This is a genomic window from Pseudomonas sp. SK, from assembly GCF_012975065.1.
GTDB classification, from domain to species: domain Bacteria; phylum Pseudomonadota; class Gammaproteobacteria; order Pseudomonadales; family Pseudomonadaceae; genus Aquipseudomonas; species Aquipseudomonas anuradhapurensis.
In genome coordinates this window covers 746,133-859,050 of the sequence record NZ_CP051857.1, presented here as the reverse complement: position 1 = coordinate 859,050, position 112,918 = coordinate 746,133, and the positions used below count along the sequence as shown (strand labels likewise).

At 63.2% G+C, this 112,918-nt stretch carries 108 protein-coding genes, 5 tRNA genes and 2 pseudogenes (2 of these 115 only partly in view); 52 read left to right on the top strand and 63 right to left on the bottom strand.

The genetic code is table 11. The features are described from left to right. The 10 genes from HG549_RS03905 to HG549_RS03860 all read right to left on the bottom strand — a co-directional run. Nucleotides 1-458, bottom strand: partial view of a monovalent cation:proton antiporter-2 (CPA2) family protein gene (locus HG549_RS03905; protein WP_170028237.1) — the 5' portion only. The gene continues 739 nt to the left of window position 1, outside the view; 458 of the gene's 1,197 nt are visible here — the first part of the coding sequence; the start codon lies at nt 456-458; its stop codon lies off the left edge, out of view. 35 nt (nt 459-493) lie between these two features. Then, nucleotides 494-1,312 (bottom strand): polyphosphate kinase 2, encoded by an 819-nt coding sequence (gene ppk2 / locus HG549_RS03900; RefSeq protein WP_170028236.1) that lies wholly within the window; start codon nt 1,310-1,312, stop codon nt 494-496. 214 nt (nt 1,313-1,526) lie between these two features. Further along, a complete protein-coding gene (ycaC, locus tag HG549_RS03895) occupies nt 1,527-2,147 on the bottom strand; it encodes an isochorismate family cysteine hydrolase YcaC (RefSeq protein ID WP_010951959.1) in 621 nt (206 codons plus the stop codon). A gap of 128 nt (nt 2,148-2,275) precedes the next feature. After that, nucleotides 2,276-3,661, bottom strand: coding sequence for an aspartate aminotransferase family protein (locus tag HG549_RS03890; RefSeq protein WP_170028235.1), 1,386 nt, complete (start codon nt 3,659-3,661; stop codon nt 2,276-2,278). A gap of 12 nt (nt 3,662-3,673) precedes the next feature. After that, the gene (locus HG549_RS03885; RefSeq protein WP_170028234.1) at nt 3,674-5,140 is read right to left on the bottom strand and encodes an NAD-dependent succinate-semialdehyde dehydrogenase; all 1,467 of its coding nucleotides are present in this window, start codon (nt 5,138-5,140) and stop codon (nt 3,674-3,676) included. A 36-nt stretch (nt 5,141-5,176) separates the two neighbouring features. Further along, on the bottom strand, nt 5,177-6,196 hold the full coding sequence (gene doeB, locus HG549_RS03880) for a N(2)-acetyl-L-2,4-diaminobutanoate deacetylase DoeB (RefSeq protein ID WP_170028233.1): 1,020 nt from the start codon (nt 6,194-6,196) through the stop codon (nt 5,177-5,179). A 3-nt stretch (nt 6,197-6,199) separates the two neighbouring features. Continuing rightward, on the bottom strand, nt 6,200-7,390 hold the full coding sequence (gene doeA / locus HG549_RS03875; protein ID WP_170028232.1) for an ectoine hydrolase DoeA: 1,191 nt from the start codon (nt 7,388-7,390) through the stop codon (nt 6,200-6,202). Between the two features lie 36 nt (nt 7,391-7,426). Next, nucleotides 7,427-8,419: a cyclodeaminase gene (locus HG549_RS03870; RefSeq protein ID WP_170028231.1), complete on the bottom strand. Its 993-nt coding sequence runs from the start codon at nt 8,417-8,419 to the stop codon at nt 7,427-7,429. 32 nt (nt 8,420-8,451) lie between these two features. After that, a complete protein-coding gene (gene eutB, locus HG549_RS03865) occupies nt 8,452-9,423 on the bottom strand; it encodes a hydroxyectoine utilization dehydratase EutB (RefSeq protein ID WP_170028230.1) in 972 nt (323 codons plus the stop codon). 215 nt (nt 9,424-9,638) lie between these two features. Beyond that, nucleotides 9,639-11,033 carry a PLP-dependent aminotransferase family protein gene (locus HG549_RS03860; RefSeq protein WP_170034030.1) on the bottom strand — a complete coding sequence of 465 codons (1,395 nt, stop codon included), beginning with the start codon at nt 11,031-11,033 and terminating at the stop codon, nt 9,639-9,641. A 238-nt stretch (nt 11,034-11,271) separates the two neighbouring features. Here HG549_RS03860 and ehuB point away from each other — a divergent pair, with 238 nt between their 5' ends. The 4 genes from ehuB to ehuA all read left to right on the top strand — a co-directional run bounded on the left by ehuB (nt 11,272) and on the right by ehuA (nt 14,355). Continuing rightward, nucleotides 11,272-12,126, top strand: a complete 855-nt coding sequence (ehuB, locus tag HG549_RS03855; protein ID WP_170028229.1) for an ectoine/hydroxyectoine ABC transporter substrate-binding protein EhuB — start codon at nt 11,272-11,274, stop codon at nt 12,124-12,126. 62 nt (nt 12,127-12,188) lie between these two features. Continuing rightward, the gene (gene ehuC, locus HG549_RS03850; RefSeq protein ID WP_170028228.1) at nt 12,189-12,848 is read left to right on the top strand and encodes an ectoine/hydroxyectoine ABC transporter permease subunit EhuC; all 660 of its coding nucleotides are present in this window, start codon (nt 12,189-12,191) and stop codon (nt 12,846-12,848) included. After that, a complete protein-coding gene (gene ehuD, locus HG549_RS03845) occupies nt 12,845-13,501 on the top strand; it encodes an ectoine/hydroxyectoine ABC transporter permease subunit EhuD (protein WP_170028227.1) in 657 nt (218 codons plus the stop codon). Before ehuC ends, ehuD begins: the two co-directional genes overlap by 4 nt. Before the next feature lie 59 nt (nt 13,502-13,560). Further along, nucleotides 13,561-14,355 carry an ectoine/hydroxyectoine ABC transporter ATP-binding protein EhuA gene (ehuA, locus tag HG549_RS03840; RefSeq protein ID WP_170034028.1) on the top strand — a complete coding sequence of 265 codons (795 nt, stop codon included), beginning with the start codon at nt 13,561-13,563 and terminating at the stop codon, nt 14,353-14,355. A gap of 102 nt (nt 14,356-14,457) precedes the next feature. On the opposite strand, the gene HG549_RS03835 is transcribed toward ehuA, so the two are convergent. Next, entirely contained in the window at nt 14,458-15,447 is a 990-nt protein-coding gene (locus HG549_RS03835; RefSeq protein ID WP_170034026.1) for a Fic family protein, read from the bottom strand. 179 nt (nt 15,448-15,626) lie between these two features. Here HG549_RS03835 and HG549_RS03830 point away from each other — a divergent pair, with 179 nt between their 5' ends. From HG549_RS03830 to HG549_RS03820, 3 genes are all read left to right on the top strand, one after another. Continuing rightward, nucleotides 15,627-16,016, top strand: a complete 390-nt coding sequence (locus tag HG549_RS03830; protein WP_170028226.1) for a nuclear transport factor 2 family protein — start codon at nt 15,627-15,629, stop codon at nt 16,014-16,016. Nucleotides 16,017-16,112: 96 nt separating this feature from the next. Then, a complete protein-coding gene (locus HG549_RS03825) occupies nt 16,113-17,612 on the top strand; it encodes a cytosine permease (RefSeq protein WP_170028225.1) in 1,500 nt (499 codons plus the stop codon). Nucleotides 17,613-17,625: 13 nt separating this feature from the next. Beyond that, entirely contained in the window at nt 17,626-19,056 is a 1,431-nt protein-coding gene (locus HG549_RS03820; protein ID WP_170028224.1) for an aldehyde dehydrogenase family protein, read from the top strand. A gap of 133 nt (nt 19,057-19,189) precedes the next feature. On the opposite strand, the gene HG549_RS03815 is transcribed toward HG549_RS03820, so the two are convergent. Genes HG549_RS03815 through HG549_RS03805 form a run of 3 tightly spaced genes read right to left on the bottom strand, consistent with a single transcriptional unit; the run spans nt 19,190 to nt 23,378 of the window. Further along, nucleotides 19,190-21,601, bottom strand: a complete 2,412-nt coding sequence (locus HG549_RS03815; RefSeq protein WP_170028223.1) for a DUF3772 domain-containing protein — start codon at nt 21,599-21,601, stop codon at nt 19,190-19,192. A gap of 55 nt (nt 21,602-21,656) precedes the next feature. Next, nucleotides 21,657-22,709, bottom strand: a complete 1,053-nt coding sequence (gene ada, locus HG549_RS03810) for a bifunctional DNA-binding transcriptional regulator/O6-methylguanine-DNA methyltransferase Ada (protein WP_170028222.1) — start codon at nt 22,707-22,709, stop codon at nt 21,657-21,659. Between the two features lie 42 nt (nt 22,710-22,751). Continuing rightward, nucleotides 22,752-23,378 carry a DNA-3-methyladenine glycosylase gene (locus HG549_RS03805; RefSeq protein ID WP_170028221.1) on the bottom strand — a complete coding sequence of 209 codons (627 nt, stop codon included), beginning with the start codon at nt 23,376-23,378 and terminating at the stop codon, nt 22,752-22,754. 169 nt (nt 23,379-23,547) lie between these two features. Between HG549_RS03805 and HG549_RS03800 the strand changes: the two genes are divergently transcribed. Further along, nucleotides 23,548-24,063 (top strand): sigma-70 family RNA polymerase sigma factor, encoded by a 516-nt coding sequence (locus HG549_RS03800; RefSeq protein ID WP_170028220.1) that lies wholly within the window; start codon nt 23,548-23,550, stop codon nt 24,061-24,063. Further along, nucleotides 24,050-25,006 (top strand): FecR domain-containing protein, encoded by a 957-nt coding sequence (locus HG549_RS03795; RefSeq protein ID WP_170028219.1) that lies wholly within the window; start codon nt 24,050-24,052, stop codon nt 25,004-25,006. Before HG549_RS03800 ends, HG549_RS03795 begins: the two co-directional genes overlap by 14 nt. Nucleotides 25,007-25,012: 6 nt before the next feature. On the opposite strand, the gene HG549_RS03790 is transcribed toward HG549_RS03795, so the two are convergent. The 3 genes from HG549_RS03790 to HG549_RS03780 form a co-directional block, all read right to left on the bottom strand. Then, entirely contained in the window at nt 25,013-26,170 is a 1,158-nt protein-coding gene (locus HG549_RS03790; protein WP_170028218.1) for an MFS transporter, read from the bottom strand. An 83-nt stretch (nt 26,171-26,253) separates the two neighbouring features. Then, complete coding sequence (locus tag HG549_RS03785; protein ID WP_019437911.1) at nt 26,254-26,391, bottom strand: hypothetical protein; 138 nt, start codon at nt 26,389-26,391, stop codon at nt 26,254-26,256. A 100-nt stretch (nt 26,392-26,491) separates the two neighbouring features. Continuing rightward, entirely contained in the window at nt 26,492-27,706 is a 1,215-nt protein-coding gene (locus tag HG549_RS03780) for an MFS transporter (protein ID WP_170028217.1), read from the bottom strand. Between the two features lie 289 nt (nt 27,707-27,995). Between HG549_RS03780 and HG549_RS03775 the strand changes: the two genes are divergently transcribed. Next, a tRNA-Met gene (locus tag HG549_RS03775) sits at nt 27,996-28,072 on the top strand. Between the two features lie 66 nt (nt 28,073-28,138). Here the strand turns inward: HG549_RS03775 and HG549_RS03770 are convergent. Then, nucleotides 28,139-28,750: a LysE family translocator gene (locus HG549_RS03770; RefSeq protein WP_170028216.1), complete on the bottom strand. Its 612-nt coding sequence runs from the start codon at nt 28,748-28,750 to the stop codon at nt 28,139-28,141. Nucleotides 28,751-28,913: 163 nt separating this feature from the next. On the opposite strand from HG549_RS03770, the gene HG549_RS03765 reads away from it, so the two are divergent. Then, nucleotides 28,914-29,831, top strand: a complete 918-nt coding sequence (locus HG549_RS03765; RefSeq protein WP_170028215.1) for a LysR substrate-binding domain-containing protein — start codon at nt 28,914-28,916, stop codon at nt 29,829-29,831. Here HG549_RS03765 and HG549_RS03760 read toward each other — a convergent pair. Next, nucleotides 29,771-30,352: a D-Ala-D-Ala carboxypeptidase family metallohydrolase gene (locus tag HG549_RS03760; RefSeq protein ID WP_170028214.1), complete on the bottom strand. Its 582-nt coding sequence runs from the start codon at nt 30,350-30,352 to the stop codon at nt 29,771-29,773. The two genes, HG549_RS03765 and HG549_RS03760, sit on opposite strands and share 61 nt — an antisense overlap. 67 nt (nt 30,353-30,419) lie before the next feature. On the opposite strand from HG549_RS03760, the gene HG549_RS03755 reads away from it, so the two are divergent. Then, complete coding sequence (locus HG549_RS03755) at nt 30,420-31,577, top strand: hypothetical protein (RefSeq protein ID WP_170028213.1); 1,158 nt, start codon at nt 30,420-30,422, stop codon at nt 31,575-31,577. Nucleotides 31,578-31,693: 116 nt separating this feature from the next. Here HG549_RS03755 and rimI read toward each other — a convergent pair whose 3' ends face one another. Continuing rightward, nucleotides 31,694-32,149: a ribosomal protein S18-alanine N-acetyltransferase gene (rimI, locus tag HG549_RS03750; RefSeq protein ID WP_085626970.1), complete on the bottom strand. Its 456-nt coding sequence runs from the start codon at nt 32,147-32,149 to the stop codon at nt 31,694-31,696. After that, the gene (locus HG549_RS03745) at nt 32,146-32,931 is read right to left on the bottom strand and encodes an energy transducer TonB (RefSeq protein ID WP_170028212.1); all 786 of its coding nucleotides are present in this window, start codon (nt 32,929-32,931) and stop codon (nt 32,146-32,148) included. Before HG549_RS03745 ends, rimI begins: the two co-directional genes overlap by 4 nt. A 302-nt stretch (nt 32,932-33,233) precedes the next feature. Here HG549_RS03745 and mksB point away from each other — a divergent pair, with 302 nt between their 5' ends. The 3 genes from mksB to mksF are packed head-to-tail and all read left to right on the top strand — an operon-like array spanning nt 33,234 to nt 38,045. Next, nucleotides 33,234-34,520 (top strand): Mks condensin complex protein MksB, encoded by a 1,287-nt coding sequence (gene mksB, locus HG549_RS03740; protein WP_170028211.1) that lies wholly within the window; start codon nt 33,234-33,236, stop codon nt 34,518-34,520. Next, nucleotides 34,510-35,217 (top strand): Mks condensin complex protein MksE, encoded by a 708-nt coding sequence (mksE, locus tag HG549_RS03735; protein WP_170028210.1) that lies wholly within the window; start codon nt 34,510-34,512, stop codon nt 35,215-35,217. The genes mksB and mksE overlap by 11 nt, the downstream gene beginning before the upstream one ends. After that, nucleotides 35,214-38,045, top strand: coding sequence for an Mks condensin complex protein MksF (gene mksF, locus HG549_RS03730; RefSeq protein ID WP_170028209.1), 2,832 nt, complete (start codon nt 35,214-35,216; stop codon nt 38,043-38,045). Before mksE ends, mksF begins: the two co-directional genes overlap by 4 nt. Nucleotides 38,046-38,191: 146 nt before the next feature. Here the strand turns inward: mksF and HG549_RS03725 are convergent, their stop codons facing one another. The 5 genes from HG549_RS03725 to rplU all read right to left on the bottom strand — a co-directional run bounded on the left by HG549_RS03725 (nt 38,192) and on the right by rplU (nt 41,887). Further along, nucleotides 38,192-38,635: a CreA family protein gene (locus tag HG549_RS03725; protein ID WP_085617292.1), complete on the bottom strand. Its 444-nt coding sequence runs from the start codon at nt 38,633-38,635 to the stop codon at nt 38,192-38,194. Between the two features lie 22 nt (nt 38,636-38,657). Beyond that, the gene (proB, locus tag HG549_RS03720; protein ID WP_170028208.1) at nt 38,658-39,776 is read right to left on the bottom strand and encodes a glutamate 5-kinase; all 1,119 of its coding nucleotides are present in this window, start codon (nt 39,774-39,776) and stop codon (nt 38,658-38,660) included. A gap of 85 nt (nt 39,777-39,861) precedes the next feature. Next, nucleotides 39,862-41,088: an Obg family GTPase CgtA gene (cgtA, locus tag HG549_RS03715; protein ID WP_170028207.1), complete on the bottom strand. Its 1,227-nt coding sequence runs from the start codon at nt 41,086-41,088 to the stop codon at nt 39,862-39,864. A gap of 188 nt (nt 41,089-41,276) precedes the next feature. Beyond that, nucleotides 41,277-41,534 (bottom strand): 50S ribosomal protein L27, encoded by a 258-nt coding sequence (gene rpmA / locus HG549_RS03710; protein WP_070092741.1) that lies wholly within the window; start codon nt 41,532-41,534, stop codon nt 41,277-41,279. Between the two features lie 38 nt (nt 41,535-41,572). Continuing rightward, complete coding sequence (gene rplU / locus HG549_RS03705; protein ID WP_003247466.1) at nt 41,573-41,887, bottom strand: 50S ribosomal protein L21; 315 nt, start codon at nt 41,885-41,887, stop codon at nt 41,573-41,575. Between the two features lie 244 nt (nt 41,888-42,131). Between rplU and HG549_RS03700 the strand changes: the two genes are divergently transcribed. The 3 genes from HG549_RS03700 (at nt 42,132) to HG549_RS03690 (ending at nt 43,954) form a co-directional block, all read left to right on the top strand. Next, a complete protein-coding gene (locus HG549_RS03700) occupies nt 42,132-43,100 on the top strand; it encodes a polyprenyl synthetase family protein (protein ID WP_170028206.1) in 969 nt (322 codons plus the stop codon). 183 nt (nt 43,101-43,283) lie between these two features. Continuing rightward, the gene (locus HG549_RS03695; RefSeq protein ID WP_009686103.1) at nt 43,284-43,625 is read left to right on the top strand and encodes a zinc ribbon domain-containing protein YjdM; all 342 of its coding nucleotides are present in this window, start codon (nt 43,284-43,286) and stop codon (nt 43,623-43,625) included. 83 nt (nt 43,626-43,708) lie between these two features. Further along, on the top strand, nt 43,709-43,954 hold the full coding sequence (locus HG549_RS03690) for a hypothetical protein (protein ID WP_170028205.1): 246 nt from the start codon (nt 43,709-43,711) through the stop codon (nt 43,952-43,954). A gap of 174 nt (nt 43,955-44,128) precedes the next feature. On the opposite strand, the gene HG549_RS03685 is transcribed toward HG549_RS03690, so the two are convergent. The 5 genes from HG549_RS03685 to HG549_RS03665 form a co-directional block, all read right to left on the bottom strand. Continuing rightward, complete coding sequence (locus HG549_RS03685) at nt 44,129-44,746, bottom strand: FKBP-type peptidyl-prolyl cis-trans isomerase (RefSeq protein ID WP_170028204.1); 618 nt, start codon at nt 44,744-44,746, stop codon at nt 44,129-44,131. An 85-nt stretch (nt 44,747-44,831) separates the two neighbouring features. After that, nucleotides 44,832-45,137 (bottom strand): DUF6482 family protein, encoded by a 306-nt coding sequence (locus HG549_RS03680; RefSeq protein ID WP_170028203.1) that lies wholly within the window; start codon nt 45,135-45,137, stop codon nt 44,832-44,834. 272 nt (nt 45,138-45,409) lie between these two features. Further along, a complete protein-coding gene (locus HG549_RS03675) occupies nt 45,410-45,898 on the bottom strand; it encodes a TIGR00645 family protein (RefSeq protein WP_170028202.1) in 489 nt (162 codons plus the stop codon). 108 nt (nt 45,899-46,006) lie between these two features. Then, nucleotides 46,007-46,345: a hypothetical protein gene (locus HG549_RS03670; RefSeq protein WP_170028201.1), complete on the bottom strand. Its 339-nt coding sequence runs from the start codon at nt 46,343-46,345 to the stop codon at nt 46,007-46,009. Nucleotides 46,346-46,505: 160 nt separating this feature from the next. Next, a complete protein-coding gene (locus HG549_RS03665; protein ID WP_170028200.1) occupies nt 46,506-48,944 on the bottom strand; it encodes a Lon protease family protein in 2,439 nt (812 codons plus the stop codon). Nucleotides 48,945-49,196: 252 nt separating this feature from the next. Here HG549_RS03665 and HG549_RS03660 point away from each other — a divergent pair, with 252 nt between their 5' ends. The 4 genes from HG549_RS03660 to HG549_RS03645 all read left to right on the top strand — a co-directional run bounded on the left by HG549_RS03660 (nt 49,197) and on the right by HG549_RS03645 (nt 52,628). Next, complete coding sequence (locus HG549_RS03660; protein ID WP_170028199.1) at nt 49,197-49,685, top strand: DUF3015 domain-containing protein; 489 nt, start codon at nt 49,197-49,199, stop codon at nt 49,683-49,685. Between the two features lie 74 nt (nt 49,686-49,759). Next, a complete protein-coding gene (locus HG549_RS03655; RefSeq protein WP_170028198.1) occupies nt 49,760-51,613 on the top strand; it encodes a DUF4105 domain-containing protein in 1,854 nt (617 codons plus the stop codon). 94 nt (nt 51,614-51,707) lie between these two features. Continuing rightward, a complete protein-coding gene (locus HG549_RS03650; protein ID WP_170028197.1) occupies nt 51,708-52,064 on the top strand; it encodes a hypothetical protein in 357 nt (118 codons plus the stop codon). 66 nt (nt 52,065-52,130) lie between these two features. Next, nucleotides 52,131-52,628, top strand: a complete 498-nt coding sequence (locus HG549_RS03645) for a GreA/GreB family elongation factor (RefSeq protein WP_170028196.1) — start codon at nt 52,131-52,133, stop codon at nt 52,626-52,628. Between the two features lie 191 nt (nt 52,629-52,819). On the opposite strand, the gene HG549_RS25920 is transcribed toward HG549_RS03645, so the two are convergent. The 5 genes from HG549_RS25920 to HG549_RS03625 form a co-directional block, all read right to left on the bottom strand. Next, on the bottom strand, nt 52,820-53,083 hold the full coding sequence (locus HG549_RS25920; RefSeq protein ID WP_372241538.1) for a transposase: 264 nt from the start codon (nt 53,081-53,083) through the stop codon (nt 52,820-52,822). Nucleotides 53,084-53,122: 39 nt separating this feature from the next. Continuing rightward, complete coding sequence (locus HG549_RS03640) at nt 53,123-53,788, bottom strand: IS110 family transposase (protein WP_256666054.1); 666 nt, start codon at nt 53,786-53,788, stop codon at nt 53,123-53,125. Between the two features lie 290 nt (nt 53,789-54,078). Further along, nucleotides 54,079-55,419, bottom strand: a complete 1,341-nt coding sequence (gene gdhA, locus HG549_RS03635; protein WP_170028195.1) for an NADP-specific glutamate dehydrogenase — start codon at nt 55,417-55,419, stop codon at nt 54,079-54,081. A 313-nt stretch (nt 55,420-55,732) separates the two neighbouring features. Beyond that, nucleotides 55,733-57,400: an energy-dependent translational throttle protein EttA gene (gene ettA, locus HG549_RS03630; protein ID WP_170028194.1), complete on the bottom strand. Its 1,668-nt coding sequence runs from the start codon at nt 57,398-57,400 to the stop codon at nt 55,733-55,735. A 230-nt stretch (nt 57,401-57,630) separates the two neighbouring features. Further along, nucleotides 57,631-58,032, bottom strand: a complete 402-nt coding sequence (locus tag HG549_RS03625; protein ID WP_170028193.1) for a hypothetical protein — start codon at nt 58,030-58,032, stop codon at nt 57,631-57,633. Between the two features lie 947 nt (nt 58,033-58,979). Between HG549_RS03625 and HG549_RS03620 the strand changes: the two are divergent. The 4 genes and pseudogenes from HG549_RS03620 to HG549_RS03605 all read left to right on the top strand — a co-directional run. Next, nucleotides 58,980-62,111 (top strand): annotated as a pseudogene (locus tag HG549_RS03620) (EAL domain-containing protein); the annotation flags it as partial. Between the two features lie 310 nt (nt 62,112-62,421). Then, the gene (gene glyA, locus HG549_RS03615; protein ID WP_170028191.1) at nt 62,422-63,675 is read left to right on the top strand and encodes a serine hydroxymethyltransferase; all 1,254 of its coding nucleotides are present in this window, start codon (nt 62,422-62,424) and stop codon (nt 63,673-63,675) included. 148 nt (nt 63,676-63,823) lie between these two features. Further along, nucleotides 63,824-64,411 (top strand): hypothetical protein, encoded by a 588-nt coding sequence (locus HG549_RS03610; protein WP_170028190.1) that lies wholly within the window; start codon nt 63,824-63,826, stop codon nt 64,409-64,411. Nucleotides 64,412-64,693: 282 nt separating this feature from the next. Then, entirely contained in the window at nt 64,694-65,641 is a 948-nt protein-coding gene (locus HG549_RS03605; RefSeq protein WP_170028189.1) for a bile acid:sodium symporter, read from the top strand. 24 nt (nt 65,642-65,665) lie between these two features. On the opposite strand, the gene HG549_RS03600 is transcribed toward HG549_RS03605, so the two are convergent. From HG549_RS03600 to HG549_RS03560, 9 genes are all read right to left on the bottom strand, one after another. Then, on the bottom strand, nt 65,666-65,989 hold the full coding sequence (locus HG549_RS03600) for a RidA family protein (protein ID WP_170034024.1): 324 nt from the start codon (nt 65,987-65,989) through the stop codon (nt 65,666-65,668). 41 nt (nt 65,990-66,030) lie between these two features. After that, nucleotides 66,031-67,449 (bottom strand): aldehyde dehydrogenase family protein, encoded by a 1,419-nt coding sequence (locus HG549_RS03595; RefSeq protein WP_170028188.1) that lies wholly within the window; start codon nt 67,447-67,449, stop codon nt 66,031-66,033. 12 nt (nt 67,450-67,461) lie between these two features. Further along, the gene (locus tag HG549_RS03590; protein WP_170028187.1) at nt 67,462-68,505 is read right to left on the bottom strand and encodes a homoserine dehydrogenase; all 1,044 of its coding nucleotides are present in this window, start codon (nt 68,503-68,505) and stop codon (nt 67,462-67,464) included. 206 nt (nt 68,506-68,711) lie between these two features. Beyond that, a complete protein-coding gene (locus HG549_RS03585; protein ID WP_170028186.1) occupies nt 68,712-69,149 on the bottom strand; it encodes an Lrp/AsnC family transcriptional regulator in 438 nt (145 codons plus the stop codon). Next, nucleotides 69,146-70,534 (bottom strand): threonine synthase, encoded by a 1,389-nt coding sequence (locus tag HG549_RS03580; protein ID WP_170028185.1) that lies wholly within the window; start codon nt 70,532-70,534, stop codon nt 69,146-69,148. Before HG549_RS03580 ends, HG549_RS03585 begins: the two co-directional genes overlap by 4 nt. A 22-nt stretch (nt 70,535-70,556) precedes the next feature. Next, nucleotides 70,557-71,441 (bottom strand): LysR substrate-binding domain-containing protein, encoded by an 885-nt coding sequence (locus HG549_RS03575; RefSeq protein ID WP_170028184.1) that lies wholly within the window; start codon nt 71,439-71,441, stop codon nt 70,557-70,559. Nucleotides 71,442-71,487: 46 nt separating this feature from the next. Next, a complete protein-coding gene (locus tag HG549_RS03570) occupies nt 71,488-72,927 on the bottom strand; it encodes an amino acid permease (protein ID WP_170028183.1) in 1,440 nt (479 codons plus the stop codon). Between the two features lie 143 nt (nt 72,928-73,070). Beyond that, on the bottom strand, nt 73,071-74,342 hold the full coding sequence (locus tag HG549_RS03565; protein WP_170028182.1) for a cystathionine gamma-synthase family protein: 1,272 nt from the start codon (nt 74,340-74,342) through the stop codon (nt 73,071-73,073). A gap of 170 nt (nt 74,343-74,512) precedes the next feature. Further along, nucleotides 74,513-75,397: a homocysteine S-methyltransferase family protein gene (locus HG549_RS03560; protein ID WP_170034022.1), complete on the bottom strand. Its 885-nt coding sequence runs from the start codon at nt 75,395-75,397 to the stop codon at nt 74,513-74,515. Nucleotides 75,398-75,515: 118 nt separating this feature from the next. Here HG549_RS03560 and HG549_RS03555 point away from each other — a divergent pair, with 118 nt between their 5' ends. After that, nucleotides 75,516-76,337 carry an ABC transporter substrate-binding protein gene (locus HG549_RS03555; protein ID WP_170028181.1) on the top strand — a complete coding sequence of 274 codons (822 nt, stop codon included), beginning with the start codon at nt 75,516-75,518 and terminating at the stop codon, nt 76,335-76,337. Further along, nucleotides 76,334-77,155: an amino acid ABC transporter permease gene (locus HG549_RS03550; RefSeq protein ID WP_170028180.1), complete on the top strand. Its 822-nt coding sequence runs from the start codon at nt 76,334-76,336 to the stop codon at nt 77,153-77,155. Before HG549_RS03555 ends, HG549_RS03550 begins: the two co-directional genes overlap by 4 nt. Before the next feature lie 58 nt (nt 77,156-77,213). On the opposite strand, the gene HG549_RS03545 is transcribed toward HG549_RS03550, so the two are convergent. Together HG549_RS03545 and leuA are read right to left on the bottom strand one after the other, a co-directional pair. Beyond that, complete coding sequence (locus HG549_RS03545; protein ID WP_170028179.1) at nt 77,214-78,143, bottom strand: malate dehydrogenase; 930 nt, start codon at nt 78,141-78,143, stop codon at nt 77,214-77,216. Between the two features lie 113 nt (nt 78,144-78,256). Beyond that, entirely contained in the window at nt 78,257-79,957 is a 1,701-nt protein-coding gene (leuA, locus tag HG549_RS03540) for a 2-isopropylmalate synthase (protein ID WP_170028178.1), read from the bottom strand. 461 nt (nt 79,958-80,418) lie between these two features. Between leuA and HG549_RS26190 the strand changes: the two genes are divergently transcribed. Then, nucleotides 80,419-80,550, top strand: coding sequence for a YHYH domain-containing protein (locus HG549_RS26190; RefSeq protein ID WP_170028177.1), 132 nt, complete (start codon nt 80,419-80,421; stop codon nt 80,548-80,550). Between the two features lie 70 nt (nt 80,551-80,620). Here the strand turns inward: HG549_RS26190 and HG549_RS03530 are convergent, their stop codons facing one another. From HG549_RS03530 to HG549_RS03515, 4 genes are all read right to left on the bottom strand, one after another. Next, a complete protein-coding gene (locus tag HG549_RS03530; RefSeq protein WP_170028176.1) occupies nt 80,621-81,355 on the bottom strand; it encodes a TraX family protein in 735 nt (244 codons plus the stop codon). Continuing rightward, nucleotides 81,352-81,792 (bottom strand): YqaA family protein, encoded by a 441-nt coding sequence (locus tag HG549_RS03525; RefSeq protein ID WP_170028175.1) that lies wholly within the window; start codon nt 81,790-81,792, stop codon nt 81,352-81,354. The genes HG549_RS03530 and HG549_RS03525 overlap by 4 nt, the downstream gene beginning before the upstream one ends. 4 nt (nt 81,793-81,796) lie before the next feature. Continuing rightward, complete coding sequence (locus tag HG549_RS03520) at nt 81,797-82,114, bottom strand: metal-sensing transcriptional repressor (RefSeq protein ID WP_170028174.1); 318 nt, start codon at nt 82,112-82,114, stop codon at nt 81,797-81,799. A 61-nt stretch (nt 82,115-82,175) separates the two neighbouring features. Further along, complete coding sequence (locus HG549_RS03515) at nt 82,176-83,381, bottom strand: MFS transporter (protein ID WP_306092892.1); 1,206 nt, start codon at nt 83,379-83,381, stop codon at nt 82,176-82,178. A 189-nt stretch (nt 83,382-83,570) separates the two neighbouring features. Here HG549_RS03515 and HG549_RS03510 point away from each other — a divergent pair, with 189 nt between their 5' ends. Together HG549_RS03510 and chrA are read left to right on the top strand one after the other, a co-directional pair. Further along, on the top strand, nt 83,571-84,512 hold the full coding sequence (locus HG549_RS03510) for a chromate resistance protein ChrB domain-containing protein (protein WP_170028173.1): 942 nt from the start codon (nt 83,571-83,573) through the stop codon (nt 84,510-84,512). Next, the gene (gene chrA, locus HG549_RS03505; protein ID WP_170028172.1) at nt 84,505-85,875 is read left to right on the top strand and encodes a chromate efflux transporter; all 1,371 of its coding nucleotides are present in this window, start codon (nt 84,505-84,507) and stop codon (nt 85,873-85,875) included. The genes HG549_RS03510 and chrA overlap by 8 nt, the downstream gene beginning before the upstream one ends. Nucleotides 85,876-85,901: 26 nt before the next feature. Here the strand turns inward: chrA and HG549_RS03500 are convergent, their stop codons facing one another. After that, nucleotides 85,902-86,549, bottom strand: a complete 648-nt coding sequence (locus tag HG549_RS03500; RefSeq protein WP_170028171.1) for a LysE family translocator — start codon at nt 86,547-86,549, stop codon at nt 85,902-85,904. Nucleotides 86,550-86,661: 112 nt separating this feature from the next. Between HG549_RS03500 and HG549_RS03495 the strand changes: the two genes are divergently transcribed. Further along, nucleotides 86,662-87,111, top strand: coding sequence for an Lrp/AsnC family transcriptional regulator (locus HG549_RS03495; RefSeq protein ID WP_170028170.1), 450 nt, complete (start codon nt 86,662-86,664; stop codon nt 87,109-87,111). 526 nt (nt 87,112-87,637) lie between these two features. After that, the gene (locus tag HG549_RS03490) at nt 87,638-88,072 is read left to right on the top strand and encodes a GNAT family N-acetyltransferase (RefSeq protein ID WP_170028169.1); all 435 of its coding nucleotides are present in this window, start codon (nt 87,638-87,640) and stop codon (nt 88,070-88,072) included. Between the two features lie 483 nt (nt 88,073-88,555). On the opposite strand, the gene HG549_RS03485 is transcribed toward HG549_RS03490, so the two are convergent. Continuing rightward, nucleotides 88,556-89,539, bottom strand: a complete 984-nt coding sequence (locus tag HG549_RS03485; RefSeq protein ID WP_170028168.1) for an ATPase — start codon at nt 89,537-89,539, stop codon at nt 88,556-88,558. 888 nt (nt 89,540-90,427) lie between these two features. Between HG549_RS03485 and HG549_RS03480 the strand changes: the two genes are divergently transcribed. The 5 genes from HG549_RS03480 (at nt 90,428) to HG549_RS03460 (ending at nt 93,580) form a co-directional block, all read left to right on the top strand. Continuing rightward, a complete protein-coding gene (locus tag HG549_RS03480; RefSeq protein WP_170028167.1) occupies nt 90,428-91,096 on the top strand; it encodes a DUF6610 family protein in 669 nt (222 codons plus the stop codon). 1 nt (nt 91,097) lies between these two features. Further along, nucleotides 91,098-91,706: a hypothetical protein gene (locus tag HG549_RS03475; RefSeq protein ID WP_159265866.1), complete on the top strand. Its 609-nt coding sequence runs from the start codon at nt 91,098-91,100 to the stop codon at nt 91,704-91,706. 143 nt (nt 91,707-91,849) lie between these two features. Further along, nucleotides 91,850-92,659 carry a pentapeptide repeat-containing protein gene (locus HG549_RS03470; protein ID WP_170028166.1) on the top strand — a complete coding sequence of 270 codons (810 nt, stop codon included), beginning with the start codon at nt 91,850-91,852 and terminating at the stop codon, nt 92,657-92,659. Next, nucleotides 92,656-93,297 carry a nucleotidyltransferase domain-containing protein gene (locus HG549_RS26185; protein ID WP_218576023.1) on the top strand — a complete coding sequence of 214 codons (642 nt, stop codon included), beginning with the start codon at nt 92,656-92,658 and terminating at the stop codon, nt 93,295-93,297. The genes HG549_RS03470 and HG549_RS26185 overlap by 4 nt, the downstream gene beginning before the upstream one ends. Next, entirely contained in the window at nt 93,281-93,580 is a 300-nt protein-coding gene (locus tag HG549_RS03460) for a hypothetical protein (protein ID WP_170028165.1), read from the top strand. Before HG549_RS26185 ends, HG549_RS03460 begins: the two co-directional genes overlap by 17 nt. A 300-nt stretch (nt 93,581-93,880) precedes the next feature. Here the strand turns inward: HG549_RS03460 and HG549_RS03455 are convergent. The 3 genes and pseudogenes from HG549_RS03455 to HG549_RS03445 all read right to left on the bottom strand — a co-directional run. Then, nucleotides 93,881-94,075 (bottom strand): annotated as a pseudogene (locus HG549_RS03455) (integrase arm-type DNA-binding domain-containing protein); the annotation flags it as partial. Between the two features lie 157 nt (nt 94,076-94,232). Next, nucleotides 94,233-94,308, bottom strand: a tRNA-Thr gene (locus HG549_RS03450). Between the two features lie 71 nt (nt 94,309-94,379). Then, nucleotides 94,380-94,790, bottom strand: coding sequence for a pilin (locus tag HG549_RS03445; protein ID WP_170028164.1), 411 nt, complete (start codon nt 94,788-94,790; stop codon nt 94,380-94,382). Nucleotides 94,791-95,006: 216 nt separating this feature from the next. Between HG549_RS03445 and HG549_RS03440 the strand changes: the two genes are divergently transcribed. Genes HG549_RS03440 through yacG form a run of 4 tightly spaced genes read left to right on the top strand, consistent with a single transcriptional unit; the run spans nt 95,007 to nt 97,904 of the window. Next, nucleotides 95,007-96,215 (top strand): type II secretion system F family protein, encoded by a 1,209-nt coding sequence (locus HG549_RS03440; protein WP_170028163.1) that lies wholly within the window; start codon nt 95,007-95,009, stop codon nt 96,213-96,215. Between the two features lie 2 nt (nt 96,216-96,217). Beyond that, nucleotides 96,218-97,084, top strand: coding sequence for an A24 family peptidase (locus tag HG549_RS03435; protein WP_170028162.1), 867 nt, complete (start codon nt 96,218-96,220; stop codon nt 97,082-97,084). Then, nucleotides 97,084-97,707 (top strand): dephospho-CoA kinase, encoded by a 624-nt coding sequence (coaE, locus tag HG549_RS03430; protein ID WP_170028161.1) that lies wholly within the window; start codon nt 97,084-97,086, stop codon nt 97,705-97,707. Before HG549_RS03435 ends, coaE begins: the two co-directional genes overlap by 1 nt. Further along, nucleotides 97,704-97,904, top strand: a complete 201-nt coding sequence (gene yacG, locus HG549_RS03425) for a DNA gyrase inhibitor YacG (protein WP_170028160.1) — start codon at nt 97,704-97,706, stop codon at nt 97,902-97,904. The genes coaE and yacG overlap by 4 nt, the downstream gene beginning before the upstream one ends. A gap of 191 nt (nt 97,905-98,095) precedes the next feature. On the opposite strand, the gene HG549_RS03420 is transcribed toward yacG, so the two are convergent. Beyond that, nucleotides 98,096-98,779 carry an energy-coupling factor ABC transporter permease gene (locus tag HG549_RS03420; protein ID WP_170028159.1) on the bottom strand — a complete coding sequence of 228 codons (684 nt, stop codon included), beginning with the start codon at nt 98,777-98,779 and terminating at the stop codon, nt 98,096-98,098. A gap of 197 nt (nt 98,780-98,976) precedes the next feature. Here HG549_RS03420 and HG549_RS03415 point away from each other — a divergent pair, with 197 nt between their 5' ends. From HG549_RS03415 to HG549_RS03405, 3 genes are all read left to right on the top strand, one after another. Next, entirely contained in the window at nt 98,977-99,606 is a 630-nt protein-coding gene (locus HG549_RS03415) for a DUF1780 domain-containing protein (RefSeq protein ID WP_013970766.1), read from the top strand. A 133-nt stretch (nt 99,607-99,739) separates the two neighbouring features. After that, complete coding sequence (locus HG549_RS03410; RefSeq protein ID WP_013970765.1) at nt 99,740-99,913, top strand: DUF3094 family protein; 174 nt, start codon at nt 99,740-99,742, stop codon at nt 99,911-99,913. 84 nt (nt 99,914-99,997) lie between these two features. Then, nucleotides 99,998-101,293, top strand: coding sequence for an NAD(P)/FAD-dependent oxidoreductase (locus HG549_RS03405; protein ID WP_170028158.1), 1,296 nt, complete (start codon nt 99,998-100,000; stop codon nt 101,291-101,293). 228 nt (nt 101,294-101,521) lie between these two features. On the opposite strand, the gene HG549_RS03400 is transcribed toward HG549_RS03405, so the two are convergent. The 6 genes from HG549_RS03400 to rluD all read right to left on the bottom strand — a co-directional run bounded on the left by HG549_RS03400 (nt 101,522) and on the right by rluD (nt 106,712). Next, nucleotides 101,522-101,597: transfer RNA gene (locus HG549_RS03400), tRNA-Lys, on the bottom strand. Nucleotides 101,598-101,603: 6 nt separating this feature from the next. After that, a tRNA-Pro gene (locus HG549_RS03395) sits at nt 101,604-101,680 on the bottom strand. A 4-nt stretch (nt 101,681-101,684) separates the two neighbouring features. After that, nucleotides 101,685-101,760 (bottom strand) — tRNA-Asn (locus tag HG549_RS03390). Nucleotides 101,761-102,226: 466 nt separating this feature from the next. Continuing rightward, a complete protein-coding gene (gene clpB, locus HG549_RS03385) occupies nt 102,227-104,791 on the bottom strand; it encodes an ATP-dependent chaperone ClpB (RefSeq protein ID WP_170028157.1) in 2,565 nt (854 codons plus the stop codon). Between the two features lie 221 nt (nt 104,792-105,012). Continuing rightward, complete coding sequence (gene pgeF, locus HG549_RS03380) at nt 105,013-105,753, bottom strand: peptidoglycan editing factor PgeF (RefSeq protein ID WP_170028156.1); 741 nt, start codon at nt 105,751-105,753, stop codon at nt 105,013-105,015. Further along, nucleotides 105,750-106,712: a 23S rRNA pseudouridine(1911/1915/1917) synthase RluD gene (rluD, locus tag HG549_RS03375; RefSeq protein WP_170028155.1), complete on the bottom strand. Its 963-nt coding sequence runs from the start codon at nt 106,710-106,712 to the stop codon at nt 105,750-105,752. Before rluD ends, pgeF begins: the two co-directional genes overlap by 4 nt. A 147-nt stretch (nt 106,713-106,859) precedes the next feature. On the opposite strand from rluD, the gene HG549_RS03370 reads away from it, so the two are divergent. The 7 genes from HG549_RS03370 to HG549_RS03340 all read left to right on the top strand — a co-directional run. After that, entirely contained in the window at nt 106,860-107,879 is a 1,020-nt protein-coding gene (locus HG549_RS03370) for an outer membrane protein assembly factor BamD (RefSeq protein WP_170028154.1), read from the top strand. Nucleotides 107,880-107,973: 94 nt separating this feature from the next. Beyond that, nucleotides 107,974-108,204 (top strand): PP0621 family protein, encoded by a 231-nt coding sequence (locus HG549_RS03365; protein ID WP_170028153.1) that lies wholly within the window; start codon nt 107,974-107,976, stop codon nt 108,202-108,204. A 226-nt stretch (nt 108,205-108,430) separates the two neighbouring features. After that, the gene (locus tag HG549_RS03360) at nt 108,431-109,195 is read left to right on the top strand and encodes a FadR/GntR family transcriptional regulator (RefSeq protein WP_170028152.1); all 765 of its coding nucleotides are present in this window, start codon (nt 108,431-108,433) and stop codon (nt 109,193-109,195) included. 90 nt (nt 109,196-109,285) lie between these two features. Then, entirely contained in the window at nt 109,286-110,488 is a 1,203-nt protein-coding gene (locus HG549_RS03355; protein ID WP_170028151.1) for an ABC transporter substrate-binding protein, read from the top strand. A 65-nt stretch (nt 110,489-110,553) separates the two neighbouring features. After that, the gene (locus HG549_RS03350; protein WP_170028150.1) at nt 110,554-111,414 is read left to right on the top strand and encodes a branched-chain amino acid ABC transporter permease; all 861 of its coding nucleotides are present in this window, start codon (nt 110,554-110,556) and stop codon (nt 111,412-111,414) included. Between the two features lies 1 nt (nt 111,415). Beyond that, complete coding sequence (locus HG549_RS03345; RefSeq protein WP_170028149.1) at nt 111,416-112,435, top strand: branched-chain amino acid ABC transporter permease; 1,020 nt, start codon at nt 111,416-111,418, stop codon at nt 112,433-112,435. Next, nucleotides 112,435-112,918: the 5' portion of an ABC transporter ATP-binding protein gene (locus tag HG549_RS03340; protein WP_170028148.1), read on the top strand. The gene runs 269 nt beyond the window's last position; 484 of the gene's 753 nt are visible here — the first part of the coding sequence; its start codon is at nt 112,435-112,437; the stop codon falls past the right edge of the window. The genes HG549_RS03345 and HG549_RS03340 overlap by 1 nt, the downstream gene beginning before the upstream one ends.

The following is a 112,918-nucleotide window of genomic DNA, read 5'->3' as shown; positions in this document are numbered from 1 at the left end:
GCCACGGCCAGCCGCCCGTGTGGCTTGCCGAGGTCCTTGCGCTCGGCCAGGACTTGCAGGCCGAACGCTGTCGAAGACAACGCCAGGCCCAGGCCCAGCACGATCGCTGCGGCCTTCGACTGGCCGAACGCGAAATACGCCAGCAGGCCCAGCGCGACGGCGGTCAGCCCTACCTGCAGCGAACCGACGCCAAACAGCGCCCGGCGCATGGTCCACAGGCGCTGCGGTGACAGCTCCAGGCCAATGACGAACAGCAGCATGACCACGCCCATTTCCGATAGCCGCGCCACGTTTTCGGGGTTGTCGAGCAGCCCGAGCACGGAGGGGCCGATGAGGATGCCGGCCAGCAGATAGCCCGGCACCGCCCCCATTTTCAGACGCTGCGCCAGCGGTACCAGAAGCACCACGGCCAGCAGGAACACCACCGTCGCCTGTAGCAGGCTGCCGTCATGTGGCATAGGTTTGCACCCTTGCTGCTCCCCGCAGGGAGGGATCAGAAACGCTCTTCGACCACTTTGAACGGGTAGGCTACGGCCTTGTACTTGCCGATCTTGCCGCGCTTGGGCAGCTTCACTACCTGGTCACGGGTTACGTCCTTGTAGGGAATACGTGTCAGCAAATGGCTGATGATGTTCAGACGGGCACGACGCTTGTCGTTGGAGTTGGCCATGAACCAGGGCGCCCAGGACGAATCGGAGGCGGCGAACATGTCATCGCGGGCGCGGGTGTAGTCATCCCAGCGGGTGTAGGATTTGAGGTCCATCGGCGACAGCTTCCACAGTTTGCGCCCGTCGTTGATGCGGTCCTGCAAACGCCGGGTCTGCTCCTCGGCGCTGACCTCCAGCCAGTATTTGATGAGGATGATCCCGGACTCGACCATCAACTTTTCAAACAGCGGCACCACGGTGAGGAACTTGCTGCTCTGCTCCTCGGTACAGAAGCCCATTACCCGCTCGACGCCGGCACGGTTGTACCAGCTGCGGTCAAAGATCACCACCTCTCCCGCAGCGGGTAGATGGCCCAGGTAGCGTTGCACGTACATCTGGGTCTTTTCCCGCTCGGTCGGTGCCGGCAGCGCCACCACGCGGAATACCCGTGGGCTGACCCGCTCGGTAATGGCTTTGATGGTGCCGCCCTTGCCAGCGCCGTCGCGGCCTTCGAAGACAATGCAGACCTTCAGGCCCTGGGCCACCACCCACTCCTGCAGTTTTACCAGCTCCACATGCAGGCGCTTGAGTTCCTTCTCGTACGCCTTGCTGCCCAGTTTTTCCGGTAGATCGAGGGTGGCTTTTTTCCTGGACGGCTTCGACATGGCGCTCTCCTGAGGCGATTGAAGAGTCAGTATGGTCGATCCATGGCGATTTGCCGCTTCGCTTGTAGTTTCCCCAGGATTGGCTTCCAGCCGATTGATTTATGGGTGTTCAGCTGACTGTGGGAGAGGGTTTAGCCGCGGATGCGTCAGTGAAGCGAGCGCAGCATTGGCGGGTGAACCCGTCCCCACAGGGTGTGTAGTGGCTGTGAAGTGGCTACTTGGCCAGCTTGTTGTAGCTGGTCATCAGGTTGCGGTAGTCCGGAATATGGTTGGAGAACAGGGTGCCCAGCCCTTCGATGTCGTTGCGCCAGTCGCGATGCAGCTCGCAGGCCACGCCGAACCAGGTCATCAACTGCGCCCCGGCTGCCTCCATGCGCCGCCAGGCCGAGTCACGGGTCAGTTCGTTGAAGGTCCCGGAGGCGTCGGTGACGACGAACACCTCGAAGCCCTCCTCCAGCGCCGACAGTGCCGGGAAGGCCACGCACACTTCGGTGACCACACCGGCAATCAGCAACTGCTTCTTGCCGGTGGCCTTGACCGCCTTGACGAAATCCTCGTTGTCCCAGGCATTGATGTTGCCCGGGCGGGCGATGTACGGGGCGTCGGGGAACTGCTCTTTCAGCTCGGGGACCAGCGGGCCGTTGGGGCCGGTTTCGAAACTGGTGGTGAGGATGGTCGGCAGCTTGAAGTACTTGGCCAGGTCCGACAGGGCCAGCACATTGTTCTTGAAACGGTCGGGGTCGATATCCCTCACCAGCGAGAGCAGGCCGGTCTGGTGATCGACCAGCAGCACCGCTGCGTTGTTCTTGTCCAGACGCTTGTATTGGAAGGCCATGACGGATCTCCTTGCTTCGGCAGGTTGGGACTATCAGCGTAGGCAAGGATCAGCCGCAGGGAATACCGCCAGTCGGTTCGCCCGGGGGGCCGGCAATGGGGCCGCCGCGGCGCGGCCCCGGCACGGCTTCAGCCAAGCACCTTGGCAGACACCTCGTCGACCGCCGCCTTGGTAATGGCAACGATCTGCTCGGCATCCGCCTGGGTCAGCACCAACGGTGGGGCAAAACCGAGGATGTCGCCATGTGGCATGGCCCGCGCGATCATGCCGCGTTCAAGGCATGCTGCCGACACCTGCGGCCCGACTTTCAGCGCCGGGTCGAATGCCGTGCGGGCATCGCGGTCAGCCATGAACTCGACCGCGCAGAGCATGCCGTCACCGCGCACTTCACCGACCAGCGGGTGGCCTTCGAAGGTTTCGCGCATGCGCCGGTTGAGGTACGCCCCCACCACTTCGGCATTCCCGGTCAGGTTCTCGCGCTCGAGAATATCCAGGTTGGCCAGCGCCGCCGCCGCGCAGATCGGGTGCCCCGAGTAGGTCCAGCCGTGGCCCATCGGGCCAGCCTTCTGCGAGCCCTCGTCGATCACGTTCCACACCTTCTCGCCAACGATCACCGCCGACAGCGGCGCATAGGCGCTGGTCAGGCCCTTGGCGGTGGTGATCAGGTCCGGGCGGATGTCGTAACGCTGGCTGCCCATCTTCGACCCCAGGCGGCCGAAGGCGCAGACCACTTCGTCGGCGATCAGCAGCACATCGTAGCGATCGAGCACGGCCTGGATCGCCTTCCAGTAACCCTTGGGCGGCACGATGATGCCACCGGTACCCATCAGCGGCTCGCCAATGAACGCGGCGACGGTGTCGGGGCCTTCGGCAAGGATCAACTGCTCCAGCTGATCGGCGCAGTACTGCACGAACGCCTGCTCGTCCATGCCCGCTGGCGCCTTGCGGTACCAGTGCGGGCACACCGTGTGCCGCACGCCCTCCACCGGCAGGTCGAAATGCTGGTGGAAGCTGGGCAGTCCGGTGAGGCTGCCGGTCATGATCCCCGAGCCGTGGTAGCCGCGGTCGCGGGAGATGATCTTCTTCTTGCCTGGGCGGCCGAGGATGTTGTTGTAGTAGCGCACCAGCTTGACCTGGGTCTCGTTGGCATCGGACCCCGACAGGCCGTAGTAGACCTTCTTCATGCCTGCCGGCGCCCAGTCGATGATGCGCCTGGAAAGCTCGATGATTGCCTCGGTCGAGTGGCCGACGTAGGTGTGGTAGTACGCCAGCTCCGTGGCCTGGCGGTGGATGGCGTCGGCGACCTCGGTACGGCCGTAGCCGATATTCACGCAATACAGCCCGGCGAAGGCGTCGATCAACTCGCGGCCTTCATGGTCACGCAGGCGGATGCCCTCGGCGCCGGTGATGATCCGGCCCTTGAGCGCGCCGCTGGCGTGATCGTGGGCGTGGGTCGAAGGGTGCATGAAGTGGGCGCGGTCCTGTTCGAACAGCTGGCTGAAATCTTGGCTCATGGCAAACACTCCTTAGAACTGACCGTGGTGGTGCAGGCAAACGTATTTGGTCTCGACGAAGGGCTCGAAGCCTTCGCTACCGCCCTCGCGGCCCAGGCCGGAAGCCTTCATGCCGCCGAACGGGATGGGGTGGCCGGTGAACTTGACGCCGTTGATCGCCACCATCGCGTGGTCGAGGCGGCGCACCAGCGGGTGCACCACATCGAGGCGATTGCCGACGATGTAGGCCGCCAGGCCGTACTCGGTGTCGTTGGCCAGGGTGATGGCCTGCTCCAGCGTGTCGAACGGCATGACCCCGGCAATCGGCGCGAAGTTTTCTTCCTGGTAGATGCGCATCGCCGGGGTCACATCGGCCAACACCGTCGGCTGGAAGAACCAGCCTCCCAGCGCATGCCCTTCGCCGCCGACCAGCCGCCGCGCGCCACGCTGCAGGGCGTCCTCGACCCGGGCCTGGGTGGCATCGAAGGCGGCCTGGTGCATCAGCGGGCCGACCTCTGCCGTCGTTGCCTCGCCATCGACCATGGCCGGGCCAACCTTCAGCGCCCGTACCGCTTCGGCGAAGCGCGCCAGGAAGGCTTCGTACAGCGGCCGTTGCACCATGATCCGGTTGGCAGCGCAGCAGTCCTGGCCAGAGGTCTGGAACTTGGCCGCCACGGCCACCCGCACGGCCAGTTCGAGGTCGGCATCGGCGCAGACGATGAACGGTGCATTGCCGCCCAGTTCCAGCGCCACTTTCTTCACATCCTGCGCCGCGGCCTGCAGCACCAGCTTGCCGACCCGGGTCGAGCCGGTGAAGCTGACCGCCCGCACCCGGCTGTCGCGGACCAGGGTTTCCATGACCATCTGCGGCTCGCCGATGACCACGTTGAACACCCCCGGTGGGAAGCCGGCGTCCTCCGCCAGCTGGGCCAGGGCCAGCGCCGAAAACGGCGTCTCATGGGCCGGCTTGACCACCACGGTGCAGCCGGCAGCCAACGCTGCAGCCGCCTTGCGAGTGATCATGGCGCTGGGGAAGTTCCAGGGAGTGAGCAGTGCGCAGACGCCGACAGGCTCCTTCAGCGTGCTCAGCTGCGCGCCAGGAATATGGCTGGGGATGGTCTGCCCGTTGAGGCGCCGGGCCTCTTCGGCAAACCAGGGGATGAAGCTTGCTGCGTAGGCGATCTCGCCGCGTGCTTCGGCCAGCGGCTTGCCCTGCTCGGTACTGAGGATGCGCGCCAGCGCTTCCTGATGCTCCAGCATCAGCTCGGCCCAGCGCCGCAACAGCGCGGCGCGGCTATCCAGGCTCTGCTGGCGCCAGGCGGCAAAGGCCTGCTGCGCAGCATCCACCGCAGCGACGATCTGCTCGTGCTCGAGCAGCGGCACATGGCCGATGACCTGGCGGCTGGCCGGGTCATGCACGGCGATGCTGTTGCCGCTATTGCTGTGCAGCCATTGGCCATCGACGTAGCATAGGCTGTTGAATGGGTAGTGGTGTGACATGACTGTTCTCCATACCTCGTTGTCGTGGCGCCCGCTTCAGGCCAGTACGTCGGCGATCACCGCCAGGGTGTCGCCACACTGCACAAGCCCGGGGAAGTGCCGGGCGGCGAGCAGGCCCGTTCGCCTGGCGCGATATTCGACCGGGGCGCTGCCGGTGCGGCGGATGTCATGGATTCGCGCGATCACTTCGCCCTGGCTGACCGTCTCGCCCAGGTCGCGACACATCTCCAGCAGGCCGTCGTGCTCGCTGGCGATGAAGCAGTCGCCATCGGGCATGTCGAGCAGGGTGGTCTCGCCCTGCTCTCTTTCGCCCGCGAGGATGCCGGCGTGAATCAGCAGGTTGCGCACACCGCGTTCGGCCAGGGCCACGCTTTTTGCCGTGGAGGTGCCGCCACCGCCCAGCTCGGTGGTGACGAACACCTTGCCCTGCTCCTCCGCCGCGGTGTCGTACATCGCCTGTGCATCCAGCTCGAGCATGCGCATGCTGTAGGGCGCGGCGAAGGCCAGCATGGCGGCTTCACAGCGGGCCTGCTGGGCCTTGTCGGCCAGTACATGGCAAGCGGCGAACGGCAGGAAGTCGAGGGTGCGGCCACCGGAATGGATGTCCAGCACGATATCGGCCAACGGTAGCAAGGTGCGGCGGAAGTAATCGGCGATCTTTTCCGTCACGCTGCCATCCGCGCGGCCCGGGAAGCTGCGGTTGAGATTGCCGCGGTCGATCGGCGAGGTGCGGGTACCGGCGTGGAACGCCGGCGTGTTCATGAACGGCACGATGATCACCCGCCCGCGCACCTGCCCGGCCTGCAGCTGCTGGGCCAGCTTGCTCAGCGCCACCGGGCCCTCGTATTCGTCGCCGTGGTTGCCGCCGGTGAGCAAGGCGGTCGGGCCGTTGCCATTGCGGACCACCGTCAGCGGGATCATCACCGCGCCCCAGGCCGAGTCGTCACGCGAGTACGGCAGCTTGAGAAAACCGTGCTGCACGCCGTCCTGCTCGAAGTCCAGGTTACAGCTGATGGGATTGGCCACCGAGGTGGCGGCCTGTGCGATCGCATTCATGGGTCAGTCCTTCACGAACAGCTGGCGCGGCACGTTGCACAGGGTCTCGACCCCGGTCTCGGTGATGAGGATGCTTTCGGTGATTTCCAGGCCCCAGTCGTCCATCCACAGCCCCGGCATGAAGTGGAAGGTCATGCCCGGTTGCAACACGCTGGTGTCGCTCGGGCGCAGGCTCATGGTCCGCTCGCCCCAGTCTGGCGGATAGCTGATACCGATCGGGTAGCCACAGCGGCTGTCCTTGTGGATGCCGAACTTCTCCAGCACGCCGAAGAACGCCCGGGCGATGTCACCGGTGGTGTTGCCCGGCCGCGCGGCATCGAGGCCGGCCGCAATGCCTTCGACCACCGCCTTTTCGCCGTCGAGGAAATGCTGCGGCGGCTTGCCCAGGTAAACCGTGCGCGACAGCGGGCAGTGGTAGCGCTTGTAGCAGCCGGCGATCTCGAAGAAGGTACCGGCGCCCCGGGCAAACGGTGAATCGTCCCAGGTCAGGTGCGGCGCACTGGCGTCCGCGCCGGTCGGCAGCAGCGGCACGATCGCCGGGTAGTCGCCGCCGTGGCCATCGACACCGAGGATGCCGCTGCGGTAGATCTCGGCCACCAGCTCGTTCTTGCGCATGCCGGGCTCGATACGTTCGAGGATGCACCCGTGCATCTTCTCGACGATGCGCGCGGCAATGCGCATGTACTGGATTTCCTGCGGCGACTTGACCGCCCGTTGCCAGTTGACCAACCCGGCGGCATCGCTGAAACGCGCCTGCGGCAAGTGCTTGCACAGGGCCTGGTAGGCCGCCGCGCTGAAGTAGTAGTTGTCCATCTCCACGCCAATGCTCAGGCCGCCCCAGCCCTTGGCCAGAATCACTTCCTGGCACAGGTAGTCCATCGGGTGGCGCTCGCGTGACTGCACGTAGATGTCCGGGTAGCCAACGATGTTGTCGTGCTGCATGAACACCGTGCGCTTGGCACCGTTGGCGTCCTGCCCGCGGCCGAACCAGATCGGCTCGCCGTCGAGCGCCAGCAGCACGCACTGGTGCACGTAGAACGACCAGCCGTCATAGCCGGTAAGCCAGGCCATGTTCGAGGGATCGGTGACCAGCAACAGCTCCAGGCCCTGCGCCTGCATGGCGCTGCGGGTCCTGGCCAGGCGCTGGGCGTACTCCTGCCGGCTGAACGGCAGGTTGACCACTGTCTGTGACATACGGGTGCCCTTCTTGTGAGTGGGTTGCAAAAGGTGTCAGCTGTGAAACGCCAGGCCTTTGTTGGCAGCGACTGCGCGTTCGAAGGCAAGGTTGGCGATGGCGGTGTCCTGGGCCCCGGTGCCGGTCAGGTCGCACAGGGTGACCTCTTCGGCGTGCACGCGGCCCGGTTGCAGGCCGGCGATGACCTGGCCCAGTTCGGCAAGCACGGCCTGGTCGTCGAGCGTGCCGGCGCGCAAGGCGTGGTGCAGCTCGCCCAGGACGCGGGTCTGGCTCAGGCGGTCGGCGACGTAGCGATCGACCAGGGCCAGTGCGCTTGGCGCGATTTCGTTCTTGTGCTCGGCATCCGAGCCCATGGCGGTGATGTGCAGCCCCGGTTGCAGGTGCTGCGGCTGGATCAGCGGCTCGCGGCTGGGCGTGCAGGTAATGGCGATGTCCACCGCCTGCATGGCCTGGTCGACACTGGCGCAGGCCTGCACTTGCAACTGCCCGTCGCGCCCCAGGTCATCACACAAGGCTGCGGTCTTCTGCGCATCGCGGCCCCACACCCTGACCTGCGTGATCGGCCGCACCAGGCGCAGTGCCTGCAATTGCAGGCGGGCCTGTTCGCCACTGCCGATCAGGGCCACGCTGCGGCTGTCCGGCCGCGACAGCCAGCGAGCGGCCACCGCACCGGCTGCGGCAGTGCGCACGGCGGTGAGGTAGCCGTTGTCGAGCAGCAAGGCATCGAGCAGGCCAGTGCGCGCCGACAACAGCATCATCATGCCGTTGAGGCTGGGCAGGCCAAGCCTGGGGTTGTCGAAGAAACCCGGGCTGACCTTGATCGCGAAGCGCTCCAGCCCCGGCAGGTAGGCGGTCTTCACGTCCACTTCGCCATTGTGCTCGGGTATATCCAGGCGCAGGATCGGCGGCATTGCCACCTTGGTCGTGGCGAGCAGGGCAAAGGCCTGTTCGATGGCATCGACCGCGGCGCGATCGAGGGTGATGCAGCTACGCAGGTCGGCTTCGCTGAGCAAGGTGATGGCCGGCATTCGAATACCTCCAGGGCAGGGAAACGTGGGTTTCAGGCGTCGCCGCCATTGAGCACGCGCAGGTGCTGTGCGCTGTCGACGTTGCGCCCGCTGAGCACCACCACCACCGGGCCACGGGCCGGCACCAGGCCGTCGAGCAGCGCCGCGATACCCACTGCGCCGGCGCCTTCGAGTACCAGGCGTTCGTGCTGGTAGGCGTGGCGCATGGCATTGGCGATCGACCCTTCCGGCAACAGGTGCAGCTGGTCGAGCAGCCGTTGGGTCATGCTCAAGGTGTGCTGGTTGCCCAGGCCGATACCGCCGCCGAGCGAGTCGGCCAGGGTCGGCAACTCCTCGATCTCGACCGGCCGGCCGGCTTGCAGGCTGGCGTGCATCGCGGCGCCGCGCTGCATGCTGATGCCGTGGGTGGTAATCGCCGGGTTGATGCTTTTCAGGGCCAGCGCCACACCGGCGAACAGGCCGCCACCGGAGAGCGGCACCAGCACCTGCGCCACCTCGGGCAACTGCTCGATGATTTCCACGCCCAAGGTGCCTTGGCCGGCGATGACCTGGGGGTGGTCGAAGGGTGGAACCAGGGTTGCGCCCTGTTGCTCGGCATACTGTTGCGCGGCGTGCTGGGCGTCGTCCTGGGAATGGCCGACGATGCACACTTCGGCACCCAGGTCGCGGATGGCCTGGACCTTGTTGCTCGGTACCCGTTGCGAAAGAAATACGGTCGCCTTCACCCCCAGTTGAGCTGCCGCATGGGCCACTGCCCGGCCGTGATTGCCAGTGGAGGCGGTAACCACGCCGCAGGCGCGTTGTTCGGCACTGAGCGCAGCAATGGCATTACTGGCCCCGCGCAGCTTGAAGCTGCCGGTGGTCTGCAGCGCTTCGAGTTTCAGGTAGACCGGCGCGCCCAGGTGGCGTGACAGGCTGGGTGAAAGCTCCAGCGGCGTGTTGCGCACCAGGCCGTGGATGCGCTGGCGAGCAAGGTAGATATCGTGGAGCGAGAGCGCTGACATGACCGGGACCCAACCAGTGAGCTGATGTTGGGCCGAGTGTATGAGGCGAAAATTGTCGTGATGAATGTACTAGGGCAATTTGCCGGGGAATTTGTTTTTTGCCTGCCCTGGCCTCTTCGCGGGCACGCCCGCTCCCACAGGAAACGCGCATTTCCTCAACCCTGCGACAAACCTGGGGGAGCGGGCATGCCCGCGAAGAGGCCGCCGCAGGACAGTTACAGTTCGTGAATCTGCGGATACTGCCCGAACAGCTCGCGCATATCGCCCAGCGCCTGGCGCAGCTTGGCCTCGGAACACTCGGCGCCTACGCACAGGCGTACGGCCCGTGGCCGCGGCGTGCCACGCACGAGGAACGGCTCTGGCGGCGTCACGGCAATCTGCCGGCGGCGCAAGGCGCGTACCAGGCTGTCCACCTCCCAGCGCTCGGGAATGTTCAGCCATGCCCCCAGGGCATGGGCATGCTGACCGCGCAGGTACTCGCCCAGATACTCGCGCAGCAATGCCTGGCGCTTGCCCAGCAACTCGCGCTGCAATTCCACCAGCTGCAGGGCGCGCCCGTCGTTGATCCAGCGCGCAGCGATTTCCGCCACCAGCGGCGTGGCCATCCAGCTGTTCACCCGCAGGATGCTCTCGGTGCGCAAAGCCAGGCGCTTGGGCATCACCAGGTAGCCCACGCGCAGGCCGGTCAACACCGACTTGGTCATGCTGGTGCAATAGAACGACAGCTCCGGGGCATAGGCACTGAGCGGCCGTGCATGGCGCCCGCCGAGCAGCGGCCCGTACACATCATCCTCGATGATGTGTACGCCGAAACGCCGGGCAATTGCAGCAATCTCCTGGCGCCGGCTGTCGGGCATCAGGCTGACGGTGGGGTTGTTGAGGTTGGGGGTGCACACCAGCGCGGTGACCCGCTCGTTGCTGCAGATGTCCTCGAAATGTTCCGGGTTGATACCTTCGCGGTCCATTTCCAGGCCTTTCAGGGTAAAGCCGAGCACCTGGGAATTGCCGATCACGCCGTGGTCGGTCAGCCCTTCGCAAAGCACCACGTCATCCGGCCCGGCCAGTGAGGCCAGGGCCAGGAAAATAGCGTGGGCGGCACCGTTGGTGACCAGCACATCGTCGCGCTCCACCTGCATGCCCAGGCCGTCGAGCCAGCGCACCGCCGCCTCGCGGTGGCTCTCGAAACCGGCGATCGGCCGGTAGGCGTGGATCCACGGCTGCTCCTCCTCCACGGCCAGCTCGGCGCAGGTGTCGCGCCAGATGCGCTCATGCACCTGGGTATGGAGGATGCGGGTGATGGAGAAGTCGACCAGGGTGCGCTCGGGCAGGTCGATGATGTCATCCGACACACGGTCACTCATGCGCCGGCTGACGAAACTGCCACGGCCGATCTCGCAGCGCACCAGCCCTTGACGCTCCAGCTCCTTGTAGGCGTTGGTCACGGTCTGCACGCTGATACCCAGGGCGTCGGCCACCTGGCGCTGCGGTGGCAGGCGCTGGTCGTGCACCAGCACGCCACGCTCGATCTCGCCGGTAACCGCCTGCACCAGAATCTTGTACTTGGACTCGCCGATGCGCGCGGCATCTAGGGCTGCCTTCCAACTGTGCATCATGATCTTCGCTTCGCTTGCCGGGCCAGGACACAGCATCTCCCGGACAAGCGCCCCGGGCAATTGTCCTAGTGCAATGCCACCGCCGTTTCAGCTTTTGTATGCTCGGCCCAAGGTCGACCACCCGCTGCCTGGCAGCCTCGAACAAACGACCGAGCCTGCGTTCGCTGTTTTGCTCCACTGCCTCCTAACACAGAGCCGTCGGCGACGGTTTTTATAACAAACAGGAGATTCATTGATGAGCCAGCCGTTCAACATCCCACGCCCGTTCCAACGCCTGCTGATGGCCTGCGCCGCCTGCGCCGTGCTCACCAGCGCCCAGGCCGCCAGCCTGGACGAGATCAAGGCGAGCAGCCACATCCGCATCGGCTACGCCAACGAAACCCCGTTCGCCTTCACCGAGACCGATGGCCGGGTAACCGGGGAATCGCCGGAAATCGCCAAGGTCATCTTCGCCAAGATGGGCATCCAACAGGTCGATGGCGTGCTCACCGAGTGGGGCTCGCTGATTCCCGGCTTGCGTGCCGGGCGCTTCGATGTGATTGCCGCCGGCATGTACATCACCCCGGCGCGCTGCAAGCAAGTGATCTTCACCGACCCGCAATACGCCCTGCCCGACACCCTGTTGGTGGCCCAGGGTAATCCGAAGAACCTGCACAGCTACGCCGACATCGCCAAGAACCCGGAGGTGAAGCTGGCGATCATGGCTGGCACGGTCAACCTCGCCTATGCCCGCGACTCCGGGGTCAAGGACGCGCAGATCCTCCAGGTGCCGGACACCACCGCCCAGCTGCAGGCCGTGCGCGCCGGCCGCGCCGATGCTGCCGTCGGTACCCAGCTGACCATGAAGGGCCTGGCGAAAAAAGGCGGCGACAAGGTCGAGGCGATCAGCGATTTCAGCGACGACCCGGCCCATACCGGTTACGGCGCGCTGGCCTTCCGCCCGGAAGACAAAGCCCTGCGCGATGCAGTGAACGCCGAGCTGAAAAAGTGGCTGGGCAGCGAGGAGCACCTGCAGACCGTCGCGCCGTTCGGCTTCGACCGCAACAACGTGACGGACAAGACCGCCGCCGAGCTGTGTGCCCAGCAGTGAATCGAGGTGGCATGGCGCTTGCCGTGCCATTCCCTGTGTAATCCGCTTATTCAGGTCGAACCATGGGTGAATTGATACCGTTGTTGTTGCAAGGCGCCTGGATCACCGTCCAGGTCACCTTCTTCGGCTCGCTGCTGGCCATCGTCGCCGCGATCCTCGCCGCGCTTGGCCGACGCTCGTCGTGGCGGCCACTGAGCTGGCTGTGCGTGGCCTATATCGAAGTGTTCCGCGGCACCTCGTTGCTGGTGCAGCTGTTCTGGCTGTTCTTCGTGTTGCCATTGCCACCGTTCAACCTGGAACTCAGCGCCTACACGGTGGCCATCGTCGGCCTCGGGCTGCATATCGGTGCCTACGGCGCCGAAGTGATGCGCGGGGCGATCAGCTCGGTGGCCAAGGGGCAGTACGAAGCCTGCACGGCATTGAACATGCCCGCCGCCATCCGCTTTCGGCGCATCATCCTGCCGCAGGCTTTGCTGGCGGCCATCGCGCCGGGTACCAACCTGCTGATCGAACTGCTGAAGAACACCTCGCTGGTGTCGCTGATCACCCTGTCGGACCTGAGCTTCCGCGCCCGCCAGCTGGACCAGGCGACGTTCCAGACCCTGGAGATCTTCAGCCTTACCCTGCTGCTGTATTTCATCCTGGCGCAAGTCATCAACCTGCTCATGCGCCGGGTCGAACGGCGCCTGGGGCGTGGTCGCCTGCGGGGGAGCCTGTCATGAATGTCTGGGACTGGAACTATGTTGCGCAGATCCTGCCCGACCTGCTGCAGGCATCGCTGAAAACCCTGGGCATCACCGTTGCCGGCTTCCTCATCGCGGTCGTGCTCGGCCTGTTCCTGGCGATCGCCCGGCGCAGCCGCCAGGCCTGGCTGTCATGGCCGGTGGCAGTGCTGATCGAGTTCATCCGCAGCACGCCGTTGCTGATCCAGGTGTACTTCCTCTACTACGTGCTGCCCAACTACGGCGTCAACATGACCGCCATGCAGGCCGGCATCATCGGTATCGGCCTGCACTACGCCTGCTACCTGGCCGAGGTATACCGCGGCGGCCTGGATTCGGTCGCACGCAGCCAGTGGGAGGCGGTGGTCGCGTTGAACTTCGCACCGTGGACCGCCTACCGGGTGGTCATCCTGCCCCAGGCGATCCGGCCGATCCTGCCGCCGCTGGGCAATTACCTGATCGCCATGCTCAAGGACACCCCGGTGCTGTCGGCCATTACCGTGGTGGAAATCATGCAGCAGGCCAAGAACGTCGGCTCGGAAAGCTTCCGCTACCTCGAGCCGATCACCCTGGTCGGCCTGTTCTTCCTGGCCTTGAGCGTCGCTCTGGCCTACCTCGTGCGGCGCCTTGAAGTGCGCCTGGAGCTCCGCTGATGATCGCGCCTGTGACCCACCTCGCAACCGCAACTACCACCCTGCCGTTGGACACCGCCATGCCCGCACCGGCCATCGCCCAACCCATCGTCAGCTTCAAGGACGTGACCAAGCGCTACGGCAACTTCACCGTGCTCGATGGCCTCAACCTGGATGTCGCCCCCGGCGAGAAGGTGGCGATCATCGGCCCCAGCGGCTCGGGCAAGTCGACCTTGCTGCGCGTGCTGATGACGCTGGAAGGCATCGACCAGGGCATGATCGAAGTCGATGGCGAATCGCTCACCCACATGCCCGGGCGCAACGGCGCGCTGGTCACCGCCTGCGAGCGCCATGTGCGCAAGGTACGGGCGAAGATCGGCATGGTGTTCCAGAGTTTCAACCTGTTCCCGCACATGAGCGCCTTGCAGAACGTGATCGAGGCCCCGGTCCAGGTGCTCGGGGTCAAGCCGGCCGAAGCGCGCGAGCGGGCTGCCGAGCTGCTGGAGATGGTTGGCCTGGGCAACAAGTTCGAGCACTACCCCTCGCAGTTGTCCGGCGGCCAGCAACAGCGCGTGGCGATTGCCCGGGCGTTGGCGATGCGGCCCAAGGTGATGCTGTTCGACGAAGTCACCTCGGCGCTGGACCCGGAACTGTGCGGCGAGGTACTGAACGTGATACGTCGGTTGGGCAGCGAGCACAACCTGACCATGCTGATGGTCACGCACCAGATGGGCTTCGCCCGCGAGTTCGCCGACCGGGTGTGCTTCTTCTACAAGGGGCAGATCCATGAACAGGGGACGCCGACGCAGATCTACGAGAACCCGCAACAGGAACGTACCCGCGCGTTTCTCAGCGCCGTGCGGGAGGCGAACTGAGCACGGGGCGCTGCGCACACTGCTTGCGAAACGACCAGCGCCCCCAAGCCTGTCGAGTGACGAATGGATGACTGAAGTGGGTTCAGGAGCGGGGCAAGCAACCTATTTCGCAACCCGCCGATACCGCTGTCTGGGACTGCGAGGAGATTCAGGGTCGGTCATTTCCACCAACCCGGCGGCAAGGGCTGGATGCAAATAGCTTTCGCGGAAGGTGGCGCGGTGCGAAAGACCCAACTGGTGCATCAACTCGCTGCTCTTCAAAGCGACACCCGCAGGCAGCACCTTCAAGAGGCTCGCTACTTGGTCGGTTACTTGGTCGGTTACTTGGTCGCTCCCGGCTGCTTCGACAAGCGCCTGTAACAAAGCTTCAAGCATGTACTCAACAAACGGGGTTGCATCAGCAGCCTGGTCGGCTGCGGCCAACGCAGCGTAGTAGGCATCCTGCTGCTCACGAATAACGGTTTCTACTGGCAGATAAGCCAACACCGGCCGCCATTGGCTAAGCAGCATCGTCTGCCACAGTCGCCCCATCCGCCCATTGCCGTCAGCAAACGGGTGGATGAATTCAAATTCGTAATGGAATACACAGCTGACAATCAGCGGATGCCAATCGCTATCCGCCAGCCAACGCAACAGATCCTGCACCAACGTTGCCACCCGGCTGGCCGGTGGTGCCATATGCAACAGACGGCCCTCCCGATAGATGCCCACACCACCGCGCCGGTAGCAGCCAGCATCATCTATCAGACCGTGCATCAGCATGCCGTGCGCAGCGAGGAGATCGTGCTGGGATTCCGCGCGCCAGCCAGACATCGCGTCGTAGGTGGCGAACGCGTTACGAACCTCCTGGATTTCGCGTGGTAAACCCAAAACCCGCTTGCCCTCCAGCAAGGCAGTCACCTGCTCCACGCTCAGGGTGTTGTTCTCTATGGCAAGCGATGCCTGGATGGTACGAATACGATTACCCCGGCGCAGTTGCGGCGTGAGCGAGGCATCGCGGTAGGCCGCCAGAAACCCCACCTGCTCACTGATCTCGGCAACCAGCGCCAAAATACGGGGTGTCACCGTCAGCGGTGGTTGGTAATCGCTCATTGCCTGCAGCCCGTTGGAATCAGCCGTCACCTTAATCCACTGCGCACGCGAGGGTAAAGAAAACGCAGCCATCACTTCATGAATTCCTGAACTGATTATTTGCCGATAGCGATTTTTCCGCCCGCCGAGCGCCACCAGAATCGCTTCACCATAATCACAAGAACCGTGAGGCCACTTCCGTGGACCAGACACTCCAGGTACGCCAAGCCGCCGCCGAGCTCGTTGCCGCGTTCGCCAGCAACGACACCGCCCGTTATTTCGCCTGCTTCAGCGAAGACGCCACCTTCCTGTTCCACACCTTGCCACAGCCCCTGCTGTCACGCCGTGCCTACGAAGAACTGTGGGCGCAGTGGCAGGCCGACGGCTTTGCCGTGCTCGCCTGCGAATCCGGCAATGCCCAAGTCAGCCTGCAAGGCGATGTGGCGATCTTCATGCATGACGTGGCCACGCACATCCGCAGTGCCGGTGAAGAGCACCAACTGAGCGAACGCGAGACCATCGTGTTCCGCCGCCACGGCGCCCAATGGTTGGCGTGCCACGAGCACCTGTCGGTCTTGTCCCCGGGCTGATCTGCATTTTTCCTGCGGCCTTGCCGCCCTGCCATCGCACCCACAAGAAGGCCCGCGCACCGCGCCGGCCCACAACAACCGCGCTGGAGCATCACCATGAGCCACTCGACCGCTATCGAGACCAACGGCGTCGAACAGATCCCTGACGATCAACGCGACGCCTCCCCGCTGGACCTGTTCCGCCTGATCTTCGGCGGTGCCAATACCTTTGCCACGGCGGTGCTGGGCAGCTTCCCGGTACTGTTCGGGCTGTCGTTCCAGGCCGGGGTATGGGCGATCCTGCTTGGCGTCGGCGTGGGCGCCCTGATCCTTGCACCGATGGGCCTGTTCGGCGCACTCAACGGCACCAACAATGCGGTGTCGTCGGGCGCGCATTTTGGCGTGCACGGGCGCATCGTCGGCTCGTTCCTGTCGCTGCTCACGGCGGTGGCGTTCTTCTCGCTGTCGGTATGGAGTTCGGGCGATGCCCTGGTGGGCGGTGCCAAGCGCCTGGCCGGCCTGCCGGAAACCGACCTGACCCTGGGCCTGGCCTATGGCCTGTTCGCGGTCCTGGTGCTGGTGGTGTGCATCTTCGGCTTCCGCTTCATGCTGTGGGTCAACAAGGTGGCCGTGTGGGCTTCGAGCCTGCTGTTCCTGCTCGGCATCGTCGCCTTCGCCGGGCCGTTCGATGCCGGTTATGCCGGCAGCGTCAACCTCGGCCAGGCGGGCTTCTGGGCGGCATTCGTCGGCGCGGCGATCCTGGCCATGAGCAACCCGGTGTCGTTCGGCGCGTTCCTCGGCGACTGGTCGCGCTACATCCCGCGAGAAACGCCCAAGGCACGCATCATGCTGGCGGTGATCGCGGCCCAGGGCGCGACGCTGATCCCGTTCCTGTTCGGCCTGTGCACGGCCACGCTGGTAGCGACCCAGGCCCCCGACTACATCGCCGCCAACAACTACGTCGGTGGCCTGCTGGCAGTGGCGCCCAGTTGGTTCTTCCTGCCGGTGTGCCTGATCGCCGTGATCGGCGGCATGTCCACCGGCACCACCGCGCTGTATGGCACCGGCCTGGACATGTCCAGCGTGTTCCCGCGCCTGCTCAGCCGCGCCGGTGCCACCCTGCTGATCGGGGTGCTGGCGATCGGCTTCATCTTCATCGGCCGCTTCACCTTCAACCTGGCGCAGAGCGTGTCGACCTTTGCCGTGCTGATCATCACCTGCACCAGCCCGTGGATGGTGATCATGATCCTTGGCCTGGTCACCCGCCGCGGCTTCTACCATGCCGATGACCTGCAGGTGTTCACCCGTGGCCAGCGCGGCGGCCACTACTGGTTCCTGCATGGCTGGAACTGGCGCGGCATGGGGGCGTGGATCCCTAGCGCGGCAGTCGGCCTGTGCTTCGTCAACCTGCCAGGGCAGTTCGTCGGCCCGCTGGGTGACCTGGCTGGCGGCATCGACCTGAGCCTGCCGGTCACCTTGGGCCTGGCCGGTGTGCTGTACCTGGCACTGCTCAACCTGTTCCCCGAACCTGCTGGCGTGTATGGCCCCCAGGGCCCGCGTTGGGTGCGTTGCAAAAGCGCCGCGCATACGCCGGTAACCACTGCCGAAATGGCCTGACTGGAAACTGACCATGACCACTTCCCATTACATCGCCGGCCGCTGGGTCGAAGGCCAGGGTGGCGATTGCATCAGCGTCAACGACCCTGCGCTGGGGCAACCGTTCGCCGAACTGATGGCAGCCAGCGCCGCCCAGGTCGACCAGGCGGTGGCTGCCGCCCGTGCTGCCCTGCCCGCCTGGAAAGCCACCAGCGCCAGCGAGCGCGCAGGCTACCTGCGCGGCTTTGCCGAGCAACTGGGCCAGCGCCGCGAAGCGCTGATCAGCGTGCAGATGCGCAACAACGGCAAGCCGCGCCACGAGGCGGAAATCGACCTGGATGATGCCATTGCGACGTTCAACTACTACGCCGAGCTGGCCGCGCAACTGCCGTCGAAAAACCGTGAGGTACCCCTGGCCGCCCCGGGTTTCACGGCACGCACCCGCCTGGAGCCGGTGGGTGTGGTCGGCCTGATCGTGCCGTGGAACTTCCCGCTGGTGACCAGCGCCTGGAAGCTCGCCCCGGCTTTGGCAGCGGGCTGCACGGTGGTGCTCAAGCCCTCGGAAGTCACCCCGCTGGTCGAACAGGCCTACGGCCAGATCGCCGATGCCCTGGGCCTGCCCGCCGGGGTGCTGAACATCGTCAACGGCAAGGCCGAGACCGGCGCCGCACTGAGCAACCACACCGGCCTGGACAAGCTGTCCTTCACCGGCAGCAACAGCGTCGGTAGCCAGGTGATGCGCAGCGCGTCGGCGCAATGTCGGCCAGTGACGCTGGAGCTGGGCGGCAAGTCGGCGATCGTGGTGTTCGATGATTGCGATGTCGACCAGGCGGTGGAATGGATTGTCGCCGGCATCACCTGGAACGCCGGGCAGATGTGTTCGGCCACGTCGCGGTTGCTGGTGCAGGACGGCATTGCCGATGCGCTGTTGCCACGTTTGCAGGCGGCCCTGGAAAACCTGCGGGTGGGCAACCCGCTGACCGAACAGGTCGACATGGGCCCACTGACCAGCCAGGCGCAATGGCTGAAGGTGGCCAGCTACTTTGCCACGGCGCGGGAAGAAGGCTTGCAGTGCCTGGCCGGTGGCAGGGCACTGGACCGGGACGGCTGGTTCGTCAGCCCGACGTTGTATGCCGATGTGCCGAACGACAGCCGCTTGTGGACCGAGGAGATTTTTGGCCCGGTGCTATGCGCGCGTCGCTTCGCTACCGAGGAACAGGCGATTGCCGAAGCCAACGACAGCCGTTTCGGGCTGGTGGCGACGGTGTGCTCTGCCGACCTGGCGCGCGCCGAGCGAGTGGCCGATGCACTTGAGGTTGGCCATGTGTGGATCAACTCGGTGCAGGCGGTGTTCGTCGAGACTTCGTGGGGCGGCACCAAGGGCAGCGGGATCGGCCGCGAGCTGGGGCCATGGGGGTTGTCGGCGTATCAGTCGGTCAAGCATGTGACGCGGTGTTTGGGCTAGATTGCTGGGGCCGCTCTGCGGCCCGCTCGCGACACAAGGCCCGCTCCTACAGGGAATGCGCAGTCCATGTGCTGGCGCGATACCTGTAGGAGCGGCCTTGCGTCGCGATGGGCTGCACAGCAGCCCCCGGCATTCACACCGTCTCGTCAGCCGATCGCGCGCTTTCTTGCAGCAGTACCATGCTCTGCGGCGAAGACAGGGCAATACCTTCGGCACGCAAGCGCCCAAGGATGGTAAACAGCAGATCGCTACGGGTACCCGACACCTGTCGCGGCCCCGCCACGTATCCACTCACGCCAATCACCATGCCACTGCTGGTCAGATCCTTGAACGACACGGAAGTGGCCGGCGCATCCAGAATCGCCTCATGCTCCTGGTACGCCGCCAACAGAAGTTCACGCACGCGGTTGGCATCGGTCTCCAGCGGCAAGGTCAGGGTGATGCCGACCACGCCCAGCGCATTGCCCATGGTCACGTTGCGCACGTTCTGGGAAATGAACTGCGAGTTGGGCACGATCACCGTCGAACGGTCGGACATCTGGATCTCGGTAGCACGCACGTTGATGCGGCGAATGTCACCTTCGACACCGGCCAGGCTGACCCAGTCACCCACCTTCACCGGGCGCTCGGTCAGCAGGATCAGGCCGGAGATGAAGTTCTGCACGATCTGCTGCAAGCCGAAACCGATACCCACCGACAGGGCACTGACCACCCAGGTCAGGCTGGTGAGGTTGATGCGCAAGGTCGACATCACCAGCATGGCCAGGAAGATGAAGCCCAGGTAACCCACCAGGGTGACCAACGAGGCGCGCATGCCAGCGTCCATGTCGGTTTCCGGCAGCAGGCGCTCACTCAGCCAGCGCTTGACCACGCGGATGGCGAACAGCCCGCCGAAGAAAATCGCCAGCGCCAGCAGGATGTCCTGGGGCACGATGTTCAGGTTGCCGAGCAACTTGCCGCCGGTGCCGTCCCAGTCAGCCAGGCTCAGCAGCAGTTCGCTGGGGCTGGTGCCCGACGGCATCAGCGCCAGCAACAGCGCCAGGAACAGCACCACGGTACGGCCGATACCGGCCAGGATGGTGCTGGCCTGGGCCTGGTGACGAGGCGCCAGGCCCAGGGTCGAGGCCAGCGCCAGGCCACCGGGCTGACGCGGCGACAACAGGGTTTCGCACAGGTCGCCAAAGAACGTGGTCAGCAGGTAGGCACAGGTGATGACCAGGCTGACCCACAGCAACTTGCCAGTGAGGAAGTAGGCGAGCGTCAGGTAGCCGGCAAGCAGCGCCAGCAGGATCAGCGTCAGCCAGATCACCATCACGAACGGAATCAACCCGGCCAGGCCCGTGGGGCGCTCCAGATCATCCTTGCGCAGGGTACGGCGGTAGCACAGCAGCGCACCGGCGAAAGTAAACGCCACCACCAGCGCGGTCAGGCCGTTGACCGCCACGGTCAACGCCAGGCTGGCACCAATCACACTGTTGATGCGTTCCATGGTCATCATGACCATCAGCGCCAGCGCCAGGACCTTGGGGAACCAGCCCAGCGCGCTGGCCACTTCGTCATGGATCGGCGGCAGGCGCCAGGACGGCCGCTGCAGCATCAGCATGGCGCGGCCCAGGCCGGTGATGAAGGCGCTGAACACCACCAGGGCGAGCACATGGTTGGCCAGGCTGGCGATATCGGAGCCCAGCTCGGCGCTGCTCTCCAGCCCCCAACGCAGCAGCGAAACCGAGCCGGCGATAGTCCCCAGGGTTGCCAGGCTCACACTCAGCGCCAACGAACTGCGGCGCAGCCGGCCTTCCGGCAGCCAGCGGACCATGGCGCTGGCCAGCAGGCGCTCGAACACACGGCGGACCAAGGTCCAGACCAGGATGGCCGCCACCAGGCTGGTAATGAACAACCAGCGGTGCTCGACGCTGAAGGCACTGCCGATGGCATCGGCTGCCTCGCCACGCAGGTCACGCAAGCGCGCCACATCGTCCTGGGTCGGGCGAATGATGCTCTGCCAGAACGCCGGGCTGAGCGGCGAGGCGGCGCGGCTGGTGATCTGCGAGTTGAACTGGCTGCGGCGCAGGTTGACGATCTGCGTGGACAGGTCGCGGGCCGACTGGGTCAGCTTGATGGCCTGGTCCTGCTGCGCCACCAGCGCCTTTTTCTCAGCTTCCAGTTCCTTGCGCTGCTGGGTCAGGGTGGCAGCCTCGTCCGGCTGGCGCGGTCCGATGACCTTGAGCTTGTCGTCGAGCTTTTCCACGTCGGCAGTGCGCAGGGCACTCAACGCATCGGCCTGGCGTTGCACCTGCACGGCGCCGAGGCGCAGTTGCGACAGCAGGTCGTCGTTGGCCTCGCTGGTAACGCCCTGGCGGATCTGGTCCAGGCGCTCGCTCAGTTGCTCGATGCTGGCGTTTTCATCCAGCACGGGCGCTTCGGCGACCGCCAGGTTGGATAACGGCGTGGCGTTGGCCGACCAGGCAGGGCTGGCAATAACCAGCATAAAGGCGATCAGGACCATCAGGCCTGGGCAATAACGGGCAAGGCTGACACGCCTCATCGAATATTCCTCTTGCAATTCGATTTGGCGGGGGATTCTACGCGGCTTCAGGCGATCAGGAGAGTGCCGTTTCTCGCTTGAGCAGTTGCGCTTTGCGCGCTACGCCCCAGCGGTAGCCGCTGAGGTCGCCGTCGCGGCGCACCACCCGATGACAAGGGATCGCCACGGCAATGTGGTTGGCCGCGCAGGCCATCGCCACCGCACGTACCGCCTTGGGCGCTCCGATGCGCTCGGCGATCTCGGTGTAGCTCACCCGGCTACCGGCCGGCACCTCGCGCAAGGCCTGCCACACCCGCTCCTGGAAGGCAGTGCCCTGCACATCCAGGGGCAGGGCCAGGCCCAATGATGGCGCTTCGACGAAGCCCACCACTTCGGCGACCAGTTGTTCGTAGGCGCTATCGCCGCCGATCAGCCGGGCCTTGGGGAACTGGTCCTGCAGCTCACGCAACAAGGCCTCGGGGTCGTCCCCCAGCAGGATCGCGCAGATGCCCTTCTCGCTCTGCGCCACCAGGATCGCGCCCAGGGAACATTGGCCAAGGGCGAAGTGAATGGTCGCCCCGGCACCACCGGCGCGGTATTGCCGCGGGCGCATGCCCAGGCGCTGCTCGGCGCTTTCGTAGAACCGGCTGTTGGAGTTGTAGCCAGCGTCGTAGATGGCATCGGTGACCGAACGCTGGCCATCCACCAGGTGCGCACGCAGGCGCCGGGCGCGGAAGGCCGTGGCGTAGGCCTTGGGGGTAAGGCCGGTTTCGGCCTTGAACAACCGGTGCAGGTGGAACGGGCTGATAGCCAGCTCGGCGCTGAGCTGGTCCAGGCTGGGCGCGGGGTCGCAGGCTTCGATCAGGCGGCAGGCGCGGGTGACCAGCTGGCTGTGGCGAGTGGGGCTGGTGGACGCGGTGCAACGTTTGCAGGCGCGGTAACCGGCCGCTTCGGCGGCGGCCGGGGTATCGTAGAACACGACATTGCTGCGCTTGGCCAGGCGTGACTTGCAGCCGGGCTGGCAATAGATGCCGGTGGTGCGTACGGCGTAGACGAAGTGGCCGCTGGCGGCGCGGTCACGGGATTCTACGGCTTGCCAGCGTTGCTCGGGGGTGGTGTAAAGGTTCATTGGTCAGTGTCCAGATAGGTTGTTGCCTGTGCAGGCGCTGCTTCAGGCCCGCCACAGGTACCAGGCCGCCACGGTACGGTACGGCCGCCAGCCGCCCCCCAACGAGCGCATCTGCGCCGGTGTCGGCGCCTTGTCCAGCCCCTTCAGCCGCCGGTATCCCTCACGCACGCCGAAATCGTCCACCGGCAGCACATCCGCACGCGCCAGGCTGTAGATCAATAACATTTCCACGGTCCACCGCCCCACCCCGCGCAGCGCCACCAGCCGCTCGATCAACGCCTCGTCGGCCATGCCCAGGGCCTCTTCCCGAGTCGGCACCAGGCCCTCCAGCCGGCCCCGGGCGATGCCTTGAAGCGTGGCCATCTTGCTCGCCGAAAAGCCACAGGCGCGCATCGTTTCCGGGGCAACCGCCAACAACTGCTCCGGCCCTGGGAACGCGTTGTCCGGGAACAGTGCCAGCAACCGCCCGAGAATGGCTTCGGCGGCACGCGCATGCAGCTGCTGGTAGGCAATCGCCCGCACCAGCACTTCATAGGGTTCACGCCCCGGCGTGGCCTGGTGCAGGCAAGGCCCGGTCGCAGCGATGTGCCGCGCCCAGTCCGGGTCGAGCGCCGCCAGGTATTCGGTGGCCTCCCGGTAGGCGTCAGGCGAAAGGTCGGCGAGGATCATGGCACCTCCATCAGGTCGATTGCAGGTCCAGCTTAGCGCAGCCGTGCACCAGACAAACGCCGGTTCTTGCGCGTTAATTGCGCGCATGCCGTTGCCCAGCGGCATCATCCCCGCATAGAATTGAGAACCATTCACAATCGCATGCACACGGGACCGGGCCTTCACCAAGATGCAGACCAACGACATGCTCAAGCCGGCCGAGGTCGCTCTGCTCTATCAGGCCCACCACAGCTGGCTTCGCGGCTGGCTACGCAGCCGGGTCGGGTGCAGCGAGCATGCCGCCGACCTGGCCCAGGATACCTTCGTGCGGCTGTTGCGGGCGCGCCAGGTGTCGCCACTGAAGGAACCGCGCGCCTACCTCAGCAGCATCGCCCGGGGCCTGATGATCGACCAGTTCCGTCGTCGCGCGCTGGAGCGGGCCTTCCAGGAAAGCCTGGCCCACCTGCCGGAAGCCGACGTGCCCAGCGAAGAAGATCGCCTGCTCATACTCGATACCCTGGCACGCCTCGACCAAGCCTTGCAGCAATTGAAGCCGCGCGCCCGGCAGGCATTCCTGCTGGCCCAGCTCGACGGGTTGAGCATCGTGCGGATTGCCCAACGGCTGAACGTGTCGCGGGCCACGGTCGAGCGCGACCTGGCCAAGGCCCTGGGCGCCTGCTACCGGTTGCGCTATGCCGACGCCTGACAGCACGCCCGCGCAGGCGCATGTCGACCAGGCGATCGATTGGCTGGTGAAGTTGCGCTTCGACCGCCCCAGCCCGCGTCTGCAGCAGCAGTTCCAGCAGTGGTTGGCCAGCCATCCGCATAACCCCCTGGCCTGGCAGCGGGTCAGCCGCCTCGGCGACGAGCTCGCCGGGCTGCCCAACGACCTGAGCCGGCGCACCCTGGATACCAGCCAGCGGCAGCGCAGCAGCCGTCGCGACCACCTCAAGCTATTGGCCGTGCTGGCCGTGGGCGGCAGCCTGGGCTGGGCCGCGCGTGAACCGCTGGGCCTGCCTCAGCTACTGGCCGACAGCCGTACCGCCACCGGCGAGCGCCGCCAACTGCAAGGCAGCGATGGCAGCCACATCCAGCTCAACACCGCCAGCGCCATCGACCTGCATTACGACGCCGGGCAACGCCGGCTGCAACTGCTGCGCGGCGAGATAAGCCTGGACAGCAACCCCAACGACAAGCGCCCATTCCGCATCGACACTCGCGTCGGCCCAATGACCACCCTCGATGGCCAACTACTGTTGCGCGAGAACGACCACGGCCTGCTGCTGGCGGTGCGTCGGGGCGATGTCACGCTGTTCCCCGCCTCTGCTTCGCCACGTCGGGTGCTGCCTGGCGAAACCTTGCAGGTGTGGGCCAGCGGCAGCTTCCAGGCGGTGACCCTGCGCAGCGACCCGTGGGGCTGGACCGACGGCGTACTCAGCGTGCAACAGATGCCGTTGGGCGAGTTCATCGCCGAACTGGCCCGCTACCGCCCAGGCCTGCTGCGCTGCGCCCCTGAGGTGGCCGGGCTGGCGGTGTCCGGCACCTACCAGCTGAACGACACCGGGCAGATCCTGCAACTGCTCACCCGCAGCCTGCCGGTGCGGGTCGACTACCACACACGCTATTGGGTGAGCATCGACGCGGCCTGAACAACCTCAGTCCGCCAATGCTCGCAAACGCCCCGCACGCCGGTACGACTGCCGGGCAAAGCACACGAACAAGCCGGCCATCAGGGCCAGCGCCATCGGCAGGCCATGCGGCGCCACGTCCATCGCCGCGCCGCTCAGCAGCGGCCCGACCAGGCTGCCGACACCCCACAGCAAGCCCACGCTGGCGTTGGCGGTAACCAGGTCCTGGCCCTTGAAGCGCTGCCCGATCAGCACCAGCGCCAAGGTATAGATGCCACCGGCCACGGCCCCCAGCAGCACCAGCAGCGGCCAGAGCAGCCAGGGCATGTTCAGCAGCCAGGGCAAGCCGATACCGATCGCCATCGCCACCAGCCCGCAGGCCAGGTGCAGCCCGGTACGCTCGACCCGGTCGGCCAACCAGCCCAGCGGTAGCTGGAACAGCATGTCGCCGGCGAACACCACCGTCACCATCAGCGCCGCCACGCCGATGGCGAAGCCATGGCTGCTGGCATAGACCGGCAGCAACGACAGCACCACCGCATCGAAGAACGAGAAGAACAGCACCGCCACGCACAACGCCGGCGCCACGCGGAAGAAGCCGGCCAGGCCGAAGCTCTTGTCGCCCTCTTCGTGTTCGACATAGTCGTTAGGCACGGTCAGCACGATGCACAGCAATGCCAGGCCATAGCAGGCCGTGACCACGGCGGTGATCCATGGGCTGTCGGCCCCCAGCACGGCCAGCATGGCCGGGCCGAGCACCTGGAAGCCGGTAAAACTGGTGGCGTACAGGGCCATGATCTTGCCGCGGTTATGTTCCGGGCACAGTTCGTTGACCCATGATTCGCCGAGAATGATGGCGATACCCATGCCCAGCCCCAGGCCCAGGCGGAGCAAGCCCAGCAGCCACAGGGAACCGAACGCCGATTCGAGCAGGGCGATGCTGACCGTGCACAGGCTGAAGCACAGCAGATAGAGGGTGCGCCGGGTGAAATGGCGGCAGCAGAAATCGACCAGGAATGCCGAGAGCATCATGCCCGCAGCCGGAATGGCCGAGAGGACGCCGATCTCCAGCGTGCTCGCCCCCGCTTGATGCAGGCGCAACGACACCAGCGGCAGGCTGGCCCCCAGGCTGAAACCCACCACCGAGACGGCGAACAACAGGCCCGCCAGCAAACGCATGTTCATGTACCACTCCTTGCAAACCGAAAAGACGTGCAGACACAGGCGCGCACGCCAGGGCGGCGCGCGACGCGAAAGCGCAGATCAGGTCAGGCGAGGTGTGGCGAAAAGGTGAAGGCAAACAGCACGCTGCGGCGGCGCTTGAGCACGGTGTCGCTCGGCCACGCACGACGCAGGGCCTGCAGGGCAGGCTGGCGAGCGTGTGGCAGGGACTGGGTACGGCGCATTGCGGTGGCTACTACGCAGGTGGCTGGGGAAAAGAGGCGGCACTCTAGGCCAAGGGGGCCAGGTCGTCAATCGTCGGGGCGGCTGCGCGCCCCGCCAATATCAGCGCTTACCGGTACTCGGCAAGAACACCGCCAACAATCCGAACAGTGGCAGGAACGAGCACAGCCCATACACATATTCGATGCCGCGCAAGTCCGCCACATACCCCAGCAGTGCCGCGCCAATGCCACCGAAGCCAAACATCAGCCCGAAGAAAATGCCGGCGATCATGCCGACGCTACCCGGTACCAGCTCCTGCGCATACACCACGATGGCGGAAAACGCCGAAGCCAGGATGAAACCGATCACCACGCTCAGCACCGTGGTCCAGAACAAATCGGCATACGGCAGTGCCAGGGTGAACGGCGCCGCGCCCAGGATCGAGAACCAGATCACCGCCTTGCGCCCGATGCGGTCACCGATCGGCCCACCAAAGAACGTACCCGCCGCCACCGCACCGAGGAACAGGAACAGGTGCAGCTGCGAGCTGGCCACCGACACCTGGAACTTCTCGATCAGGTAGAAGGTGAAGTAGCTGGTGAAACTGGCCATGTAGAAGTACTTGGAGAACACCAGCAGGCCCAGCACGATCAGCGCCGCGACCACCCGCGTGCGGGAAATGCCATGGGTTGCCTGTACTGCCTTGCGCGCCTTGGCCTGGTTGAGGTGTTCCTTGTACCAGCTGCGCAGCATCAGGGTGACGCCGAGGAAGAACAACGCGGCCAGGCCGAACCAGGCCACGTGGCTCTGGCCGAACGGAATGACGATCGCCGCCGCCAGCAGCGGGCCCAGCGCCGAACCGCTGTTGCCACCGACCTGGAAGGTCGACTGGGCCAGGCCGAAACGGCCACCCGAAGCCAGGCGGGCAATGCGCGAGGTCTCGGGGTGGAAGGTCGAAGAGCCAATTCCTACCAGCGCCGAAGCCAGCAGGATCATCGGGAAGCTGCCGACGAAAGCCAGCATCACGATGCCCACCAAGGTGCACAGGGTGCCGAGCGGTAACAGGTTGGGTGCTGGCCGGCGGTCGGTGAAGAAGCCGACCCAGGGTTGCAGCAGCGAGGCGGTGATCTGGAAGGTCAGGGTAATCATGCCGATCTGGGCGAAACTCAGGTCGTAGTTGGCCTTGAGCATCGGGTAGATCGCCGGCAAAACCGACTGGATCAGGTCATTGATCAGGTGCGCCAGCGCGCAGAAACCGATGATGCGCATCACCAGCGGCGTGGCGTGGCTCGCCGCCGCACTGGTGGATGCCGTGGAGGCGCTACCGATAGCCATGTGCCTGAGTCTCCGTCCGTTGTCTGGGACCCGATTATCAGGAATAGATAGCTACCTAGCTACCTTTTTACCGCGCTGTCGTGTATTTCCTGGAAATGGGCTGACTCTGAATCGCCGCCCCTCGGCTCATCCCCACCATTGCGGGGTGAAAGGGCCCCTGTCGCCGGCAGACCGATCCCATCAGCACCGGCAGAAACCGTGCCTGGCCGCTAAGTTTTTGAAAGCGTGCAAATTTTTTTTGAAATGAGTGTTGACAGGGGGGCCGTTCAAGAGAATAATGCGCGCCATCGGCTACATAGCTCAGTTGGTTAGAGCATAGCATTCATAATGCTGGGGTCCGGGGTTCAAGTCCCTGTGTAGCCACCAAACAAAGACGAAGGGCTTACCGCAAGGTAAGCCCTTTTTCTTTGCCTGCAGAAAACTCGCACTCCCTCACTTCACCCCGGCGAACGCCACGGCCAGGCCCAGGCCGATCAACGCGACGCCGATCATCCGGTCGACCAGCTGCTGCCTTGCCAGCATCGCCTTGCGCAATCCCGCATTGGAAAAGAACACCGCCACCAAGCTGAACCAGGCCCAGTGGGCGAATGACATGAACCCGCCATAGGCAAAGTCCAGTGCCAGCGAGCTGCCTGGCTGAACCACCTGGGTATAGGCGCTGATCACGAACAGCATGGTCTTGGGGTTGAGGGCATTGGTCAGGAAACCGGTACGCAGTGCAACCAGCAAGCCCGCTTGTCCTTCCTCCACGCCCACACTCACCTGGCAGTTGCGGGTCAGCAGCCGGTAACCCAGGTAGACCAGGTAACCCGCACCGAGCACTTTCATGGCCAGGAACAACGTCGGGCTATGGCTGATGATCAGGGCAATCCCCAGCACCGTGTACAGGACATGCACCTGCACGCCCAGCGCAATGCCCACGGCGGCAGCCAGCCCAGCCTTGCGGCCCTGTGCATAACTGCTGCGGGTAACCATGGCGAAATCCGCGCCGGGGCTGATGACAGCCAGCAGGGTGAACAGGGCGATGGCAATGAGTTCGGTCATGACTGGGCTCTCGATAGGCGATGGAAATGCACGGATACGCTAATTATCGGGAGCTTCTGAACACGGCAAAATCGATTTATCGTGAGGTAAATCTGCTAGTTTTTCTCACTGATGATAAAAACCTGTGCCGGCGTCTTCGCGGGTGCAGGCAAACAGGGACGCCATGAAACTGCCGCCACTGAACGCCTTCCGCTACTTCGACATCGCCGCCCAGACCGAAAGCTTCGTGCGCGCCGCCGAGCACCTGCACGTCACCCATGGCGCGGTCAGCCGTCAGGTGCGCCTGCTGGAAGAAAGCCTTGGCGTGGAATTGTTCGAGCGCCGCAACCGGGCGATTTTCCTGACCTCGGCCGGGCGTGCCTTGCACAGCACCACCCAGGCGATTTTCGAGCAGCTCGAAGGCGCAGTGCAGCGCCTGCAACAACAAGGCCGCGACAATGTGCTGGTGCTGTCCTGCGAACCCACCATCGCCATGCGCTGGCTGATTCCGCGCCTGCCGCGCTTCCATGCCGCCCATCCCGACCTGCAGTTGCATCTGGTGGCCGCGGGCGGGCCGCTGGACTTCAACCGCAGCGGCATTGACCTGGCAATCCGCCGCGACGATTTCCATTGGGGCAACCAGTTGCACAGCGTGAAGATCTGTGACGAATGGATCGGCCCGGTGTGCCACCCCAGCGCCAGCGCAAGTCTCGACGGCCAGCGCCTGCTGCACAGCAACACCCGCCCCGCTGCCTGGCCCACCTGGCTGCGCCTGAGCGGGCAGCAGGCCCGGCATGCCGAACGCAGCGACTACGAGCACTTCTACCTGTCGATCCAGGCCGCCAGCGCTGGCCTGGGCCTGGCCATGGCCTCCGCCCTGATGGTGCGCGACGAACTCGACAACAGGCAGTTGCAAGCCCCCTTCGGCTTCGTGCGTGACGGCTCGGCCTACCACCTGCTCAGCCCGCAACCTTGGCACGACGGCGACAAGCGCCAGCGCTTCGCCGCCTGGGTGACGGACGAATGCCGCAGCTGCCTGGCTCAGCTGGGCCTGGCGCAGAACGACGAACCCGAACGGCCGTCACCGCCCCAGGTGCGATAGCCTGCGGTATCGATGTGGATGCGCCCGCTCGGGTAACGCCCAAGCCCCATGTTCCAGGCCTGCCCGGATTGCTGCCAGAAACGGCATAGCGGGTTGGGGTCGGCCCACGCCGGCAGCAGGATATCCACCGCAAAGGCGCGAGTATGAGCGCTACCCACGGCACCACCTGCGCAGCGGTTGAGGCCTGGGTCACGGTAGGCCGACACCACCTCGAACTGGCGCAGGATGCCTTGTTGGTCAAGCACCTTGATCAGCGACAGCGTGGCCCGCACTGCCGGCCAGTTGCTGGCAGGCGGCAGCGCAAAAGGTGAAGCCCGGCACAGCCGCCAGTCCGAAGCCGAACGCAGCAACTGATGGATGGGCACCACGCCATATAGCCGGGCGTCCACCAGCATCTGGCGAAATGGCCGGGTCTGATGGTCCCCGGCCCATTGCGCGAACATCCACAGGTCACGCTCATCGGCCCGCAGCGCAGCCCCCAGCATGCCCAGCGCCAGCAGCAACCATCTAGCCCTTTTCATCCCTGCTCTCCCTGCCCCAGTATGTGCAACGCTGCCAAACACGGCGGCGCACGACAAGGAGTTAAGCATGCACAAGATTGCCTTACCGGGCCTCATCGCCCTCGCCTTCAGCGGCCTGGCCGCGGCCGATGCGCGTATCGACCTGGGCGACGCCCAGCGTGTTACCCGCCTGTTCGCCTTCCCCAACAACTGCCACGTCATCTGCTATCGCGACTGGACCCTGGAACAGACCGTCGAGCACTACCTGACCCAGAGCGTACGGCGCGACGGCCACGCCGATGCCCAGGTAAAGGTGAGCCGCGACAACGACCGCCTGCAGGCGACCATCAGCGGCGTACCCGCCAGCTATGCCAGGCCCCTGCGCAAGCTGCTCGACACCGGTGAACTGGCCTACCAGGGCGCGACCCAGCTGAACAAGGACGGCAAATGGTCCTACGACTGGTACCTGTTCCTGCCGCTGGGCATGGCCCTGCAGAACCGCCGCAGCATCGAGCTGCTGCACTTCCCGCCGGATTACTCGCTGACCCAGGCCCAGGACTACCTGCGCTCCAACACCACCGACCGCTGGGCCGAGCTGCTGACCTTCAACGGTGTCGACGCCAGCCAGACCCCGGCCTACCAGACCATCATCGATATCGCCCCCATCGCCGCGCCAGCCAGCGCCGGTGAAACGCTGAAGGACACCTACAGCTACTTCAAGGACTACCAGGTGCGCATGGTCAGCGAGATGACCCTGCAGAACCCCGCCAAACCGCTACCGATGGTTGCCTTCGGCGCGCCGGTACGCAGCTGGATCCAGCAGCAATATGGCCCGCAGCTGAATGTGCTGGGCCTGGTCACCATCAGCCCGCAAGCCGGCGCCAAGGTGCCGGTACTGGGCGCCAACCACCCCAGTGCCATCTGGTATGCAGCGGACAAGGACAGCCACGGCGGCGATCAGGACGCCGCCGATGCCGCCGGGCTGAAGATGATGGGCCAGGACCTGACAGCGGCTTGCTGGCAGGCGGGAATGGGGCGCAATCAACGCGCCGATGCCAAGCTGACGCTGGATGCCTGCGCGACCAAGTGGCAGGTGACACAGAAAAAGCAGACCTGTGAACTGTTCTTCCGCACTGTGCGCAAGTACACGCCAGAGCAGGCGGCGGCAAAATGCAACACCGCCAGCGTGACCCGCAGCCTGCGCGAGCTGGACAAGCCGGTCGAGGCTCAGCCGCAGGGCTTGTGACCGGCATACCGTCTATTGGTGAAAACGCTCGCTCCCACAGCTGAACCACAGGCCTCAGGCCTTGCATTGCATCTGTGGGAGCGGGCATGCCCGCGAAGGGGCCCGTGCAGGCCCGCTCAGTCTTCGAGCAGGGTACAGGCCATCACCAGCGCATCCTCGCGGCCGCCAGCGATCGGGTAATAGTCGCGCCGGCGACCGATTTCGTTGAAACCATAGCGCTCGTACAGGCGATAGGCCGACTGGTTGCTGGCACGCACTTCCAGGAAGCACTCACGACCATTGAGCTGGTAAGCCCGCGCCATCAGGTGCTCGAGCAGGCGCAGGCCCAGGCCGCGGCCCTGGTTTTCCGGCTTGACCGTGATATTGAGCAGGTGCGCCTCGTCGATGATCACGTTGATCACGCCATGCCCCACCTGCTGCTGGCCGTCGAACATCAGCCAGACTTCGTAGGATTTGAGCGCATCCTGGAAGATCCCACGGGTCCAGGGATGACTGAACGCGGCATATTCGATTTTAAGTACGGCATCCAGATCCGCCTCGGTCATTGGGCGGAAGCTGATCGAGTCACTCATTCAACGCTCTTCCAGCGCGCCATCAGCTGGCGCATGGCTTTCCAGACGTCCGCCTTGCGCTGCGGCTCGTCCATCAACAGTTCAAGGCCCGGCAAGGCCCAGGCGTCGCCCAGGCCCTCGAGCGTCAGGGTTTGGTAATAGGCGTCGCTGTCGGCATTGGCGGCAAAGCGCAGCGCCGGCAGGCCGACCAGCCACAGGCAGGCGCACGGGGCGTCTTCCAGGCGTGCCTGGACAAAGCCCTGGACAAAGTCGCGCGCGGCTTCCGGGCCCTGGTCCAGGTTGCCGCGCACCAGCAGCGGCCAGCGCACCGGTTCGCCGATGATCTGCGGGGCATCGGGCAGGCCGGCGGCGCGCAGCATGTCCTTGAGCAGCAGGTAGGACGGGTCGCGGCTCTGGAACGGCTGGCCGGTGGCCAATTCCACCAGCAGCAGGCAGTTGCCGGCGCGCAGCAGCTGCAGCGAGAAGCGCGGGGGCGGCACCGGTGCCGGGCGGGTAGCGGCGACCGGCTCCTCGGCCTCGGCGGCTTTGGCGGCCGGCTTGGGCACACTGGCCGGGCGCGGTATCTCGATTTTCGGCCGCTCGCCGGCGCGCGCTTGTGGGGCGGCGGGCGCTTCGTTGGTGGCTGGTGCGGGCCGGGCTTGGAAATCGACGTCCTCGACCGGTGCCACCGGCAGCAGCAGCTCGGGCCGCGACGGTGCGGCGAACGGCAGTTCGGCGCGCGGCAGCCAGTGCACCACTTGCATGGCGGAAAGGTAGGCGCGGCGACGGGGTTCGGTGAGCAAGGTGCGGGGTCCCGAGGGGTGAAGACAATTGCGCATTCTAACGCTGTTGGCATGCGAGTGCCGCAACTGGTCGGCGGATTTTTGATGCCTGTGCCGGCGCATTCGCGGGCGCGCCCTCTCCCACAGGTATCACCCACAGTTTGAGGTGCATGGAGTACCTGTGGGAGCGGGCGAGCCCGCGAAGAGGCCAGTGAATCCCTTATAGAGGCAAAGGTTATCTCGCATTACAGACCAAGGGGTGAAAACCTCCCCCCCGGATGCAGTACAATCGCCCCCTTTTTCTTGGCAACGAGTCGAAGCCAATGATCGAACCCAAGCGCGTCCTGCGCGCCCTAGCCGAACACTGGGCCCTGATCGAGCCGCTGTGCGAGCGTTTCGACCAGGGCACCCTGAGCCTGGTCGAACTGCGCCAGCACGTCGCCCGCCAGCAGGTCGAGAGCACCCCGCAGGACATCACCCAGCTGCTCGACGTGTGGATCCGCCTGGACATCCTGGTCCCGGTGGCCAAGAGCCCGAACCGTTTCGAGCTCAACGCGCAGATCCACGACTTCCTCGCCTACCTGCGCCGCGAACACCGGCTGGGCCTGTGCCTGGAGATCGAAGCCTACCTGCGCCACCTGGAGCGCTTGGCCGGGCATATCCAGGATGCCTTCGACAACCGCGACAGCGACGACCTGGCGCGCCAGTTGCGCCTGCTCGACATGCGCGTGCGCGATGTGCTGAAGAAACTCGACAATGACGAGCAGGCACTGGTGGCCGTGGCCGAACGGGCCAAGACCAGCAACCGCCAGATCCCGCTGCGCCAGCGCTATGCCGAAGTGCTCGCCACCTGGGACGAATACGTCGAGCCGATGATCCAGCTGGTCAACGCCGACGGTGCCTTCGAGCAGGGCGTGCGCAAGGTCGAGACGGTGCTGTTGAAACTGCTCGGCGAACAGGCGCGCCTGGGCCACCTGGTCGACGACGACATGCTGCTGCGCACCCATGCGCGCATCCTGGAAATGCAGACCAGCGCCCAGCTGACCCTGCGCCATGCCCGCGAACTGCTGCTGCCGCTGCGGGAAGAAGCCCGCCGGCACAACGCCGTGACCCGGGGGGCCGCGCTGGCCCTGTCGGTGATCCGGCGCAAGGGCATCGACGCCGTGCCGCAGGCCGCCATGCCGCTGTTCACCCGCCCGCAAAGCACCTTCCTCGGCAGCGCCAGCCAGGTGGAAGCCTACGTCTACGCCCTGGCCCGCTTCGAGCCCAAGCCGGCGCGCTTCCCCAAGGCCCACAAGACCCAGTCCGGCGCCCTGCCCCGTGCACCGCGCACGGTCAAGGAAATGGCCGAACGCTGCGAACAGGCCCTGCCGCTGCCCGACCTGATGGTCTGGCTGCTGGAGCAGGAACCGGAAAGCGCCACCGACGAGCTGCTGTACTGGTTCTCGCGCCTGTCGCGGGAAAAGCGCTTCAAGCGCGAACGCCTCGACCGCCGCGAGTACACCACCCAGGAACACCTGGTCAGCCTGCGCTCGTTCGCCCTGACCTCCAGCCGCGAAGACGCCACTGCGTCTACCGAAACCAACGCGAGCCCAGCCCATGCATCTTGATCTTTCCGAACTGTCCCAGCTCGCGCCGATCTTCCGCGAGCTGTTCAAAGGCTTCCACGTCAGCCGCCGCGACCCCGAGCTGTACGCCCAGCTGTCCAACTTCCAGGACCAGTACCGCACCCTGTTCAAGGCCCTGGGCTTCGAACTGGTATGCGACACCCGTGGCTTCTACTACTTCGTGCCGGACCTGAGCGCCGCGCAGGTCAACAAGACCGCGCAGCGCCTGTCGCTGTTCACCTTCATCCTGGTCGAGCACCTGGCCGACCAGGGCCGCGACCCGATGGCCGTGCTCGATGGCGGCAGCATCGGCCGCGACGAACTGCCGTCGCTGCTGGACAAGTATCGCGACCTGTTCCTGCAGGCCGAAGTGCAGACCGTGGACGAGCTGGAAGAAAAAATCCTGCGGCGTATGACCCAGCTCGGTTTCGCCTTCGAGGAAGGCGGTATCTACCGCTTCCTGCCGCCGATGCACCGTTTCCTCGACGTGTGCCTGGCGGTGCAGCAGGACCGCGACCTGGCGGCCACGCTGCACAGCGACCTGCCACTGCCGACCCCGGTGCTGGTCGAGGAAGAAAGCCCCGAAGAACTCAACCGCACCGACGACCCGCTCGACCTCAGCCCCTTCGAGGGCGAGGAAAGCGAAGAGGAAGCCCTGGCCCGGGCGATCCGCGAAGAGCAACAGGAGATTGACGCATGAGCCAGGAACGCTACGGCATCCGCCGCTTCGCACTGCTCAACACCGCTGGCTACAGCCTTGGCCTGTTCCCGCTGGAACAGCCGCTGTCGGTCTACGGTGCCAACAACCTGGGTAAATCGGCGTCGATCAACGCCCTGCAGTTCCCGATCCTGGCACGCATGTCGGACATGAGCTTCGGCAAGTACAGCCTGGAGCAGTCGCGCCGCTTCTACTTCGCCAGCGACACCTCGTACATCCTCTGCGAGCTGAGCCTGCCCCACGGCCCGCACGTGATCGGCGTGGTCGGGCGTGGCCCGGGCGGCGGTTTCGGCCACCAGTTCTTCGCCTACAAGGGCGAGCTGGACCTGGCCCACTACCAGAAGAACGACACCTGCCTGCGCCAGAAAGAGCTGTTCACCAACCTCGAACGCCTGGGCATCAAGGCCTATGAAGTGAAGCCGGACGAGCTGCGCCGGCTGCTGGTCGGCGGCCACACCTCGGTGCCGCTGGACCTGACCATGATCCCGCTGCGCTCGACCAGTGAGCAAAGCCTGAAAACCTTCCGCGCGCTGTTCATCAACCTGCTGCACATGCGCGAGATCACCGCCGCCAAGCTCAAGCAGCTGTTCCTCGATGCCTTCGAGCACAGCCTGCGCTCCGGCAGTGTCGACTACATCGCCGCGTGCGAAGAGGCCTTCCGCGACGTACGCCGCATGGAACAGGACTACAACGCCCTGGTCGCCGCCGGCCCACTGGTCGAGGCCCTGGCCGGTGGTGTGGCGCAGCGCGACATCCTGCGCGGCAAGCTGCACCGCATTTCACCCGTGCTCGATACCCTGCTGGCGACCTGGCAGGAATACGCCATGGCGCGCAAGGAAGAGCTGGTGATCCAGGCCGAGCACTACCGTGGCGAGCAGGACCGCCTGCAGAACGACCAGCGTGGCGGCACCCAGGAGCTGATGCGCCTGGAGCGGGAAATCACCGGCATCCAGCGTTGGCTGGGCGAGCTGTCGGTGCTCAAGCACCGCTTTGCCCTGGTCGATGACGTCAAGGTCCTGGAGCAGCAACTGCTGGCGGCCAAGGACGCCCACGACGAACTGGCCGGCGCCCTGGCCCAGTCGCGGCAGTTCAGTGCCGAAGACCTGGACGAACGCGTGCGCGACCTGGAAAAACGCCTGAAGCAGGTACGCCAGCAGCTCGACCACGCCGACAACAACAGCTACGCGCGCCTGCGCGAAGAGTTCTCGCAGCAGGACGTCGACCGCCTGATGCGCCTGTTCAACGGGGCCCTGTTCAGCCTGCCGCTGGGCGACCGGGGGATCGAGCTGGATGACAGCGAGCTGTGGGTAAAATCGCTGGAAGCGGTGCTCGACGGCTTCAAGGGCGAGCGTTTCGAAGCGCCCGGCCTGTCCATCGACCTGTCGCACATCGACCCGCCGGCACTGCAGGCCCTGGCCGACCGCGCCGCCCTGCGCGACCAGAAGGAGCGCCTGGAAAAAGAGCTGAAGCAGCTCAAGACCCAGCAAGCCGTAGCCGCCGACCGCTCCGCGTCCAAGGCCCAGACCGAAGCCCTGTACCAGCAGGTGCTGGACGCGCAGAAAGCGCTGGAAGACTTCCGCCGCAGCGAAACCCTGGCCGCCGAGGAGCCCGAGAAACTGGAGCAGCTGGCGCAGCTGGAAGCCGCCCAGGACGAACTCAAGCGCTCCAGCGATGCCTTCACCGAGCGCGTCCAGCAGCTGTCGGCCAAGCTGCAGCTGGTTGGCCGGCAGATCGGTGACCTCGAGGCCAAGCAGCGCACCCTGGAAGACGCCCTGCGCCGTCGCCAGCTGCTGCCCGCCGACCTGCCCTACGGTACACCGTACATGGAGGCCATCGACGATTCGATGGACAACCTGCTGCCGCTGCTCAACGACTACCAGGACAGCTGGCAGAGCCTGCAGCGGGTGGACAACCAGATCGAGGCGCTGTACGCCCAGGTGCGCCTCAAAGGCGTGGCCAAGTTCGACAGCGAAGACGACATGGAACGCCGCCTGCAGCTGCTGGTGAACGCCTACGCGCACCGCACCGACGAGGCCCTGACCCTGGCCAAGGCCCGCCGCGCCGCGGTCACCGACATCGCCCGGACCTTGCGCAACATCCGTAGCGACTACGACAGCCTCGAGCACCAGCTGGCCCTGTTCAACCGCGAGATCAACCGGCGCCAGGTGTCCAACCTGGAGAGCTTCCGCGTGGTGCTGGCACCGAACAAGGAGGCGCTCAAGCACATCGACCAGATCATCCACAGCGCCGGCCAGTACGAAGAGGGCGAGACCCTGTCGGTGTTCGACCTGACCCAGAGCGCCGAGCAGGACAACAAGAACGAAGAGGCCAAGGAGTACCTGGCACGCCTGGTGGCGGCCAACCACAACCAGCTGGGCCTCAAGGACCTGTTCGAACTGGCGTTCGAGATCACCAAGGTCAACGGCCAGCCGGTGATCCACGCCGACATCGACGGCGCGGCATCCAACGGCACCACCATGACCATCAAGGCGCTGACCAACATGTACCTGTTGCTGCACCTGATGGACCGTGACCTGGCCGGGCGCATCCGCCTGCCGTACTACCTGGACGAAGCGGCGGACATCGACGAACGCAACCAGGCCGCGTTGCTGGAGACCAGCCTGCAGCTGGGCTTCGTGCCGATTCTGGCGAGCGTGAAGCCACAGGTGTCGGCGCGCGTGGCAATCGACCTGGAAGGTGGCAGCGGGCCGAACGGCATCTACATCGACGAGGCGGACTGGAAGTACATAAGCCGTCGGGATGAGGTGAAGGCGGTTGTGCGTGAGGACCAGGCCGAGGAGTTGGCCTGACAGAGAGCGTGGGGCCGCTTTGCGGCCCTTTCGCGACACAAGGCCGCTCCTACAGGGATTTGCGTATCACCGGAATACGCGAATCCTTGTAGGAGCGGCCTTGTGTCGCGATGGAGGCCAACGGCCTCCCAGGTTCTACCAGGCGATCAATGCGCCCAAGGCAGGATCGGTATCGCCGTCACCGCATTCTGCGGGCTGCCTTCGATCATGCGGTCGCTGTACACTAGGTACACCAGCGTATTGCGCTTCTTGTCGAGGAAGCGCACCACCTGCATGGTCTTGAACACCAGCGAGGTGCGTTCCTTGAACACCTCCTCGCCATCCTTCAGCTCACCCTTGAAGTTGATCGGCCCCACCTGACGGCAGGCAATCGATGCCTCGGCCCGGTCTTCCGCCAGCCCCAGCCCGCCCTTCACGCCGCCGGTCTTGGCCCGCGACAGGTAGCAGGTCACGCCCTCGACCTTGGGGTCGTCGAACGCCTCGACGACAATCCGGTCGTTCGGCCCGAGGAACTTGAACACGGTGGACACCTGGCCGATTTCCTCGGCCCCAGCCAGCATCGGCAAGGCCAGTGCCGCCACGGCAATCATCCTTTTCAGCACGTACGCACCCTCAGACCAGAACCAGGTTGTCGCGGTGCACCAGCTCGGGCTCCGCGATGTAGCCGAGGATACTTTCGATGGCATCCGACGGCTGGCCGATGATCTTCTGCGCCTCCAGGGCGCTGTAGTTGGCCAGGCCGCGCGCCACTTCATGGCCGTCCGGGCCGACACACACCACCATTTCGCCGCGGCGGAAGCTGCCTTGCACGGTCTTCACGCCAACCGGCAGCAGGCTCTTGTTGGCCTGGCGCAGGGCCTGCACCGCACCGGCATCCAGCACCAGGGTGCCACGGGTCTGCAGGTGGCCGGCCAGCCACTGCTTGCGCGCCGCGAGCATGCCGCGCTCTGGCGACAGCAGGGTACCCAGGCGCTCGCCGGCCTTGAGCCGGTCCAGCACGCGCTCGATGCGGCCGCCGATGATGATGGTGTGGGCACCGGAACGGGCCGCCAGGCGTGCGGCGCGCAGCTTGGTCTGCATGCCGCCACGGCCCAGCGCACCACCGGTACCGCCGGCCACGGCATCCAGCGCCGGGTCGTCAGCGCGGGCTTCGTAGATCAGCTGGGCTTCGGGGTTGTTGCGCGGGTCGGCGTCGAACATGCCATCGCGGTCAGTGAGGATCACCAGCAAATCGGCCTCGACCAGGTTGGCCACCAGCGCCGCCAGGGTGTCGTTGTCGCCGAAGCGGATCTCGTCGGTGACCACGGTGTCGTTTTCGTTGATCACCGGCACCACGCCCAGGTCGACCAGCGTACGCAGGGTGCTGCGGGCATTGAGGTAGCGCTTGCGGTCGGACAGGTCGTCATGGGTCAGGAGAATCTGCGCAGTGTGCTTGCCGTGCTCGCCGAAGCTCGATTCCCAGGCCTGCACCAGGCGCATCTGGCCAATCGAGGCGGCCGCCTGCAGCTCGTTCATCGCACTCGGTCGCGAAGTCCAGCCCAGCTGGCTCATGCCGGCAGCCACGGCCCCGGAGGAGACCAGAACCAACTCCACGCCTGCCTCACGCAGCGCGACCATCTGCTCGACCCAAACGGCCATGGCACCGCGGTCGAGGCCCTTGCCATCGGCGGTCAGCAGAGCACTGCCAATCTTCACGACCCAGCGCTTGGCGCCCGTCACCTTGCTTCGCATCTTCTTCCAACCTATGTCGAATCTGTAGATACCGTGGATACAAAAACGCCGCTCCCGAGAGCGGCGTTTAGTGTACTGCAACCGGTCAGTCGCGCACGTAAATGATTTCCGGGCCGTCTTCGTCGTCCTCGAAATCATCGTCCCAACCGTCATCGTCGCCGATGTCGTGCACGCTCTTGACACCGGTACGACGCAGGGTACGGGCGTCGTCCAGGGCCTGCAGCTGGGCACGCGCCTCGTCTTCGATGCGCTGGTCGAGGTCGGCCAGCTCTTCGGCGTAGGCCGGGTCATTGGCCAGGCGGTCGGCGCGGTCTTCGAGGTAGCGCATCAGGTCGTGGCTGAGCTTCTCGGTGCCCTGCTTGGCGATGGCCGAAATCACGTAGACCGGGCCTTCCCACTGCAGGCGCTCGACCACTTCCTTGACGCGCTCGTCGCGCTCGTCATCCATGACCATGTCGGCCTTGTTCAGCACCAGCCAGCGCTCACGCTCGGCCAGCGACGGGCTGAACTGGGTCAGCTCGTTGATGATGACTTCGGCAGCATCGGCCGGGCTGCTGCCGTCCAGCGGCGCCAGGTCCACCAGGTGCAGCAGCACGCGGGTACGCGCCAGGTGCTTGAGGAAGCGGATACCCAGGCCGGCACCTTCGGAAGCGCCTTCGATCAGGCCGGGAATGTCGGCGATGACGAAGCTCTTCCAGCGGTCGACGCTGACCACGCCCAGGTTTGGCACCAGGGTGGTGAACGGGTAGTCGGCCACTTTCGGCTTGGCCGCCGAAACCGAGCGAATGAAGGTGCTCTTGCCGGCGTTTGGCAGGCCCAGCAGGCCGACGTCGGCCAGCACTTTCATTTCCATCTTCAGGTCGCGCTGCTCACCCGGCTTGCCTGGGGTGGTCTGGCGCGGCGCACGGTTGGTGCTGGACTTGAAACGGGTGTTGCCCAGGCCGTGCCAGCCGCCCTGGGCGACCATCAGCTTCTGCCCCGGGGTAACCAGGTCACCGATCACTTCCTGGGTGGAAGCGTCGATCACGGTGGTACCGACCGGTACGCGCAGGAACAGGTCGTCACCCTTCTTGCCGGTGCAATCGGTGCTGCCACCGTTGGCGCCACGCTGGGCCTCGTGGTGACGGGTGTAGCGATAGTCGACCAGGGTGTTGAGGTTTTCGTCGGCGACCATGTACACCGAGCCGCCGTCGCCACCGTCACCGCCGTTGGGACCACCGTTCTCGATGAACTTCTCGCGACGGAAGCTCATGCAACCGTTGCCACCGTCACCGGCCTTGACCCGAATGGATACTTCGTCAACAAACTTCATTCAAAACCGCCTCTCGCCTTCCGACGAGCTGAATACTGATAAACCTGAGGCTCTTGCAAAAATGAGCGCGGCGGCCCCGTACGACCGTAGAAACCCACGCCGGCAGCCCATACAAACAGCTTTGCAAGAGGCTCACCACAAACGAAAAAGCCCCGTCGCATGACGGGGCTTCTGGAGCGACGTCGCGATTAAGCTGCGACGATGCTCACGTAACGGCGGTTGAACTCGCCTTTCTTCTCGAACTTGATCACGCCTTCGATCTTGGCGAACAGGGTGTGATCCTTGCCCATACCAACACCGTAGCCGGCGTGGAATTCGGTGCCGCGCTGGCGGACGATGATGTTGCCTGGCTTGATAACCTGGCCGCCATACATCTTCACGCCAAGGCGTTTCGATTCTGAGTCGCGACCGTTACGAGTACTACCACCAGCCTTCTTGTGAGCCATGGTTCAATTCTCCAAATAAATTCAGGGGATCTAGGGGATTAAGCCTGGATGCCGGTGATTTTGATCTCGGTGAACCACTGGCGGTGGCCCATGCGCTTCATGTGGTGCTTACGACGACGGAACTTGATGATGCGAACCTTGTCGTGGCGGCCTTGCGAAACGACTTCGGCCACTACTTTAGCGCCAGCAACAACTGGAGCGCCGATGGTGACTTCTTCACCGTTGGCGACCAGCAGAACGCGATCGAAGGTCACGGATTCGCCAGTGGCGACTTCCAGTTTTTCGATCTTGAGGAATTCACCTTCAGCGACTTTGTACTGCTTGCCGCCGGTAACGATTACTGCGTAAGACATGGTATTTCTCCGATAATCCTGCTCACCCAGCGCTTTATATGATGAGTATTGGCTGGCATGGCTGCACAGGGCTGGAACGGCCCGGTGCAATTGCGTAAGGCAGGTGCTGCCCAGGAAGTTAGGGTGCGCGATTGTACGCAACCGCGGTTTTGCTTGCAAGTACCGTCCCCGGGCAGGCGGCACCGTGCCTTGACACACCGGGACCCGCGACCTAGCATGCCGCGCAACCTCACTGGAGCAGCCGATGCAACCCCAATCCTTCTACCGAGCGGTGGCTGATGATTTCAGCGCCGTCGACGAGATCATCAAGAAGCAGCTGACCTCGCGCGTGCCGCTGGTATCGAAGATCGGCGACTATATCACGTCGGCCGGCGGCAAGCGCCTGCGTCCGCTGCTGGTACTGCTGTGTGGCAAGGCCCTGGGCCGCGAAGGCGACGACCTGCGCCTGCTGGCCGCCACCATCGAGTTCCTGCACACCGCCACCCTGCTGCACGACGACGTGGTCGACATGTCCGGCATGCGCCGTGGCCGCTCCACCGCCAATGCCCTGTGGGGCAATGCGCCGAGCGTGCTGGTGGGCGACTTCCTCTATTCGCGCTCGTTCGAGATGATGGTCGAACTCGGCTCGATGCCGGTCATGCAGATCCTGTCCAAGGCCACCCGGGTGATTGCCGAAGGCGAAGTGCTGCAGCTGTCGCGGGTACGCGATGCCAGCACCACCGAGGAAGTCTACATGGAGGTGATTCGCGGCAAGACCGCGATGCTGTTCGAGGCCTCGACCCACAGCGCCGCCGCGCTGGCCGATGCCAGCGACGAGCAGCGCGAAGCCCTGCGCACCTTCGGCGATCACCTGGGCGTGGCCTTCCAGCTGGTCGACGACCTGCTGGATTACAAGGGCGACTCGCAGACCCTGGGCAAGAACGTCGGCGACGACCTGGCCGAAGGCAAGCCTACCCTGCCGCTGATCTACACCATGCGCGAAGGCACTGCCGAACAGGCTGCGCTGGTGCGCCAGGCGATCCAGAAGGGTGGCCTGGAAGACCTCGAGCAGATTCGCGTGGCAGTCGAGGCATCCGGTGCGCTGAACTACACCGCCGAGCTGGCACGTGACTATGTGAAGCGCGCCATCGCATGCCTCGAGGTGCTGCCGGCCAGCGAGTACCGGGATGCGCTGGTTGAGCTAAGCGAGTTTGCGGTCGCGCGTACTCACTGATAGATCGCGTCAACTCCATTCGCGGGCTCGCCCGCTCCCACAGGATAAGTGCAGCCCTCGAGGTGGTGCTATCCCGGTGGGAGCGGGCAAGCCCGCGAATGCTTTTGTCCGGACATAATCCCTTCTGCAACGATACCTCTTACAATGTCGGGCTTTTACCGCCTGTCTGTTTGAGGAACCGAAGTGAGCACTCTGCCACCCTGCCCAAAATGCAACTCCGAATACACCTACGAGGATGGCACTCAGCTGATCTGCCCTGAATGCGCCCACGAATGGTCGGCCAGCGGCGATGCCGAGGCAGCCAGCGACGAGGTGGTGAAAAAGGACTCGGTCGGCAACATCCTGCAGGACGGCGATACCGTCACCGTGATCAAGGACCTCAAGGTCAAGGGTTCGTCCCTGGTGGTCAAGGTCGGTACCAAGGTCAAGAACATCCGCCTGTGCGATGGCGACCACGACATCGACTGCAAGATCGACGGCATCGGCGCCATGAAGCTGAAGTCAGAGTTCGTGCGTAAAGTCTGATAACGCAAAAACCGCCAATTGGCGCTTGCTATTTAGATAATAAGAATTATTCTCATTGGAGCCGCTATCCAAGGAGAATAGCCATGACTTATCTGATCGACGCCTGGCTGGACCGCCCTCACCCCTACCTGCGCATCCTTCATCGGGAAACCGGCGAAGTGTGCGCGGTGCTTGAACAAGAAGCGCTCGACGAACTGCGTGACCAGGGCGACCTGGACATGAGCGGGCTGAACTCGAGTGAACCGGGGGTGCTCAAGGAGCTGGTGCGCAACCTGTTCCTGTTCTGCTATGCACGGGCATTGCGCCCTGGGGGAACAGACTGGAACTGACTAGCTGGCGAGGGCTTCGCCCTCGATCGCGACGCAAGGCCGCTCCTACAGGAGAACGCATATCCCTGAACTACGCCCCTGAGGTTGGATTTTTTTGCCCAACATCCGGGGCGCAGTTCACCCTGTAGCAGCGGCCTTGTATCGCGAATGGGCCGCAAAGCGGCCCCAGCGGTATTACAGAACGTCGAGCAGCTCGACGTCGAACACCAGCACGCTGTGCGGCGGGATGCTACCAACGCCCTGGGCGCCGTAAGCCAGCTCGCTCGGTACGTACAGGCGCCATTTGCTGCCGGCGTTCATCAGTTGCAGGGCTTCGGTCCAGCCAGCGATCACGCCACCCACCGGGAATTCGGCCGGCTGGCCACGATCGTAGGAGCTGTCGAACACAGTGCCGTCGATCAGGGTGCCGTGGTAGTGGGTGCGAACGTTGCTTTCGCGGGTCGGCTTGGCGCCTTCACCTGCGGTCAGCACTTCGAACTGCAGGCCCGAGGCCAGGGTGGTGATGCCTTCGCGCTTGGCGTTTTCAGCCAGGAATTCCTTGCCAGCGGCAGCAGCAGCTTCGGCCTTGGCGGCCGCTTCGGCTTGCATCACTTCGCGGATGACCTTGAAGCTGGCCGACAGGTCGGCTTCGCTGACGCGGCTGTCGGCACCGTTGAAGGCGTCGGTCAGGCCGGCCAGGATGGCTTCCAGGCTCACGCCTGGTGGCGGGTTGTCACGCAGCTGGCCGCCCAGCTGACGGCCGATGCCGTAGCTGACGCGAGTTTCGTCGGTGGACAGGTTGAGTTCGGACATTGTCGTGCTCCACTGCAGGGCGCAGTGAAGCCGCGCCCTTGATGAAAAGGGCGAGCAGCCTAGCACACTGGGGCGCCGCGAGCAGCTACCAGGCCGAGCGCTGGGAAATCGGCACCTTCAAGTCTTCTTCCGGGTGCGTGCCCATGCCACACATTTCATCCTGCACCGACCAGTGCACCAGATTCATCGAAACCATGGGGATGGTTTGCAGCAGCTTGCGCGCATCCTCTACCGAGTGCACGCGCAGGCGTTGCCCACGGGCGTCGGACAGCGGATGGGCGTGGCCCTTGACCCGGGCCTCGAGCAGGTAGTCACCGCCTTCGATGGCGATCAGGTTCAGTTCGTCGACATGGCCAGACCTGGCCTCGGTGTTGAGCTGATGCAGGTTCATGAGAGCACCTCGGGACGGGAACCACGCATGAAAGCTCATTTTTTGTACAGAAACGGAGAATACACAAGGCACGACTGACGCCGCTCGTCAGTTGCCAGCGCCAAGCAGCGCCATTGCTGTAGGAGCGGCCTGGTGTCGCGATGGGGCGCGCAGCGGCCCAGACGATTGCAGCTTCGCCGCGAATTTGCAGCTTCGCCCGACTATGGCCGGGGCGCTGCGCGCCCCTTCGCGACACCAGGCCGCTCCTACACGGGCCGCGTCAGGCGAAGGGTTCAGTGCTTGGTGAGCTTGTCCAGGTAGCCCATGCAGAACGCCGAGACCACGAAGGTCATGTGGATGATCACATACCACATCAGGTAGTCGGTGGAGATGTTCTGCGCATCCATGAACACCCGCAGCAGGTGGATGGAGGAAATGGCCACGATCGACGCCGCGACTTTCATCTTCAGCGACGAAGAATCCATCTTGCCCAGCCAGTTGAGTTTTTCCTTGCTCTCATCGATGTCCAGCTGCGAGACGAAGTTTTCGTAGCCCGAGATCATCACCATCACCAGCAGGCCACCGACCAGCGACATGTCGATCAACGACAGGATCACCAGGATCAGGTCGGCTTCGCTCAGGGCGAAAACATTGGGCAGGACGTGGATCACTTCCTGGAAGAATTTCAGCGCCAGGGCCAGCAGGCCAAGGGACAGGCCGAAGTAGATCGGTGCGAGCAGCCAGCGCGAGGCATACATCGCGTTTTCGAGGATACGTTCCATGGAGGATTGGGACTCATCAGGTGACTAAAAAGCGACGGCGAGTATAGCCAGCCACCTGTTGCAGCAAAAGCCCGCTGAAACGGGGCCGCGCTGCAGCCCCGCAATGGTTCAGGTTTCAGGATGGAATTGGAAATCCCCGAGGTTACGGCAGCGATCGCCATTGATCCGCCGCAACTGCGCCTGCAAGTGCAAGCACCAGATCTGTGGATCCTCGGCCACCTGGTAGCCATGCAAGGTCAGGCTGTCGACGATGGCATTCAGTACCGATTCAGCCACCAGCGGCCCATGGAACGGCCCCTGGGCCTTGATCGCGGAAGGCTGTTCACCGGCCATTCCGGCAGCGAACAGCAGCGTCCACATACCGTTGTCCCCGGCCAGCGGTCGGATGCAGCATTCGATACGGGTCACCAGGCCCAGGCACTGGCGTGTGAGGCTGAGGTTGCGCATGGCCGCGTCCCCTCCAAAGAGCCCTGTTCAGCCTGGAGTCAGGCTGTTTCCATCCTGAACGCTGATAACGTCCTTAAGTTCCAGCATAGAAGAACAGCACGAGAAGATGGAAAACCGGCGCTGAACGGTAGCACATCGCCGCCAGCGCCGGTTTATTGACTCAGGCTGGCTTAGCCTGGGCAATCACCTCTTCCAGGCGCTCTTTCTCCGCCTTCTCGATTTCTTCCTCGCCGATCATCTCGGCGATCTCGCGCAGGCGCTCTACTACGCGGGCGTTGACGCTGCCTTCGGTGAACTGGCCCTTGTCATCCAGCACGCCGGCCTCCTCGCCCACCAGCAGGCTCAGCGCCTCGTCGGCCTGGCTGACCGCATAGACGTGGAACATGCCGTTCTCCACCGCCTGCAGCACGCGCTCATCGAGCATCAGCGTGGCGACGTTGGCCCGCGGGATGATCACCCCCTGTTCGCCGGTCAGGCCACGTGCCTCGCACAAACGGAAGAAACCTTCGATCTTCTCGTTGACCCCACCCACCGCCTGCACTTCACCAAACTGGTTGATCGAGCCAGTGATGGCGAAGCACTGCTTGAGCGGCGTGCGCGACAAGGCCGAGATCAGCGTGCAGGCCTCGCCCAGCGAGGCGCTGTCACCGTCGACGTAGCCGTAGGATTGTTCCAGGGCAATGCTCGCCGAGATCGCCAGCGGGAATTCCTGGGCATAACGGCTGCCCAGGTAACCGGTAAGGATCATCACGCCCTTGGAGTGGATTGGCTGGCCGAGGTTGACCTCGCGCTCGATGTCGACGATGCCGCTGCCGCCCGGGTACACGGTGGCGGAGATACGTGCCGGCATGCCGAACGCCGAGTCGCCCACTTCCAGCACGGTCAGGCCGTTGCACTTGCCGATGGCCGCGCCTTCGGTGTCGATCAGGATGATCCCGGCCAGCATGTCGTCCAGCACCCGCTGCGAAACACGCCCGGTACGGGTGGCCTTGGCCTTGAGCGCGCGTTCGATATGGCCGGCGTCGGTCATTTCGTCACTGGCCAGCTGGCGAATGAAATCGGCTTCGCTGACCAGCTGGAACAGGTCGCCGATACGCGCCGACAAGCGCGACTGGTTCTCTGCCAGGCGGGCGCTGTAGGTGGCCAGGCGCGCTACCGCATCACTGGTCAGCGGCGCCATGCCTTCTTCGTTGGTGCGGGTACGCAGCAACTGGGCGAACTGCTCCAGGTTCTCGTCGACCATGGGCATGTCTTCGTCGAAGTCGACCAGCACGCGGAACATCTCCTGGAAGTCCGGGTCGTGGTCTTGCAGCGCGTAGTACAGCTGGCGCGAACCGATGATGATCAGCTTGACGTTCAGCGGGATCACCTGCGGCGTCAGGCTGACGGTGGCCACGCGGCCCAGCTCGCCCAACGGCGACTCCATCTTCAGCTTGCGCGACTGCAGGGCACGCTTGAGTGCGTCCCAGACGAACGGCTCGCCGAGCATCTTCTCGGCTTCGAGGATCAGGAACCCCCCGTTGGCGCGGTGCAGTGCGCCCGGGCGCAGCTGGCGGTACGAGGTATACAGGGCGCCCTGGTCGGTGCTGTACTCGATGCGGCCGAACAGGTTGTCGTAGGTCGGGTGGGGCTCGAACACCACCGGCGCACCGCCGTCGGCGTGGTGGCCGACCACCAGGCTGGGGGCATACTGCTCTTCGAGCAGCTTGCGCGCGGCGGCGTCACTCTTGCTGTCGTCGACCAGTTGCTCGACCACGGTCCGCAGCAGGTTCAACTGCACCGACTGCAGGTAGGCACAGACCGCCGCGTTTTCCGCGTATTTTTCCGACAACGGCGCCAGCAACGGCTGCAGGGCCAGGGTGATGGTTTCTTCGTTGAGCTGGCGCAGCTGGTTGTTCGACTCGCGCTTCCATTGCGGCAGGCTGGCCAGTTCTTCGTTCAGGCGCTCCTCGAGCAGGGCGATATCTTCGTGGAACTGCTCGCGCACTTCTTCCGGCAGCTGGGCGAACTCGGCTTCATCCAGGGCCTTGCCGTCGGCCATCGGGGTGAAGGCGACGTTGCTGGCGTCGCGGTACAGGGCCACGTCCTTTTCCAGCGAGGCACGCTCGATCACATCCAGGGCGCGGTCGTAGCGCTGGTTGAAAGCGCGGTCGATGGCGCCTTTCTTCTGCTGGTAGGACGGGTGCTCGAACACCGCCGGGAAGGTCGCCAACAGGTTGTCGATCAACCCGTTCATGTCGGCAATGAACGCCCCGGCGCTGCCGGAGGGCAATTCCAGCGCGCGCGGTTCGCGGGTGTCATCGAAGTGATTGACGTAGACCCAGTCGGCCGGGGTCTGCTGGCGCTTGCCCTCGGCCTTGAGGTAGCGCTTGACGAACGAGAAACGGCCGGTGCCGGGCTCGCCCATCACATACACGTTGTAACCGGGGCGCGGCATGGCCACGCCGAACTGCAGGGCCTCGACAGCACGTTCCTGGCCCAGGACTCCGCGAAACGGCTCCAGATCGTCGGTGTTGGTAAAGGCAAACTGCTCGGGGGAGAAACGCCGGGTCAGGGCTTCAGGCGCGAGACGCAGGCGCGCAGCGACAGGATCGGGCATTGGGTTTCCTTACTTCGGCGGGGCAGATACGCAGCATTCTGGCGCTGCCCGCGCGCGCCTTGCAAGGCTCCGCGGGACTTTATCTCCAGCCGCAGCGGGTCATCCGACAGCAAATTTTTCGCAATCAGCAACGCAACCTTTAGATCGTGCCTAAACTCCAAGCTGCGCGGGTGGGTGAAAAGCTTTCCCGACCTGGCAACCGAGTTGCCAGAAACCCTGACCCTTGGTTAAGTCAAATAGAGAACAAATGCTATGAAACGGATTCTTCTGGGTACTCTGTTCACCGTAGTTTCTCTCAACGCCATGGCCGAAGCGCCAGGTGGCCCGAACTGCGGCTGGGGCAACATGCTGTTCGAAGGCCAGCGCGGCACTCCGGCACACTTCCTGGCTTCTACCACCAACGGCACCTCCGGTAACGCTACCTTCGGCATGACGTCCGGCACCAACGGTTGCTCGACCAAGGCTTCGCTGACCTACGGCGGCAAGTCCTGGTTCGCCATGAATGGCATGATGAACGAGCTGTCCGAAGACATGGCCATGGGCCAGGGCGAAGCACTGACCACCTATGCCGTGGTACTCGGCGTAGCCCCGGAAGACCGCGGCTACTTCGCAGCAGTCACCCACCAGCACTTCAACCAGATCTTCAGCAGTGCCGACGTCACTGCCGAAACGGTCCACAGCAATACCCTGGCCGTTCTGAAGAACGATCCACGCCTGGCCAAATACGCTACCGAGGCCTAAGCGCAGCTGCTCCCGCCCCGGCTACGGGGCGGGTTTCGCCTTTTTTCGGCATCGTTGAGAAGTAGTTGCCCGACATGCTCAAACGCCTCGTTTCCCTGGCGCTGTGTGCCTGCGCCCCTGTACATGCCGCACCGTTGCTGGACCAAGGCCATCTCCAGCAACTGGCCAACACCCCCTACTGGATTGCCCTGGGCCACTACGAAACCGCCAAGCTCGGTGGCTGGCGCAGCTATGTGGACGATGACGCGTTCTTCCTCGCCGAGGACGGCGCGCACCACCCCGACCAGGAGCTGCAAGCCACCGTCGAAGCGCTGTACGCCCCGGCCAGCCTCGGCGACCAGCACGCCCAGTGCCGGTTCCCCGCGCGTAGCCGCTGGCTGCGCGAACAGCTCGACCTGCAAGGCTTGCCACAGCCGGCCTGCCAGGAGTTCACCACCTGGTACCAGTCGATCGACCCGCACAGCGCGGCGCTGATCTTTCCGGCGGCGTACCTGAACAGCCCGTCTTCGATGTTCGGCCATACCTTGCTGCGCATCGACCAGTCGAAAACCCGCAGCGACGACACCACGCTGCTGAGCTACGCGATCAACTTCGGCGCCTATATCGAAGGCAGCGACAACAGCATCCTGTATGCCTGGAAAGGCCTGATGGGCGGCTACCCGGGGCTGTTCGCGCTGATGCCCTACCAGGAAAAACTCTCCGAGTACCGCAGCCTGGAAAACCGCGACCTGTGGGAATACCAGCTGGACCTGACGCCAGCAGAGACCGGGCGCATGGTCGAGCATGTGTGGGAGCTGAAGCAGATCCAGTTCGACTACTTCTTCTTCGACGAAAACTGCTCGTATCGCCTGCTGGAGTTGCTGCAGGTAGCCCGGCCGAGCCTGGACCTGACCTCACAGTTCCCGCTCACGGCCATCCCCACCGACACGGTGAAGGCGGTGCGCCAGTCCGGCCTGGTTTCCAGCGTGAAATACCGCCCTTCGCGCGAGCGCGAGTTGCTGGCCCGGGCCGAACCGCTGGACCATCATGAAAAGCAGCAGGTGCTGGCCATCAGCGCCGATACCGCACAGCTGCAGAACCCTGACTTTACCGCCCTGCCCCGCCCACGCCAGGCACTGGTGCAGGATGCCGCGTATCGCCTGGAGCGTTACCGCGCCAACGGCCAGCAGCGCGACGCCGGCCAGGCCCGGCGCAGCTTCGAGCTATTGCAGGCGATCAACCGCAACCCGCCACCGGCGCTGGACATCGAACGCCCGGGGCTGCCCGAGGACGGCCATGATTCACGCACCTGGCAGCTGGGCGCAGGCACCCGCGAGGACCGTGCCTACGCCGAGTATGGCCTGCGCATGGCCTACCACGACCTGAACGACAACGCCTACGGCTTCCCGTTGGGGGCGCAGATCGAGATCCTGCAGCTGAAAGTGCGCCAGTACGAAGGCAACGACTGGCAGGTGCAGCGCCTGGACCTGGCCACCATCCGCTCGCTGACCCCGCGCAACGCGTTGCTCAAGCCGTGGTCGTGGCAAGTGGCCGGCGGGCTGGAACGGGTACCGGGCAAGCATGATGACGAAGTGCTGGTGAGCCATGTGAATGGCGGAGCCGGTGGCACCTGGCAGCTGGCGGACGGGCTGCTGGGCTTTGCCCTGGGCACGCTGCGGGTCGAGCACCACAACGACTTTGCCCAGTTCATCGCCCCGGCGGCGGGGTTCAACAGCGGGCTGCTGTGGCGCAACGGGCTGGGCAACATGACGCTCGAGGCCAAGGGGGATTACTTCACCAATGGCGAAGTGCGACGCAGCGTGAGCCTGAACCAGCAGTGGGAAATCAGCCAGAACCTGGGGCTGCGCCTGAGCGCCTCGCGCGAGTTCAGCCACCTGGCAACGGCGCAGAACGAGGTGATGCTGGAACTGAAGTGGTACCACTACTGAGTGTGAACCAACCGACTCTTTGACACTGTTTTGACAGCTCCCCGACAAATCGCCACCTAGACTTTCCGGTATCTCTCCGAAGGTCCAGGTGGTCATGTCGCGGTATTGGTCGGGCTTGTGCATTGCCTTGTTGCTGGCGGGTTGCGAAACGACCCACGAACAGCTGGTCGACCGAGGTTATCCCCGCGCATTCGCCGACGGCTATGAAGATGGCTGCAGCAGTGGCCGCCAGGCGGCCGGGCTGATGGTCGGCGACTTCCGCAAGGATGTACCGCGCTACCTGCACGACCGGCAGTACGAATCGGGCTGGGACGACGGCTTCCGCCAGTGCCAGGCCATGCAGAACAGTGAAGAACAGCGCCAGTACCACGAGCGTTTCTGGGACGAGCGTGAACGCGAATGGCAACAGGAAAAGGATCGCGGCGCTGCCAAGGCTTATCGGCACGACTGAGTCGCAATCGGACATTCCTTGAAACCGGCAGCCAGCCATGATGGTCTCCTGCACAAGGAGGTATCCATGAGCCGAGCATTCGTCAACGAAGACCAGGCCGCCGCCCAGGCCGACCAGCCGGTCGAGCGGCGGGTCAGCGAACAACCCAACTACGTGACCGCCAGTGGCCTGCGCCAGCTGCAAGACCGCGTGGCCGAGCTGAATGCCCTGCGCAACGAGCTGCAGGCACAAGGCGAGCGTGGCGACAAGCAGCGCCTGGCCGATACCGAGCGGGACCTGCGCTATTTCAACGCGCGGCTGCAGAGCGCCCAGGTGGTCGCGGCGGCGACGTCGCGGAGCAAGGTGCAGATCGGTAGCCGGGTGCGCTTTGTCGATGCCCAGGACCAGGAGCATGTGGTGCGGCTGGTGGGCGAGGACGAGGCGGATGCGGGGCGCGGCTTGATCAACTGGGGCTCGCCGCTGGGGCGGGCATTGCTCGGGGCCGGGCCTGGAGATGAAGTGCTGTGGCGACGGCCGGCGGGAGAGCAGATGATCGAGGTAGTCGATATCGAGGGTGAGGATTGAAGGCCAGGGGGCTGCTTTGCAGCCCATCGCGACGCAAGGCCGCTCCTACAGCAAACCCCGACAACCTGGGTGACCGCGGCGCTTGTAGGAGCCAGGGGGCTGCTTTGCAGCCCATCGCGACGCAAGGCCGCTCCTGCAGCAGACCGCGACAACCTGGGTGACCGCGGCGCTTGTAGATACCGTCTTGACCCTCATCCCACAAGGGCGATTTGAGGGTCAAACGGTTTGCCTGACTTCACCACGCCATACACCAGGTGCAATAGCTTGCGCATGGCTGCACAAACTATCTGCTTGTAGGCTTTGCGCCGGTTACTCAATCGTTCAGCCAGCGCTTGTACGACGGGGTTATGCCTGATCGAGACCGTGCCTGACATCCACAAGCCAGCGCGCAACCTTGGCGCTCCTGTGCGGGAAATGGTTGATTGGCCAATCTTCTCCCCCGATTGATGGATCATCGGGTTGAGACCTGCAAACGCAACAATGGCTGACGCACTTTAATACTTCAGCGGATCACCCAACTCAGCAAGGATCAGCGCGGCCGTGGTGTCGCCCAAGCCGTCAATTGACGTAATCAGTTCCCGTCGTTGGCGCAGATCGGGATCGTCATCGATCGTCTGGTCAATGGCCTTTCGGGTTTTCGCTATTTCTTCGCTGATATGTCCAATTACAGCCCTGATGGATGCCTGTACAGCCGTCTGCGCCACGTCCAGGCGGTTCTGCTCCATCTGCTGCATCTCTTTCAGATCGTCCAGACGCCGCACCAAGGCCCGCAAACGCCGCTGAGCTGGCGGCTCAGGTTCCCACTGACGGAGCAGATCATTTTTTTGCTGACCGTAAGCTGCAATAACCTTGGCATCCGCCTTATCGGTTTTGACACGTCGAAGGTCAGCCTCGGCAAATTTGGCGATGACTGCGGGATTCAGAATGCACACCCGGTAACCCTTGCCGTGAAGGTAGTCAGCAAGCGCTTCGTGATAGGTGCCGGTGGCCTCCATGACAACCCAGGCATGTGGTTCGGCATGCTGCTCGAGCCAGGCTGCAAATTGGGCAAAACCACTTGGTTCATTGGCCAGCTTGGCTTTGGTACGGACCTTCCCGTTGGGAAGCGGGGTGGCGATGTCAAAAGATCGCTTGGCTACATCAACGCCAACAACAGACATGATCTTCTCCTTCAAGCAACGAAAGTTGGATCACCCAGCACTCGGTTCAACCTTGTGAATGCGTGCTCACGCCGGGGGCGGGCACTAGATACCGTTCGAACTGTTTGAGTGGGGTTGGAAGGCCAGAGCGTTATCTACAGTGCGGGCTCGATGCCCTCGGAGCGGCTCCGCTTCATGACCTTCCCTCGATGATCAGTCGAGAACTTTCGCCTCTTGCGAGGCGAAAGTCGAGATACAAGGAGCGGCCTTGCGTCGCGAAAGGGCCGCAAAGCGGCCCCGGCACGCTCGAATCAGACCACGCCTTGCGCCAGCATCGCATCCGCCACTTTCACGAAGCCGGCAATGTTCGCACCCTTCACATAGTTGATCCGGCCATCGGCCTCTTCACCGTAGTGCACGCACGCATGGTGAATCGACTGCATGATGTTGTGCAGCTTGCTGTCCACCTCACCGGCGCTCCACAGCAAGCGCATGGCATTCTGCGACATCTCCAGCCCCGACACAGCCACGCCGCCGGCGTTGGAGGCCTTGCCAGGCGCGTAAAGAATGCCGGCGTCCAGGAAGATATCCACAGCCGCGAGGGTGGTCGGCATGTTGGCGCCTTCCGCCACGCAGATGCAGCCATTACGCAGCAGGGTGCGGGCGTCTTCGACGTCCAGCTCGTTCTGCGTGGCGCACGGCAAGGCGATGTCGCACGGCAGGTTCCATGGGGTCTGGCCCTGGCGGAACTCCAGGCCGAACTGGGCGGCCAGTTCGCTGATGCGGCCACGCTTGACGTTCTTCAGCTGCATGACCGCTTCCCACTGGGCGTCGGTCAGGCCGGCCTCGGCGTACAGGGTGCCTTCGGAATCGGACAGCGAGATGACCTTGCCGCCCAGGTCCATGACCTTGCGCGCCGCATACTGGGCCACGTTGCCCGAGCCGGAAATCGCCACGCGGCAACCATCGATGCGCTTGTCCTGGCGCTTGAGCATTTCCTCGGCGAAGTACACGCAACCGTAGCCAGTGGCTTCCGGACGGATCAGGCTGCCGCCATAGGTCATGCCCTTGCCGGTGAGCACCGAGGTGAACTGGTTGGCCAGGCGCTTGTACTGGCCGAACATGAAGCCGATTTCGCGGGCCCCCACGCCAATGTCACCGGCCGGCACGTCCAGGTCGGCGCCGATGTGGCGGTACAGCTCGCTCATGAACGCCTGGCAGAAGCGCATCACCTCGGCGTCGCTCTTGCCTTTCGGGTCGAAGTCCGAGCCACCTTTGCCGCCGCCCATGGGCAGCGAGGTGAGGGAGTTCTTGAACACCTGTTCGAACGCCAGGAACTTGAGCACGCCGAGGTTCACCGACGGGTGGAAGCGCAGGCCACCCTTGTACGGGCCGATGGCGCTGCTCATCTGGATGCGGTAGCCGCGGTTGACCTGCACCTTGCCCTGGTCATCGACCCAGGACACGCGGAACAGCACGGCGCGCTCAGGCTCGACCATGCGCTCCAGAATGCCGGCCTGCAGGTAATGTGGGTTGGCCTCGAGGAACGGCCACAGGCTGCGCAGCACTTCTTCCACCGCCTGGTGGAATTCGGGCTGGGCCGGGTCGCGTTGCTTCAGGCGCGCGAGGAAATTGTCGACGGATTCGATCATGGTAGACATCTCACCAAGAGGATTGGGCTTATTGGTTTTTTCCCGAATGTACCAAGAAGCCATCGCACCGGAACAGGGCGAAATGTCGTTTTTTTGAAATTATTTGGTGCGTTTTCTATAAGTGTATACAAAACCAAATGTCGGCGGCGGCTTCTTCGCGGGCTCGCCCGCTCCCACAGGCCCATTACAGGCCTGAGGTTCCAAGGGCTGCTGTGGGAGCGGGCATGCCCGCGAATGAAGCCAACTCCAGTTTCCAGCCAGGCACAAAAATGGGGCCTAACAAGGCCCCATTCTTGTGCATCAGAATACCGGCTTACTGGGCCAGCTTCTTGTGCCGTACACGGTGCGGCTGGGCAGCGGCATCACCCAGGCGCTTCTTGCGGTCGGCTTCGTACTCGGTGTAGTTGCCTTCGAAGAACACCACGTTCGAGTCGTCTTCGTACGCCAGGATGTGGGTGGCCACACGGTCCAGGAACCAACGGTCGTGGGAAATCACGATCGCGGCGCCCGGGAAGTCCAGCAGGGCTTCTTCCAGCGAACGCAGGGTTTCGACGTCGAGGTCGTTGGACGGTTCGTCGAGCAGCAGGACGTTACCGCCCTCCTTCAGGGTCAGGGCCAGGTGCAGGCGGCCACGCTCACCACCGGACAGGTCCTTGACGAACTTCTGCTGGTCGCCACCCTTGAAGTTGAAGCGGCCCACATAGGTACGCGACGGGATCTCGTAGTTGCCGATGCGGATCACGTCGGAACCGTCGGAGATCTGCTGGAACACGGTCTTGCTGCCGTCCAGGTCTTCACGGCTCTGGTCGACGCAGGCCAGCTGCACGGTTTCACCGATCTCGATGCTGCCCGAGTCCGGCTGCTCCTTGCCCATCAGCATGCGGAACAGGGTCGACTTACCGGCACCGTTACCACCGATCACGCCGACGATGGCGCCTTTCGGCATGGCGAACGACAGATTGTCGATCAGCACGCGGTCGCCGTAGCCCTTGGTGACGTTCTTGAACTCGATCACCTTGTCACCCAGGCGCGGACCGGCCGGGATGTAGATCTCGTTGGTTTCGCTGCGCTTCTGGAATTCCTGCGATTGCATTTCCTCGAAGCGCTGCAGACGGGCCTTGGACTTGGACTGGCGGGCCTTGGCGCCTTTGCGCACCCACTCCAGTTCCTCTTTCATGGCCTTTTCATGGGCGCTCTGCTGCTTCGATTCCTGCGCCAGGCGCTCGGACTTGGCTTCCAGCCAGCCCGAGTAGTTGCCTTCGTACGGGATGCCGGCGCCGCGGTCCAGTTCCAGGATCCAGCCGGCGACGTTGTCGAGGAAGTAACGGTCGTGGGTAATCGCTACCACGGTGCCCGGGAAGTCGTGCAGGAAACGCTCCAGCCAGGCCACCGAGTCGGCATCCAGGTGGTTGGTCGGTTCGTCCAGCAGCAGCATGTCGGGGGCCGACAGCAGCAGGCGGCACAGGGCCACACGGCGCTTTTCACCACCGGACAGGTGCTCGATGCGCGCATCCCAGGCCGGCAGGCGCAGGGCGTCGGCGGCAACGTCCAGCTGGCGCTCCAGGTTGTGGCCGTCGGCGGCCTGCAGGATGGCCTCGAGCTTGGCCTGCTCGGCGGCCAGCTTGTCGAAGTCGGCATCGGGTTCGGCATAGGCGGCGTAGACCTCGTCCAGGCGTGCCTGGGCGTCCTTGATCACGCTGACCGCTTCCTCGACCACTTCACGCACCGACTTGTTCGGGTCCAGTTGCGGTTCCTGCGGCAGGTAGCCAACGTTGATGTCGGGCATCGGACGGGCTTCGCCGTCGAATTCCTTGTCGACGCCCGCCATGATCCGCAGCAGGGTCGATTTACCGGCGCCGTTCAGGCCGAGCACGCCAATCTTGGCGCCCGGGAAGAACGACAGGGAAATATTCTTGAGAATTTCCCGCTTCGGCGGCACGACTTTGCTCAGCCGATGCATGGTGTAGACGTATTGAGCCAAAACCAAGCCCTCTAATCAGATAGGTAAAGACATCGACGATCGCCCCGGCACGCTGGCCAGGGGGATGTGTTTACGGGGTGTCATTGAACAAAGTCGACCATTCTACGCCAACGCGCAGCGTTGCACAGGAGGGGCCGATGGTGGGGTGATCCCCAGGGGAAAATGGTTGCCAGTACCGGCCTCTTCGCGGGCTCGCCCACGAAAGGGCCGGCACAACAGCCGAAGCGGGCTCAGACGTGACGCTGCTTGGCCTTGCCGCGCGGCAAGCGGCAACGGTCGCCCTGCTCGGCCAGGCGCGCAGCCCAGGCTGCCTTGACACTGAAGCCAGCGGCACGGGCCGGTTGTTGTTGCGCCGCCTTGGCCGGCTGCGCAGCAGGCATGCTGACCACCCTGGCGGCCGGTTTGCTGGCCGCGGCTACGGCAACTGCCGGCTCTGCTGCCGCCTTGGCGGTCTTGCGCAGTTCAGCCAGCGACGGGCTCTTGCTCTTGGCGGCAGTGGCCGCCTCGGGTTTGCTCAGCGAACGCTGGCAAGACTTGCAGGATACGTCCTCGGTCACGGCAGTGCTGACAAGGGTCTGACTGCTGCGCCCGCAGGCGGAATCGAGGCCATTGGAGGAAAAGTGAGTAACCAAAACCGAACATCTCCGATGCGTTGTCATGTGAAGCGGGCGCTATTCTCGCACAGGTCGCAGGGGCTTGCCGAACCACACGGCAGGCACCACCGGTCACATTGGCTGGCACTTTGCCATAATCCTAGGCATGCTAGCCCGTTTCGGGTGTCCGGCCTTATAGTGCGCCACCGCAGTCTGGCAACCAGATACCGGCACGTACCGTGCATCATCAACCCCTGCCATCGCCAGCCCAATCGCAGGATCAACGCTTGACCAATCTCACTCATCCGCCGTCATTGCGTTCCGCGCCCCAGGCGCCCGCTGCCTCCCTGCGCGGGTCGATCAAGGGTGCGTTGGCGCTGCTGGCCCTGATCCTGCTGGGTTTGCTGCTGTGGCAGTTGTTCGCCCAGTTCAGCCATACCCAGGCCGACCTGCGCAAGAAAACCCTGGAAGGCACCGCCGAGCTGGCCGACCACCTCAGCCTGAACCTGGCGTTCAAGGCCCAACAGGCCACGAATGTGGTGCAGCCCTACGCCAATGTACCGACGCCCACGGCCCTGCCCGCCGTGCTGGCCGGTTTGCGCGAACACCTGCCAGACCTGCAGAGCCTGGCCTGGCTGGATGCAGCCGGGAAACTGCAGGCCGACAGCCTTGCCGGCAGCCCCGACCGCCAGTCGATTGACGAATTGCTCAAGCTGAGCCAGGGCAGCCCGTATTTCTTCACCAATTCGGCCGACAACAGCTCCGTCTACCTGTTACTGCGTCAAGGCTCCGATGAGCACAGCGGTTATTGGCTGTTGCGCCTGGCGCCAGCGTACTACCGCCCGCTGATCACCTACCTGGATGGCCCCGGCCGTCCGCTGTGGCTGCTGGAAAACAGCCGCAGCGGCGAAGTGCTGCAGCGCCATGCGCCAACCCCTGGCAGCAACGCGCCGCTGCAGAGCGTGATGCTGGCCTTCATCGATAACAGCACCTGGCAACTGCGCGGCCTGTTCGACGCCAAGCTGGCGCGTCAGACGCTGCTGCCCGCACTGCTGGGCAAATGCCTGCTGGTGTTGTTCTGCGCCATGCTGCCGGTTGTCGCGCTGATCAACATGCGCCGCCGGCAACGGGCGCTGCAGGAAGACCGCCGGCGCTACCAGGAAATTTTCGAAGGCACCGGCGTGGCCTTGTGCGTGCTCGACCTGTCCAGCCTGCCCGGCCAGCTCGACCGCTATCACCTACGCAACCGCGCCGCGCTCAAACACAGCCTGGCCCTCGACCCGAACCTGCGCCGCTCGCTGCTGCTGGAACTGAAGATCACCGAGATCAACCAGGTGGCACGCCAGTTGTTGAACATCGAGTGCCATGAAGGTGCCTGGCGGCGCCTGATCGACGGCACCGGCGATGGCCGCGACAGCGTGGGCATGCAGCTGATCGATGCATTGATCGAGCAACGTGCGTTGCTGGAACTGGAAGTGCGCCTGCCGGCGCCGCTGGGTGGCGAGCTGCACCTGTGGCTGATGGCGCGCCTGCCGCAACAGCGCCGTGATTACCAGGCAGTGATCCTCAGCATCAGCGATATCACCAGCCGCAAGCAGGTAGAGCTGTCACTGCTGGAGCGCGAAAGCTTCTGGTCGGACGTCGTGCGCACCGTACCCGACCAGCTGTACGTGCAGGACGTACTCAGCCAGCGGATGATCTTCAGCAACCGCCATCTCGGCCAGACCCTGGGCTACGACCGTACCGAGCTGGCGCAGATGGGCGACCGTTTCTGGGAGTTGCTGCTGCACCCCGAAGACGCCACGCACTATCAGGCCCTGCGCCACCAGCAGCGCGACAGCGGCCATGACCAGCCGCTGCACTGCCAGCTGCGCTTCCGCCACCGCGATGGCGGCTGGCGCTGCTACGACATTCGCGAACAGGTACTGACCCGTGACGCCGATGGCCTGGTCACGCGCATCATCGGCGTGGGCAAGGACGTGACGGTACAGATCGAGGCCAGCCAGTCGCTGCGCGACAGCGAGCAGCGCTACCGCATGCTCGCCGAGAGCATCAGCGACGTGATCTTCTCCACCGACAGCCGGCTCCAGCTCAACTATGTCAGCCCCTCGGTACAGAGCGTGCTGGGCTACCAGGCCGACTGGATCTTCACCAATGGCTGGCAGTCGATCATCGCCAACCCGGCGCAACTCACCGGCATCTACAGCTTGATGGAACGCGTCAGCAAGGCCATGGGCGACCCGGCGCTGCTGGCCCAGTTGCGCAGCCAGCTGCCGACCCAGCTGTTCCTGTTCGACTGCCTGCGCGCCGATGGCCGCAAGATACCCATCGAACTGCGCCTGGTGCTGGTGTGGGACGATGACCAGCACTTCGAAGGCGTGCTCGGGGTGGGCCGCGACATCAGCCAGCAACGCCGTGCCGAAAAAGACCTGCGCATGGCTGCGACGGTATTCGAGCACTCGACATCGGCGATTCTCATCACCGACCCGGCCGGCTATATCGTGCAGGCCAACGAGGCGTTCAGCCGCGTCAGTGGTTACGCCGTCAGCGAGGTGCTCGACCAGTTGCCGGGCATGCTCACCGTCGACGAACAGCAGGAAGGCCACCTGCGCTATGTGGTCAAGCAGCTGCACCAGCGCGGCAGCTGGGAAGGTGAAGTGTGGCTCAAGCGCCGTGACGGTGACCACTACCCGGCCTGGGTCGGCATTACCGCGGTGCTGGACGACGAGGGCGACCTGGCCAGCTACGTGTGCTTCTTCACCGACATCAGCGAGCGCAAGGCCAGCGAACAGCGCATCCACCGCCTGGCGTACTACGACGCCCTCACCCACCTGCCCAACCGCACGCTGTTCCAGGACCGCCTGTACAACGCCCTGCAACAGGCCGAGCGGCAGAAGGCCTGGGTGGTGCTGATGTTCCTCGACCTGGACCGTTTCAAGCCGATCAACGACTCCCTCGGCCACGCCGCCGGCGACCGCATGCTCAAGGACATGGCCCAGCGCCTGCTGGCCTGCGTGGACGACGACGATACCGTGGCGCGCATGGGTGGCGACGAGTTCACCCTGCTGCTGCAACCACGCGCTACCCGCGAGATCGCCCTCAACCGCGCGATTCACGTGGCCGAGAACATCCTCGCCAGCCTGGTGCGGCCGTTCGTGCTGGAAAACCGCGAGTTCTTCGTCACCGCCAGTATCGGCATCGCCCTCAGCCCGCAGGACGGCAGCGAACTGAGCCAGCTGATGAAGAACGCCGACACCGCCATGTACCACGCCAAGGAACGCGGCAAGAACAACTTCCAGTTCTACCAGGCCGAGATGAACGCCAGCGCCCTGGAGCGCCTGGAGCTGGAGAGCGACCTGCGCCATGCCATGGAGCAGAACGAGTTCATACTCTACTACCAGCCGCAGTTCAGCGGCGATGGCAAGCGCCTGACCGGTGCCGAAGCCCTGCTGCGCTGGCGGCACCCGACCCGCGGCCTGGTGCCACCGGGCGACTTCATCCCGGTGATCGAGGAGCTGGGCCTGGTGGTGGACGTGGGCGACTGGGTGCTGCGCGAAGCCAGCCGCCAGCTCAAGGCCTGGCACAAGGCCAAGGTGCGTGTACCGAAGGTATCGGTGAACATTTCTGCGCGGCAGTTCTCCGATGGCCAACTGGGCACGCGCATCGCCAGGGTCCTGGAAGAGAGCGGCCTGCCGCCGGCGTGCCTGGAACTGGAGCTGACCGAAAGCATCCTGATGCGCGAGGTGAACGAAGCGCTGCAGATTCTCGCCGGCCTGAAGAACCTTGGCCTGAGCATCGCGGTAGACGACTTCGGCACCGGTTATTCGTCGCTGAACTACCTCAAGCAGTTCCCTATCGACGTGCTGAAGATCGACCGCACCTTCGTCGACGGCCTGCCGGAAGGCGAGCAGGATGCGCAGATTGCCCGGGCCATCATCGCCATGGCCCACAGCCTCAACCTGGCGGTAATCGCCGAAGGCGTGGAAACCCACGAGCAACTGGAATTCCTTCGCGAGCATGGCTGTGACGAAGTGCAGGGCTACCTGTTCGGGCGGCCGATGCCGGCGCATCAGTTCGAGGCGCAGTTCGCCAACGAGACGTTGTTCATGTTCAATTGAGCCGGCCCGCTCCTGACATACGCGGGCGCTTGCAGGAGCGGATTTATCCGCGATGCAGGCGACGCGCTGGCTGGCACCGGCCTTGCCGACCATCGCGGCTGAAGCCGCTCCTGCAGAAGCCCATGCAGGGCCCGCGCCCCACGCCTGAAAAACGGACCTGAGAGTCAATTCCGATCCGCGCCCAGCCCAGACACGGCGCGGGATGCAACATGAAGCCCATTGGTCCGCGACTTGATGCCACTTCATATGCCAGCGGCGAATCAATCGGTTAGAATGCCCCCCCAATTCACCCCGATCCTTGAGGACCGCCATGTTCAGCCGTGATTTGACCATTGCCAAGTACGACGCCGAGCTCTTCGAAGCCATGCAGCAAGAAGCTCTGCGCCAGGAAGAGCATATCGAGCTGATCGCTTCGGAAAACTACACCAGCCCGGCAGTCATGGAAGCCCAGGGCTCGGTCCTGACCAACAAGTACGCCGAAGGCTACCCGGGCAAGCGCTACTACGGTGGTTGCGAGTATGTCGACGTCGTCGAGCAACTGGCCATCGACCGTGCCAAGCAGCTGTTCGGCGCCGACTACGCCAACGTTCAGCCGCACGCCGGCTCCCAGGCCAACGCCGCTGTCTACCTGGCCCTGCTGTCGGCCGGTCACACCATCCTGGGCATGAGCCTGGCCCATGGTGGTCACCTGACCCACGGTGCTTCGGTAAGCTCCTCGGGCAAGCTGTACAACGCCATCCAGTACGGCATCGATGCCAACGGCCTGATCGACTACGACGAAGTCGAGCGCCTGGCTGTCGAGCACAAGCCGAAGATGATCGTTGCCGGCTTCTCGGCCTACTCGCAGGTTCTGGACTTCGCCCGCTTCCGCGCCATCGCCGACAAGGTCGGTGCCTACCTGTTCGTCGACATGGCCCACGTTGCCGGCCTGGTTGCCGCTGGCGTGTACCCGAACCCGGTGCCATTCGCCGACGTGGTCACCACCACCACCCACAAGACCCTGCGCGGCCCGCGCGGTGGCCTGATCCTCGCTCGCAAGAACGAAGAGATCGAGAAGAAGCTGAACTCCGCCGTCTTCCCGGGCGCCCAGGGCGGCCCGCTGGAGCACGTCATCGCCGCCAAGGCCATCTGCTTCAAGGAAGCCCTGCAGCCTGAGTTCAAGGCTTACCAGCAGCAGGTGGTGAAGAACGCCCAGGCCATGGCCGCCGTGTTCATCGAGCGTGGTTTCGACGTGGTTTCCGGTGGCACCCAGAACCACCTGTTCCTGCTGTCGCTGATCAAGCAGGAAATCTCCGGTAAGGATGCTGACGCCGCACTGGGCAAAGCCTTCATCACCGTCAACAAGAACTCGGTACCGAACGACCCACGTTCCCCGTTCGTCACCTCGGGCCTGCGTTTCGGCACCCCGGCCGTGACCACCCGTGGTTTCAAGGAAGCCGAGTGCCGCGAGCTGGCTGGCTGGATCTGCGACATCCTGGCTGACCTGAACAACGAAGCGGTCATCGACGCCGTACGTGAGAAGGTCAAGGCTATCTGCAAGAAGCTGCCGGTCTACGGCAACTGATTGGCGCCAGCCTGAGGTAAAGAAAGCCCGGCCTTGTGCCGGGCTTTTTCATACCTGGCGCCTGGCGGCGGTAGTACTTCCGAATGGCTTGGGTGAGCCAGGCTGCATAACCTGCCGTTTCCTCTAATCAGCAAGCAGGAGACTGCACATGACGGCTCACGAAACCCTTTCCTTTACTGCCACACTACTGGTTAATGGCCATCCACTTACCGTGCTCAGCGATGCAGCAGAAGGCAGTATCCAGGTGGCCCACCCCGACTCCAGCCTGGGCATGATGGATATCTCTCAGGCGCTTGGAGTATTGAGCGGTCCTGATGAAGCCTGGGATGCTGCCCGAGAGGCCGGGCAGGTGGATTTCCACCTCAAAGGCGAGGTGTCTCCCACCCTCCTCTACTTCCGTCACAGCGATCAGGGCTACCACTTGTATGTGCGTGGTGGCGCGCATTACGGGCAAGCCGTGTTCAAGAGCAAATATGGCGTTGCCAACGTCGCTCCGGTAGAAGGCGCCGTCCCGTCACCCTGGCTGCTGCGTCTGGCTCATACAGGCCAAGCCATCACCCTTGCAGACCTGCCCAACGACTTCGCCATGCTCAACCTCGAATGCGTCGAGAGTGCGCAACACCTGGCCACCAACCTGATCGGCGACGGTGAAGGCGGCTATCTCATCACTCGCAGGTCCGTGCCTGCCACATCTTTGCGCCTGAACATCGTCGAACGCGGAGTCGACTGGGCTTGACGCTGAGTTCAATCACTTTTCAACAAGGCTAGCCACGACTGACCAGATAGCACTGGCCTTCCCGGTCACCTTCGAGGCCGCTCAAGCGTCGGACAATGACCTATGCAACGGCCCGCAAACCGGGGAGGGAGTGTTCCTGACAGACTCGACGCTCGACAGGCTCTGGACCCTGTGGGGCTGGTTGGCCGGCAACAGGCCTGCTAAAAGTGCCTTTAGTAAAACCACCACCCGCTATCACGTTACTCTGTGCCATCTTGAGCGCGATCAGACACAGGCTTACCTTTGACCAGAGAACAACTCGAAACCCACCAGATCCCCATCTACTTCGCTGCGGTACTCGCCGCCGTCGCCTTCGGCCTGCTGGCCAGCGATACCGCACGCCTGTTGCAAGCCCTGATCACGCCCGCCATCGCCGTGCTGATGTACGCGATGTTCCTGCAGATTCCCTTCCTCGACCTGCGCCAAGGCCTGGGTAACCGCCGTTTCATGGCGGCCTTGCTGCTGGCCAACTTCATTCTTGTGCCATTGCTGGTCTGGGCCATCACCCGCGGGCTGGGCGACCAGCCGGCACTCCTCGTCGGTGCGCTGCTGGTGCTGCTGACCCCGTGCATCGACTACGTGGTGGTGTTCACCCATATCGGCAAAGGCGATGCGCGCCTGACCCTGGCCGCCACACCTGTGCTGCTGCTGGCGCAACTGGCGCTGTTGCCGCTGTACCTGGCGCTGATGCTGGGTGACAACGTGCCGCTCGCGCTCACCCCGTTCGTGGAAGCCTTCGTGCTGCTGATCGTGCTGCCGCTGGCCCTGGCTGTACTCACCAGCGCCGGCGCCCGTCGCTCACGCAGGGTCGCAACGTGGAACAGCGCCTGGGCATGGTTGCCGGTACCGGCGATGGCTTTGGTACTGCTGGTGGTGATCGCCTCGCAGATCGCCATGGTGCAGGGTGACTTCGAGCAGTTACTGCCGCTGATCCCGGTATACCTGGGCTTCATGCTTGCGGCACCGCTGCTCGGCAGGCTCGCGGCGCGCCTGTTGCGCCTGCCGGCCAGCGAAGCACGCGCGGTGACCTTCAGCGCCGCCACGCGCAACTCGCTGGTAGTGCTGCCGCTGGCGCTGGCGCTGCCGGACGAGGTGCGCGGGTTGGCGGCAGCAGCCGTGATTACCCAGACATTGGTCGAGCTGGTGAGCGAGCTCGTCTACGTACGGGTGGTACCACGGCTGGTGCGCTGACCCGCGGGCATATGCCAGCGCCGGTCACGGGCGCTCGCTACACACGGCAAACACCTGCACCTCGACCAGGTAGCCTTCCCCCAGGTCGGCACCGACGCAGGCCCGTGCCGGTTTGGCACAGCCCTGCAACCAGGCGTCATATACCTCGTTCACCAGGTCGAAGTGGCGGTAGTCGGCGATCCACAGCTGGACCCGGGTCAACTGCTCCTTGGTCACCCTGGCCTCAGCCATCAGCCTGTCGATCGTATTCAGCGCCTGGCGCAACTGCCCCTGCACGTCCAGCTGCAGGTCGTCGGCGACCACGCCAGCGGTTTCGAACAGGCCCCTGTAGCTGACCGCCAACGACATCCGCTGGCCAACCCCGTATCGCTCGATCATAAGCTTCCCTCTCAGCCCATCTGGTTGATGCACACGACCTTGGGCTGGGTCATGTCCTCGTAGGCGAACCGCACCCCCTCGCGGCCCAGGCTTCCATACTTGGAACCACCGAATGGCATGGCGTCGAAGCGGTAGTCGGACGAGTCGTTGATCATCACGCCGCCTGCCTCGATGCGCTTCGCCAGGCTCAGCGCCAAGGACAAGTCGCGGGTAAACACCCCGGCATGCAAACTGTACTCAGGGGCATTGGCCAGGGCGACGGCCTGCTCGATGTCCTCGAAAGGCGCCAGCATGACCACCGGGGCGAACACCTCTTCACGCCACAGCCGGCTGTTGTGGTCGACACCTTCCAGCACCGTCGGCGCATAGTTGGCGCCCTGGCGCTGGTGGCCACAGAGCAGGCGGGCGCCGCCCTGCAGGGCCTGGTTGACGCGCTCTTCGATGTGCCGTGCAGCGGCTTCGCTGATCATCGGCCCCATATCGGTTTCACGCCGCCCCGGGTCGCCCAGCACCATGGCCTGGGTCAAGGCGACGAAGCGCTGGCGAAACGCGTCGTAGATCGAGGCGTCGACCAGGATGCGCTGGGTGCCGATGCAGTTCTGCCCGGCGGCCCAGAACGCGCCCGATACGCACGATTCGACAGTGGCTTCGAGGTCGCAGTCCTTGAGCACCAGCACCGGGGCGTTGCCGCCCAGGTCCATGGCGAGCTTTTTCAAGCCCGCGCCCCGAGCAATCTGCTCGCCCGTGGCGAAGCCGCCGGTAAAGGAAACCATGCGCACATCACGCACGGCCACCAGCGCCTTGCCCAGTTCGGCGCCACCGGTGGCAACGCTGACAACGGCTTCCGGTAGCCCGGCATCGGTGAGGTACTGCACCAGCTTGAGCGCCGACAACGGGGCCAGCTCGGAAGGCTTGAGGATAACGGCATTGCCGCCGGCGATGGCCGGGCCCAGCTTGTGTGCCACCAGGTTGAGCGGGTCGTTGTACGGGGTGATGGCCAGGATCAGCCCCAGCGGCTCGCGGGTGAACCAGCCCTGGCGCGACTCGGAGCCTTCATAGGCATCGAACGGCACCACTTCGCCGGCGTTGCGCCGCGCTTCCTCGGCAGACAGCTTGAGCGTGTTGATGCAGCGCTTTACCTCCTTTTCGGCCTGGCGCAGGGTCTTGCCCGCTTCATCGACAATCAGCCCGGCAAAATCGGCAGCGTCGCGTTCGATGAGGCGGGCGGCCTGTTCAAGAATGCTGGCGCGCCGGTGCCGGGGCAGCGCGGCACTTTCGCCTACACCCTGGCGAGCACGCGCCAGCAGGCCCGGCACCGCGTCGGCAGTGAGGTTGGCGACGCTGCCGACCAAGCTGCCGTCGTAGGGGCTGTACACATCGATCAGGGCGGCTTGCTGGAAGGCTACCCGGGACACGGAAGTCAGGCTCATGAACGTAGCTCCTCAGGCAAAACGGCCAGCGGTGTGGATGGCGACGATATCCGACAGCAGGGCAAAGGCCGTTTCGACACGCCCCGCACCCGGGCCGGACACGGTCACCGCGCCCAGCAACTCGGTGTCGAACGCCACCGCGTTGGTTGCGCCGGTGATACCGGCCAGGGGGTGGTTACCCGGCAACAGGCGTGCTTCGACACTGGCGCGCACCGAACCATCGGCCTGCCGGCTGGCGCTGCCGATCAGCTTCCAACGCTCGCCCGCTGCCTGCGCCTGCTGGATCGCCGCGCTGTCGATGCCACTGATACCGCTGCAGGTGACATCGCTCACCTGCAGGCAGGCACCGAGCAGCTCGTTGGCAAGGATGACCACTTTCAGGCGCACGTCATGCCCTTCCACATCGGCCGTCGGGTCGGCCTCGGCGTAGCCAAGCGCTTGTGCCTGCGCCACCGCATCGGCAAAGCCAAGCCCTTGCTCCATGCGCGTCAGTACGTAGTTCGAAGTACCGTTGAGGATGCCCTCGAAGCCGACCAGGCCTGCCCCGGCCAAGGTCTGCCGGGCCATGCGCAGTACGGGTGTACCGCTCATCACTGCGCCTTCGTATTCGAACGACACGCCGTTGGCCTTGGCCAGGGTTTTCAGCGCCTGGGCATGCAAGGCGATCGGCCCCTTGTTGGTGGTGACCACGTGCTTGCCCGCTTCCAGTGCCCAGCGGCAGAAGGTAGCTGCCGGCTCACCATCCTTGGGGTTGGTGAAGGTGGCTTCGGCGATGATGTCGGCGCCGGACTGCTTGATCACCGCCTCGTTGAATGCCTCGGCCGAACCCTGAGGGAACTGCGCCAGGGCGCCCTTCTCAGCGGGCAAGGCGGCCAGCCTGGCTGCATCCAGGCCATCGCGGTCGATCACCGAACCGAGGAACAGGTCGGTGACGCCGACGATCTTCAGGGCAAAGCCCAGTTCTTGCTGCCAGCGCGCGTTGCGTTCGGCGATCAGTTGGGCCAGGGCACGGTTCACGCCGCCAAAGCCAACGAGTGCGATCTTGTATTCGGTCATGGTTTGCTGTCCTTTCCAGGCGATGGGTCGATGAGGACAAGCCTATGGGCCGGGCAATGCCAGTTGAATATGGCAATCCGCTGTATTTATTGGCCAATCTGGCCAGTGCCCGAACCGCATCCGAGCAGCCCCGGAATGCACAACGCCGCCAGGGCGCGAGCCCGGGCGGCGTTGTGGTATCGAGGGTTGGGGGGCAACGGGGCGGTTCAGATCACCGCGGCCAGGACGAACGACGTCACCGTGTTCTCGACCCCGGGCATGGCGGCAATTTCCTTCCACACATGATGCACCCGCTCCGGGCTGGAGGCTTCGACACGTAGCAGCAGGTCGAATTCGCCGCTGAGTACCTCGCACTGGATTACCTCGGGGATCTGGCGCAGGGCATCGAGCACCGCTTCACCGCGCATGCGGTCGTAGCGGTAGACGAAGATCACCGCGTTGATCAACGAGGTCGGCCGTCGCCCCTCGCCAATGCGCAAGGTGTAGCCCTGGATGGCGCCGTCCCGCTCCAGGCGTTCGATGCGCTGGCGAACCGCATTGCGCGACAGGTTCACTTTCAGCCCCAACTCGGCATGGGCAATGCGCGCATTGGCGGTGAGCTCGGCGAGAATGCGCTCGTCCAGGGGGTCGAGGATGCGCTTCATCGCCGTGCCTGCAACTGCGCCAACAATTCATGAACCCCCGCCAGGTCCTCGGGTGCCAGCAGCGGCCCACTGCCTGCGGCGCCAGCGACGTTGGCTGGCACCTCGCCGTGCCAGGCCCCCAGTTCCGCCAGCAGCGCGGCGGACTTTTCCGGGGCGAACTGCCCCAGCGTGACGATCGGCGCGCCGATATTGCGCCGGTGCAGGCGCCCGGCGAACGCCCCGGTTGCCGCATGCGGGTCTACTGCCGTGCCGGTCTCCTGGAACAGCGTGACGATTTCCTCGCGGATCAGCGCGTCGTCCACGGCATACGAGTCGAACAGCATGCGCGCATGCAGCCACTGGCGGTTACCGATGCTCAGTTCACCGCAATCCTCGAAGTGCTCCATCAACGCCCTGGTCGCCGCGCCGTCGCGCTCATACAGCTCCCAGACGAAGCGCTCCAGGTTGGAGAACAGCGAGAAGTCCATGACCGGCGACAAGGTCTGGCTGGTTGAACCACGGCTGTAGCGGTTGCAGTGGATGAACCGGTGCAAGGCATCGTTGCGGTTGGTGGAGACAATGATCTGGTTGATCGGCAGGCCCATCTTCTGGGCGATGAAGCCCGCGTAGATCTCGGCAAAACTGGCCGTGGGAATGCTGAAGCCGACCGGCCGGATGCCCCCGCCCAGCTGCAGCGCCGCATGAAAATAGAACACGATCTGCGCCAGCACGCCGACCCAGTTGGTCGAATTGAAGCTGACCGGAATCAACTCCGGGCACGGCCATGCGCGCAGCAGCGCCGACACCAGCGACTGGCAGTCATCGAAGCTGCCAGCCACGGCCACGCAGCTGACGCTTTCGCCCGCGGCACTGCGCATCACTGCGGCCCGGTCGGGTGGCGTCCCGGCGTTGGGGTACAGCGCCAGCAGGCGTGCCGTCGGGCAATGGCGCAAGGCGTCGATGGCCGCCACCGCGGTGTCGCCGTTGCTGGCACCGACCAGCATCACCCGCTCGCAATCGGCGCCGAGGAAATGGCGGATGAGCCGCGCCTGCAACTGCGCGGCAAAGTCCTTGGAGGAGCGGGTCGGCCCGTGGAACAGCTGCAGGATCCATTCGTTATGGCCAATCTGCTGCAACGGCGCGATGCCACGGTGCCTGAAGCCACGGTAGCTGTCGCTGACCAGCGCCCTGAGGGTCGGCTCGTCGAGAGTATCGCCGACAAACGGCGCCATCACCCGCCAGGCCAGTTCATCGAACGGCAGCCAGGACCAGCTGGCGATTTCCTGCTGGCTGAAGGTTGGCACCGCAGTCGGCACGTACAGCCCGCCATCGTCGGCCAGGCCGGAAAGCAGCGCCGTGCGGAAATCGACCCGTATCTCGTTGCCACGCGTGGATGTGTACTGCATCGGTGCTCCAGGTATGTATTGATTAACGGTGAGCCATCGCCACCAACCAGTGGCTGAAGGCCTGGGCATCGCTGGACAACGCCTCACCCAGGCCGCGTACCAGGTAGAACGATTCGCTCGCCTCGATACGCTGGGTAAAAGGCGCTACCAGCCGCCCTTCCTGCAGCAAGTCCTCGACCAGCGACGAACGCGCCAGCGCCACCCCAAGCCCCAACTCCGCCATGCGCAAGGTCGACACCAGGGTGTCGAACTGCAGGCCGCTGGAGGAATCGACCTGATCGGCGCCAACCCGCTCCAGCCAGTAGCCCCAGCCCTCCTCGTAACCCAGCACATGCAGCAACGGCACACCGGCCAGGTCGCGCGGCTCGCGTAACGGCGAGCCTGCGATCAGCGCAGGCGAGCAGACCGGCACCAGCAGGTCGCGGGTCAGCCGCTGCGCCTCTACCCCCGGCCACTGGCCGCTGCCCCAGCGGATTTCCAGGTCGTCCTCGGCATCCAGTTCCTTGACCCACAGGTTGCTGATGTAGCGGATATCCACCTGTGGGTGGGTACGGCGGAAATCGGCCAGCCGGGGGGCCAGCCAGAAGTGCAGGAACGACAGGCTGCCGCGCACCTTCAGCGGCCGCCGCTGGCGCTGCCCGAAGATCTCGTTGGTGCCCACGGCCAGGCGGCTGATCGCATCCTGCACCACCGGCAGGTAGGACTGCCCTTCTTCGGTCAAGCCCAGCCCCCGGGGCAGGCGCTTGAACAGCGCCACCCCCAACTGGCTTTCCAGGTGGCGAATCTGCTGGCTCACGGCCCCCTGGGTGAGGTGCAGCTCTTCCGCGGCATGGGTGAAGTTGAGGTAACGCGCCGACACTTCGAAGGCTCTCAGCCAGTTCAAGGGGGGCAGGGTTTTCTGGGTCATCGGCGGTTTCTCGTGGCAACGTTCCGGTGGCCTAGTATCACTCTGCTCAGGCGGGCTCGGAACCTGGCGTCACGGTTTGCAGCGGCAGCGGACGCTGCGCGCGGTACTTGCACGTCAGCCAGTACGCCAGGTAGCACCAGGCGATGAACGGCAGGCCGAAGTACAGGGCCACGCGCTGGGCCGGGTCGAAGGCGATGCCGACGCAGGCCAGTACGCAGCAGAAGATTGCCGCCAGCGGCACGAACGGGTAGCCGCGCACGCGGAACTTGAGGTCTTCGAGCTTGCCGCCATGGGCCAGGTAATGACGACGGAAGGCCATCTGGCTGGCCGCGATGCTGATCCATACCACCACCACTGCCAGCCCGGAGATCGACACCAGCGCCAGGTAAATGGTGTCCGGCGCGAACACGCTGCTGAGCAGCGACGCCATGCCGCCGGCCATGCTCAGGACGATGGCATTGAACGGCGTGCCACGGCGGGACAGCGCGGCATAGCGGCGTGGCATGTTGCCTTGGTCGCTGAGGGTCCAGAGCATGCGCGCGGCGGCATACAGCCCGGAGTTGGCGGCAGACAGCAGCGCAGTGATGATGACGAAGTTCATGATGTCTGCCGCGTACGGGATGCCGATCATTTCAAAGGCCATCACGAACGGGCTTTCCACCACGCCGGCCTGCTCACGCGGCAACAGGGTGGCGAGGACGAAAATGGTGCCGACGAAGAACAGCGCCAGGCGCAGCACCGTGGTGCGGATGGCCTTGGGCACGTTCTTTTCCGGGTCGCGGGTTTCGCCGGCGGCAATGCCGATCAGCTCGGTGCCGGAGAAGGCGAAGGCCACCGCCAGCAGGGTCATGGCAATCGACCAGAAGCCGGTAGGGAACAGCCCTTCGCGGGTGAAGTTGCCCAGCCCGACACTGTGCGCCTGGGTAATCTCGAACACGCCGAGGATCGCCCCGCCGCCCACTACCAGGAAGGCCACCACCGCCAGCACCTTGATCAGTGACAGCCAGAATTCGGTCTCGGCAAACGACCGCACCGAAATGATATTGCTGATGAACACTGCCAGGCCGAACAGGGCACTCCATAGCCACACCGGCGTATCGGGGAACCAGCGCACCATGAGGATGCCGGCGGCGGTGAATTCCGAGCCGATGGCCACGGTCCAGGTCAGCCAGTACATCCACGCCACCATGTAGCCGGTACCCGGCCCGATGTAGCGCGTGGCGTAACTGCTGAACGAGCCGACCTCGGGCATGTGCACGGCCAGTTCGCCCAGGCACATCATCACCAGGTAGACCATGATCGCGCCGAGGATATAGGCGATGACCGCACCCAGGGGCCCGGCCTGGTTGACCGTGTAGCCCGATGTCAGGAACAGGCCGGTACCGATGACACCGCCCAGCGCCAGCATGACGATATGGCGGGTTTGCATATCCTGCTTGAAGCCATGCGCAGAAGCATTTGTCGTTGTAGTTGTCTGCAGGGACATTGTGGTTTTCTCATGAAAGTTGGCGGGCAAGGACGTTGCAACGACCTCGTCTTGGCAGAGCGAAGCGAATTGCCTTGCATATTGTTTTTGTTCGACTTCATGAACTGGCACCCACCGCAAGGAACGGGTGCCACGCGCCTGCTTCAGGCCTGTACTGCGGCCAGGCCGGCGTACGCGTCACCGTGCAAGTCCTTTGCTGCGGCCAACTCCTGGCGGACCGCTGCACACGCCTGTGCCAGGTCTGCCAGCAGGTCCTCGGTGTCTTCGATACCCACCGAGATGCGCACCAGCCCTTCGGAAATACCCAGGGCCAGGCGTTCTTCGAGGGTGTTTTCCACATGGCTGGTGGTCCGCGCCGGGCCATAGATGGTTTCCACCGCGCCCAGGTTGCCCGCCCGGTGGGCGTACTTTAGGCGCGGCAGCAGCTGCGCCACGGTGGGCATGCCGCCCTTGAGCACGAAGCTGACAATGGCACCGAAGCCGCGCATCTGCGCCTTGGCGATCGCATGGCCCGGGTGCTCCGGCAACCCTGGGTAGTTGACCGCTTCGACCAGCGGTTCGCTGCTCAGGTACCGGGCCAGGGCCTGGGCGCTGGCCTGTTGCTGACGCAGGCGCAAGGCCAGGGTCTTGATCCCGCGGATGATCAGGTAGGCGGAAAACGGGTCCAGCGCCGCACCGTTGATTTCACGGTAGTGCCGCACCTGCGCCATCAGCGGCTCGGCACCGCAGACCACCCCGCCCAGCACGTCACCGTGCCCGGACAGGAACTTGGTGGCGCTGTGCACCACCACGTCCACGCCCAGGGCCAGCGGGTTCTGGTTCAGTGGGGTGGCGAAGGTGTTGTCGGCCACCACCACGGCACCCACCCGCCGGGCAGCGGCACACAGGCGCTGGATGTCCAGTACCTTCAAGGTCGGGTTGGTCGGGGTTTCCAGGTACAGCAGGTCGCAGCCGGCGGCGATTTCGCGCTCCAGCGCCTCGGTGTCGAGGGTGTCGCACAGGCACACCTGCACGCCCATGCGCGGCAGGAATTCTTCGAAGATCTTGTTGGTGCCACCGTAGCTGTCGCGGGTCGATACCACGCGCTTGCCGGTGCACAGGAAGGTATGCAGCACCGCGCTGATGGCCGCCATGCCACTGCTGAAGGCCACGGCCGACTCGGCCTGCTCCAGCTCGCACAGCTTGGCTTCCAGGGTGGCGACCGTCGGGTTGCTCATGCGGCTGTAGATGTAGCCCGGCAGTTTGCCCTGGGCCACGTCATACCAGGCGTCGATATCGTTGTAGCCGTAGGCGGCGCTGACCACGATCGGGGTCTGGGTGGCGTTGTACGGGTGCTGCACCTGCTCGCCGCCCCACACCACGCGCGTACCGACACCGGCCGCTGCATTGCCCTCGAATTTTTCGTTGTTGTTCATATTCCGGTTCCCGCACGGCTGAGTTGTGTATGCCGATCGAGCATCGGCTTTCAGCGGACTATAGGGACATGGCGGGGGACTGAAAAACGATGGAATCCGGGTCTGAGTGGCGTTTTTTTTAATGGCTGGGGGCCGGGCGGGTGCGGCAGCCGCCCGGCCCCCTCATGGCCTTACGCCAGGTTGCGCTTCAGCTCGGCAATGTGCTCCGGGCCAATGCCACAGCAGCCGCCGATCATGCTGGCGCCACGCTTGCGCCAGTCAGCGGCCCAGGCCAGGTAACCCGGCGGGTCAAGGTCTTCGCGCAGCTCATCCAGGCCATCATTGGCGGTGGCTTCCTTCGGCTGCGGCGGGAAGGCGTTGGCATAGGCACCGATGGCCACGTCAGCGTTGTGTCGCTCGATCACCGAGCGCGCCACATCCACCGCAGCGCCTATGACCTCGGGCTGGCTGCAGTTGAACAGCACCGCCGCCACACCCAGGCCGACCACCGCCTCGATGGCCTCGGCCACCGGTTCGCCAGAACGCAGGCGCGGGGTTTCATCCACTTCCTCGTCCTGCAAGGTGAACGACACCCAGAACGGCTTGCCGTCTTCCGGCAGGTGGGCGTGGATGGCCCGTGCCTCGGCAACCGAGCTCTGGGTTTCGGCCAGCCACAGGTCGACATGCGGAGCCAGGCCCTGCAACAGCGGCGACAGCACTTCCTCGACGCGCTCGGGCTGGAACAGGTCCGGGCGGTAGGAGCCGAACAGCGGCGGCAGCGAGCCCGCGACCTTGACCGGGTGCGCGCCAACATCCGCCGCGTGCCGCGCCAGCTGCCCTGCGATATTGGCCAGTTGGCGGCCTTCCTTGGCAAAACGCTCTTCGCCAATGTGGAAGGGCACCACCGCATAACTGTTGCTGGTGATGACCTGGGCACCGGCGGCGATGAACGCAGCGTGTACGCCAACCACCGCTTCGGGCGCCTCGCTCAGCGCCAGGGCCGACCATTCGGGCTGGCGAAACGGCGCCCCACTGCGCTGCAGTTCACGGCCCATGCCACCGTCGAGAATCACCATCGCTCGCTGTTTCATATAACTACTCTGCAGGTTCTTATGAATTAAATTCATTATGTGAGTTTGGTTTATAACTATTAAATACACTTTCTCCCCATTGGCCAACATTTCAGGTATGTACATGCGTCTTTCTACTGTGCTCGGTGCGGGCCTCATGCTGCTCGCGACTGCTTCCCAGGCCTTTGCTGGCGCCACGCTGGAGCGGGTTGAATCGCGCAAGGAACTGGTCAACGTGCTGATGGAAAGCTACCCGCCGTTCTCCTTCGTCAACGAGCAGAACCAGCTGGCCGGTTTCGACGTGGATGTGGCCAAGGCCGTGGCAGACAAGCTGGGCGTCAAGCTGCGCCTGGAGACCCCGTCGTGGGACGTGATCGCCGCCGGCCGCTGGAGTGGCCGCTATGACATCTGCATCTGCTCGATGACCCCGAGCAAGGCCCGCGCCGAAGTGTTCGACTTCCCGGTGGAATACTACGCCTCGCCCGCGGTGATCGTGGTCAACGCCAAGGATGAGCGCATCCATGGCGCGAAGGACCTGGACGGCCGCAAGGTCGGCCTGACCAGTGCATCGAGCTACGAGAGCTACCTGAACAAGAACCTGGTGATCGAAGGCAAGGAAGAGCAGAAGATCGACTACCCCTTCGACTTCGTGCAGATCGCGCCGTACGACACCGACAACGTCGCCTTCCAGGACCTGGGCCTGGGCGCCGGCGTGCGCCTGGATGCCATTCTCACCAACCTGGTGACCGCGCAGCCGCGCCTGGACCAGGACAAGCGCTTCAAGCTGGCCGGCGCCCCGCTGTACGAGGAGCCGAACTCGGTGGCCATCGAGAAAGGCGACCCCGAGTGGGATGCCAAGGTGCGCCAGGTATTTGCCGAGCTGAAGGCTGACGGCACCCTGGCCAAGCTGTCGCAGAAATGGATCGGCGCCGATATCAGCAAATGAGCACCTTCCCCCCGTCCCTCAAGCCCGTGGCAAAAGCCACGGGTGCCAGCCTGTTCGGCTTTCGTACCCGCTTGCTACTGACCTGGCTGGCGCTGTTCGGCCTGTTCGTGGCGTTTTTCCTCAGCTTCGACCTGAAGTTCTCGATCATCCTGGAGAAGTTCCCCAACCTCGCCGGCTTCAAGCTGGGGCCCAACGGCTTTCTACAGGGCGCAGCGCTGACCCTGTTCCTGTGCCTGTGTTCGATGCTGGTGTCGGTGCTGTTCGGTTTTGCCGCCGCCTTGGCGCGCCTGTCGAACAGTGCGGTGCTGGTGGGCATCGCCAGCTTCTACACTTCGTTCTTCCGCGGCACACCGCTGCTGATCCAGATCCTGCTGATCTACCTGGGGCTGCCACAGCTGGGCCTGGTGCCGGGCGCCATCAGTGCCGGCATCATCGCCCTGTCGCTGAACTACGGCGCCTACCTGAGCGAGATCTTCCGTGCCGGCATCCTCGGTGTCGCCCGCGGGCAGCGTGAAGCGGCGCTGGCGCTGGGCATGCGCACGCCGCAGATCTTCTGGCACATCGTCCTGCCCCAGGCCATGCGCGTAATCATTCCGCCGACGGCCAACCAGTTCATCTCGATGCTCAAGGACTCGTCGCTGATCTCGGTGATGGGCGTCTGGGAGGTGATGTTCCTGGCGCAGTCGTACGGGCGTTCGAGCTATCGCTACCTGGAGATGCTGACCACGGCAGCGGTGATCTACTGGGTGCTGTCGATATTGCTGGAACTGGTGCAGGCGCGGCTGGAGCGGCATTTCGGCCGGGCTTACCAGCGCTGAGGGCCAGGCTCGGTAGGCAGCTCTCGGTGGGAGCGGGCATGCCCGCTCCCACCGACAGTCACAGCGCTTTCATTTCGCCGATATCCCGCGCCACCTGGTCGGCCGACTGGTCGAACATCGCCTGCTCCTGCGCATCCAGCGGCAGCTCGATCACCCGCGCCAGCCCCTCCTCGGCCAGTACGCAAGGCACGCCCATGGCGATATCCCTGCGCCCATACTCGCCCTCTAGAATCGCCACCGCCGGCAAGATGCGGTTCCGCCCGTTGGCGATCGCGTCCACCATCTGCGCGATGGCCACGCCAGGCGCATCGCAGGCGCTGCCCAGCTTCTTCAGGCCAAGGATCTCGCCGCCACCCTTGCGCGTGCGCTCGACGATCTGCTCGATCTGCTCACTGGACAGGAAGTGCGACAACGGCACCGAGCCGATCTGGCAGTAGCGCATCAGCGGCACCATGCTGTCGCCATGCCCGCCGAGCACCAGCGCGGTGATATCGCGGGCGGAGAAACCGGTCTGTTCGGCGATGAAGCACTTCATCCGCGCAGTATCCAGCACCCCTGCCTGGCCGAACACCTTGCTGCGCCCCTGCCCGCTGAGGCTCCAGGCGCGGTAGGTGAGCACATCGACCGGGTTGGACACCACCAGCACGGTGGCCGTCGGCGCATGCTGCTTGATGTCCGCCATGATGCCGTCGAGGATCGGCAGGTTGGTAGCGAGTACATCCTGACGCGACTGGCCCGGCTTGCGCGGCACGCCTGCGGTGATCACCACCAGCTCGGAGCCCTGCAGCAACTCGGCGTTGCCGCCGCCATGCACGCGGGTATCGGAACCTGATTCGACTGCAGCTTGCCACACGTCCAGCGCCTTGCCCTTGGCCATTTCACCTTGCACGTCCATCAGCACCAGTTCACGGCACAGCTCGTCCCGGGCAATGATCTGCGCCGCCGCCTCGCCGACGATGCCGGCGCCTACGATTGACAGTTTGTTCATCTGACACCTCCCAGCGGCGCGCGCCACCAGGAACACGCCTGCGTATAGAAGGAGTATCGCCGGTTGGGACCAAAAGGCCACATTGACCGACGATCATCTTGCCCGTTGCGCTCTCAGCTGAGGGCCGCAACCGCGTCCCCTATCGGCTCCAGCAGCCCCTGGCGAGTCGCCCTGCACACGGCGCTGACCACCGCCTGCAACGAGGCCTGCAAACTGCTGTGATCCCTGCCGACGCCAAACAGCAGCTGGCCATTGACGCGAATTTCCACGTAGGCAATGGCCTCGGCCTGGGCACCTTCACGCACCGCATGCTCGTGGTAGTCGGCGATGTCGAAACTCAGCCCCTGTGCGGCAAATGCATTGACCAACCCGGCCAGCGGCCCGTTGCCTTTACCAGCCAGCGTCACCCGCCCTCCCTCGAAGGCCAGTTGTGCATGGATGCAGGTGCCGGCATCGTCACGGGTGATCACTGGCTGGGTCAGCGTGTAGGGCTTGCCCCGCTCCAGATAGTGATCGCTGAAACTGGACAGGATCATTTCGCTGGTCACTTCCTGGCCCTTGGCGTCGGCGACGCGCTGAACCAGGCCGCTGAATTCCATCTGCAGGCGACGCGGCAAGACGATGCCCTGCTGCTCCAGCAAGTAGGCGACCCCACCTTTACCCGACTGGCTGTTGACGCGGATCACGGCCTCGTAGTTGCGCCCCATATCGGCCGGATCGATCGGCAGGTAGGGAATTTCCCAATAGCCGCCAGGGTTGTCACGGCGGCGGGCGAAGCCCTTCTTGATGGCGTCCTGGTGGGAACCGGAGAAAGCGGTGAAGACCAGTTCACCGGCATAAGGATGACGCGGATGGGTGGGCAGCTGGTTGCAATACTCGACTTCACGCTGAACATGGATGATGTCCGAGAAGTCCAGCCCGGGGCTGATACCGCTGGTGTACAGGTTCATGGCCAAGGTCAGGATATCGACGTTACCGGTGCGCTCACCATTACCGAACAACGTCCCTTCGACCCGTTCGGCACCCGCCAGGCAGGCCTGTTCGGCAGTAGCGACCCCGGTGCCACGGTCATTATGCGGGTGCACGCTGATGACCACGCTGTCGCGTTTTTTCACGTGGCGGCAGAACCACTCGATCTGATCGGCGAACACATTGGCGGTGGACACCTCGACGGTAGTGGGCAGGTTGAGGATCATCTTGTTGTGCGGCGTTGGCTGAAACGCATCGATGACCGCTTCACAAATTTCCAGGCCAAAATCCAGCTCGGTGAAACAGAAGGTTTCCGGCGAATACTGATAGGTCCACTGGGTTTGCGGGTTGGCCTGCATCAGCGCCTTGATCTCGCGGGTGGCCTGGGTGGCGATAGCGATGCAGCCTGGGCGATCGACACCGAACACGACCTCACGGAATACTGGGGCGGTGGCATTGTAGACATGCACGATCGCCCGTGGCACACCCTGGAGCGCTTCGAAAGTGCGCTCGATCAGGTGAGTACGGGCCTGGGTCATGACCTGGATCGTGACGTCGTCAGGGATTGCGCCGCTTTCGATCAATTCGCGCAGGTAATCGAAGTCGGTCTGCGAGGCAGCCGGGAAGCCGACTTCGATCTGCTTGAAGCCCACCTTGACCAACAAATCGAAGAAGCGGCGTTTACGCTCGGCATTCATCGGATCTATCAGCGCCTGATTGCCGTCTCGCATATCGACACTGCACCAGGTGGGCGCCACTTTCTGTACCCTGCCCGGCCAGGTGCGGTCTGGCAGATCGACGGTGGCGAAATGGCGGTACTTGGTGGAAGGGTCTTTCAACATCATGGCGGCGGTCTCCTTTGCCTGCGACGGATCATGAATGGCCGGCGACGAGACGACGACCAGATTTCAACATTGGATCCAATTTATGCCGAATGATGTTGCCCGCGATTGCGTTTTTTTCCGCAAGCGTGACTCAAGTAATGCAGGATTGCATGAAAGATAGTTTTATTGGTGATTATTTGCGCAAAAACACTGAAGGCTATTAATTGCTGCCAGAAATATCGAAGCCTTTCCGATGCCCCTCAGCCGGTATTCAACGTCCGTCTGAATCAGCCATCGAGGGTAGACAGGTGTGAACAGGGAAGCAGGCTGGCGCGGATTTCAGCCCGCCCAAAGCCTGCACCGTCCTTACCGACCAATCCTTTTATCAGCTTCACCGTCATCTTGGTTGTTGTGCGGCAGCACTTTGTCCTACGCTATATGTGGCAATAAGCCATCACTCAAGCCAAGCAAGGAGTAGCCTGATGAAAGTTGCTTCTCTCATGATCGCTGCAGTCCTTTCGTTCTACTCGGTAGCCGCTTTCGCACATAGCGGCGGTACCGATTCCAAGGGTTGCCATACCAATCACAAGACGGGTGGTTATCACTGCCACTGAGGGAGTGCTCAACCCTGAACCTTGGCGTCCTTGAGCTGAGGATGCCAAGTAGGGAATCAACTCATGAGCGTTACAACAGCTGGCGAATACCCAACAACGCCAGCAGGTGCCCAGGGTAGAACCAGTAGCCCCACTGCGTGACGGGCAAGACCTTGAACGGCAGGCGTGCCCAGAACAGGGCCAACCCGAGCAGCGGCGCCAGGGCTGCGGTCGAAAGCGCCAGGATCGCGAATGGCTCAAGCTGTGCGGCCCGTTCGAACAGGTCGCTTCGCGTGTTGCTGGCAACGCACAAGGCGACCGGGACCAGCAAGAACCGCTCGGGCCGCTTGAGTGCAAGCAGCAGCGCAGCGGGGAGCAACACCCCGTAAAAACCGTACATCAACGGTTCGCTCAACAGATAGCCCGCCACCAGTGCAGCGCCAGCCACTATCAGGCTTGCGAGGGTCCGGTGTTGCACGCCCCAAGCGACCATGAGGCCCAGCGCCAGGGTGACCAGCACGTTGAAGGTTGCCGAAGAGCCGAGCAGCCGGTAAGGCACTTCGGAAAGCGCAGCGAACAGCAGCAGAAGTGCGAGGTAGCGAGCGTTGCTGCAGGTGAACAACTCGCCTCGCGGGTTTCGCGAGACATTGATCGCCACTGCCAGGCAGAACAAGGGAAAGGACAGCCGGCCGAGTACGAACAGGTCAGCGCTCGCTGGCCAGGCCAACCGCATGTGGTCGAGCACCATGCTGATCAGGGCGATCCACTTGATCAGGTCCTGGCCGGTGTGCCGCGCTGCCAGCGGGCAGACGGGGGCCGGCGTCATGCCATGCTCCCGAGCACCACCAGCGTCAGCACCAGGTAACGCCCACCCTTGGCCAGGATGACCAGCAACAGGAACCGCCAGAACGGTTCGCGCATGACCCCGGCCACCAGGGTGATCGGATCGCCGATCAGCGGCACCCAGCTCAGCAGCAGTGACCAGTATCCGTAGCGCCGGTACATGACCTGCGCTTTTTCCAGCTTGGCCTCGCTGACCGGGAACCAGCGCTTGTGGCGGAAATGTTCGATGCCCCGGCCAAGCACCCAGTTCGCCACTGAGCCAAGCACGTTGCCGGCGGTGGCCACCGCGACCAGCGCCACTGGCAGGTAGTGACCGGACAGGAGCATCGCGACCAGCGCCGCTTCCGATTGCATGGGCAACAAGGTTGCCGCTGCAAACGCGGCCAGGAACAGCCCGAGGTAGCTGCTGAGTGCGAACACGGCGCTACAGGTACTTGGTGATTTGCTTGAATTCGTCGAGGGCCGAGCGATCGCCCTTGCTCAAGGCCGTGACCGAATCTTCCAGGCAGTGATCGATATGGTCCTGGATCAGCGTGCGCTTGGCCTGGCAGACCGCCTTTTCAACCGCATGCAGTTGCTGGGCAATGTCCACGCATTCACGCCCGTCCTCGATCATCGCGATGATGCTGCGCAGGTGCCCGTCAGCACGCTTCAGGCGCTTGATGATCGCCTCATGGCTCTGGTGTACATGGGTATGCCCCGGCTCGGCATCATGTGGGTGATCATGGGAATGATCGGACATATCCAGGGCCTCTGTCAGGGGTTATTTACGCTGGCGATGCTATCCCCCCCTTGGGGTTGGGTCAAACGTGCAGCTTTGCGGCTGATTCACTGTCAGGGTGCCAGATCCGTTTGCTCACTACCCAGGCGAACCCGGCGAGCAGGCCCAGGCCGATGAACGCTGCGCTGAGATTGACGTTGGCACCCAGCCACCCGGCCAACGGATAGGTGACCAGCCAGCAGGCATGGGACAACGCGAATTGCGCCGCGAACAGGGCTGGCCGGTCCTGCGCCGAGGACGATCGACGCAGAATCCGCCCCGACGGCGTTTGTGCCAGCGAGTAGCCCGCGCCCAACACCACCCAAAGCGCGATCAAGGCCGAATAGCTCGAGACGAAAGCGCCGAGCAGCAAGCCGACCACCAGAATCGCGCCACCGGCCAGCATGGCCTTGCGGTCGTCCAGGCGCTCCAGAAGCCGCGGCAATACCAACGCCACCACCATCGACCCGCCGCCGAAGGCCATCAAGGCCATGGCCATGGCACGCTGGTCGAGCCCCAGCTGCGCCTGCACGAACACCACCGTGTTCACGATCACCATCGCACTGGCCGCAGCAATCGCCAGGTTCAGCGCCAGCAAGCCGCGCAGGCGTGGGGTATGCAGGAAAATCCGCAGGCCTTTGGTGGTGCGCTCGTAGATGCTGCGCCTGGGCCCACGCACGGCAACCGGCAGTACCGCCGAAACCACCATGGCCGCCGAAACCAGAAAACCGACGACGGTGCCGCCAAACAGGCTATGGAAGCTGAGCACGGTCAACAGCGCCGCCGCCAGCATCGGGCTGATGACGCTCTCCAGGTCGTAAGCCAGGCGTGAAAGCGACAGCGCCTTGGTGTACTCACGCTCATCGGGAAGGATGTCTGGGATAGTGGCCTGGAACGTCGGGGTGAAAGCGGCGGAAGCCGACTGCAGCACGAAGATCAGGACATACACCTGCCAGATCTGCGTGACGAAGGGCAGCAACAGCGCCACCGCGGCCCTGACCAGGTCGAGCGTGACCAGCATGGCCTTCCTCGGCAAATGTTCCGCGAACGCCCCGGCAATCGGCGCCACGCCGATGTAGGCCAGCATCTTGATCGCCAACGCCGTACCCAGCACGGCACCGGCCTGCGCGCCGGCCAGATCGTAGGCCAGCAGCCCGAGCGCCACGGTCGCCAGGCCGGTGCCGATCAAGGCGATCACCTGGGCGATGAACAGGTGCCTGTAAGTGCGGTTTTTCAAGACGGAGAGCATGGCACCTCGGGGCAAGGCTGAAGGCGATTGCTATCGCCTGGACTGAATCATCATGCCAATAGCCTATCCCCCCAGGGGGGATACTGCAACGCGGCGCCCTGCTGTCCACGACACCTCGTCAAATACCGTTACTTTTGCGCCAACCTGGCTTAATGTAGGGAGAGATACATTTTATGTTGAGCTTCCTACATGATTGGCTGGACGCTACTGATCCTCGGGCTGCCGACAGCCAACGCCACCGAGCGTATGCGCGCCTGGAGAACCCTGAAAGCCTGCGGTGCCGCAGTACTTCGGGATGGCGTATACCTGCTGCCGGAACACAGTGCGGGGCGTGAAACGTTCGAAGCCGTGGAACGAGACGTGCTGGCCATCAACGGCACGGCATTTCTGCTGACGCTGGCGGAACGTGAAGAGCGCTTCAGCGGGCTGTTCGACCGCGGTGACGAATACGCCAAGCTGCTCGCTGAAATTGCCGGCTGCCGGGCGGACCTGTCGCCGGAAAATGCCCTGCAGACAGCCCGGCAGGCGCGCAAGCTGAGAAAGATGTTCACTCAGCTGGCAGCCATCGATTTCTTCCCGGGCGCACTGAAAGCCCAGACCGACTCGGCTTTGCAGGCACTCGAGACCGACATCAGCCGCGCCTTGTCTGCCGATGAGCCGCGCGCCCACGACCAGGCCATCACCCGCCTGGCGCGTGGCGACTATCAGGGCCGCCGCTGGGCGACCCGCAAGCGCCCGTGGGTCGATCGCCTGGCCTGTGCCTGGCTTATCCGCCGCTTCATTGATGCCGACGCCCGGTTCATCTGGCTCGACAGCCCCGGCGATTGCCCAGATGATGCGCTGGGCTTCGACTTCGATGGCGCCAGGTTCAGCCATGTCGGGCAGCGGGTGTCGTTCGAAACGCTTATCGACAGTTTTGATGTTCAGCAGCCAGGCCTGGCACGCCTGGCGCGTGTGATTCACTACCTGGATGTGGGAGGCTACCAACCCTCCGAAGCACCCGGTATCGAGCGTGTCCTCGCCGGCTTGCGCGCAAGCATCGGCGATGACGACCAACTGACAACCGTTGCCGGGGGCATCTTCGATGGGCTGCTGACGGCTTTCGCAAGTGAGGAAATCGAAAATGGTTGATACCCCCTCCGCCGTGAGCGAACAGCCAGAGCCGCAAGCTGCGCTGCGGCCGGTCAGCTTGTTCGAGGCCTTCCTGTTCTGGCTCAAGCTGGGCTTCATCAGCTTTGGCGGGCCCGCCGGGCAGATTTCGATCATGCACCAGGAGCTGGTCGAGCGCCGTCGGTGGATCAGCGAAAAGCGCTTCCTGCATGCACTGAACTACTGCATGCTGCTGCCCGGCCCCGAGGCCCAGCAGCTCGCCACGTACATCGGCTGGCTGATGCACCGCTCCTGGGGCGGCGTGATTGCCGGCGCGCTGTTCGTACTGCCTTCACTGTTCATCCTGATTGGCTTGTCCTGGGTCTACATCGCCTTCGGCGAGGTGCCGGTGGTCGCCGGCATCTTCTATGGCATCAAGCCGGCGGTCACCGCCATCGTCGTTCACGCGGCCCACCGGATCGGCTCGCGGGCGCTGAAGAACGGCTGGCTGTGGGCCATGGCCGCGGCCTCGTTCGTGACCATCTTCGCGCTCAACGTGCCGTTCCCGCTGATCGTGCTGGCCGCCGCGCTGATCGGCTATGCGGGCGGCCGCTTCGCCCCGGACAAGTTCGTGATCGGTGGTGGCCATGGGGCTGTGAAGAACAGCTATGGCCCGGCGCTGATCGATGACGACACCCCGACGCCTGAACATGCCCGTTTCAGCTGGGGTCACCTGCTGCGCCTGCTGCTGGTCGGTGCTGCGCTGTGGTGCCTGCCCATGGCGCTGCTGACCCTGACGTTTGGCTGGGGTGCGACCCTGACCCAGATGGGCTGGTTCTTTACCAAGGCGGCGCTGTTGACCTTTGGCGGGGCCTACGCCGTGTTGCCCTATGTCTACCAGGGCGCAGTCGGGCATTACGGCTGGCTGTCACCGGCGCAGATGATCGACGGGCTCGCCCTGGGCGAAACCACGCCAGGGCCGCTGATCATGGTGGTGGCCTTTGTCGGCTTCGTTGGAGGTTACCTGCACCCGATGTTTGGCGCGGAACACCCGTTCCTCGCTGGCGCGGTCGCGGCCAGCCTGGTCACCTGGTTCACCTTCCTGCCGTCGTTCCTGTTCATTCTCGGCGGTGGGCCGTTGGTGGAGTCGACGCATGACGAGGTGAAGTTCACTGCGCCGCTGACCGGGATTACGGCGGCGGTGGTGGGGGTGATCCTGAACCTGGCGATGTTCTTCGGTTATCACGTGCTTTGGCCGAAGGGGTTCGCTGGCGCGTTCGACTGGCCTTCGGCGGTGATTGCGGTTGCGGCGGCGGTCGCCTTGTTCCGCTTCAAGCGGGGGGTGATTCAGGTGCTGTTTGGCTGTGCCGTGCTTGGCCTGGTGGTGCATTTGCTGCGGGCTTGAAACCAGGGGCGATTCACAGCCCCTGCTCAACGGGGAACGACCTGCCACAACTCGGAGAACACCTGGACGAACCCGAAAGTGCCGATGGCGACTGCGGAAACGGCAGAGATGACGCGCATGAAGGCAACAGGCATTTTCTTGCGCAGTGCTGCGGTAAACCCGCTCAGGCAGAGCCACCAAGCAGCCGACCCTAGAAACACCCCGGCGAGCATCAGGAAGGTGGCGAACCACATTGCGCTGTCGCTCTGCTGTCGCTGGCTGGCCAAGGGATCGAGCGCTGCAAAAATGGCAATGAAGGCCAATATGGTCATCGGGTTTGACAGGGTTAGCCCAAACGCTGTGAGAAAGTCGCGCGTCACCGACGCAGAAGCGGCCGCCTCCGCAGCCTGCCTGGGTTTCAGCGCATCTCGGGCAATGCTCCAGGCCAACCACAGCAGAAATGCACCACCCAACACTTTGAGCACGGTGGCCAGCGAAGGAGCAGCCAGGAAAATCCCGGTAATGCCCAGCGCGCCGATCAACCCATAGACCGTATCGGCGCTGGCAGCACCCAGCCCGGTCGCGAGCCCCGAACGGAAGCCGTTCTTCAGGCTTCGCTGAACGCACAGCAGTCCAATCGGGCCCACAGGCGCAGCAATCGAAAAGCCGATAACGAATGATTTAGCCAGCAGCATGGGTTTCTCCAGACGATAGGCAGGGGGCTCGGGAGAATGGTAGGTATACCGGCGATTGTGCAGAATGGGTTTTCCAAGGAAAAAAACAAATCTACCTAAGGAATTAAGGCACATGGATGATATTGACTGGAAAATCCTCGAGCGCCTTCAAGGCAATGGCCGCATGACCTATACCGAGCTCGCGCGGCAGGTGCATCTATCGGTGCCCGCTGTGACCGAGCGCGTCAGGCGCCTTGAAGAAGAGGGGGTGATCGAGGGCTATGCGGCTCGGGTCAACCCGATAGCTGCGGGTTACCTGGTTGGCGCTATGTTGGCGATGACCGTGCCTCAACCGGCCAAGGCGAAGTTTCTCAAGGTGCTGGAGGGGATACCGGAGGTTTTGGAGTGCCATCACATAACGGGGGCGGACTCCTACATTTTTCGGGTGGTGGCGGCGAGCATGGGTGATTTGGAGCGGTTGATTGAAAAGATCAACCACTATGGGGAGACGCGGACGTCCATTGTGATGTCGACCCCGATTCCACCGCGTGCGCTTGAGCGGCCTGCGCGGATTGCAGGCTAATAATTCGAGGGTTTTCAATCCCGCCAGCAGCTGCTAGCTACGGGCCACCTAAGAAGCCAACCTTACGTAGTGCTTTAGTCATCTTTCCGCACCTTAGAGCATGAGGATGACGTGGCAAAGCGAGTCAGGCGTATACGTCCGGTCAATACATTTCCCTGACTCAAGCGCTAAGGCCATGCAGCCGCCCTTCAAACGGCGAATTAGCCGGACGTATGTTGGGCCTTCTGGTTTCTGGCCGACTCGCCCGGCCGCCTACAGTTCTTGATCAGGGTACTGCTGTTCACGCTTGGCAAAATGACCATCGACTCGGCGATCGACGCGTTGCTCAGCAAAGGCTTGGCGTCCGACCTGCTCCCCGTGGGCTTCGGTGTGCTAGGGCTGCTAACGCAATGGTAGGCAAGGCGGTCGCCAGCCGCAGGCGACCTCACCCTGTTCTGGTATGTTAACTGCGTGCTTGCGGCGCTGGCGGTTACCCTGGTGGCCCTCTACCGCGAACAAGACAACCCGGCATTCAAGGAAGGGCTTCATGGACACCATCACGCTGACGCTGGACAAGAACCGCCTGGACATTCCGTACGTCCACAGCTTCCTCACCACCTCTACCTGGGCCGCCGGGATCTCCCGGGAGCGGGTGGAAACCAGCATCAACAACAGCCTGTGCGTGGGTGCCTACGAGGGGGACAAGCAGGTGGGCTTTGCCCGGCTGGTCACGGATTACGCGACGTTCGGTTACCTGTGCGACGTCTTCGTCGACGAAGCGTACCGGGGGCGGGGCCTGGGGCGGCGCTTGTCGGAAACGTTGCTCGAAGTACCCGAGGTCCGTTCGCTGCGGCGCATCCTCCTGGCCACCACCACTGCTCCCTGGTTGTATGAAAAGATCGGCTTCACGCCGGTCAATAGGCCTGACTACCTGTGGCAAATCCACCGCCCAGACGTGTATGCCCAGCCTTCCACCATGTGAGGTGACTCAAGCGGATGTCGAGAAGATCGGCAGGTCGTTGCTGGCGCGGATCTCCCGTAGGCTGACTGAAGTCGTAATCTGTTTGGTAGTGGCAAACCCTAAGCTGAAAGTTGCCTGTTAAAGGTATGTGACAATTTTAAAGATCATCGCTCTGATTGCTGGCTAATTAGTAACAATCATCTCAATAAACTCACCCTAAAATCGGCTGGCAGTTGTCGGAATCCGACGAAGCGCCATAACGAAAAAACCCGCCAAAAGGCGGATTTTACGGGGGTTCCAGAGATTTGGTAGCCTTCGCGGGTACCTGAACTGGTGCGGAGACAGGAATCGAATACCTGGCATAGATCATCGTGAATACTGGTATTTTAGCTCGGACTCGCACAAACGTATCCCTAAACGTATCCCTAAATCACGAGCTTCCTAGATTGCGCACCTGCGGCGCACCCAGCCATCAGGTGGCACGGCCGCTAACTCCTCATTGGCTCAAGCTGGTTCCACAGCGTCCTTCGGTGGGCCGAGTACAAAAGCCAACTGCCTAAGATCCTCGACTTTCAGATCAATCCCTTTGCCTTTGGGGCTTTCCTCGAGTATCCCAAGCGTAAACAAGGTGACGTATCTCACCTCTTCGCTCTGAACGATTAGCTCCTTCAGGTATCGTCGATAGCGGTAGGAGCTCATTTGTGCTGGTGGCACGTAAAGGGAAACCCGCTGATCCGAAAGGGTGTCGTAAAAGGTGAAGCTGAACCCTTCTCCGTACCGTTTTACGGTGCCTCCACCGAACAAGACGCAACCGTTATCACCCAGGCTCTGTGCTGCGCTAATGTGGCGAAAGTACGAGCGGAGTGGCACTACTCCGTATCCCGATACATGGAGGGAAAGGAGGTTAAACTCTTCCTTCGACAGTTCCGCTTTGGCGTTCCTGTAACTCTCCACCAGCCTCTCGAGATCAGTCGTTTTAGTGGGGCCTCGACGCCTGTCATTTGAATCGGTGCCAGTCCTACGGCGACCCTCGCGTAGGCCATCACCGTCTGCTTCCTCGTCGCCGCTAACAGGGGGTTCGCCGCCACGTGTTTTCTCTTTCAGAGCTGGGTCGAAGATATCGATGTAGTCGTCTAGCTTCCGTTTGGCCCTGCGGACTTTCGCCTGATCCTCCGTCTCGCCAGGGCGACTTTTGCCACCGTCTCCATCGGCGCCGTGCTCGATCCACTCACAGTTAGAAGTATGCTCATCTTTCGGGTTAGCACGAAAATGCGCGGCCTGGAGCTGTGTGGACTCCTGCGGGTTAACGTAATAGTTCACCCCAGTAATCTTGGCTTTGAGCTCCCTGCACTCCTCATTCGTGCATAGAAATGTAAAACGATTACGTGGTGGCTCAAGAGAAAAGTACTCCCGCCGGGCAGCAGCAATCGAGACTTCCTTGTTCAGCTCCATGCAGAAAGCGCGCGTAATTCGTTTATTCGTTTTCATCCGATCCACATCCTTGGACAGCCTTATCGCTATGTCGGCCGTTAGCCATGATCGAGGCTAACGCAGGCCGTCTCGAAGAGCCAGTGCCTGGAACACTTCAAGTAGACGGGATTTTGCGACCCCATGCCCCCCTATTCAATCGTGCCTTCAGCGGCAGAAGCATTACCCGTCCACCCGATTCTGGAGGCCGCCGGGGCCCCTGAGAGATGGGGCTAGATACGAGGCTGGAAACCCGCGCCATCGCGCTAGTGGGCAGGCCATCAGGTTACTGAAATTTCAGTCATTGAAATCTATCGAACGGCTGCATGAAGAGCTGATTCTTGCCGGTGCGGTAAGGATAAGGCTCGGTGTTCAAGAAGCTGCACAATTCACCCCGGTTCACCTGATTCACCAGTTCACTAAGCTGGGCGCCCTGCCGCTAACGAAGAGCCGCGGGTTTCCAGCCCCGTATCTGGCCTCATCTCTCAGGGTCCCCGTCGGCTCCAAGGATCGGAAACTGGGAGATTGCTTCAGCCGCTGAAGGCGCGATCAACTAGGGGCATGGGGTCGCTGGATAACTACGAATCTAAAACGGTGTAACAGGTGTAATGGGTGTAACGAGAGAACGCAACCCATTGTTTTAAAAGGTTAAAATAGTGTTACACGCTTGTGCACTCGCTTTGCTCTGGCAGTGTAACAACTGATCCGGTGTAACCATGGCGGCCCTGTGCTGTACCCCAGGCGTGCGGGTATTGGGTAATCGGATAGGATCCAACCTGGAAACGTAATTAAAGTGCCACTACTATCTACGGCTCACGCCGACGGTTCCGCGCACGTATTAGATACCCTGGCGGCTGAACCTTGATTCATCGGCAGCGACCGTTGAACACCGTATTCTTGAGACACTCGATGGAAGTCCTAAAATTTGTAGCACATAGCAAGAAAGTTATATCAATAGCAAAAGAACACGGCTGGCATCCGGGGGCGAGATATACAAACCTTCGCGACATTAGAAACTTTAGCTTCTGCGAGCTAGGGTTTTTGGATATAAACTGGAAAAGTTACAGTTATGAAAGGCATGTTGAAGCCGCAGCCCAAACCACCCCTCTATTAACTATTGCAAGGGACGTCGAATGCATATTCAGCCTAGACAAAATTATCAAGGAAGCTGAGACCCTTCTGAAATACAGCAGGCATGTCGCCATCGTGCCTAAAGATACGTTGATGAATGGCCGGCTCAAAGAGCTAATTCCGAAGGATTTTATGCTTGCTTACAGTGTGCCGACAAAATATGGAGGCACACAAGTCTCGATCGAAAGTTTTGATAGGCCTGTTCATTTATTAGGAGGTCGACCTGACACACAGCGGGCTCTAGCTGAAAAGATGAAAGTTTTCTCGATTGATTGTAATAGATTCACTCTTGACGCCAGGTACGGTGATTATTTTGATGGAGTTAAATTTCGCCGGCACCCGACTGGAGGATATGAACGGTGCCTGATAGACTCGATCGAAAACATCAACAAAATCTGGTCTGGGTATGGCATTCACGATGACGTACGGAATTTGATGGGGGTGTAATATGAGCAGAGATGACCTGTTACTTAAAATGTATGACCAGATGTTCAATGACATCAACCGCCATATAATGGTTGTATGGCAAAGCGTAGGGGTTTTAGTTGGAGCATTCGCAGTTTTCGCTTTAGTTGAAAAAAATGTCGTCCCATTAGACTTTGCAGTTTGTATAGTCTTGCTTCTGGCGCTTTGGCTGATGGCACATCTGTTCGATGCCGCTTATTGGTATAATCGCAACTTGGTCATAATTGCGAACATAGAGCGACAATTTTTGCGCAAAGAGGATCTAAAAGAGATACATTACTATTTTGGATCTCATAGACCTAGCAACAAAATGATTTACCATTTGCGAATCCAGATGACACTGGGAATAGCATTGACATTAATGGTTTTGAGCTACCATTTCTATATACGTGTTGTTCCAGGACTTGACTTACCACTGAGTAATATCTCTTTAGTCAGATGCTTGCCTTATTTGCTAACAATAGCCGCTGCACTTTATTTGCTTAAACTAAAAAATGATTGCAAGAAAAAATACGAAGAGTTCCTTCGCGAATCCCCTGGAAAGACTATTGACACCACGGGCACCTCATTTGGCATCGGTCATGGCCATTGAGTCTTGCGGGCTTACAAGCATCAACACCCTAACTTTGTTAGAGTGCGGCACGGCTACGAAAAATGGGCCTCACGAGCATAATGTTAAATTACACTTACAGCTGGGGAAATGTCCTCAGCTGCATGTACCAAGGGAACAAATCAATGCTAGAAAATAGCGGTAAGACTGAACTAAAGGATCAGAAATTCGCCGCTGATGTTTCAGAGGAAAAGTTCACAAATATTCATTTTTCACGACTAGTGGCCAAGGGACGTGTATTCACAAATGTAGATTTTAAGTATTGCACGTTCGATGCATGCTATTTGAGAAACTGTAAATTTGATTCCTGCGATTTCACGGGATGTCGTTTCACGGGGACAAATTTACACGGCGCAACTTTTAGCGGCTGCAAATTCGAATATGCGACATTCGAGAGAACAGACATAAATAATGAAGTACTTTCGAGTTGTTGCCCTGGAAGCGAAAACCTTAAGATTCGGTTTGCTCGATCACTGCGCATGAATTATCAACAATTGGGGGACGCCCTTTCCGCAAACAAGGCGATCGAAGTCGAGTTAGATGCTACCAACGAGCATCTTTACAAAGCATGGCGATCCAATGAGTCTTATTACCGCAAAAAATATAGATCTTGGCATAGAGCGCAACAGTTTTTGTTATGGGTTAAATTTAAGCTGCTCGACCTTTTATGGGGGAATGGCGAAAGTGCGTGGAAGCTAGGCCGGGCCGTTCTTGTAATTTTCGCACTCATGACCCTATTCGATGTTTTAAACTACCGCGACCCCTCTCTAACTCGTAGCTATTGGAACGCTTTTTTTCTAGCCCCTCAGGTTTTTCTTGGCACGACGACAAATCAAGTCTTCCCTTCCAGCTATATCACTCTAGTGACATTCGTCCGGCTTCTTCTTTTTGGGTTTTTTATGGCGATTATTGTTAAACGGTTCAATCGGCGATGATGGCACACATTTACGCGTTCGGATCAGTTTGCAGGGGGGAGGTTACGCCCGAGTCGGATGTTGACCTCTTGGCGGTTACGCACGGAAACGATCTGAGATTCAACCAAGACTTGTACTCTGTTTACTCATATCCGCGGCTGGCAGAAATATGGAGTGAAGGTAGCCCGTTCGCGTGGCACTTGTCTCTTGAATCTAGGCTGCTTTACTCTCCTGATAATTCTGACTATTTACGCGACTTGGGAACACCTGCCGCCTATACGTATGCAGCACGGGATTGTCAGAAATTTTTCCAGTTATTTGCGTGCTCGGCCAACGCGCTCCGCGCGATGACGAACAGCCCGGTCTTCGAATTGTCAACTGTTTTTCTAGCTGTGAGAAACTTTGCCACGTGCTATTCACTCGGGACAGGGAAGCCTGATTTTTCACGCCACTCTGCCCTTGGGCTTGGAGTGAATAGCTTAAAGATCTCTAGCGATGTCTTCAGAATTCTGGAACGTGCACGTCTCCTCTGTACGCGCGGAATAGGCGAAATGCTTTCCCAAGAAGAAGCCGCTTCTGTCAAGTTAGCACTAGGCGAAATAAACGATTGGATGCGAAACTTACTTATTACGGTAGCGAGCCATGAACAATTTCAATAACAGAATTGATGCCCAGCGCAATATTCTCCGAATAGTGAACCAGGGTCACTGGTACGTTGAGGAGTTGTCCGGCTTGTCAAACAAAGCCATAGACCGTTGGATGATAGCTAACCAGATCGATGCCGCTTCACGCCTGGCAGAATTGATTAGACTTGCGGGACGGGCTTTGTTTTTTTTAGCAAATAAGAGCCAAGAACAAGTCACCGGCGAATACGAGCACCACTCGCGGAAGGTTGCGGACCTTACGTACGAAATTGCAAAAGAAATTGAGGCCTCGTTTTAGGAATCGTTTTTGAAATTTAACTGATTCGTTTCTCGTATGTATCCAATTACTGCAAATGGCCGGTTCCTGCCCTTCATAAGGTCCGCTCACGTCCAAGATCGGACTTAGAAACAAGCTCATGCAATGATCCGGTGAAAATAGTAATAAGTCGGTGCTCCATCCATGCGACAGACGGCAGGCGGAGCGCGCAGGCCAGCAAGGACCGGAGGATCAGGGATCAAAGCCAAATGACTATGACTTCCTCATTATGCACGAGGCTCAACCGCGAGCCCAACGGTGGAACGCCGAAATGCCCCTTAAAAGCGCCAGATAGTTGCCAAACGTTGCTAAACCATCACGGCCATCAGGTTTGGTGTACTTCATACGCCAGGTCTTGACGCCTGAAGGCTTCACCAGCAGGTAGAGGCCTTTGCCATCGAACAGCTTGTAGTCCTTTTCCCGAGGCTTGGCCGCATCACTTTTGGGATCGGTGAGAGGCACCACTGTGCGCGCCATAGGGATACGTTTCCTTGTCGAACCGAGATCTCCCGAACCATATCCCTAAATCGCGTAGATGCCCAGAGACAAAACGAGACAGTTAGAAACAACAAAGCCCGCGCTAGGCGGGCTTTGCGGTTTCGTAGACAGTCATAGACTTCTGGAAACTGGTCTCTGGTGCCGGAGACAGGAATCGAACCTGCGACCTTCGCGTTACGAGTGCGCTGCTCTACCGACTGAGCTACACCGGCGTGTAGCGCAACGTACCACTGCTCGCACCCGTTACGCAAACCCCTGTTTCGCCTACCTTATTACCCCACCCTCAAGGCGCCTTGCACCCCTTCGGTGCCAGGTCTTCTTCAATGTCGGTCGTACACGCCCAGCCAGCCGGCGCACGCGTCAGGGTAATGGCCTTGCCGAGCACGGTAGCCGGCGCATCCACCAGGGTACAAACGATGCTCCCGCTGCCATCCGCCGCCTTGCCGCTGGCCGTGATCGCACAATGCGCCGTGGCCGGCTGCCCACCCAGCTCGGCCACCGTCGCCACGTCCTTGCCATCATTCAGGCGCAGGTCCATCGCGGTCTTCAGCGCGCTGATTTCCAGCAACCCGGCCGCAGCCTTGGAGCGGGACTGGTGGTTGGTGTACATCGGTAAGGCGATGGTCGCCAGAATGCCGATGATCGCAACAACGATCATCAGTTCGATCAGGGTGATACCGCGTTGCCCTTTCATGAACAGTTTCCTTTTTGATACGCGTACTCGTTGAGGTCTGTCTCGCCCCAACCGGCAGCGGCGCAGTAGGCCTGAACAGACACCTTTTGTCACCCCTGCCCGCTTGGGCGTCATCTTCGCTGAACTACTCTAGTGAGCATCATGGACGCGCGCCCTGGCATGGACCCGGCAAGCTGTTTCGAAGCTTGTCGCACGGGCAGGAAAAAGGACCTTGGCATGAACCCATCGACTCCTCTCTACAACTGGCACGGCACCGACGCCAACGGCCAGCCGGTCAGCGGCCAGACGCCCGGGCGCAGCCCGGCACACGTGCGCGCCGGGCTGATTCGTCAGGGCATAAAAGTGGCAGGATTGCGGCCCGCTGGCGGGCTGACCTTCAGCTTGCCGAAACGCCAGGCAAAAGCCGACCCGGCGGGTTTCAGCCGGCAGCTGGCGACCTTGCTCAAGGCCGGGGTACCGCTGCTGCAGGCGTTCGAGGTGATGGGGCGCAGTGGCTGCGATGCGGGGCAGGCAGCGTTGCTGGGCAAATTGAAACAGGATGTGGCCTCGGGCCTGGGGCTGGCGGATGCATTGCAGCGCCACCCGGGCTGGTTCGATGCGCTGTACTGCAACCTGGTGCGGGTGGGTGAACAATCCGGCACGCTCGACCGCCAGCTGGAACAGTTGGCAAGCATGCTGGAACAACGCCAAACGCTACACCGGAAAGTGCGCAAGGCGATGATCTACCCGCTATTGCTGTTGCTGACCGGGTTGGGGGTATCGGCGATTCTGCTGCTGGAGGTGATTCCCGAATTCGACAACCTGTTTTCAGGCATGGGCGCGGCGCTGCCAGCGTACACCCAATGGGTCATCGACTTGTCCGCCATGCTGAGCCGTTCTGCGCCACTGTTGGCGGTGCTGGGCGCTGCGCTCGGTTTCGCCATGCGCCGGCTCTACCGGCAGCATGCACCGACGCGCCTGTGGCTATCCCGGCAAGTGCTGGGCTTGCCGGTGTTCGGCAGGTTGCTGGGGCAGGCGGCGCTGGCGCGCTTTGCCCGTAGCCTGGCAACGGCCTATGCCGCCGGGGTGCCGTTGCTGGATGCACTGGGTACGGTGGCGCGGGTGAGTGGTGGCGACTTGCACGAACAGGCGGTTTTGCGGCTACGCCAAGGCATGGCCAATGGGCAGGGGCTGAACCAGGCGATGGCCGCCGAGCCGCTGTTTCCCCCGTTGCTGGTGCAACTGACGGCCATCGGTGAAACCAGCGGTACGCTGGACCAGATGCTGGAGAAAGCCGCCAGCCATTACGAGGAACAGGTCAGCCAGGCGCTGGACCAGTTGACCAGCCTGCTGGAGCCAGCCATCGTGCTGATCCTGGGCGTGCTGGTAGGCGGCCTGGTGGTGGCGATGTACCTGCCGATCTTCCAGTTGGGTAGCTTGATCTGAACATGACTTCATGGACTTTACTGGCGGAGCAGCCAGCGTACTTCCTCACCCTGGCCACGCTGCTCGGCCTGCTGGTGGGCAGTTTCCTCAATGTGCTGGTGTACCGCCTGCCGATCATGCTGGAGCAGCAATGGCAGCGTGAGGCGCAGGAGGTGTTGGGGCTGCCGACCACGGCGCAGGAACGCTTCGACCTGTGGCTCCCACCCTCGCGTTGCCCGCATTGCGGCCATCGAATCCGCGCGTGGGAGAACATTCCGCTGATCAGCTATCTGGCCTTGCGCGGGCGTTGTTCAGCCTGCAGGACCCGCATCAGCCCGCGCTATCCGCTGGTGGAGGTGGCCAGCGCGCTGCTTTCGCTGGTGGTGGCCTGGCACTTTGGTGTTTCGCTCGAGGCCGTGCTGGCGCTGCCGCTGACCTGGTGCCTGCTGGCCCTGAGCCTGATCGATGCCAGGCACCAGCTGTTGCCGGATGTGCTGGTGCTGCCGATGCTGTGGCTGGGGCTGATCGTCAACGCCTTCGGCCTCTATGTGCCCCTGGCCGGGGCGCTGTGGGGGGCGGTGATCGGTTACCTCAGCCTGTGGACGGTGTACTGGCTGTTCAAGCTGGTGACCGGCAAGGAGGGCATGGGCTACGGCGACTTCAAGCTGATGGCACTGATCGGGGCCTGGGGGGGCTGGCAGGTATTGCCGTTGACGCTGCTGCTGTCGTCGCTGGTCGGGGCGCTGGTGGGGCTGTGCCTGCTGCGCCTGCGCCGGCATGCCTTGGGCACGGCGATGCCGTTTGGGCCCTATCTGGCGATTGCGGGGTGGATTGCCGTGCTCTGGGGTGATGAAATATACGCCTCATACCTGCAACTGCTTGGATTCTGATGACCACTGCGGCCTTTACCCCCTGGATTCTCGGCCTGACCGGCGGCATCGGTAGTGGCAAGAGCGCCGCTGCCGAGCGCTTCGTCGAGCTTGGCGTGCACCTGGTCGATGCCGACCAGGCGGCGCGCTGGGTGGTCGAACCTGGCCGACCGGCGCTGGCCAGCATCGTCGAGCGCTTCGGCCCTGGCGTGCTGCAAGCGGACGGCCAGCTCGACCGCACGGCCCTGCGCCAGCTGATCTTCGCCGACCCGGCGCAACGCAAATGGCTGGAGCAATTGCTGCACCCACTGATCGGCCAGGAGATCTTCAGCTACCTGGCCAAGGCCGAGTCGCCGTATGCGGTGTATGTCTCGCCGCTGTTGATCGAGTCGGGGCAATACCAGAAAACCCAACGGGTGCTGGTGATCGATGCGCCACAAGAACTGCAGGTGGCGCGAACCCTGGCGCGGGACAACACCAGTAGCGAGCAGGTGCAGGCCATACTCAAGGCCCAACTGGCGCGTGAGGAGCGCCTGCGCCATGCCGACGATGTGGTGGTCAATGACGGCGACCTCGCCGCGTTGCATGAACAGATTGACCGCCTGCACCACTTTTACCTGACTTTACGAGGAGGCCAGCCATGAGCCAGCCATTGACCGTCGATTGCCCGACCTGTGGCGCACCTGTGGAATGGAACGAGAAAAGCCCGTTCCGGCCGTTTTGCTCGGACCGTTGCAAGCTTATCGACCTGGGCGCCTGGGCGGCGGAGGAGCACAAGATCCCGGGTTCGGATGAGTCCGAGGATGAGCTGTATTCGGGGGACCTGGAACCGCGCCACTAAGTCCACCGCACTTGCCATGCCGGCCTTCGCTGGCAACCCGCTGCCGCATTCCGCCCCTGTAGGAGCGGCCTTGTGTCGCGATGGGCCGCAAAGCGGCCCCCTTCACTGGCTTCATGGCCATTATCGCCGAGGCTGCTTCGTTGCCCTTCCGCGACACAAGCCCGCTCCGCAGGGGGCATGTGGTTGCGCAGCTATCGCTCATCTTCCTTCCATGGCGCCTGTAGATACCGCGTGCGGTTGAAGGTTTCCAGCCACTCCGGGCAAAACACCACCAGCGCACTGATCACCGTGCCGTTGATGAACGCCTCGGGGAACATCATCAGCCACAGGTAGCCGACAAAGTCGCTGAGCCACTCCGGCATGGCGAAGCGCCCGTTCAGCCACAGCAAGCCCAACCCGGCCGACAGGCAGGCCAGCACCGTCAGGGCTGCGGGGAAGAAGCCGGAACAGAAGATATACACGAACAGGTTTCTGGGTTGAGCGCGCTCGACCCCTATCGCGCACGCCTCGGCAATCAACACCGGCAAGCCAACCAGCAACAAGCCATTGATCCCCAGCGCGGCCAGGTCCTGGCGCCCGAGCACCAGCAAACCGAGCTGCGCCATGAAACCGCCGAGCACGGCCAACGGCCAGTCCAGCAACAGCGTCACCGCCGTCATGCCGATGAAGTGGTACGACACCCCAGTATCGAAATCGCGCCTTACCAGCCACAGGGCGAACAGGCAGAACACCGTGCCGAACAGCAGGTGCTGGCGGCGCCGGTCGGTGAACAGCTCTACCCAGCGCACCTGGCTGACTGCCCAGATCAACAACGGTACGTAACCCAGCCAGCCAAGGGTAAGGGTGGTGCCGGACAACACCTGCGCGCTGATCACTTGAACAATGCCCCCTGCCTTCCTGTGGACAAGGCCGAGTCTACACCCATTCTCCGCAACATTCGGCGGTGGGCAGCAGCGCCGTGGCGGGCTTTGGCCCGGTGAATATGCAGGGCCGGCAGCAAGGGCCAACGCGGCGCTGATTTATACGCACAAACAGCATCTTACCGTCATCGATTAGCGTCTAAGCTTGCACCATGGATGACTCAGACTACCTGCGCCTGCTTACTATCCAGGCCGAACAAGCCAATGCCTTTCTCTCCAACGCCCGCAAGTGGGAGCGGGAGCGTTGGGTGTGCCAACGCCTGTTGCAGGGGCTGAACATCCCCTACCGCAGCGAGGACTTCACCCCGGCCGGCCAGGAGCCGCCAGACGTGCTGTTCCGCGACGCCGCCTTCGAGGTGTTCTTCGTGCTCGACGAGGGCCGCCGGCTGAACGATGAATGGCGCGAAGAGCTGCAGCGCCGGCGCAGTGCGTTTTCCCTGGCGCAACTGGTGCGCCGCGAAGCGCGCCCGCGGCGCATCAGTGCCACCGAGCTGCTGGGGCGCCTGGCGCCGACCTTGCGCAAGAAGGCACACAACTACCGTGAGCGCGGGCTGGAGCTGAACGAGCTGGACATCATCGCCTTCGCCAGCCTCAAGCGCGAGGTGCTCGACCTCAACACGCACTTCCCGCCACCCACCGAATATTTGCGCCAAGGCTGGCGCTCGCTGTCGCTGGTCGGGCCGACCTTTGCCCGGGTGCTGTTCGCCCACCCGGATGCGCCGGACTTCCTGCGCGGCAACCTGGGGCGCAGCATTGTGTTCGACGTGGGCATCAGTCTTTGATCCAGTGCAGCGAGTGTTTGCGATGGCGTACACTCGGCGCCAGAGATAGAAAGCATTATCATTTGTTTTAAGCCCCTGCGTGAACGCTGTAGCGTTTGCGCAGTCACAAACGTCTACCTGACGAGGCCCCACCATGACCAGCCGTCTGAATCCAGAAGATCAGCGTCGTGTCGATGAGTATCTGCGAGCCCCCCAGCACCAAGTCGAGCGCAGGCCCTTCCGGCCGTGGCTGCTCCTTGTGCTGGTGGTGGCCGTGACCATCGGGTTGGGTCTCATCAGCCGCCTGCTGAGTGGGTTGGTGCTATGAGCTGCTTCGCGCTCGCCCTCCCCTCGCGCAGTGTGCGGCCGGCCCCCTGGGCCCCGAATTCCGTAAACCTTATGAGATATTCCCATGACTCATCGCATCGTGATTGTCGGCGGCGGCGCCGGCGGCCTGGAACTGGCGACCCGCCTGGGTAAAAGCCTGGGCAAGCGCAAGCAGGCCGAGATCACCCTGGTCGACGCCAACCTCACGCACATCTGGAAACCGCTGCTGCACGAAGTGGCCGCCGGCTCGCTGAACTCCTCGGAAGACGAACTGAACTACGTGGCCCAGGCCAAGTGGAACCACTTCAACTTCCAGCTGGGGCGCATGAGCGGTCTGGACCGCGAGGGCAAGCAGATCCAGCTGGCCGCCACCCTCGACGAAGAGGGCCGCGAGTTGCTGCCTGCGCGTACCCTGGGCTACGACACCCTGGTGATTGCCGTGGGTTCCAATACCAACGACTTCGGCACCCTGGGCGCGGCGCAGCACTGCCTGTTCCTCGACACCCGCAAGCAGGCCGAGCGTTTCCACCAGCAACTGCTCAACCACTACCTGCGCGCCCATGCCGGTGACGTGGCCAGCGAAAAAATCAGCGTGGCCATCGTCGGCGCGGGTGCCACTGGTGTGGAACTGGCCGCCGAGCTGCACCATGCGGCCCACGAACTGGCGGCCTATGGCCTGGACCGTATCCAGCCCAAGGACATGCACATCACCCTGATCGAAGCTGGCCCGCGCGTGCTGCCGGCATTGCCCGAGCGCATCAGCGTGCCGGTGCACAAGACCCTGGAAAAACTCGGGGTCAAGGTGATGACCAACGCCGCCGTCAGTGAAGTGACCGAGGATGGCCTGAAGACCAAGGATGGCGAAGTGATCCAGGCCAGCCTGAAGGTGTGGGCGGCGGGTATCCGTGCGCCAGCCTTCCTCAAGGACATCGATGGCCTGGAAACCAACCGCATCAACCAGCTGGTGGTGCGCCCGACCCTGCAGACCACGCGCGACGACAACATCTTTGCCTTCGGCGACTGCGCCGCCTGCCCGCAACCCGGCAGCGACCGCAACGTGCCGCCACGGGCGCAGGCCGCGCACCAGCAGGCCTCGATGCTGGCGCAGAGCCTGAAGGCACGGCTGGAGAACAAGGCGCTGCCGACCTATGCGTACAAGGACTACGGTTCGCTGGTGTCGTTGTCGCGCTTCTCGGCGGTGGGCAACCTGATGGGTAACCTGATGGGCAGCGTGAAGCTGGAGGGCTGGCTGGCGCGCATGTTCTATGTGTCGTTGTACCGCATGCACCAGATGGCGCTGTACGGTTTCTTCCGCACTGCGCTGATGATGCTGGGCAGCAAGATTGGCCGCGGTACCGAGCCGCGCCTGAAGTTGCACTGACAGGCACGCCGTAGCGGTTGCCTGTACTGGCCCCATCGCCGGCAAGCCGGCTCCACACAATGCTCACAGACCTCAAGTTCTGTGCTGTACCTGTGGGAGCTGGCTTGCCGGCGACAGGGCTGGTAGCCCTCTTGCAAGGCTAGCGTCGAGATGCACCGGACGGCCGGCGCTCTGGAAAAAATCGAGGCAAAAGAAAAAGGGCATCTCATTCGAGATGCCCTTTTTACATGGTGGGTCGTGTAGGATTCGAACCTACGACCAATTGGTTAAAAGCCAACTGCTCTACCAACTGAGCTAACGACCCGGAAAATGGTCGGGGTGAGGGGATTCGAACTCCTGACATCCTGCTCCCAAAGCAGGCGCGCTACCGGACTGCGCTACACCCCGAGATTGGCTCCGCGACCTGGACTCGAACCAGGGACCCAATGATTAACAGTCATTTGCTCTACCGACTGAGCTATCGCGGAACTGAACTTCGGTACAACCTTTACTACTTCGAAGCTTGTGTTAGCTTCGGTCTCTTTGGCTATCCGCTTTCGCGTTGTCGCTGCTGAGGCCGGCTATTCTACATTCTTCGTTTTGCTTGTCAACCACTTTTTTTCGTTCAACTTACTGATTTGTAAGTTGTTTTGCGATCACCGATGTTGCTGGTGATTCGCTTAGTGCCTGACAACGCGGCGTATATTAGGGGCACTCGATTTTAGATGCAAGCAAAAATTTCAAAAATTTCAGCAAGTTATCCAGGAAATTCTAAACACCCCGGATTTGCTGGGGCCGCGCCGGCCTCTTCGCGGGCTCGCCCGCTCCCACAGGGACGGTGCAGCCCTCGAAATCTGTGCAATTCCTGTGGGAGCGGGCATGCCCGCGAAGAGGCCAGCACAGGAAAACAGGCAAGAAAAAGCCCCGCAAATGCGGGGCTCATGGAGCAACAAATCAGCCAAAGACGATTTCGTCGCCTTCCACCTTGGCGGTAATCGCCGTCCCCGGCATGAACTTGCCTGCCAGGATCAGCTGCGCCAGCGGGTTTTCGATCCAGCGCTGGATCGCCCGCTTCAGCGGCCGTGCGCCATACACCGGGTCGTAACCCACGGCAATCAGCTTGTCCAGGGCTTCCGGGCTCAGGCTCAGCGACAGCTCGCGCTCCTGCAGACGGCTGCGCAGGCGGCCCAGCTGGATTTCGGTAATACCGGCAATCTGCTCGCGGCCCAACGGCTCGAACACCACCACTTCGTCGATACGGTTGATGAATTCCGGGCGGAAATGCGAACCCACCGCGTCCATCACCGCTGCCCGCTGTGCCTCGCGGTCACCCACCAGTTCCTGGATCTGCGCCGAGCCCAGGTTGGAGGTCATCACGATCACCGTGTTGCGGAAGTCCACGGTGCGCCCGTGGCTGTCGGTCAGGCGGCCGTCTTCCAGCACCTGCAGCAGCACGTTGAACACATCCGGGTGAGCCTTTTCCACCTCGTCCAGCAACACCACCGAGTAAGGCTTGCGGCGTACCGCCTCGGTCAGGTAACCGCCCTCTTCATAGCCGACATAGCCTGGCGGGGCGCCGATCAGCCGCGCCACGGAGTGCTTCTCCATGAACTCGGACATGTCGATACGCACCATGGCCTCTTCGGTGTCGAACAGGAACTCGGCCAGCGCCTTGCACAGCTCGGTCTTGCCCACCCCAGTCGGGCCGAGGAACAGGAACGAGCCACTGGGCCGGTTCGGGTCGGACAGCCCGGCACGCGAGCGGCGCACGGCGTTGGACACGGCGGTTACCGCCTCGCCCTGGCCAATCACGCGCTGGTGCAGCAGCTCTTCCATCTTCAGCAGCTTCTCGCGCTCGCCTTCGAGCATCTTGGCCACCGGGATGCCGGTCCACTTGGACACCACTTCGGCAATTTCTTCCTCGGTGACCTTGTTGCGCAGCAGCTGATTGTCGGCCTTGCCGTGCTGGTCGACCATCTGCAGGCTGCGCTCCAGGTCCGGGATCACCCCGTATTGCAGCTCGGCCATGCGGCTCAGGTCGCCTTTGCGCCGGGCGGCTTCCAGTTCCTGGCGGGCCTGCTCGATCTTTTGCTGGATCTGCGCCGAGCCCTGCACTTCGGCCTTTTCCGACGCCCAGATTTCTTCCAGGTCGGCGTATTCACGCTCCAGCCGGGTAATTTCCTCGGTGAGCTTCTCCAGGCGTTTTTTCGCGGCTTCGTCTTCTTCCTTCTTCAACGCCTGCGATTCCACCTTGAGCTGGATAAGGCGACGGTCGAGGCGGTCGAGCACTTCCGGCTTGGAGTCGATCTCCATGCGGATGCGGCTGGCCGCTTCGTCGATCAGGTCGATGGCCTTGTCCGGCAGCTGGCGGTCGGTGATGTAGCGGTGGCTGAGCTTGGCCGCGGCGATGATGGCGCCATCGGTGATGGCCACCTTGTGGTGCACTTCATAGCGCTCCTTCAGGCCACGCAGGATGGCAATGGTGTCTTCCTCGCTCGGCTCCTCGACCAGCACCTTCTGGAAGCGCCGCTCCAGGGCAGCGTCCTTCTCGATGAACTGGCGGTATTCGTTGAGCGTGGTAGCGCCCACACAGTGCAGCTCGCCACGGGCCAGGGCCGGCTTGAGCATGTTGCCGGCGTCCATGGCGCCCTCGCCCTTGCCGGCACCGACCATGGTGTGCAGTTCGTCGATGAACAGGATGATCTGGCCTTCCTGCTTGGACAGTTCATTGAGCAGGCCTTTGAGGCGCTCTTCGAACTCGCCGCGGTACTTGGCACCGGCGATCAGCGCGCCCATGTCCAGCGCCAGCAGGCGCTTGCCCTTGAGGCCGTCAGGCACTTCACCGTTGATGATGCGCTGCGCCAGGCCTTCGGCGATGGCGGTCTTGCCGACCCCAGGTTCGCCGATCAGCACCGGGTTGTTCTTGGTCCGGCGTTGCAGCACCTGTACGGTACGGCGGATTTCGTCGTCACGGCCGATCACCGGGTCCAGCTTGCCTTCTTCGGCACGCTTGGTCAGGTCGACGGTGTACTTGTCCAGCGCCTGGCGCGATTCCTCGGCGTTGGCGTCGTTGACTGCCGCACCGCCGCGCAGGTTGTTGATGGCGTTTTCCAGGGCCTTCTTGCTGACGCCCTGGCCGAGCAGCAACTTGCCGAGCTTGCTGTTCTCGTCCATGGCAGCCAGCAACACCAGCTCGCTGGAAATGAACTGGTCACCCTTCTGCTGGGCCAGGCGGTCGGCCTGGTTGAGCAGGCGCGCCAAGTCCTGCGACATGTTCACGTCGCCGGTCGGGTTCTGGATTTTCGGCAGGTGGTCGAGCTCCTTCACCAGCGCCTGGCGCAGGCTGTTGATGTCGAAACCTACCTGCATCAGCAGCGGCTTGATCGAACCGCCCTGCTGCTCGAGCAGCGCCTGCAGCAGGTGCACGGGCTCGATGGCTGGGTGGTCCATGCCAACGGCCAGGGACTGGGCATCGGATATGGCAAGCTGCAGCTTGCTGGTCAAACGGTCTATTCGCATGGGATACCTTCCTTTAAAGGGCAGGTCGGAGCGATGGACAGCGCCTGTTGATGAAGAAACCTGCCTGAGATGACCTTATAGATAAGGCTGATTGTGGAAGATTCAAGCGTAGCGGGGTTGACCAAAGTCAACCTGTTGGATTGGCGGTGGGGCATTCGCGGGCATGCCCGCTCCCACAGGTTTCTACGGTTGTGAATTACCCGCGAAGAGGCCCGTGCAGGCTAGCGCGGCTCCAGCCACACCAAGGAAGCAAACCGCCCCCCCTGCGGAGTACGGCGATAGGAGAAGAACCGCTCGTCGCTGACCGTGCACCAGCCGCCGCCATAAACGGCCGTTACCCCACGCGCCGCCAGGCGAATGCGTGCCAGCTCATAGATGTCGGCCATCAGCTTGCCCGGCCGCTCGCCAGCGACAAAGGCCCGCGCCGCTTCGGGGTGCACCGCGGTAAAGGCATCGCGGACTTCCAGGCCGACTTCGAAAGCCTGCGGCCCGATCGCCGGCCCCAACCACACCAGCACCTCTTCGGGCGGCAATGCCAGGCGGTCGAGCGTGGCTTCCAGCACGCCCCCGGCGAGCCCGCGCCAGCCGGCATGCGCTGCTGCCACGCGGGTACCGGCACGGTCACAGAACAGCGCCGGCAGGCAATCGGCAGTCATCACCGCGCAGGCAATGCCTGGCTGGTCGGTCCAGCTGGCATCGGCCTCGGCGACCACGGCCGGGTCGGCATCGGCCACCACCAGGCCATGCACCTGCTTGAGCCAGGCCGGCTGAATGGCGAATGCGTCGCTCAGGCGGCGACGGTTCTCGGCCACCGCTGCCGGGTCATCGCCAACGTGGTCGCCAAGGTTGAAGGTTTCATAGGGCGGCAGGCTGACGCCGCCCTGGCGAGTGGTGACACAGGCGCGCACCGAGGCCGAGGCCGGCCAGTCGGGGTACAGCAGCGACTGCGTCAGGCCACTCATCCGATAAAGCTCTCGCGGTCCTGGTTCAGCAGCGACAGCAACCAGACGAAGTCGTCCGGCAGTGGCGATTCCCACTTCATGACTTCACCGGTAATCGGGTGGGCCAACGCGAGGAAGCGCGCATGCAGTGCCTGACGCGGGAAGGTTTTCACTGCCTCGACCATGGTCGGGCTGGCCGCCGGCGGAATCCGGAAGCGGCCACCGTAGGTCTGGTCGCCGACCAGCGGGAAACCGACATGCGCCATGTGCACGCGAATCTGGTGGGTACGGCCGGTTTCCAGCTTGACCCGCACGTGGGTGTGCGAGCGGAAGCGCTTGAGCACACGGTAGTGGCTGACCGCCGGCTTGCCGCCGTCGGTGACCGCCATGCGCTGGCGCATGCCGCCATGGCGACCGATCGGGGCATCGATCTTGCCGCCAGCTGTCACCACGCCAATCACGATGCACTCGTAGATGCGGCTGACCTTGCGCGCCTGCATCTGCTCGACCAGCCGGGTCTGCGCCTGCAAGGTCTTGGCCACCACCATCAGGCCGGTGGTGTCCTTGTCCAGGCGATGAACGATACCGGCGCGCGGTACGTTGACGATATCCGGCACGTGGTGCAGCAAGGCATTGAGCAGGGTGCCACTGGCATGCCCGGCGGCTGGGTGTACAACCAGCCCGGCAGGCTTGTTGATCACCATGATGTGGTCGTCCTCGTAGACGATATCCAGTTCGATATCTTCTGCGACCCACTCACCCTGGGCCTCTTGCTCGGCCTCCAGGATAAGCTGCGAGCCACCATGGACGAGGTCGCGAGGGCGCACTACCGCGCCATCGACCGTCAGGCGGCCTTCTTTGATCCACGAAGTTAGCCGCGAACGCGAGTACTCGGCGAACAATTGGGCGGCGACCTGGTCGAGGCGTTGACCGCCCAGTTCGGACGGCACCTCTGCGCTAAGTTGAATGATCTCGGACATGCTCGATTCGGCGGGCGCACAGCCTTTGGTTTCGGCTGCGAGCTTGTGGTTAAATACGGCTTCTTTTGTCCCGGGGTTGGCCGGGGCGCTCATCATAACAGGACGGCACCGCCCAAGACAGCGGCCGTCAAAGGGACGCAAGCCGCCATGCAAGTGAAACACCTGCTGCTGATCGCCATCCTCGGGCTCACCGCGGCCTGTTCCTCGAATAAGGAAGTCATTGACGAGAACCTCAGCGAGGCCGAGCTGTACCAGCAGGCGCAGGCTGACCTGGACAACTCCAGCTACACCAGCGCCGTGAACAAGCTCAAGGCCCTGGAGTCGCGCTACCCGTTCGGCCGTTATGCCGACCAGGCGCAGCTCGAGCTGATCTACGCCAACTACAAGAACTCGGAGCCCGAGGCTGCCAAGTCGGCCGCCGAGCGCTTCATCCGCCTGCACCCGCAGCACCCGAACGTCGACTATGCCTACTACCTCAAGGGCCTGACCTCGTTCGACCAGGACCGTGGCCTGCTGGCGCGCTTCCTGCCGCTGGACATGACCAAGCGTGACCCGGGTGCCGCGCGCGACTCGTACAACGAGTTCGCCCAGCTGACCAGCCGTTTCCCCAACAGCCGCTACGCGCCTGATGCCAAGCAGCGCATGATCTACCTGCGCAACCTGCTGGCCGCGTATGAAATCCATGTGGCCGACTACTACCTGAGCCGCCAGGCCTATGTGGCCGCAGCCAACCGTGGCCGCTACGTGGTGGAAAACTTCCAGGAAACCCCGTCGGTCGGTGATGGCCTGGCGGTGATGGTCGAGTCGTACCAGAAGATGCACCTGGACGAACTGGCGGCCACCAGCCTGGAAACCCTCAAGCTGAACTATCCGGACCACCCGAGCCTGGTGGACGGTGAATTCCAGCCCAAGCAGACCGAGTCTGACGGCCGCGGCTGGCTGTCCAAGGCCACCCTGGGCCTGATCGAAACCGACACCCCGCTGCCGCCGGGCGAAACCCGCGCCAACCAGGACGTGGTCAAGCAGTTCCAGGACGCGCGCGACGAGATGCCGGAAGAGCTGCTGCCGAAGGACGAGAACGGCGACCCGATCGTGCCGGAAGGGCCGAAGGAAGCCGAGCAGGACCGTTCCTGGTTCAGCTACATGACCTTTGGTCTGTTCGACTGATCTGCTGCGGCAGGTGAAAGGGAGGCCCGGGGCCTCCCTTTTTTATTGGCCGCGTCCTAGACTGTCGGCTTCTTCAACCGACAAGCTGGACACCATGGTTCGCCTACTTTTCTGGATCGCCCTGATCGCCGCCGCGTTCTGGCTGTGGCGCAAATTCAAAGTCAGCCAGCAGTCACGCCCCGAGGCCAAGCTGGATGCGCCACTGAAGATGGTGCGCTGCGCCCATTGTGGTGTGCACCTGCCCAATGACCGGGCGCTGCAGCAGGGCAACGAGTGGTATTGCAGCCAGGCGCACCTGCAGCAGGGGCCCGGCCGCCAGAACTGAACACGGTAGCCTGTGGAAGCGGGTTCATCCGCGAATGCGTCGCTGGCTTCACTGCAGCATTCGCGGGCAAACCCGCTCCCACAGGCTGCGCGGTTGATCGCCTCTTCACTTATCCCTCCCCGACCCTTTCGCACCATTTGCGACCCCTCCCCCGCCACCAGCATTGACCCACCCCGGCAAAACTCGCTAAATCCTATTTATCCGCATAAATATGAAAAATAGCGAAATGCTCAAACCCAAACGCAAGCGCCAGAAGCTGTCCGACGTGATTGTCGAATCGGTAAAGCGCTCGATCGTCACCGAAGCGCTGCACCCCGGCGACCGCCTGCCCACCGAGCGCGAGCTGATGGAGCATTTCGAATGCTCCAAGGGTACCGCCCGCGAAGCGCTCAAGGCCCTGGAGGTCGAGGGCCTGGTCAGCACCCGCACCGGCCCGAGCGGCGGTGCCTACCTCAACGAAGTGGGCACCGAACCTGCCAGCCGCGCGCTGCGCAACTACCTGCACTTCCAGCACCTGGACGGCGAGCAGGTGTACCAGCTGCGCAAGGTCATCGAGGTGGAGCTGGCGGTGTCGGTGATGGGCAAGCTGAGCGAAGCCGACTACGCCGCACTGCAGGCCAACATCGACTTCTGCAGCGCACCGGAGGACAGCGAGGAAGGACAGCGCGAACAGCGCCTGGCCGAGCTGGAGTTCCACACCCTGCTGGCCGACCGCTGCTCCAACCCGTTGCTGCGTTTCATGGCGGTGTTCCTCAATGACCTGCTGCGCGACCTGGTGGTGCTGAAAAAGGCCTACCTGCCCAAGCGCCAGCAGTTCGCCGCCGCCAACATCGCCTACCACAAGCAATTGCTCACCGCCCTGCGCGCCAGCGACGAGCCTGCCGTACGCCGGCTGATGCACGATCACATGTGCGACGCCGAACACCACATGACCGCGCTGGAAGGCGAGGTTGCCCGCAACTTCCTGCTGGAGTTCGAACACCACCACTGATCCACCTGGAAAGAGGCCTGCACACAGGCCCGGCCGTACCCGCTTTGTCATTGCCACTCCTGCCTAATAACCACAACCAAGGAGTTACTCATGCAAAGACGTACCCTGCTCAAGGCAGGCCTTGCCCTGGGTGCCTTAGGTAGCCTCCCCCTGGGGTCGCACCGGGCATTCGCCGACCAACCGTTGACCTTCTATGGGCTCAAGTCCATGTCTGGCGCCTTCGCCAGCTACGGCAAGTACGCCGACATGGGCTCGCGCCTGGCTATCGCCGAGCACCCGCAACTGCTTGGCCACCCGCTCAAGTACAAGGTCATCGACACTGAAGGCAACGCCGGCAAGGCGGTGCGCAAGGTGCAGGAAGCCATCGGCCAGGATGGCGCACGCTTCTTCCAGGGCTGCACCCTGTCGTCCTCGGCACTGGCGGTGTCGAAGGAAATCCACAAGGCCGGCGGCGTATTCATGACCCCGGTCGGCGCCGACGAGATTACCGGCAAGGACTGCAATGCCTCGACCTTCCGCTGGTCGGTGCCCACCTACGGCGCCATCCGCGAAACGCTGGTGCCGATGATCCGCCAGCTGCCCCAGGCCAAGCGCTGGTACACCATCACCCCGCAGTACGTGTTCGGCGATGCCCTGCTGGACAATGCCCGCAAGGTGTTTGCCGAGCTCGGCGTGGAACACATCGGCAACAGCTACCACTCGCTGCAGGAGCAGGAATTTTCCGGCTACCTGACCAACGCCATCGCCGCCAAGCCCGACGTGCTGGTGCTGCTCAACTTCGGCAGCCAGGCGTCCAACGCCCTGCGCCAGGCAGTGAACTTCGGCATCAAGGAGCGCATGAAAGTGCTGATGGTGTGGTCCGCCGGCCTCGATCAGTTCCAGGAGCTGGGCAGCGACGTGCTCGAAGGCGTGTACCTGGGCGCGCAGTACTGGCACCAGGTCGATACCCCACTGAACAAACAGCTGGTCGCCGCCACCCGCAAGGCCTATGGCATCAACCCCAACTACCCGCTGGCGGCCGACTACATCGGCACCAAGGTCATGCTCGAGGCCATCATCAAGGCCGGCAGCCTGGATGGCGCAGCCGTGTCCGCGGCGCTGCAGGGCATGCGCTTCCAGGGCCCGACGGGTGAAGAACTGATCCGTCCGGGCGACCACCAGGTGCTCAAGGACTACTACCTGCTGCGCGGCAAGCCCCAGGGGCAGATGCGCGACGAGGACGACCTGGCCGAAGTCATCAGCTCGGGTCGCTCGTTCGTCGAAGTCGACCACACCGGTTGCGCCCTGGCCTGAAGCCGCGGCGTCAGTCACACCCACTCGTACAGGCAGCCGCACCGCGCGCTGTCGAGGGCACGTTCATGCTCGATTTGTACCTGTTCCAACTGCTCAACGGCCTGGGCCTGGGGATGATCTACTTCCTCATCGCCGTGGGCCTGACGATCATTTTCGGCCTGCTCAACTTCGTCAACTTCGCCCACGGCGCGTTTTTCTTGCTGGGCGCCTACCTGTGCTATACCGCCGTGGCCATTACCGGCAGCTTCTGGCTTGCCCTGCTGATCGCACCACTGGTGGTGGCGGCGCTGGCCTGGGCGGTCGAGCGGCTGCTGATCAAGCGCATCTACCACCTGCCGCACACGTTCCAGATCCTCGTCACCCTTGGTATCGCGCTGATCATCCAGGAAGCCTCGGTACTGATCTGGGGCCCGGTGGGCAAGAACATCGCGGTGCCGCCGGAGCTGCGCGGGGTGCTGATCGTCGGTGACTTCATCTACCCCTACTACCGGCTGTTCCTGATCGCTTTCGCCGCACTGATCGGCCTTGGCCTGTGGCTGCTGCTGGAGCGCACCCGCTTCGGCGCCTTGGTCCGGGCCGGCAGCGAAAGCACCGAAACCGTGTCGCTGCTGGGCACCAACATCTTCCGCCTGTTCTCTCTGACCTTCGCCCTGGGCGTGGGCCTGGCCGGCGTGGCGGGCGTGCTATTCGCACCGCTGCGTGGCGCCCAGCCCTTCGTCGGCCCGGAAATCCTCGGCATCGCCTTCGTGGTGGTGGTGATCGGCGGCATGGGCTCGTTCGGCGGTGCACTGGTCGGCGGCCTGCTGGTGGGTGTGGTGCAAAGCATGATGACCAGTCTCTGGCCGCAAGGCGCCAGCCTGATGATCTACGGCGCCATGGCCGCCGTGATCCTGGTCCGTCCCTATGGCCTGTTCGGGAGAGCCTGAGATGAGCGAGAAAAACCCATTGCCGGTCGCCAAGGGCCGCGCCCCGGCCCTGTTGTTGCTGGTGGTCGCCAGCCTGGTGGCGCTGCCGCTGCTGCTTCCATCTGCCACCCTGGCCACCGAGATCCTGATCTTTGCCCTGGCGGCGCTGGCCTGCAACCTGCTGCTCGGCTATACCGGCCTGCTGTCGTTCGGCCAGGGCATCTTCTTTGGCGTGGGCGCCTATGGCGCGGCGTTGCTGATGATCCACCTGCAGTGGGGCATGTTCGCCGCGCTGCTTGGCGCAGCCGTGTTCGGTGCCTTCCTGGCGCTGCTGGTAGGTGCCCTGGCGATCCGCCGCACGGGTATCTACTTCGTCATGCTGACCCTGGCCTTCAGCCAGATGGCCTATTTCCTGGCCTACACCCTCAGCGGCTGGACCGGCGGTGACAACGGCCTGCTCGATGTGCCCCGGCCCAACATCGAAATCGCCGGCCATGTGCTGTTCGACCTGGCCGACCCACGGCATTTCTATGTGTTCGTTGCGGTGCTGTTCCTGCTGATCTTTGCCGGCGCCCTGCGGGTGATCCGCTCACCGTTCGGCAGTACCCTGCTGGCCATCCGCGAAAACGAGACCCGCGCCGCAGCCATCGGCTACGACACCCGCCACTTCAAGATCCTGGTGTTCATGCTGTCGGGTGCCATCACCGGTATCGCCGGGGCGCTGTACGCCATGCTGCTGCACTTTGCGCCACTGTCGAACATCGACCTGATGATGAGCGAGAACATCCTGATCATGACCATCGTCGGTGGCACCGGCTCGCTGTTCGGCTCGCTGCTGGGGGCCGGCGCCATCGTGTTGCTGGGTGATGTGCTGTCGGAGCTGTGGCCGCGCTGGCTGATGCTGCTGGGGGTGATCCTGATCCTGGTGGTGGTGTTCATGCGCGGTGGCCTGTGGGGCGGCCTCGCCGGACTGGGCAAGCGCCTGCTGGCTACCCGCAACGCCAATGACAAACCCCAGGCCAAGACCAAGGAGACCCTGTGATGAGCGACTACCTTCTGGAAACCCGCCAGCTGGAGCTGGCCTACGGGCCGTTCAAGGCGGTTGCAGGCGTCGACCTCAAGGTCCGCGCCGGCTCAATCCACACCATCATCGGCCCCAACGGCGCCGGCAAGACCAGCCTGTTCCACTGCCTGACCGGCGAGCGCCAGGCCACCGCGGGCAAGATCCTGTTCAACGGCCAGGACATCATCCGCAAACCGTCCCACGGGCGCGTGGCGCTGGGTATGGCCCGTTCGTTCCAGCTCACCAGCCTGTTCCAGAACCTGTCGGTGCGCGAGAACCTGCGCCTGGCCGCCCAGGGGCGCGATGGCCTGGGTGCGCTGAACTTCTGGCGCAGCGTCGAGCACAAGCGCAGCCACTGGGACACTGCCGACCAGGTGCTGGAGCGCCTGAAGCTGACCGCCCGCGCCGAGACCCTGGCCGGCGAGCTGTCGCACGGCCAGCAACGGGTGCTGGAAGTGGGCA

Bases quoted from the DNA above. Each gene is read 5' to 3' on its own strand.
- HG549_RS03345 (WP_170028149.1), top strand. From the start codon at position 111,416: ATGAGCGAGAAAAACCCATTGCCGGTCGCCAAGGGCCGCGCCCCGGCC.
- HG549_RS03435 (WP_170028162.1), top strand. From the start codon at position 96,218: ATGACTTCATGGACTTTACTGGCGGAGCAGCCAGCGTACTTCCTCACC.
- coaE (WP_170028161.1), top strand. From the start codon at position 97,084: ATGACCACTGCGGCCTTTACCCCCTGGATTCTCGGCCTGACCGGCGGC.
- HG549_RS03560 (WP_170034022.1), bottom strand. From the start codon at position 75,397: ATGGTGATTCTCGACGGTGGCATGGGCCGTGAACTGCAGCGCAGTGGG.
- pgeF (WP_170028156.1), bottom strand. From the start codon at position 105,753: ATGAGTGGCCTGACGCAGTCGCTGCTGTACCCCGACTGGCCGGCCTCG.
- HG549_RS03355 (WP_170028151.1), top strand. From the start codon at position 109,286: ATGCAAAGACGTACCCTGCTCAAGGCAGGCCTTGCCCTGGGTGCCTTA.
- HG549_RS03470 (WP_170028166.1), top strand. From the start codon at position 91,850: ATGCTAGAAAATAGCGGTAAGACTGAACTAAAGGATCAGAAATTCGCC.
- HG549_RS03860 (WP_170034030.1), bottom strand. From the start codon at position 11,033: ATGCACAGTTGGAAGGCAGCCCTAGATGCCGCGCGCATCGGCGAGTCC.
- HG549_RS03755 (WP_170028213.1), top strand. From the start codon at position 30,420: ATGCACAAGATTGCCTTACCGGGCCTCATCGCCCTCGCCTTCAGCGGC.
- HG549_RS03530 (WP_170028176.1), bottom strand. From the start codon at position 81,355: ATGACGCCGGCCCCCGTCTGCCCGCTGGCAGCGCGGCACACCGGCCAG.
- HG549_RS03660 (WP_170028199.1), top strand. From the start codon at position 49,197: ATGAAACGGATTCTTCTGGGTACTCTGTTCACCGTAGTTTCTCTCAAC.
- HG549_RS03475 (WP_159265866.1), top strand. From the start codon at position 91,098: ATGAGCAGAGATGACCTGTTACTTAAAATGTATGACCAGATGTTCAAT.
- HG549_RS03890 (WP_170028235.1), bottom strand. From the start codon at position 3,661: ATGAGCCAAGATTTCAGCCAGCTGTTCGAACAGGACCGCGCCCACTTC.
- cgtA (WP_170028207.1), bottom strand. From the start codon at position 41,088: ATGAAGTTTGTTGACGAAGTATCCATTCGGGTCAAGGCCGGTGACGGT.
- mksB (WP_170028211.1), top strand. From the start codon at position 33,234: ATGATCGAACCCAAGCGCGTCCTGCGCGCCCTAGCCGAACACTGGGCC.
- HG549_RS03490 (WP_170028169.1), top strand. From the start codon at position 87,638: ATGGACACCATCACGCTGACGCTGGACAAGAACCGCCTGGACATTCCG.
- HG549_RS03770 (WP_170028216.1), bottom strand. From the start codon at position 28,750: ATGACCGAACTCATTGCCATCGCCCTGTTCACCCTGCTGGCTGTCATC.
- gdhA (WP_170028195.1), bottom strand. From the start codon at position 55,419: ATGATCGAATCCGTCGACAATTTCCTCGCGCGCCTGAAGCAACGCGAC.
- HG549_RS03510 (WP_170028173.1), top strand. From the start codon at position 83,571: ATGATTGGCTGGACGCTACTGATCCTCGGGCTGCCGACAGCCAACGCC.
- HG549_RS03700 (WP_170028206.1), top strand. From the start codon at position 42,132: ATGCAACCCCAATCCTTCTACCGAGCGGTGGCTGATGATTTCAGCGCC.
- ycaC (WP_010951959.1), bottom strand. From the start codon at position 2,147: ATGGCCTTCCAATACAAGCGTCTGGACAAGAACAACGCAGCGGTGCTG.
- HG549_RS03670 (WP_170028201.1), bottom strand. From the start codon at position 46,345: ATGCGCAACCTCAGCCTCACACGCCAGTGCCTGGGCCTGGTGACCCGT.
- HG549_RS03780 (WP_170028217.1), bottom strand. From the start codon at position 27,706: ATGGCTATCGGTAGCGCCTCCACGGCATCCACCAGTGCGGCGGCGAGC.
- leuA (WP_170028178.1), bottom strand. From the start codon at position 79,957: ATGATGTTGAAAGACCCTTCCACCAAGTACCGCCATTTCGCCACCGTC.
- HG549_RS03445 (WP_170028164.1), bottom strand. From the start codon at position 94,790: ATGAAAGGGCAACGCGGTATCACCCTGATCGAACTGATGATCGTTGTT.
- doeB (WP_170028233.1), bottom strand. From the start codon at position 6,196: ATGAATGCGATCGCACAGGCCGCCACCTCGGTGGCCAATCCCATCAGC.
- ehuB (WP_170028229.1), top strand. From the start codon at position 11,272: ATGAGCCAGCCGTTCAACATCCCACGCCCGTTCCAACGCCTGCTGATG.
- HG549_RS03580 (WP_170028185.1), bottom strand. From the start codon at position 70,534: ATGCAGTACACATCCACGCGTGGCAACGAGATACGGGTCGATTTCCGC.
- HG549_RS03815 (WP_170028223.1), bottom strand. From the start codon at position 21,601: ATGAGGCGTGTCAGCCTTGCCCGTTATTGCCCAGGCCTGATGGTCCTG.
- HG549_RS03365 (WP_170028153.1), top strand. From the start codon at position 107,974: ATGGTTCGCCTACTTTTCTGGATCGCCCTGATCGCCGCCGCGTTCTGG.
- HG549_RS03790 (WP_170028218.1), bottom strand. From the start codon at position 26,170: ATGAACATGCGTTTGCTGGCGGGCCTGTTGTTCGCCGTCTCGGTGGTG.
- HG549_RS03655 (WP_170028198.1), top strand. From the start codon at position 49,760: ATGCTCAAACGCCTCGTTTCCCTGGCGCTGTGTGCCTGCGCCCCTGTA.
- HG549_RS03595 (WP_170028188.1), bottom strand. From the start codon at position 67,449: ATGAGCCTGACTTCCGTGTCCCGGGTAGCCTTCCAGCAAGCCGCCCTG.
- HG549_RS03665 (WP_170028200.1), bottom strand. From the start codon at position 48,944: ATGCCCGATCCTGTCGCTGCGCGCCTGCGTCTCGCGCCTGAAGCCCTG.
- HG549_RS03800 (WP_170028220.1), top strand. From the start codon at position 23,548: ATGCAGACCAACGACATGCTCAAGCCGGCCGAGGTCGCTCTGCTCTAT.
- HG549_RS03360 (WP_170028152.1), top strand. From the start codon at position 108,431: ATGCTCAAACCCAAACGCAAGCGCCAGAAGCTGTCCGACGTGATTGTC.
- HG549_RS03725 (WP_085617292.1), bottom strand. From the start codon at position 38,635: ATGATTGCCGTGGCGGCACTGGCCTTGCCGATGCTGGCTGGGGCCGAG.
- mksF (WP_170028209.1), top strand. From the start codon at position 35,214: ATGAGCCAGGAACGCTACGGCATCCGCCGCTTCGCACTGCTCAACACC.
- HG549_RS03440 (WP_170028163.1), top strand. From the start codon at position 95,007: ATGAACCCATCGACTCCTCTCTACAACTGGCACGGCACCGACGCCAAC.
- rplU (WP_003247466.1), bottom strand. From the start codon at position 41,887: ATGTCTTACGCAGTAATCGTTACCGGCGGCAAGCAGTACAAAGTCGCT.
- HG549_RS03575 (WP_170028184.1), bottom strand. From the start codon at position 71,441: ATGACCCAGAAAACCCTGCCCCCCTTGAACTGGCTGAGAGCCTTCGAA.
- ehuD (WP_170028227.1), top strand. From the start codon at position 12,845: ATGAATGTCTGGGACTGGAACTATGTTGCGCAGATCCTGCCCGACCTG.
- HG549_RS03370 (WP_170028154.1), top strand. From the start codon at position 106,860: ATGCAAGTGAAACACCTGCTGCTGATCGCCATCCTCGGGCTCACCGCG.
- HG549_RS03640 (WP_256666054.1), bottom strand. From the start codon at position 53,788: ATGTCTGTTGTTGGCGTTGATGTAGCCAAGCGATCTTTTGACATCGCC.
- HG549_RS03765 (WP_170028215.1), top strand. From the start codon at position 28,914: ATGAAACTGCCGCCACTGAACGCCTTCCGCTACTTCGACATCGCCGCC.
- rluD (WP_170028155.1), bottom strand. From the start codon at position 106,712: ATGTCCGAGATCATTCAACTTAGCGCAGAGGTGCCGTCCGAACTGGGC.
- HG549_RS03685 (WP_170028204.1), bottom strand. From the start codon at position 44,746: ATGTCCGAACTCAACCTGTCCACCGACGAAACTCGCGTCAGCTACGGC.
- HG549_RS03600 (WP_170034024.1), bottom strand. From the start codon at position 65,989: ATGTCGTTGGCGGTCAGCTACAGGGGCCTGTTCGAAACCGCTGGCGTG.
- HG549_RS03680 (WP_170028203.1), bottom strand. From the start codon at position 45,137: ATGAACCTGCATCAGCTCAACACCGAGGCCAGGTCTGGCCATGTCGAC.
- HG549_RS25920 (WP_372241538.1), bottom strand. From the start codon at position 53,083: ATGATCCATCAATCGGGGGAGAAGATTGGCCAATCAACCATTTCCCGC.
- HG549_RS03795 (WP_170028219.1), top strand. From the start codon at position 24,050: ATGCCGACGCCTGACAGCACGCCCGCGCAGGCGCATGTCGACCAGGCG.
- HG549_RS03405 (WP_170028158.1), top strand. From the start codon at position 99,998: ATGACTCATCGCATCGTGATTGTCGGCGGCGGCGCCGGCGGCCTGGAA.
- clpB (WP_170028157.1), bottom strand. From the start codon at position 104,791: ATGCGAATAGACCGTTTGACCAGCAAGCTGCAGCTTGCCATATCCGAT.
- ada (WP_170028222.1), bottom strand. From the start codon at position 22,709: ATGAACCTTTACACCACCCCCGAGCAACGCTGGCAAGCCGTAGAATCC.
- HG549_RS03690 (WP_170028205.1), top strand. From the start codon at position 43,709: ATGACTTATCTGATCGACGCCTGGCTGGACCGCCCTCACCCCTACCTG.
- HG549_RS03485 (WP_170028168.1), bottom strand. From the start codon at position 89,539: ATGAAAACGAATAAACGAATTACGCGCGCTTTCTGCATGGAGCTGAAC.
- ehuC (WP_170028228.1), top strand. From the start codon at position 12,189: ATGGGTGAATTGATACCGTTGTTGTTGCAAGGCGCCTGGATCACCGTC.
- HG549_RS03570 (WP_170028183.1), bottom strand. From the start codon at position 72,927: ATGTCCCTGCAGACAACTACAACGACAAATGCTTCTGCGCATGGCTTC.
- HG549_RS03645 (WP_170028196.1), top strand. From the start codon at position 52,131: ATGAGCCGAGCATTCGTCAACGAAGACCAGGCCGCCGCCCAGGCCGAC.
- glyA (WP_170028191.1), top strand. From the start codon at position 62,422: ATGTTCAGCCGTGATTTGACCATTGCCAAGTACGACGCCGAGCTCTTC.
- HG549_RS03585 (WP_170028186.1), bottom strand. From the start codon at position 69,149: ATGAAGCGCATCCTCGACCCCCTGGACGAGCGCATTCTCGCCGAGCTC.
- HG549_RS03460 (WP_170028165.1), top strand. From the start codon at position 93,281: ATGAACAATTTCAATAACAGAATTGATGCCCAGCGCAATATTCTCCGA.
- yacG (WP_170028160.1), top strand. From the start codon at position 97,704: ATGAGCCAGCCATTGACCGTCGATTGCCCGACCTGTGGCGCACCTGTG.
- HG549_RS03555 (WP_170028181.1), top strand. From the start codon at position 75,516: ATGCGTCTTTCTACTGTGCTCGGTGCGGGCCTCATGCTGCTCGCGACT.
- HG549_RS03350 (WP_170028150.1), top strand. From the start codon at position 110,554: ATGCTCGATTTGTACCTGTTCCAACTGCTCAACGGCCTGGGCCTGGGG.
- mksE (WP_170028210.1), top strand. From the start codon at position 34,510: ATGCATCTTGATCTTTCCGAACTGTCCCAGCTCGCGCCGATCTTCCGC.
- HG549_RS03675 (WP_170028202.1), bottom strand. From the start codon at position 45,898: ATGGAACGTATCCTCGAAAACGCGATGTATGCCTCGCGCTGGCTGCTC.
- proB (WP_170028208.1), bottom strand. From the start codon at position 39,776: ATGCGAAGCAAGGTGACGGGCGCCAAGCGCTGGGTCGTGAAGATTGGC.
- HG549_RS26185 (WP_218576023.1), top strand. From the start codon at position 92,656: ATGATGGCACACATTTACGCGTTCGGATCAGTTTGCAGGGGGGAGGTT.
- ppk2 (WP_170028236.1), bottom strand. From the start codon at position 1,312: ATGTCGAAGCCGTCCAGGAAAAAAGCCACCCTCGATCTACCGGAAAAA.
- HG549_RS03480 (WP_170028167.1), top strand. From the start codon at position 90,428: ATGGAAGTCCTAAAATTTGTAGCACATAGCAAGAAAGTTATATCAATA.
- ehuA (WP_170034028.1), top strand. From the start codon at position 13,561: ATGCCCGCACCGGCCATCGCCCAACCCATCGTCAGCTTCAAGGACGTG.
- HG549_RS03785 (WP_019437911.1), bottom strand. From the start codon at position 26,391: ATGCGCCGTACCCAGTCCCTGCCACACGCTCGCCAGCCTGCCCTGCAG.
- HG549_RS03650 (WP_170028197.1), top strand. From the start codon at position 51,708: ATGTCGCGGTATTGGTCGGGCTTGTGCATTGCCTTGTTGCTGGCGGGT.
- HG549_RS03820 (WP_170028224.1), top strand. From the start codon at position 17,626: ATGACCACTTCCCATTACATCGCCGGCCGCTGGGTCGAAGGCCAGGGT.
- chrA (WP_170028172.1), top strand. From the start codon at position 84,505: ATGGTTGATACCCCCTCCGCCGTGAGCGAACAGCCAGAGCCGCAAGCT.
- HG549_RS03825 (WP_170028225.1), top strand. From the start codon at position 16,113: ATGAGCCACTCGACCGCTATCGAGACCAACGGCGTCGAACAGATCCCT.
- HG549_RS03415 (WP_013970766.1), top strand. From the start codon at position 98,977: ATGGATGACTCAGACTACCTGCGCCTGCTTACTATCCAGGCCGAACAA.
- HG549_RS03500 (WP_170028171.1), bottom strand. From the start codon at position 86,549: ATGCTGCTGGCTAAATCATTCGTTATCGGCTTTTCGATTGCTGCGCCT.
- HG549_RS03565 (WP_170028182.1), bottom strand. From the start codon at position 74,342: ATGAACAACAACGAAAAATTCGAGGGCAATGCAGCGGCCGGTGTCGGT.
- HG549_RS26190 (WP_170028177.1), top strand. From the start codon at position 80,419: ATGAAAGTTGCTTCTCTCATGATCGCTGCAGTCCTTTCGTTCTACTCG.
- rpmA (WP_070092741.1), bottom strand. From the start codon at position 41,534: ATGGCTCACAAGAAGGCTGGTGGTAGTACTCGTAACGGTCGCGACTCA.
- HG549_RS03515 (WP_306092892.1), bottom strand. From the start codon at position 83,381: ATGCTCTCCGTCTTGAAAAACCGCACTTACAGGCACCTGTTCATCGCC.
- HG549_RS03805 (WP_170028221.1), bottom strand. From the start codon at position 23,378: ATGATCCTCGCCGACCTTTCGCCTGACGCCTACCGGGAGGCCACCGAA.
- HG549_RS03835 (WP_170034026.1), bottom strand. From the start codon at position 15,447: ATGAGCGATTACCAACCACCGCTGACGGTGACACCCCGTATTTTGGCG.
- rimI (WP_085626970.1), bottom strand. From the start codon at position 32,149: ATGAGTGACTCGATCAGCTTCCGCCCAATGACCGAGGCGGATCTGGAT.
- HG549_RS03610 (WP_170028190.1), top strand. From the start codon at position 63,824: ATGACGGCTCACGAAACCCTTTCCTTTACTGCCACACTACTGGTTAAT.
- doeA (WP_170028232.1), bottom strand. From the start codon at position 7,390: ATGTCACAGACAGTGGTCAACCTGCCGTTCAGCCGGCAGGAGTACGCC.
- HG549_RS03545 (WP_170028179.1), bottom strand. From the start codon at position 78,143: ATGAACAAACTGTCAATCGTAGGCGCCGGCATCGTCGGCGAGGCGGCG.
- HG549_RS03760 (WP_170028214.1), bottom strand. From the start codon at position 30,352: ATGAAAAGGGCTAGATGGTTGCTGCTGGCGCTGGGCATGCTGGGGGCT.
- HG549_RS03410 (WP_013970765.1), top strand. From the start codon at position 99,740: ATGACCAGCCGTCTGAATCCAGAAGATCAGCGTCGTGTCGATGAGTAT.
- HG549_RS03590 (WP_170028187.1), bottom strand. From the start codon at position 68,505: ATGACCGAATACAAGATCGCACTCGTTGGCTTTGGCGGCGTGAACCGT.
- HG549_RS03870 (WP_170028231.1), bottom strand. From the start codon at position 8,419: ATGCCGGCCATCACCTTGCTCAGCGAAGCCGACCTGCGTAGCTGCATC.
- HG549_RS03550 (WP_170028180.1), top strand. From the start codon at position 76,334: ATGAGCACCTTCCCCCCGTCCCTCAAGCCCGTGGCAAAAGCCACGGGT.
- eutB (WP_170028230.1), bottom strand. From the start codon at position 9,423: ATGTCAGCGCTCTCGCTCCACGATATCTACCTTGCTCGCCAGCGCATC.
- HG549_RS03520 (WP_170028174.1), bottom strand. From the start codon at position 82,114: ATGTCCGATCATTCCCATGATCACCCACATGATGCCGAGCCGGGGCAT.
- HG549_RS03885 (WP_170028234.1), bottom strand. From the start codon at position 5,140: ATGTCACACCACTACCCATTCAACAGCCTATGCTACGTCGATGGCCAA.
- HG549_RS03495 (WP_170028170.1), top strand. From the start codon at position 86,662: ATGGATGATATTGACTGGAAAATCCTCGAGCGCCTTCAAGGCAATGGC.